At 45.0% G+C, this 115,343-nt stretch carries 106 protein-coding genes (1 of these 106 running past the window's edge); 47 read left to right on the top strand and 59 right to left on the bottom strand.

The window, feature by feature from the left end:
* Positions 1-1,378: the 3' portion of a DUF6600 domain-containing protein gene (locus tag H8K33_RS00525; protein ID WP_186889038.1), read on the top strand. 941 nt of this gene lie to the left of the window's left edge; only the last 1,378 of its 2,319 coding nucleotides appear in the window; its start codon lies off the left edge, out of view; its stop codon occupies positions 1,376-1,378.
* A gap of 197 nt (positions 1,379-1,575) precedes the next feature.
* Here the strand turns inward: H8K33_RS00525 and H8K33_RS00520 are convergent, their stop codons facing one another.
* Positions 1,576-3,138, bottom strand: coding sequence for a S10 family peptidase (locus H8K33_RS00520; RefSeq protein WP_186889037.1), 1,563 nt, complete (start codon positions 3,136-3,138; stop codon positions 1,576-1,578).
* 359 nt (positions 3,139-3,497) lie between these two features.
* On the opposite strand from H8K33_RS00520, the gene H8K33_RS00515 reads away from it, so the two are divergent.
* The gene (locus H8K33_RS00515; protein ID WP_186889036.1) at positions 3,498-3,842 is read left to right on the top strand and encodes a hypothetical protein; all 345 of its coding nucleotides are present in this window, start codon (positions 3,498-3,500) and stop codon (positions 3,840-3,842) included.
* A 151-nt stretch (positions 3,843-3,993) separates the two neighbouring features.
* Here the strand turns inward: H8K33_RS00515 and H8K33_RS00510 are convergent, their stop codons facing one another.
* From H8K33_RS00510 to H8K33_RS00500, 3 genes are read right to left on the bottom strand one after another with little or no spacing between them, the layout of a single operon-like run.
* Positions 3,994-5,556 (bottom strand): peroxidase, encoded by a 1,563-nt coding sequence (locus H8K33_RS00510; RefSeq protein WP_186889035.1) that lies wholly within the window; start codon positions 5,554-5,556, stop codon positions 3,994-3,996.
* A 12-nt stretch (positions 5,557-5,568) separates the two neighbouring features.
* Positions 5,569-6,270 carry a hypothetical protein gene (locus H8K33_RS00505; protein WP_186889034.1) on the bottom strand — a complete coding sequence of 234 codons (702 nt, stop codon included), beginning with the start codon at positions 6,268-6,270 and terminating at the stop codon, positions 5,569-5,571.
* Complete coding sequence (locus H8K33_RS00500) at positions 6,260-6,994, bottom strand: hypothetical protein (protein WP_222613235.1); 735 nt, start codon at positions 6,992-6,994, stop codon at positions 6,260-6,262. Before H8K33_RS00500 ends, H8K33_RS00505 begins: the two co-directional genes overlap by 11 nt.
* 573 nt (positions 6,995-7,567) lie before the next feature.
* On the opposite strand from H8K33_RS00500, the gene H8K33_RS00495 reads away from it, so the two are divergent.
* Together H8K33_RS00495 and H8K33_RS00490 are read left to right on the top strand one after the other, a co-directional pair.
* A complete protein-coding gene (locus tag H8K33_RS00495) occupies positions 7,568-7,981 on the top strand; it encodes a hypothetical protein (protein ID WP_186889033.1) in 414 nt (137 codons plus the stop codon).
* Entirely contained in the window at positions 7,981-8,172 is a 192-nt protein-coding gene (locus tag H8K33_RS00490) for a helix-turn-helix transcriptional regulator (RefSeq protein WP_186889032.1), read from the top strand. The genes H8K33_RS00495 and H8K33_RS00490 overlap by 1 nt, the downstream gene beginning before the upstream one ends.
* Positions 8,173-8,369: 197 nt before the next feature.
* Here the strand turns inward: H8K33_RS00490 and H8K33_RS00485 are convergent, their stop codons facing one another.
* Positions 8,370-10,559 (bottom strand): TonB-dependent receptor plug domain-containing protein, encoded by a 2,190-nt coding sequence (locus H8K33_RS00485; RefSeq protein WP_186889031.1) that lies wholly within the window; start codon positions 10,557-10,559, stop codon positions 8,370-8,372.
* Between the two features lie 154 nt (positions 10,560-10,713).
* Between H8K33_RS00485 and H8K33_RS00480 the strand changes: the two genes are divergently transcribed.
* Together H8K33_RS00480 and H8K33_RS00475 are read left to right on the top strand one after the other, a co-directional pair.
* Entirely contained in the window at positions 10,714-11,886 is a 1,173-nt protein-coding gene (locus H8K33_RS00480; RefSeq protein WP_222613234.1) for a sensor histidine kinase, read from the top strand.
* A gap of 2 nt (positions 11,887-11,888) precedes the next feature.
* Positions 11,889-12,683: a LytR/AlgR family response regulator transcription factor gene (locus tag H8K33_RS00475; RefSeq protein ID WP_186889029.1), complete on the top strand. Its 795-nt coding sequence runs from the start codon at positions 11,889-11,891 to the stop codon at positions 12,681-12,683.
* 213 nt (positions 12,684-12,896) lie between these two features.
* Here the strand turns inward: H8K33_RS00475 and aqpZ are convergent, their stop codons facing one another.
* Positions 12,897-13,589 (bottom strand): aquaporin Z, encoded by a 693-nt coding sequence (gene aqpZ / locus H8K33_RS00470; RefSeq protein ID WP_186889028.1) that lies wholly within the window; start codon positions 13,587-13,589, stop codon positions 12,897-12,899.
* 585 nt (positions 13,590-14,174) lie between these two features.
* On the opposite strand from aqpZ, the gene H8K33_RS00465 reads away from it, so the two are divergent.
* Positions 14,175-14,438: a DUF2249 domain-containing protein gene (locus tag H8K33_RS00465; RefSeq protein WP_186889027.1), complete on the top strand. Its 264-nt coding sequence runs from the start codon at positions 14,175-14,177 to the stop codon at positions 14,436-14,438.
* 16 nt (positions 14,439-14,454) lie between these two features.
* Here H8K33_RS00465 and H8K33_RS00460 read toward each other — a convergent pair whose 3' ends face one another.
* The 7 genes from H8K33_RS00460 to H8K33_RS00430 all read right to left on the bottom strand — a co-directional run bounded on the left by H8K33_RS00460 (position 14,455) and on the right by H8K33_RS00430 (position 19,699).
* Positions 14,455-14,973 carry a hypothetical protein gene (locus H8K33_RS00460; protein WP_186889026.1) on the bottom strand — a complete coding sequence of 173 codons (519 nt, stop codon included), beginning with the start codon at positions 14,971-14,973 and terminating at the stop codon, positions 14,455-14,457.
* Positions 14,974-15,038: 65 nt separating this feature from the next.
* The gene (locus H8K33_RS00455) at positions 15,039-15,434 is read right to left on the bottom strand and encodes a cupin domain-containing protein (protein WP_186889025.1); all 396 of its coding nucleotides are present in this window, start codon (positions 15,432-15,434) and stop codon (positions 15,039-15,041) included.
* A 107-nt stretch (positions 15,435-15,541) separates the two neighbouring features.
* Positions 15,542-16,066: a hypothetical protein gene (locus H8K33_RS00450; protein WP_186889024.1), complete on the bottom strand. Its 525-nt coding sequence runs from the start codon at positions 16,064-16,066 to the stop codon at positions 15,542-15,544.
* A 362-nt stretch (positions 16,067-16,428) separates the two neighbouring features.
* Positions 16,429-17,079, bottom strand: coding sequence for a nucleotidyltransferase family protein (locus H8K33_RS00445; protein WP_246443197.1), 651 nt, complete (start codon positions 17,077-17,079; stop codon positions 16,429-16,431).
* A gap of 203 nt (positions 17,080-17,282) precedes the next feature.
* The gene (locus H8K33_RS00440; RefSeq protein ID WP_186889023.1) at positions 17,283-18,263 is read right to left on the bottom strand and encodes an NAD(P)-dependent alcohol dehydrogenase; all 981 of its coding nucleotides are present in this window, start codon (positions 18,261-18,263) and stop codon (positions 17,283-17,285) included.
* Between the two features lie 364 nt (positions 18,264-18,627).
* On the bottom strand, positions 18,628-19,143 hold the full coding sequence (locus tag H8K33_RS00435) for a hypothetical protein (RefSeq protein WP_186889022.1): 516 nt from the start codon (positions 19,141-19,143) through the stop codon (positions 18,628-18,630).
* Positions 19,144-19,204: 61 nt separating this feature from the next.
* Entirely contained in the window at positions 19,205-19,699 is a 495-nt protein-coding gene (locus H8K33_RS00430; protein ID WP_186889021.1) for a GNAT family N-acetyltransferase, read from the bottom strand.
* A gap of 612 nt (positions 19,700-20,311) precedes the next feature.
* On the opposite strand from H8K33_RS00430, the gene H8K33_RS00425 reads away from it, so the two are divergent.
* Complete coding sequence (locus H8K33_RS00425) at positions 20,312-23,356, top strand: PKD domain-containing protein (RefSeq protein WP_186889020.1); 3,045 nt, start codon at positions 20,312-20,314, stop codon at positions 23,354-23,356.
* 175 nt (positions 23,357-23,531) lie between these two features.
* Here H8K33_RS00425 and H8K33_RS00420 read toward each other — a convergent pair whose 3' ends face one another.
* Positions 23,532-24,308, bottom strand: a complete 777-nt coding sequence (locus H8K33_RS00420; RefSeq protein ID WP_186889019.1) for a sulfite exporter TauE/SafE family protein — start codon at positions 24,306-24,308, stop codon at positions 23,532-23,534.
* A 268-nt stretch (positions 24,309-24,576) separates the two neighbouring features.
* Between H8K33_RS00420 and H8K33_RS00415 the strand changes: the two genes are divergently transcribed.
* Positions 24,577-25,413: a beta-keto acid cleavage family enzyme gene (locus tag H8K33_RS00415; protein ID WP_186889018.1), complete on the top strand. Its 837-nt coding sequence runs from the start codon at positions 24,577-24,579 to the stop codon at positions 25,411-25,413.
* 26 nt (positions 25,414-25,439) lie between these two features.
* The gene (locus H8K33_RS00410) at positions 25,440-26,108 is read left to right on the top strand and encodes an acetyltransferase (RefSeq protein WP_186889017.1); all 669 of its coding nucleotides are present in this window, start codon (positions 25,440-25,442) and stop codon (positions 26,106-26,108) included.
* Between the two features lie 23 nt (positions 26,109-26,131).
* Here H8K33_RS00410 and H8K33_RS00405 read toward each other — a convergent pair whose 3' ends face one another.
* The 9 genes from H8K33_RS00405 to H8K33_RS00370 all read right to left on the bottom strand — a co-directional run bounded on the left by H8K33_RS00405 (position 26,132) and on the right by H8K33_RS00370 (position 33,068).
* Positions 26,132-27,697, bottom strand: coding sequence for a glycosyltransferase (locus H8K33_RS00405; protein WP_186889016.1), 1,566 nt, complete (start codon positions 27,695-27,697; stop codon positions 26,132-26,134).
* An 838-nt stretch (positions 27,698-28,535) separates the two neighbouring features.
* Positions 28,536-29,252 carry a hypothetical protein gene (locus H8K33_RS00400; protein ID WP_186889015.1) on the bottom strand — a complete coding sequence of 239 codons (717 nt, stop codon included), beginning with the start codon at positions 29,250-29,252 and terminating at the stop codon, positions 28,536-28,538.
* Positions 29,253-29,357: 105 nt separating this feature from the next.
* Positions 29,358-29,834: a TFIIB-type zinc ribbon-containing protein gene (locus H8K33_RS00395; protein ID WP_222613233.1), complete on the bottom strand. Its 477-nt coding sequence runs from the start codon at positions 29,832-29,834 to the stop codon at positions 29,358-29,360.
* Between the two features lie 187 nt (positions 29,835-30,021).
* On the bottom strand, positions 30,022-30,381 hold the full coding sequence (locus tag H8K33_RS00390; protein WP_246443196.1) for a transposase: 360 nt from the start codon (positions 30,379-30,381) through the stop codon (positions 30,022-30,024).
* Entirely contained in the window at positions 30,291-30,722 is a 432-nt protein-coding gene (locus H8K33_RS19780) for a hypothetical protein (protein WP_246443330.1), read from the bottom strand. Before H8K33_RS19780 ends, H8K33_RS00390 begins: the two co-directional genes overlap by 91 nt.
* 194 nt (positions 30,723-30,916) lie before the next feature.
* Positions 30,917-31,432 (bottom strand): hypothetical protein, encoded by a 516-nt coding sequence (locus tag H8K33_RS00385; protein ID WP_222613232.1) that lies wholly within the window; start codon positions 31,430-31,432, stop codon positions 30,917-30,919.
* A 253-nt stretch (positions 31,433-31,685) separates the two neighbouring features.
* Positions 31,686-31,823, bottom strand: coding sequence for a transposase (locus H8K33_RS00380; protein ID WP_343043765.1), 138 nt, complete (start codon positions 31,821-31,823; stop codon positions 31,686-31,688).
* A gap of 115 nt (positions 31,824-31,938) precedes the next feature.
* Positions 31,939-32,079, bottom strand: coding sequence for a hypothetical protein (locus H8K33_RS00375; protein WP_186889011.1), 141 nt, complete (start codon positions 32,077-32,079; stop codon positions 31,939-31,941).
* A gap of 170 nt (positions 32,080-32,249) precedes the next feature.
* Positions 32,250-33,068, bottom strand: coding sequence for a hypothetical protein (locus H8K33_RS00370; protein WP_186889010.1), 819 nt, complete (start codon positions 33,066-33,068; stop codon positions 32,250-32,252).
* An 817-nt stretch (positions 33,069-33,885) separates the two neighbouring features.
* Between H8K33_RS00370 and groES the strand changes: the two genes are divergently transcribed.
* Positions 33,886-34,176, top strand: coding sequence for a co-chaperone GroES (groES, locus tag H8K33_RS00365; protein ID WP_186889009.1), 291 nt, complete (start codon positions 33,886-33,888; stop codon positions 34,174-34,176).
* A 243-nt stretch (positions 34,177-34,419) separates the two neighbouring features.
* Complete coding sequence (groL, locus tag H8K33_RS00360; RefSeq protein ID WP_186889008.1) at positions 34,420-36,075, top strand: chaperonin GroEL; 1,656 nt, start codon at positions 34,420-34,422, stop codon at positions 36,073-36,075.
* A 257-nt stretch (positions 36,076-36,332) separates the two neighbouring features.
* Here groL and H8K33_RS00355 read toward each other — a convergent pair whose 3' ends face one another.
* Complete coding sequence (locus H8K33_RS00355; RefSeq protein ID WP_186889007.1) at positions 36,333-36,935, bottom strand: hypothetical protein; 603 nt, start codon at positions 36,933-36,935, stop codon at positions 36,333-36,335.
* A 264-nt stretch (positions 36,936-37,199) separates the two neighbouring features.
* Between H8K33_RS00355 and H8K33_RS00350 the strand changes: the two genes are divergently transcribed.
* On the top strand, positions 37,200-39,188 hold the full coding sequence (locus H8K33_RS00350) for an OPT/YSL family transporter (RefSeq protein ID WP_186889006.1): 1,989 nt from the start codon (positions 37,200-37,202) through the stop codon (positions 39,186-39,188).
* Between the two features lie 52 nt (positions 39,189-39,240).
* Here H8K33_RS00350 and H8K33_RS00345 read toward each other — a convergent pair whose 3' ends face one another.
* From H8K33_RS00345 to H8K33_RS00315, 7 genes are all read right to left on the bottom strand, one after another.
* Complete coding sequence (locus tag H8K33_RS00345; protein WP_186889005.1) at positions 39,241-39,927, bottom strand: tRNA-uridine aminocarboxypropyltransferase; 687 nt, start codon at positions 39,925-39,927, stop codon at positions 39,241-39,243.
* Positions 39,902-40,819 (bottom strand): TIGR01777 family oxidoreductase, encoded by a 918-nt coding sequence (locus H8K33_RS00340; RefSeq protein ID WP_186889004.1) that lies wholly within the window; start codon positions 40,817-40,819, stop codon positions 39,902-39,904. Before H8K33_RS00340 ends, H8K33_RS00345 begins: the two co-directional genes overlap by 26 nt.
* 36 nt (positions 40,820-40,855) lie before the next feature.
* A complete protein-coding gene (locus tag H8K33_RS00335; protein WP_186889003.1) occupies positions 40,856-42,838 on the bottom strand; it encodes an energy transducer TonB in 1,983 nt (660 codons plus the stop codon).
* 138 nt (positions 42,839-42,976) lie between these two features.
* Positions 42,977-43,630, bottom strand: coding sequence for a LysE family translocator (locus H8K33_RS00330; protein WP_186889002.1), 654 nt, complete (start codon positions 43,628-43,630; stop codon positions 42,977-42,979).
* 93 nt (positions 43,631-43,723) lie between these two features.
* Positions 43,724-44,356: a glutathione S-transferase N-terminal domain-containing protein gene (locus tag H8K33_RS00325; protein ID WP_186889001.1), complete on the bottom strand. Its 633-nt coding sequence runs from the start codon at positions 44,354-44,356 to the stop codon at positions 43,724-43,726.
* A 102-nt stretch (positions 44,357-44,458) separates the two neighbouring features.
* A complete protein-coding gene (locus tag H8K33_RS00320) occupies positions 44,459-45,562 on the bottom strand; it encodes an alkene reductase (RefSeq protein WP_281387215.1) in 1,104 nt (367 codons plus the stop codon).
* A 240-nt stretch (positions 45,563-45,802) separates the two neighbouring features.
* Positions 45,803-46,420: a TetR/AcrR family transcriptional regulator gene (locus H8K33_RS00315; RefSeq protein WP_186888999.1), complete on the bottom strand. Its 618-nt coding sequence runs from the start codon at positions 46,418-46,420 to the stop codon at positions 45,803-45,805.
* Between the two features lie 348 nt (positions 46,421-46,768).
* Here H8K33_RS00315 and H8K33_RS00310 point away from each other — a divergent pair, with 348 nt between their 5' ends.
* Positions 46,769-47,914 (top strand): VCBS repeat-containing protein, encoded by a 1,146-nt coding sequence (locus H8K33_RS00310; protein WP_186888998.1) that lies wholly within the window; start codon positions 46,769-46,771, stop codon positions 47,912-47,914.
* A gap of 48 nt (positions 47,915-47,962) precedes the next feature.
* Here H8K33_RS00310 and ltaE read toward each other — a convergent pair whose 3' ends face one another.
* Entirely contained in the window at positions 47,963-48,982 is a 1,020-nt protein-coding gene (gene ltaE, locus H8K33_RS00305) for a low-specificity L-threonine aldolase (RefSeq protein WP_186888997.1), read from the bottom strand.
* A 328-nt stretch (positions 48,983-49,310) separates the two neighbouring features.
* Here ltaE and H8K33_RS00300 point away from each other — a divergent pair, with 328 nt between their 5' ends.
* From H8K33_RS00300 to H8K33_RS00285, 4 genes are read left to right on the top strand one after another with little or no spacing between them, the layout of a single operon-like run.
* Complete coding sequence (locus H8K33_RS00300; protein WP_186888996.1) at positions 49,311-50,273, top strand: 4-hydroxyproline epimerase; 963 nt, start codon at positions 49,311-49,313, stop codon at positions 50,271-50,273.
* A gap of 12 nt (positions 50,274-50,285) precedes the next feature.
* Positions 50,286-51,473, top strand: coding sequence for an NAD(P)/FAD-dependent oxidoreductase (locus H8K33_RS00295; RefSeq protein WP_186888995.1), 1,188 nt, complete (start codon positions 50,286-50,288; stop codon positions 51,471-51,473).
* A 48-nt stretch (positions 51,474-51,521) separates the two neighbouring features.
* Positions 51,522-51,794, top strand: coding sequence for a (2Fe-2S)-binding protein (locus H8K33_RS00290; RefSeq protein WP_186888994.1), 273 nt, complete (start codon positions 51,522-51,524; stop codon positions 51,792-51,794).
* Positions 51,791-53,095 carry an NAD(P)/FAD-dependent oxidoreductase gene (locus H8K33_RS00285; RefSeq protein WP_222613231.1) on the top strand — a complete coding sequence of 435 codons (1,305 nt, stop codon included), beginning with the start codon at positions 51,791-51,793 and terminating at the stop codon, positions 53,093-53,095. The genes H8K33_RS00290 and H8K33_RS00285 overlap by 4 nt, the downstream gene beginning before the upstream one ends.
* A gap of 32 nt (positions 53,096-53,127) precedes the next feature.
* Here H8K33_RS00285 and H8K33_RS00280 read toward each other — a convergent pair whose 3' ends face one another.
* The 5 genes from H8K33_RS00280 to H8K33_RS00260 form a co-directional block, all read right to left on the bottom strand.
* The gene (locus H8K33_RS00280) at positions 53,128-53,565 is read right to left on the bottom strand and encodes a hypothetical protein (RefSeq protein WP_186888993.1); all 438 of its coding nucleotides are present in this window, start codon (positions 53,563-53,565) and stop codon (positions 53,128-53,130) included.
* A 42-nt stretch (positions 53,566-53,607) separates the two neighbouring features.
* The gene (locus H8K33_RS00275) at positions 53,608-54,501 is read right to left on the bottom strand and encodes a MipA/OmpV family protein (RefSeq protein WP_186888992.1); all 894 of its coding nucleotides are present in this window, start codon (positions 54,499-54,501) and stop codon (positions 53,608-53,610) included.
* Positions 54,502-54,752: 251 nt separating this feature from the next.
* Positions 54,753-55,142 carry a TFIIB-type zinc ribbon-containing protein gene (locus H8K33_RS00270; RefSeq protein WP_186888991.1) on the bottom strand — a complete coding sequence of 130 codons (390 nt, stop codon included), beginning with the start codon at positions 55,140-55,142 and terminating at the stop codon, positions 54,753-54,755.
* 283 nt (positions 55,143-55,425) lie between these two features.
* Positions 55,426-56,517 (bottom strand): type I restriction endonuclease, encoded by a 1,092-nt coding sequence (locus H8K33_RS00265; protein ID WP_186888990.1) that lies wholly within the window; start codon positions 56,515-56,517, stop codon positions 55,426-55,428.
* Positions 56,518-56,667: 150 nt separating this feature from the next.
* Complete coding sequence (locus H8K33_RS00260) at positions 56,668-59,997, bottom strand: S41 family peptidase (protein WP_186888989.1); 3,330 nt, start codon at positions 59,995-59,997, stop codon at positions 56,668-56,670.
* Positions 59,998-60,312: 315 nt separating this feature from the next.
* On the opposite strand from H8K33_RS00260, the gene dacB reads away from it, so the two are divergent.
* The 3 genes from dacB (at position 60,313) to H8K33_RS00245 (ending at position 63,391) form a co-directional block, all read left to right on the top strand.
* Positions 60,313-61,770, top strand: a complete 1,458-nt coding sequence (gene dacB, locus H8K33_RS00255; protein ID WP_186888988.1) for a D-alanyl-D-alanine carboxypeptidase/D-alanyl-D-alanine endopeptidase — start codon at positions 60,313-60,315, stop codon at positions 61,768-61,770.
* A gap of 171 nt (positions 61,771-61,941) precedes the next feature.
* Positions 61,942-62,949 (top strand): hypothetical protein, encoded by a 1,008-nt coding sequence (locus H8K33_RS00250; protein WP_186888987.1) that lies wholly within the window; start codon positions 61,942-61,944, stop codon positions 62,947-62,949.
* Positions 62,950-63,193: 244 nt separating this feature from the next.
* Positions 63,194-63,391: a hypothetical protein gene (locus tag H8K33_RS00245; RefSeq protein WP_186888986.1), complete on the top strand. Its 198-nt coding sequence runs from the start codon at positions 63,194-63,196 to the stop codon at positions 63,389-63,391.
* A gap of 70 nt (positions 63,392-63,461) precedes the next feature.
* Here the strand turns inward: H8K33_RS00245 and H8K33_RS00240 are convergent, their stop codons facing one another.
* Together H8K33_RS00240 and H8K33_RS00235 are read right to left on the bottom strand one after the other, a co-directional pair.
* On the bottom strand, positions 63,462-64,328 hold the full coding sequence (locus tag H8K33_RS00240; RefSeq protein WP_186888985.1) for an HDOD domain-containing protein: 867 nt from the start codon (positions 64,326-64,328) through the stop codon (positions 63,462-63,464).
* Positions 64,329-64,431: 103 nt separating this feature from the next.
* Positions 64,432-64,905 (bottom strand): CreA family protein, encoded by a 474-nt coding sequence (locus tag H8K33_RS00235; protein ID WP_186888984.1) that lies wholly within the window; start codon positions 64,903-64,905, stop codon positions 64,432-64,434.
* 189 nt (positions 64,906-65,094) lie between these two features.
* Here H8K33_RS00235 and H8K33_RS00230 point away from each other — a divergent pair, with 189 nt between their 5' ends.
* The 12 genes from H8K33_RS00230 (at position 65,095) to H8K33_RS00170 (ending at position 77,215) form a co-directional block, all read left to right on the top strand.
* A complete protein-coding gene (locus tag H8K33_RS00230) occupies positions 65,095-65,415 on the top strand; it encodes a DUF2946 family protein (protein ID WP_222613230.1) in 321 nt (106 codons plus the stop codon).
* Between the two features lie 177 nt (positions 65,416-65,592).
* Positions 65,593-67,938 (top strand): TonB-dependent receptor, encoded by a 2,346-nt coding sequence (locus H8K33_RS00225; protein ID WP_186889716.1) that lies wholly within the window; start codon positions 65,593-65,595, stop codon positions 67,936-67,938.
* A gap of 533 nt (positions 67,939-68,471) precedes the next feature.
* Entirely contained in the window at positions 68,472-69,077 is a 606-nt protein-coding gene (locus H8K33_RS00220; RefSeq protein WP_186888982.1) for an SCO family protein, read from the top strand.
* Positions 69,078-69,143: 66 nt separating this feature from the next.
* Entirely contained in the window at positions 69,144-69,602 is a 459-nt protein-coding gene (locus H8K33_RS00215) for a copper chaperone PCu(A)C (protein WP_186888981.1), read from the top strand.
* Between the two features lie 861 nt (positions 69,603-70,463).
* The gene (locus H8K33_RS00205; protein WP_186888979.1) at positions 70,464-70,889 is read left to right on the top strand and encodes a hypothetical protein; all 426 of its coding nucleotides are present in this window, start codon (positions 70,464-70,466) and stop codon (positions 70,887-70,889) included.
* Positions 70,890-71,059: 170 nt separating this feature from the next.
* A complete protein-coding gene (locus H8K33_RS00200) occupies positions 71,060-72,733 on the top strand; it encodes an SH3 domain-containing protein (protein WP_186888978.1) in 1,674 nt (557 codons plus the stop codon).
* 319 nt (positions 72,734-73,052) lie between these two features.
* Positions 73,053-73,595 carry a hypothetical protein gene (locus tag H8K33_RS00195; protein ID WP_186888977.1) on the top strand — a complete coding sequence of 181 codons (543 nt, stop codon included), beginning with the start codon at positions 73,053-73,055 and terminating at the stop codon, positions 73,593-73,595.
* 323 nt (positions 73,596-73,918) lie between these two features.
* Entirely contained in the window at positions 73,919-74,305 is a 387-nt protein-coding gene (locus H8K33_RS00190) for a hypothetical protein (RefSeq protein WP_186888976.1), read from the top strand.
* 99 nt (positions 74,306-74,404) lie between these two features.
* Positions 74,405-75,424, top strand: a complete 1,020-nt coding sequence (locus H8K33_RS00185; protein ID WP_186888975.1) for a hypothetical protein — start codon at positions 74,405-74,407, stop codon at positions 75,422-75,424.
* Positions 75,425-75,455: 31 nt separating this feature from the next.
* Complete coding sequence (locus tag H8K33_RS00180; protein WP_222613229.1) at positions 75,456-75,776, top strand: hypothetical protein; 321 nt, start codon at positions 75,456-75,458, stop codon at positions 75,774-75,776.
* A 68-nt stretch (positions 75,777-75,844) separates the two neighbouring features.
* A complete protein-coding gene (locus H8K33_RS00175; protein WP_186888973.1) occupies positions 75,845-76,195 on the top strand; it encodes a hypothetical protein in 351 nt (116 codons plus the stop codon).
* A 432-nt stretch (positions 76,196-76,627) separates the two neighbouring features.
* Positions 76,628-77,215: a DUF502 domain-containing protein gene (locus tag H8K33_RS00170; RefSeq protein ID WP_186888972.1), complete on the top strand. Its 588-nt coding sequence runs from the start codon at positions 76,628-76,630 to the stop codon at positions 77,213-77,215.
* 183 nt (positions 77,216-77,398) lie between these two features.
* On the opposite strand, the gene H8K33_RS00165 is transcribed toward H8K33_RS00170, so the two are convergent.
* The 4 genes from H8K33_RS00165 to H8K33_RS00150 are packed head-to-tail and all read right to left on the bottom strand — an operon-like array spanning position 77,399 to position 81,483.
* On the bottom strand, positions 77,399-78,142 hold the full coding sequence (locus H8K33_RS00165; protein WP_222613228.1) for an ABC transporter permease family protein: 744 nt from the start codon (positions 78,140-78,142) through the stop codon (positions 77,399-77,401).
* Positions 78,139-79,071 (bottom strand): metal ABC transporter solute-binding protein, Zn/Mn family, encoded by a 933-nt coding sequence (locus H8K33_RS00160; protein WP_343043763.1) that lies wholly within the window; start codon positions 79,069-79,071, stop codon positions 78,139-78,141. The genes H8K33_RS00165 and H8K33_RS00160 overlap by 4 nt, the downstream gene beginning before the upstream one ends.
* Entirely contained in the window at positions 79,055-80,179 is a 1,125-nt protein-coding gene (locus H8K33_RS00155; RefSeq protein ID WP_186888969.1) for a hypothetical protein, read from the bottom strand. Before H8K33_RS00155 ends, H8K33_RS00160 begins: the two co-directional genes overlap by 17 nt.
* The gene (locus H8K33_RS00150; RefSeq protein WP_186888968.1) at positions 80,176-81,483 is read right to left on the bottom strand and encodes a hypothetical protein; all 1,308 of its coding nucleotides are present in this window, start codon (positions 81,481-81,483) and stop codon (positions 80,176-80,178) included. The genes H8K33_RS00155 and H8K33_RS00150 overlap by 4 nt, the downstream gene beginning before the upstream one ends.
* Before the next feature lie 455 nt (positions 81,484-81,938).
* Here H8K33_RS00150 and H8K33_RS00145 point away from each other — a divergent pair, with 455 nt between their 5' ends.
* From H8K33_RS00145 to H8K33_RS00110, 8 genes are all read left to right on the top strand, one after another.
* Positions 81,939-82,433, top strand: a complete 495-nt coding sequence (locus H8K33_RS00145) for a MerC domain-containing protein (protein WP_186888967.1) — start codon at positions 81,939-81,941, stop codon at positions 82,431-82,433.
* On the top strand, positions 82,426-82,800 hold the full coding sequence (locus tag H8K33_RS00140) for a phosphoribosyl-AMP cyclohydrolase (RefSeq protein WP_186888966.1): 375 nt from the start codon (positions 82,426-82,428) through the stop codon (positions 82,798-82,800). The genes H8K33_RS00145 and H8K33_RS00140 overlap by 8 nt, the downstream gene beginning before the upstream one ends.
* A gap of 63 nt (positions 82,801-82,863) precedes the next feature.
* A complete protein-coding gene (locus H8K33_RS00135) occupies positions 82,864-83,400 on the top strand; it encodes a ZrgA family zinc uptake protein (RefSeq protein WP_186888965.1) in 537 nt (178 codons plus the stop codon).
* 54 nt (positions 83,401-83,454) lie between these two features.
* Positions 83,455-84,204: an ABC transporter ATP-binding protein gene (locus H8K33_RS00130; protein ID WP_186888964.1), complete on the top strand. Its 750-nt coding sequence runs from the start codon at positions 83,455-83,457 to the stop codon at positions 84,202-84,204.
* 32 nt (positions 84,205-84,236) lie between these two features.
* Positions 84,237-85,529 carry an ABC transporter permease gene (locus tag H8K33_RS00125; RefSeq protein ID WP_186889715.1) on the top strand — a complete coding sequence of 431 codons (1,293 nt, stop codon included), beginning with the start codon at positions 84,237-84,239 and terminating at the stop codon, positions 85,527-85,529.
* Positions 85,530-85,584: 55 nt separating this feature from the next.
* Entirely contained in the window at positions 85,585-86,295 is a 711-nt protein-coding gene (locus H8K33_RS00120; protein WP_222613227.1) for a DUF3299 domain-containing protein, read from the top strand.
* Positions 86,296-86,336: 41 nt separating this feature from the next.
* Positions 86,337-88,499, top strand: coding sequence for a TonB-dependent siderophore receptor (locus H8K33_RS00115; RefSeq protein ID WP_186888962.1), 2,163 nt, complete (start codon positions 86,337-86,339; stop codon positions 88,497-88,499).
* 167 nt (positions 88,500-88,666) lie between these two features.
* Positions 88,667-89,839 carry an acetyltransferase domain-containing protein gene (locus H8K33_RS00110; RefSeq protein ID WP_222613226.1) on the top strand — a complete coding sequence of 391 codons (1,173 nt, stop codon included), beginning with the start codon at positions 88,667-88,669 and terminating at the stop codon, positions 89,837-89,839.
* A gap of 114 nt (positions 89,840-89,953) precedes the next feature.
* On the opposite strand, the gene H8K33_RS00105 is transcribed toward H8K33_RS00110, so the two are convergent.
* The 5 genes from H8K33_RS00105 to H8K33_RS00085 all read right to left on the bottom strand — a co-directional run bounded on the left by H8K33_RS00105 (position 89,954) and on the right by H8K33_RS00085 (position 97,983).
* Positions 89,954-90,523, bottom strand: a complete 570-nt coding sequence (locus H8K33_RS00105) for a hypothetical protein (protein WP_186888960.1) — start codon at positions 90,521-90,523, stop codon at positions 89,954-89,956.
* A gap of 93 nt (positions 90,524-90,616) precedes the next feature.
* Entirely contained in the window at positions 90,617-93,307 is a 2,691-nt protein-coding gene (locus tag H8K33_RS00100; RefSeq protein ID WP_186888959.1) for a M1 family metallopeptidase, read from the bottom strand.
* A 112-nt stretch (positions 93,308-93,419) separates the two neighbouring features.
* Positions 93,420-94,784: a c-type cytochrome gene (locus H8K33_RS00095; RefSeq protein WP_186888958.1), complete on the bottom strand. Its 1,365-nt coding sequence runs from the start codon at positions 94,782-94,784 to the stop codon at positions 93,420-93,422.
* A complete protein-coding gene (locus H8K33_RS00090) occupies positions 94,781-95,596 on the bottom strand; it encodes a c-type cytochrome (RefSeq protein ID WP_390320188.1) in 816 nt (271 codons plus the stop codon). The genes H8K33_RS00095 and H8K33_RS00090 overlap by 4 nt, the downstream gene beginning before the upstream one ends.
* Positions 95,597-95,736: 140 nt before the next feature.
* Positions 95,737-97,983 (bottom strand): carboxy terminal-processing peptidase, encoded by a 2,247-nt coding sequence (locus H8K33_RS00085; RefSeq protein ID WP_186888957.1) that lies wholly within the window; start codon positions 97,981-97,983, stop codon positions 95,737-95,739.
* A 312-nt stretch (positions 97,984-98,295) separates the two neighbouring features.
* On the opposite strand from H8K33_RS00085, the gene H8K33_RS00080 reads away from it, so the two are divergent.
* The 4 genes from H8K33_RS00080 to H8K33_RS00065 all read left to right on the top strand — a co-directional run bounded on the left by H8K33_RS00080 (position 98,296) and on the right by H8K33_RS00065 (position 103,667).
* A complete protein-coding gene (locus H8K33_RS00080) occupies positions 98,296-98,475 on the top strand; it encodes a hypothetical protein (protein WP_186888956.1) in 180 nt (59 codons plus the stop codon).
* 171 nt (positions 98,476-98,646) lie between these two features.
* Positions 98,647-100,569 carry a PrkA family serine protein kinase gene (locus tag H8K33_RS00075; protein ID WP_186888955.1) on the top strand — a complete coding sequence of 641 codons (1,923 nt, stop codon included), beginning with the start codon at positions 98,647-98,649 and terminating at the stop codon, positions 100,567-100,569.
* Between the two features lie 236 nt (positions 100,570-100,805).
* Positions 100,806-102,074 (top strand): YeaH/YhbH family protein, encoded by a 1,269-nt coding sequence (locus H8K33_RS00070; RefSeq protein WP_186888954.1) that lies wholly within the window; start codon positions 100,806-100,808, stop codon positions 102,072-102,074.
* 18 nt (positions 102,075-102,092) lie between these two features.
* A complete protein-coding gene (locus H8K33_RS00065) occupies positions 102,093-103,667 on the top strand; it encodes a SpoVR family protein (RefSeq protein WP_186888953.1) in 1,575 nt (524 codons plus the stop codon).
* A gap of 159 nt (positions 103,668-103,826) precedes the next feature.
* On the opposite strand, the gene H8K33_RS00060 is transcribed toward H8K33_RS00065, so the two are convergent.
* The 5 genes from H8K33_RS00060 to H8K33_RS00040 form a co-directional block, all read right to left on the bottom strand.
* On the bottom strand, positions 103,827-104,792 hold the full coding sequence (locus H8K33_RS00060; protein ID WP_186888952.1) for a hypothetical protein: 966 nt from the start codon (positions 104,790-104,792) through the stop codon (positions 103,827-103,829).
* A gap of 265 nt (positions 104,793-105,057) precedes the next feature.
* Positions 105,058-105,930, bottom strand: coding sequence for an alpha/beta hydrolase (locus tag H8K33_RS00055; protein WP_186888951.1), 873 nt, complete (start codon positions 105,928-105,930; stop codon positions 105,058-105,060).
* A 165-nt stretch (positions 105,931-106,095) separates the two neighbouring features.
* The gene (locus tag H8K33_RS00050; protein WP_186888950.1) at positions 106,096-106,527 is read right to left on the bottom strand and encodes a GCN5 family acetyltransferase; all 432 of its coding nucleotides are present in this window, start codon (positions 106,525-106,527) and stop codon (positions 106,096-106,098) included.
* Between the two features lie 22 nt (positions 106,528-106,549).
* Positions 106,550-107,014, bottom strand: coding sequence for a hypothetical protein (locus H8K33_RS00045; RefSeq protein WP_186888949.1), 465 nt, complete (start codon positions 107,012-107,014; stop codon positions 106,550-106,552).
* A gap of 71 nt (positions 107,015-107,085) precedes the next feature.
* Positions 107,086-107,475, bottom strand: coding sequence for a GFA family protein (locus H8K33_RS00040; protein WP_186888948.1), 390 nt, complete (start codon positions 107,473-107,475; stop codon positions 107,086-107,088).
* Positions 107,476-107,713: 238 nt separating this feature from the next.
* On the opposite strand from H8K33_RS00040, the gene H8K33_RS00035 reads away from it, so the two are divergent.
* A complete protein-coding gene (locus tag H8K33_RS00035) occupies positions 107,714-108,139 on the top strand; it encodes a YidB family protein (RefSeq protein ID WP_186888947.1) in 426 nt (141 codons plus the stop codon).
* Between the two features lie 16 nt (positions 108,140-108,155).
* Here H8K33_RS00035 and H8K33_RS19705 read toward each other — a convergent pair whose 3' ends face one another.
* From H8K33_RS19705 to H8K33_RS00015, 5 genes are read right to left on the bottom strand one after another with little or no spacing between them, the layout of a single operon-like run.
* Positions 108,156-108,320 (bottom strand): hypothetical protein, encoded by a 165-nt coding sequence (locus tag H8K33_RS19705; protein ID WP_222613225.1) that lies wholly within the window; start codon positions 108,318-108,320, stop codon positions 108,156-108,158.
* Positions 108,321-108,339: 19 nt separating this feature from the next.
* Positions 108,340-108,783, bottom strand: a complete 444-nt coding sequence (locus H8K33_RS00030; RefSeq protein WP_246443194.1) for a GNAT family N-acetyltransferase — start codon at positions 108,781-108,783, stop codon at positions 108,340-108,342.
* A gap of 54 nt (positions 108,784-108,837) precedes the next feature.
* Positions 108,838-109,023 (bottom strand): KOW motif-containing protein, encoded by a 186-nt coding sequence (locus H8K33_RS00025; protein ID WP_186888946.1) that lies wholly within the window; start codon positions 109,021-109,023, stop codon positions 108,838-108,840.
* Between the two features lie 60 nt (positions 109,024-109,083).
* Positions 109,084-110,610, bottom strand: coding sequence for a sensor histidine kinase (locus H8K33_RS00020; RefSeq protein WP_246443193.1), 1,527 nt, complete (start codon positions 110,608-110,610; stop codon positions 109,084-109,086).
* A gap of 14 nt (positions 110,611-110,624) precedes the next feature.
* Entirely contained in the window at positions 110,625-111,305 is a 681-nt protein-coding gene (locus H8K33_RS00015) for a response regulator transcription factor (protein WP_246443192.1), read from the bottom strand.
* A 410-nt stretch (positions 111,306-111,715) separates the two neighbouring features.
* On the opposite strand from H8K33_RS00015, the gene H8K33_RS00010 reads away from it, so the two are divergent.
* A complete protein-coding gene (locus H8K33_RS00010; protein ID WP_186888945.1) occupies positions 111,716-112,366 on the top strand; it encodes an energy transducer TonB in 651 nt (216 codons plus the stop codon).
* Between the two features lie 179 nt (positions 112,367-112,545).
* Here H8K33_RS00010 and H8K33_RS00005 read toward each other — a convergent pair.
* Positions 112,546-115,343 (bottom strand): beta strand repeat-containing protein (locus H8K33_RS00005; RefSeq protein WP_186888944.1); only part of this gene is annotated, 2,798 nt, incomplete at its 5' end.

Genomic DNA, 115,343 nt, shown 5'->3' with positions numbered 1-115,343 from the left:
CTATGGACGTTGGGCTTATGTTGGCAAGCGTTGGGGTTGGGTGCCGGGTCGTTATGAACGACATCACCGCGCTGTCTATGCACCAGCATTGGTCGCATGGGTAGGCATCGGTAGCGGCGGTTTAAACGCTGGCATCAATTTAAGCTCTCGACATAGCCACGGACCATCCGTCTCATGGTTCCCACTCGGGCCTGGCGAAGTTTATCGTCCACATTACACCCGCAGTTCGCGCTATATTCAACATATGAACCAAACTGTCATCGTCAATCATACAACGGTCATCAATCGCCAATCACGTGATAACGACTCGTATCGTAATGATCGTTATCGCAATCAGCACGTCCACAATGCAGTGACGTCAGTACCAACGCAAACCTTTGTGCGCGGCGATCACGTATTCCCTGCATCGTCTGCGCTTCGTCCTTCGGATACCAAAAACATGCGGGTGAATTTGGATGGTCCGGATCTCACTCCGGACAAAAATAATCGTTTTGGCGATGCACGTCCACGTAACTGGCAAGAAAACGATCAGTTCCGCAGCCGCCCGGTGATTACTGGCTCAAACCGTGGTGAACCGATCAAAATCAATGATGCGGGAAAAATCAATCGCTACGATGACAATCGCTCGGATGAACGCCCAGCACGTAACGACAGATTTGAACGGTCAAACAGGACTGAGCTGCGTTCAGAGAATGGCTTGGCAATTCCCAATACCATGCCACAATCACGTAACTTAAATACGCCTGACCGTAGCAGTGCGAATGCACAACGCTTTGAACGCCCTGCGCAGATCGAGTCGCGTGGTTTTAATCAAACGGTGACTGCGCCTGTGCAAAATACTTCAATTGCTACTCAGCCACAAGCTTCATCTAATTCTGGCATACGAACAGTAGAAGAGATGTCAGCCGAACGTCAAAGTCAAAGGATACGGATTGATCGTATGGACCCGACCAGTTCGCAACAACGTGATCGATGGGAAGACAGTAATCGCGAAGCAACGCGAGCCTCAATCTCCACTCAGCGTCAAGATCCGATTCGTGAGTATCGCAATAATGCAAATCAGAACGTCAACCCGGTTCCTAATGCCAATGCAGAAATGACAGTCAATCGACCTGTCAACATCAACAATGAACGCAATGCTGAACGCTTTGAACGTCGTGTGGAACGCGCTCCTGAACGCGCTCCTGAACGCATACAAGAACGAATCCAAGAACGTCCTCAGGCAGCAATGCCACGCGAAATGCCGCAGCCAAGACAGGAAGTAAGAATGGCAGAACCAAGACGCGAAACGGCACCAGTGATGCGGGTTGAACGTCCGGAACGTGAGAAGAGTTCAGACAATAAAAAAGAATCTAAACGCGAAGTGCATGAACAATAAGTTAATCCGCTAAAAAATTAGGGAGTTCTGACCATAATCAGAACTCCCTATTTTTATATATTGTGTACTGTGTACTACTTACTGTTGACCGCAGAAGAGCACTATGACAAACTAAGAGTGCGATGCTACTTCAATTCAATTTGCATTTTCTCAAATCACATTTGCACCGCTGTACTCAAAACGGACCACAGCTTGGCTCAATACTTTGCGGCTTGTCCAGCCGCTGGTGTCGCCTTCTTAATGAATTCACGAATATGTTCATTCGATGTCACCAAATCCTCCGAACGCAAATACATCATGTGACCACTGCGGTAGCCTTTAAATTCCATACGGTCTTTCATCTTACCGCTAGGATCAACCTGCCACATCGTGTACTTCGCATCGAAGTAGTTCGTTGCGCCATCATAGTAGCCAGACTGCACCAATAAACGCATGTAAGGATTTTCCGCCATCGCCAAACGCAAATCTTCCCCCGTATTGTCATTACTATTATCCCAAGGGCGCACTGGTCCAAACATGTTGTACTTGACGTCTGTCTTATACTTTAAGACGTCACGCAAATAATGATTGATTGCCGGAGTAAATGAATGCAGCCATGAAGTCAACTCGGCATTGTAATCTGGTCCACTGCCAGCTTCGATACGATCAATCCCTAGGTAGCGAGAATCCAAACGACCAACTGTTTGTCCGCTCGTACGTAACAACTCTTTCCAAAAATAGGCAGGCGGCATCGCCAAATTGTGCTGCATGATGGCGGTTTCCGACACACCAGCATAACGCGCTACTTTTGCAGCGATATGCTGTCTTTGTACAGGATCGATAAATCCACCTTTCGATAAGGCAGGAATAAATTCATTTAACGTAAAGTTTTCGGATTCTGCCAGCACTTCATTCAAGTCACGCTTTTGCAGATCGGCTGGTAACATCTTGTGATGCCAAGCGGTTGCGGTGTAATAAGGCAAGTTCAAGGCATCTTTTACCGGGCCATCGCGCTTAATTCCCAAGCCAGTTGGCGACACCAGAATCACACCATTCAAATACATCCAATGGTTGTTTTGCAGCTCTTTCGCCAAACCAGAAACACGCGTTGTACCATAGCTTTCACCAATCAAATACTTTGGCGAGTTCCAACGACTTGTGCGCGACACAAAAGTATTGAGCCACTCGGCCAAGTAAGCGATATCAGCATTCACACCAAAGAATTGAGCACGATCTGCCTTTGGATCAAGGATACGTGAAAAACCGGTATTGACCGGGTCAATATAGACAATATCGGCAACATCAAGAATCGAATGCGGATTGTCACGCACACCATAAGGCTGCACTGGATAGCCTTCATCATCGATGTTCAACATCTTTGGTCCAGTGTAGGCAACATGCATCCACACTGACGCAGAACCTGGGCCACCATTGAAAGAAATCACCAACGGGCGCTTATCCTTGTTCGTTACATCGCTACGTTGATAATAGGTATAAAACAAAGATGCAATGACTTTGCCATCTTTATCCCATACAGGCTGAGTACCAGCGGTTGCCTTGTAGGGAACCACTTTCCCTTTAATATTTACCTGACCTGTCGAATGCACCGCTGATTCAGCTGGCAATAAACGTTCATTCACCGCAGAAGCAGCTCTTGGTTTATCTGCAGAAACTGCGGCTGCGGAAGCATTCGTTTGACTAGCCGCATTATTGCCATCTTGCGCATAAGCATTCGCGACGCAAAAAGCCATGCTAGCTAGTAAGAATTTTGTAGTTTTCATAGTCTCGGTATTCCATTATCTTTGTTATTGATCGATATGCGAACCTAAAAGAATAGGCAGAGCACAATCACTTTTTGCAACGCTAGCCAACACTCACCTTACCGGTAGCTCGCATACGGCTCATTTACTGCTTATTTACTGCTCTTTAACTGATGTTCTGTAACTCTTCTGCGATCCAAAAGAGCCGCACATTGGAAGGCCGTCAGCAGAAAAAGTTCCCTAAGAGATTTTCTTCTTCCTGAGTTGACAAAACAAGTCAGCGATATCGGTATAATCTCGATCAACCAACATGCATAATCATTACCGCTAAGCCTAAATTGCATAGCATTGCGTCTAATTAAATTGATAGGAATTTCATCATGAGCGACAACACAGATATCGACATCTGCGGCAGTTTTAAAGCCACTGATTCCAAGGGCACAGAGCATACGATCAAAGGAATTCGAATTTATGATGAAGGCTACGGCATCATAGACGTGTTTGTGGATTTTGCGGCTCCGATGGAAGCCGGCACCTATCGTGATACAACACTGGTACAGCAAATTCTGAACCAGTTGCGCAAAGTTGGCTATTCGGGTCCAGACTTTGAAGCAACCGATCCTAGCTTACAAGAACGCAAGATGATTGTTTTAGAGGCACCAGAAGAATTCTGCCAATTTGCGAAAACAAAAGGTTGGAAAAATTTGGCTGAAGAGTTTGAGTAAGTTCGCTTCAATTTAAATAAGCACAAATAAGCACCTAAACGAACAACTACACCAACAACGAAGTCAATGTGCAAGCGCGAAAAGTTCTACACTTTTCGCGCTTATTTATTTACAACGAAAGCACATCGCGACTCGAATCAAAGTCGCGTCATTATGTAGGATCAATAACACCCATCGCAATCATCCGCAACGCCGTCATACTCGGCACAAAAAAATACTCACCACCGCGCGTTTCAACTAGACGTGGAATTTTACTCAAGAAATACGGCGCTTGATCGCTATCGGGATCAACTTGCAACACCGCTTTGCTTGGGAATTTTTCATCAGCACTGTGATTGCCTAGTAAGATTTCCTTATCACTACCAGCTTGAAAATCATTTCCGTAATTAATCCATTGTTGCTGCACAAACTCGAACTGACGTGCGATATCGGCATTGAGCATCATAATGACAATACCATGGTTGCCATCATCACGCGAACGGTCTTTCGCTTGACCATAAGGTAGACCACGACGTAAAAGCCGTCGACGATTGGTTAATGCACCCGGCGTATCAAAAGCCTCTTTATTTAAAATCATACTGCCCGGATTTTCTCCCTTCACCATCTCTAGCGATGCGCGTGGATTAATACGACGGATATGTGCGCTGAACGGGCATTTACCGCCACTCATATCTTCATCGTAAGTAAAGTCACTCAGCAATTTATCTTTGCCACGTTGATCTGCACCTAATAAAGCCATATCAAATTTGGCTTTGCTTTCCGCATCAGGTGCCTTGACCAAGGGAGCGCCATTATCGCGCCAACGACCAACAAATTTTGCAGCTAATAATTCTTTACCACCGGGGTATTTCTTACCATGCTCATCGAGATAGGCATCAAAAGTCGCGACATTTTCATGCAATTTTCGATACACCATGTAAGTACCATTGCGCGACAAAAGCACAGGTTGCGGTGCTGGCGGATATTCATGAGCCTCGTCTATATGCCCTAACAAAAATTCACCAGTCGCCAAGGGTTCCCAACTACCATCGGCCATTTGTTTGCCACGACCATGCACATTTAAATCGTAATTGGGTGTTCCTTCAAACACCGGATCGCCGATCCCATCGGTATAGCCGAAATGCTCTTTCGAAGTTGGCTTACCATCTTCCATCACCACTTGGACATCCTGATAATCGAGTAACTGACCATCATCAGCACGATGCCCACCCAAAATCACCACGCCGCCTTGATGTTGCGCAACTACCGATACTAGCCACTGATAACTTTCTTCGAGTAATGCCGTAAGTCTGGCGTTTAATGAAATGAAAATATGCACATCTCGTTCACGAGTCTCACGATTTCCTACCCAAATCGGATCCCAATTCTCGGGAGAGCTTGCGCCATCGTCGCCCAAGATATCGCGCCTATCTTTCATACCAGCGACAAATTCACCCGAAAAGCCAATTAAAGAAGAACGTGGCAAATCAAGTTCTTTCAAGCCTTGATAAGCAAATGCGATATTGACTGTCCAATTGGGTTGTTTGATCTGCCCTTCTCCGTCTCCCCACTCCACCGAGGTGGTAACACGCTTAGTCACTGCTGCGACAAAGGCGCGACCAAGTTCAGAATCGCGAATATTTAAAAAAACATAGCGCGCAACAGGATAGCCAAAACGTCCATATGCACGAATAACATTACCTTGAATATCAGTCAGGTCTAATTGTTTAGTCACAGCATCACCTATTTATAGTCTGTATTTACCGGCGGACCAAGTCGGCGCGGCGAGATTGGTCGGAGCTACGCGCTGCATGAAAGCTTGCAAATTAACTTTGATCGCAGAGGCGTCTAAACCCTGATTCTCAATCGTAAATTTTGCAAATTCCTGCTTTAGATAAAGTGCTTTCAATTGTTCTTCTAAAGATTCATCATTCGAACCATTAAAAAACAGCGACGCTGGTAACTGACATTTCTTCATGTAAGTAATAAATGATTCCGCATCACGTACCGATTCAAAGCCATAGCAGTACTGCCAGATCTCTTTGACTCGATCGCTAATCGCATGCCACATGCCGCGCAGATAGCCATCGAGATCAGCGTTTTCCCCGCCATGAAAATTGCAAGAAAAAACCAGGTAACGATTCTTTAAATGATCTTCTTTAGGTACCGTATTGCGGCGTAAAGAATCAGGCACTGCGGGCAAAAAATCACTGAAAGTATCGAGTGCGCCACCAGTTGGTAACGACTCTGTGTAGACATCATCTAAAACGAAGAAACGACACAGATAAGTTTGTGGCACCTTCGACATAGGACTGTTTTGCTCAAAATTCCAATGCTGCAAATGATCGCGAATCACATCCGCAAAGGCGATTTCTTCTTTGGTATAAGCATTTTTTATAGGAGATAAAATGGTCAAAGCATAGGCTTTACCGCTGACATTACCGGCCATGTTGTTCTCCCTTGATATTCTGCACATTCGTGAGTTCCGCACCACGATCCAACATCGCTTGCTCTGCAACTTCTTGTTTTAAGCGACCATCGTGCCAACGCTGACGACGCTGCACTTGGTAAGCCGACATACTGATAATCGGCGTCGGATGCATCTCACCTAAATCGTGCTGTAAGCCACGTAACAAGGCGTTATAGCGCTTCATGAATTCCTCATCACTACTATCCAAGGGCTGCTTTTGAAATGCAATCAAAGCGTCTTTCACTGCCTTTGCACTTTTAATGTCATTCGATGCCGCTAATGGATAAGCATTGTAGTAATGAATCGTTTCAATCTGGTTGTAGCGAATATAGTTATGAAATGGCGTCAAAGGCACAGACTTTGGATAGCGGATATTCCACTTCCAAAACAAATCCAAACCACCTGGAATTGCAAAGGTGAACGAATCCACATACTGATCCCAACTGCCATTAAAATTACTAAAAAACAGCATGTAGGAATAATTCAATTCTTCCTTCGGCTGTTTGGGATCAAGATGCGGAAATTGATTCTTACCGACGATGACCCAACGTGCATAGTGAATCAAGGACAAGGTAATCAAACCTTTCAAGGTTGATGGCTTTTTTAAAGCGATCCAGAAAATGAGTTTATTCAGCCAGACTGTGTACCAACGAATTGGTGTAATCACATTCATGGCATAAGCTTTGCCCGCGATATTTGACATGCTTTCCCCTATTCAATTAAAGATCCTCGTTTAACGAGTTGTTTTACTACTGACGAATCCCATCATCAACATAGGACTTACGCAAAATTGCGCTGGCTAGGCGAACACAACAACGCCAGCGTCTGTTTTGCGTAAGTCCTACAACACATCAACCATACTATTTTTACTTATTAATAATATAAAAGTGTGCAATTTCAATTTAGCAAAGTCAATCCATACAAAACTTATTTCTTGATTTCGTCGTATTTCTGCGTAAGTCAAAGAAAAGTAAATAGAATTAAGCAAATTGAATGCCATCTTTACTCGAAGCTGAGACAAGCTGAATTTCACTTAGATGACGAGTCGAACAAATAATGTTCCCGCACCGATTCCCCCTATTTATGTAAAGCATGCTTGACATAATTTTTAAATCGTTTACTATGTGATCCATGCTTTACATAGCAAAGCGTTTTTGAACATGTAAAGCAAACACGATAGACAGGGAATAGCACGGCACAAATTGCCTTGCTTTTTTTATGTCAATTGATGTCAAGCTAGCTTTACATATTATTTTTCACAAAATAAAGGAATGTTATGTTCAATAATGAATATTCAAAGAAAGACAAAGTCAACGCAAAGAAATACGGCAACGAACTAGGGATCAGCATAGTGATATACATGGTCGTACTGTTCGGTTCCATTTACATTGCGAAGCCAATGGAAAATAGTTTGCTACGTACACTGATCGTGTTAACACCGACGATCCCAGCACTCGGCGCATTCTGGGCGATCATTCGCCATTTTCAACGTATGGATGAATACATGCGGGTATGGTTACTCGAGGTGATCGCACTCGCTGGAGGGATTACTGCTTTTTTTAGTTTTAGCTATGGCTTTTTAGAGGGCATGGACTATCCCAAACTCAGCGGCTTCGTGATCTATGTCATTTTCATGGGAAGCTGGGGACTGATCACACTTTTGCGTAAATATGTTCTGGAGCGTGAATAATGAAAAACATCGTCAAAGAATTACGCACAGAAAAAGAATGGAGTCAGGCCACCTTAGCCGACCATCTGGAAGTCTCACGCCAGACCGTTAACGCCATCGAGACTGGTCGCTATGATCCCAGCTTGCCGCTCGCGTTTACCATCAGTAAATTATTTGGAAAACCGATTGAGAAAATATTTTTTGAGGATTGAATGTATTAATTAAGCAGTGCAGAGTCATGCATGAACAAACTCTGCACTTACGATTGTTGCGACACAACTTACCATACCTGTCGTTCCTGCGAAGGCAGGAACCCATTGACATGAACTGCCAGCACTGCAAACAGACCTGGACTTCATACCATCCCAAATAAGCGTTTTAAGTATTTGTTTTGTTAGTTCATTACTCATCAAAAACTATGTTCAAAATTCAATCTCACTAATTGATACGGCCTCTGTGTATCGATTCTGGTGGTGATAAATTCGCGCTCATAAAACTCAAACCCACTGGCATAAGCACGCTTCAACATATTGTCGATACTGAGACGAAGTTGCGTCTTTTTATCAAATTTCCACAGGCCATACATATCGAGCTGGGTTTGTGCTTGATGTAATTCACGTTGACTCAAATTCACCAGTAAAGGATTGCCATCCCGATAGCGTAGACTTGCACCGAGGCTCAACGGAAAATCTTTCGCGGTGTAATCAACATTTGAATTCACTGTCAAGGAAATCGGTGTGAGACGATTGTCTGGTTTAGGCAAATTAGACATGGTAGTCCAGCTTTTAGATACAGAAAAACTCAGATTCAGTTCTGGTGCCGTTGCCATAAATCGCTTCAAAGGGAACTGTGTATCCATACTCACAGTTTTACTAAGCGCTTCGCCGGCATTCACAAACTGTCGCCACCAGTCATCGCCAATTTTACTAAGATCTTGTCGGTGTAAATCGTCGATCTTGCGAACAACCGAGCGCAGATTGTAATTCCATTTATCACTACCATTATGCTCATACGCTGCTTCCATCGACCACGCCAATTCGGGCCTGAGATTGGGGTTAGCAAGGTAGCCAGGATTTTCTATGGAATTATTAACGCGCTTAAATCGAGGGTTAACTAACTGGAAATTACTCGGTGCTCGGTAGCTACGCGAGACACCAAGGCGCAGACGATCTGTATTTTCAGGATTCAATTGCCATAGCGTTTGTACGATAGGGCTCCAGACATTGGCGACGTTTTTCACAGCAAACAGCTGATTGCCCTCCGTTTCCACCCGCACAGTTTCCCAACGTAAGCCCATTGATGCGGTGGAAGTTTTTTGAAAACGCCAGTCATCTTGCATAAAAAAAGCCCAGCGCGACACCACCGAATGCGTAGTCTGATCATCTAGAGTGATGGTGGAAATACCACTGTTGTTCACCTTTCTATCCACACTCAAACGCTGGTCACTATCAACTTGACTGCTCCCATTCCAACCACCCACAATGTCGTGATTTTTAAATCCTGGCGTACTTAGTTTAAGCGTACTATTGAAACCGCCACGACGTCGGATGCGGTTCATCGTGCGCTCTAAATCGACTGCAGCAGTTGGCGTAAAGTGAAGCTCATGCGAGGAAATTTTTGAATAATTGCCACTAACTCCTAGCGTCAAATCAATACGTACATCCTCCAAAAATCGATGACCTATTTTGAGATTGCTATTTGCCGATTGAGAGGCATCAGAGAAGCGATCTCTTTCGTAAGCAATTGGAAAAGTTGCTTGTCTAGAAAATTCATAATTCATATCTGTACCAACTTGGTCACGTGAGAAGGCAATGACAGAATTTGAACTGATACTCAGTCCACCTGCTGTCTTATACTGAAATTCAGGATTTATACTCAACATTTTGTTTTTCACCGTCCCGACAAAGCGGCTATCGTATTCGCTAACAATGTCATTATTCAAATCACGCATGGTTACTGACGACAGTCGGGGTGCTCCAAAAATGTTTCGATTCTGTCCAGCCGCAATCGACAAAGCATAAGATAAATTATCGCGTTTATCTGATGCCCGCCACTCAAGATTAGCCGCCGGCGCAAAAGCATCACTAAGACTAAGCTTGACTTGTTGCTGCGCGTCGCGTGGAATTTTTTTCAGAATAATATTGATCGTGCCTGCGATTGCTGCACTGCTGAACTCGGCGCTACCGAGGCGATAAATTTCTACACGATCTATCATCAGCATAGGAATATGATCAATATTAGCGCCGCGTAATGGTTCGCCATCCAACAAAATCTGTGTGTACTGACCACCCATGCCTGGCAATTGAATGCGGCCGTTGCTAACAATCACACCAGGCACTCGTTTCATTGCATCGGTAATGGTCGTATCCCCAAAGCGCTGCAACTCTGCATTTGCCACAATGGTCTTTGCTGAGGCATCACGTCGTGCGTTTTCGGTTTCTGACTTAGCTTTTACTTCTACTTGCTGCGTTGGCTGCATTAGTGATACTGGATTTTGCGCCTGACTATGAGTACTAAAGCCGATTAACAGAGCACAAACCAATTTCATTCTAGGAGGCTTTTCACTGTGACCAAATTTTGTCTGGGATTTATTTTTCATGGTATCGAATGCCTCTCACTCTAATTAAACTGGAACTAAAGATGGAAAAAGTTCAATACATTATGCACAAGCCCCACTAAGCATAAAAACGCCGTGTGATAATTGAGGAAAACCGTGTGACCAAAATGCGCAAGGCATCTTTGAAGCTGAAGATGTGCCGCGATATACTACGCAGATGCCTATACCTAAACTCAGCTTCGCTAATTTGTCCAAATTACTGCCTGCCAATCCATGGCTGCGTTCATTCATCATTAACCTCATTCTTTGGGGCGGCATCCTTACGTTTGGTGCTTGGGGTAATTATCTAGACATTGTTAAGTTAGAAAAAGACTTGCGTTTTGCGAGCATGTGGATGAATTGGGTAGAAAGTGATTTCTTACTTTTTGTATTAAGCTGCGTGCTTTACCCGCTACTCGGAAAATATCCTGCTCTTGTGGCCGATGCGAGGAGCATCGCGCGCTTATTCATTAGTTTGTCGCTCTTCTTTTACCCCTTCCATGCAGTGTTTCTATTATTTGGGAAATGGAATAGATTTGATTCAATCCGACAACGACACAATAGTTTTCTCGATTACGTACTGAATAGCAGCAACTCCGGATGGTTTTTTTGCTTCGCGTATTTCGCAGCAATCGTCACAGCAATTATTTTTGTTCGTATCTGGCATGAGAATCGAGATAGACAAGATTCCATCAACAAAATTCAAACCGATAATCTGCAACTGAATTTAGCCTTGGAGCAGCAAAAATTACAAAGCCTACGTCAACAACTAGAGCCTCACTTTATTTTCAACGCACTCAACGCCATCAGTGCTTTAGTCAGAAGCAATGAAAAATCTGTCGCTTTGTCAGGTATTCATAGATTAAGTGAGCTATTGCGCTACGCCCTCACAGCCAGTAATAAGGACTGGGTTAGCATTAAAGATGAACTTGATTTCATACGCGATTATCTGGCGCTTCAACAATTGCGCTATGGTGATCGTCTGGAAGTGATAATCGAAGGCGACACCCCTGCCATCTTGCATGGCGATTGCCTGCCCTTATTACTTCAACCGCTGATAGAAAATGCTTTACGCCATGATCTCGATTGCCATGAAGAGCGCAGTCAAATCCATATGCAATTGAGCCTGAACGCAGATCAGGTCACGATACAGATACGCAATCGCTTGCAAGCCCATGCAGTAAAAAATCCTGGACTCGGCTTAGGTCTATCGCAAACACATTTACGTTTAGAGATGATGTATAAGGGCAAAGCCAGTGTGCACATCAGTGAGTGTCCCGACGAATTTAGTGTCGTCATCACGACACCTCTGCATCGAGCAGATACCTGACCATGAATCAAACCATACGCGCCTTGATTGTCGATGACGAAGAGTTAGGTCGTAAAAATTTACACTATGCGATTGAAGAGCACAGCAATTGGTTAATCACCGCAGAAGCTTCGAGCGTGGTCAACGCACGTCTTGCACTAGCTACTCAAGACGTGGATGTGATTTTTTTAGACATACAAATGCCGCGTGAAACCGGCTTGCAGTTCGCTCAAGAATTAGCTAAGCAAAGCCAGCCGCCTCTGATTATTTTTGTGACCGCATTTAATGAACACGCGATTGAAGCATTTGAATTGCATGCGCTCGATTATCTCTTAAAGCCGCTCAATGACACGCGTCTCTCACAGGCCTTAGAACGTGCCGAAAGTATGCTGGCCTTGCAGCAGCAAGCCAACTATGGAAAAGCTTTGCAGCGCTACGTTGAAGATGAAAATAATAAGCAGGCTGCGACGCCGGAATACTGGCAACAAGTTAGTGTACGTTCTATCGGCAAAATCGAAACCGTTTCGCTCGCCAAGGTGCTATGGATAGAGGCACAAGGCAATTACATGCAGCTCCATACCAGCACTCGGCAAATTCTCTATCGGGCCTCAATGGCGCGTTTAGAACAACATTTAGATCCTAGTATTTTTTTACGCATACATCGCAGCACGATCGTACGTAAAGATCAGATCGCCAGCATTTATGCCACTGCCGACAATAACTATAAAATGCGCTTACATTGCGGCGATCAGGTCCTGATTAGTGAACGCTACATCGCCGCAGTGAAAGAAGTTCTGGCGAAACATTCTCTCAGCTGAAATCGACTGCTGGGCTGGCGAATCAATACCCGAACTTAAACACTGCCATGACATCAGTGAACGCATCAATTCATCCAATCAAGAAAAGTGCGTCACAAAGAAAAAATCCACCAAAATTATTGGTGGATTTTTTTATCAACATGACTGTCTTTGAAAATTAAATTTGCTTGAATTTAAATTTGATCAAAACCGGATCAGTTGAAATTTCATGCTTTACTTCTGTTCACTCGCACCGATAAATCGATATACCGTTGCGCCCAATACAGCACCAACAATCGGTGCAAGCCAGAATAGCCATAATTGCGCGACAGCCCAGTCTCCCACAAACACAGCAACCGCGGTACTACGCGCCGGATTAACGGAGGTGTTCGTTACCGGAATACTGATCAAGTGTATCAAAGTCAAACACAAACCAATGGCGATTGGTGCGAAGCCAGCTGGTGCACGTTGATCTGTTGCACCTAAAATCACGATCAAGAAAAACATCGTCAAAACAACTTCAATGAGAAATGCAGCCATCATAGAATAGCCACCAGGTGAATGTTCAGCAAAACCGTTTGATGCAAAGCCCTTGCTGACATCAAAACCCGGCGCACCACTCGCGATTAAATATAAAACTGCACCCGCCGCAATTCCGCCTACGACTTGCGCTGCGATATAGGGTAGTAACTGGTTTGCAGGAAAACGACCACTAACCCATAAACCTATCGACACCGCAGGATTCAAATGACATCCAGAAATATGCCCGATCGCATATGCCATGGTTAATACAGTCAAACCAAAAGCCAGCGACACGCCGACAAAACCAATCCCTAATCCTGGAAACCCTGCGGCTAACACTGCACTACCGCAGCCACCAAGGACTAACCAAAACGTACCAAAAAATTCTGCACCATATTGTTTCATTATTCTTCCTCGTATTTTATGTTGAGATTGATCGTCGTCCAGTTCGCACTACAAAGAAATCTAAGCCACCGCACATCGATAAATGGTTTAGCGATTTTGAAAACTCAAGTACGAATCCAGTATGAATCTAATACGACCCGTGTATAAATTAATTAAAAAATTAAGCATGCACATCTTGAAACCAGATTAACTTTAGGTCAAGTGTCGCAGCCTCCATTTAACAAAAGTTCGCTTTTATTATTTTTTGGACTTGCGCAACATTGTGCAGGCTAGTGCCGGCCATCGCATACTTAAATCGGTGACAGGCGGCCGAAGACTGTACAACGGTGCGGCGGGACGAACCCAACGATGCCAGCGTCTACTTTGTGTAAGCCCTATATTTTTCAAATAATTATCCATTCATAAAACTGACTCACATCAAGGGAAGCTTAAAGCAGCGTCGATTCTGTTCGCTAATCAAATAAATTCCACGTAGGCTAAGCGCATCATGCTCGCTTCGAAATAGAAATCACGCAATTTTCATCTTAATGCAAGAGTCAAATTTCAAGCGAACACAATTCACTCACAACGAAAACGAGGATACTTATGTCACACGATTGCGCACGCCCAATGACGGATGCAGGAACTTATGCTTTTGACGCACGCGGCGTTGCAAAACGCTTTCGGCATGCTGCCATCTTTGGCGCTTTATCAGCATTAATGCCTGGTGAAACGATGCGTTTCTGCAATGACCATGACCCAATACCGCTACTGCACCAAATTGGTGATCACTTCGGCGATAAAATCAAGATGGCGTATATTTCACGCGAGCCTGGTGAGATTGTGATTGATTTTCTGGTGACGGCTTAATGCGTTTATTTGAACGTTAGTTTGAACTAAGGCTTGTTGAGCTAAACAAACCAACATGTTTTGGAAAAACAATTGCAGGATTCAGGCTTGCTAAGCTCTGATAGAGTTTCTTTCTATCGTAAGCAAAATTAGGGCTCAGCACATGACTAGTCCCATCCTGCATTTGTATCCGGATCGAACTCATCATCGCGTCTCGATCGGTCGACTGTTTAATTTCAATGATGTCAAACGGATCAACAGAAAAAGTCCACTCCTTGAACATCGGATGATAAGAAGCAAATTCCGTTCGACTTAGCTTGATATAAAACTCCGTGGGATTTTTTAGCAACCAGGCAATCAGCGAAAGTAACACCAGCTCTGTCACGATAAAAATAATCCCTATGATATTTAAGAATTCATCAAAACGATCGCTAGATCTCACGATGGTTAAAAACAATCCGAACATCACAGGAGCAAAAATCATATTGAACGCAGCTACTTTTGCCTGCTGCTTTCGGCTTCTCGCAAAATAAAAGAGTTGATGTTCTGACTTCACTGTTGAGGTCTCATAGAATTTTCTAGATTATTGATTTGCATCTATAGCGCTGCGCCTAACTTCATTCAAAGAGGTGGCTGCAAAGCGTGCAAGCTTCCTTCACCTGGCGTCATAAAAACGATACGACAAGATTCCTTAACTTTAGCGGTATGCCAAGTTGCTTGAGGAACTGTGAGAGTCGATCCCACTTCGTCAAATTGCACAGTAATAATTTCACCATTTTGTTGCAAGTGAATCTCTGCCGAGCCAGCAATCAACAGCAAGATTTCGTCGCCCGCCGGATGCATTTCCCAGCTAGGCCAATCCGCATCGAACGTATATTCAGCCAGTAAAATACACGACTTAAAATTCTGAAAATTCACATCCAAATCGGAGTAAATGCTAGGCGAAACGGGAACCCCATGCGCTTTCAGCTGAGAGTCAATCACCACAAATGTAGATGACAAGGCAGTTGGTTTCATATGGAAGTTCCTGTGAAAAACAAAATGTATTTATCGTCAACGTTGATATAAGTAGATTGGCCAACTTATCTACTCGAAACCAAAATCACATCAAAGCTCTAAGAACCTTAAGCATGTCTACCCAAAGCGCGATTAGCTCGGCGTATAAATATCCAATGCCAAATCCAAAGAATCATCGCCAAAACACCTGCGGCTGCACCAATCTGATTTGGTATCAGTGAGATGACTTGCGCCATACACCAACCAATGCCAGACACCATACCAAACGACTTGAAATGCGCCAAGCCGGAATTCACCACAGCTTCTGCCTTCAAAGAATTGGCAACGTTCGCAACAATAAAAAAATCTTCAATAAAATTATAAGGAAGAAGAAACATCAACCACACACTTTTAGGCGGTGCTTTTCTGGATTCCGGAGAAACCAGTTGAAGGGTTCTCATCAAATCACGCGCATAAAAAAACACCAGCATCAAAAATACAGCGATCGCAATTACCGTTCCTATGGGTCCAAATACCTTAAACTCGTCGAGAATACCACCCGCTGCCTCAGGATAGAAAAATGGATAGGCCAGCCCAAATGCAATCGGCACGCTGAGGAAGATTTTAAGTAACACAAGTGAAGGATTTTTCATGGCAGGAAAATGGCGATCAAATTAAAGTTCAGCAAAAATACATTAAATTCATTTCGTTTGCACTTTATAGTTTAAATAGACAATTATTTCATAATCATCATTTTGCTGCAAACCTAGCGTCAAAGGCAATACTAGCTATATGACATACTTCTCGATGATCATCTTAGGCACTTGCCGCGATCCCTATCATCGTGCTTGTACATAGCCGCTTTCAAAAAACAGATCTTAGCGTCGTCAGGATCATCAAATTCCTGAAGCCAATGAATTGAAATTGGCTGATCTTACGCGCGCCTCTTCACTGATTTCAGTTGCTCAAGCACGCGCTAATATTTTCACAAATTCTCGTACCTGTGATGCGTCATTTAATTTTCAGCGATAAAAATCTTCACACGAGGCCAACGTTCAGTAAATTTTTTTTGCAACACCCTCGCCGCAAATGCTGAGTAGGATATGCATTTAGGATTCCATCGTACGATCATCTCAAACAAATCAGACAAGCCGTGCGGTGCGATGATTTCCACCTTTCCCGCGTCTGTTAACTTGACACCCACACAAGTTGCAATTTCTGGCCAAGAGGCGACGCCTTCTGTCAGCGATAAAAATGGTGGCACCGCTATCCGCGACTCCAGTGTCAGCCAGCGGTGCACTGACGCTTGATTAACAAGTTCCCATTTGAAGCCTGGTTCCATGAGCGACAGCTTATTTTCCAAGATGCGCTCTGATTTTTCAGACAGGTCAGTCCCATCAAAAAACACCACATCGATATCTGCTGCTGGCGTCTGAACTTCAAAACTATGTAAATGATCCCAGACCAGATTACGGATCACTCCAGCGCCTATACACCACGACGATAAACCAAGGCAACGGACAGCGCCTAAAGCGCGCATTAGTTGATTTGATTCCATCACCAGTGTGATCAACTGCTCTTCTAAAATCACCGCCTGATTTGACGCAAGGGATAGTGTTTCAGATGCTTCAGATGCTTCAGCGGTCTCATTCTTATTGTTATCCAATTGAGCCTTTGTTCAACAAAAAATACTATGCGGAGTACGCTCATTATGCTCGATTATCTTAGATAAAAGCACTTCGCAAAACTCAGTTGAAAACTCAGTTGAAAACTCAGTTGAAAACTCAGTTGAAAACTCAGTTGAAAACTCAGTTGAAAACTCAATTGAAAACTCGGTTGAAAATTTGCTTCCGCAACAAGTGCCTGTACTCACCCGTTATGCGAAAAAGTAAGAATCAAATTTCCTCGCTTGCGACCAGAATCAACATGGCGATATGCCTCAACGATTTGTTCAAATGCGAAACGTTTATCAATGACTGGTTTAAACTTACCCGCCGCAGCCAGCTCAGCTAGAAAACGTAAATCTTCGACGCGAATACCAACAGGCCCCGCTATCACTTTTTTGCGACTAAACAGTGAAACAAGCGAAGCGCCAAGCATGTCAGATAAACCTGCCAACACTAGTAGCAGGCGGCCACTGTCAGCGAGTGATTCTTTACAACGCGAATATGGAGCGGTACCAACTGTATCGATAATCACATCATAAGTCTCACCATTTTTTGTGAAATCTTCTTGGGTGTAATCGATCACTCTATCTGCGCCAATCGACCGCAGTAAATCAGCATTCGCACCACTGCAAACTGCAGTCACGTTGACACTAAAGTGTTTAGCAAGTTGCACTAATGCTGTACCAACACTTCCAGAAGCACCATTCACAAGAATTTTTTCGCCAGCTTGGAGCTTAGCTCGTCTTAAAAAATCTAAAGCGGTAGTCCCACCGAAGGAGAGCGCGGCCGCCTCGTCATCACTTAAATTGGCGGGCTTTACAATGACCAATCCATTTTGAGGCATGCATTTGTATTCTGCGTGACAGCCCATCGCAGTGTCACTAAAAGCAAATACGTGCTCACCTACTTTAAATTCTGTCACCTCACTGCCAATTGATTCAATGACGCCAGCCAATTCTGATCCCAAGATGGCTTGTCTAGGCTTTGTAATTCCAAACACCAAACGCATAATCAGTCCAAAGCCTGCAGGCACAGTCAAGCTGCGCACGCGCCAATCACCAGACGTCACTGTGCTCGCCAATACTTTAATAAGCACTTCATCGTCTTTTGGTTTAGGCTGATCAATTTCTTTTATTTGAACTACTTCAGGCGCACCATATTTTTCACATACCGCAGCTTTCATGTGTTGTTCCAATCAAAAAGAATTCAATAGACAATCCAAAACAAAGTTTAAAAACAAATGCAAAATTAAAAATGTTTAAAGATAATACGCTATAAGATCTCGTTTTTGATATTTCAAACTGAAATCAATTTGAAAATCAAAAGTCGGATATCAAGAAAACGAAGAGTGAACATGTGCGTTAATTGAATGACACATCCATTGTCATGTCACAGATTAAAAAATGAGTGCTAGGTAAATGTGCGAGTAAGCGCCAGTTGCAAACCTGCAGATCAGTGGCAAACAAACGCAATTCAATTAAAGAAATACATCGCGCTTGTTCATTGATGGCGTTTCAAACCTTCAACAATACTGGTTGAAAAAGAAGTTACCGTGAGGTCGCTTGAACAAGACTCAATGCCTCTGCATAAAGTGGGAATTGTGGTGTGATGTCAAAGTAAGTTGATGCCAATCCTTCTGCTGCTTTACGGCATTGCGCAAGTTTATCGCCCCTCGCAAAGAATTGCTGAACAATCGCAGATCCTTGTGCAACAACGACATCGCGATAACGCAACTTCTCCGCTTCTAATTTTTCTTTTCCATAGATAGACTCAATTTCAGCAAAGAGCGTGGCTTGATATTTGGTCAAAGCATCTATGAATTTCGCATTGCGACCTAGCCATGCAATTTGAGTTTCTTTAACAAAGGAATCTGGTTTGTCCAAGTAGGTATGACACTCTTTCGCTAAAGTACCAACGACAAAATACTGCATGCCGATGATCGTGTGCGCTTCTGTAAGAGAAGCTGAAGTTATAGTTGAAGTTGTAGTTTTTTCCGTTTGTGCGAATAAATTACTTGAGAAAGTCACCCATAAAAAAACCGCACCCATCTGCACGATACGCATATCACTTCCCCGTCAAAACGAAAAAATCGCAAAAAAATTTTATGGAGCATCCGTAAAGAACTCAAACCTTTGCCGCTTGTAAAGACACTTCCTTCGTACCGTTGGCAAGCCATTGCGTACCTAGTTCTTGAAAACCAAATTTATCGTGAAATTTTTTAGACGCGGGATTTGGCGGCTGGATATTGTATTCACAAGCAATGTAACTCATTCCATGTACACGAGCGAAGTCGAACAGTTCTGCGTAAATCCGACTACCGATCTTGAGACCAGAAAACGCAGAATCGACAACGATGCGATCAACGTAAATAAATTCACGTAATCGCATCGCGAACCAAGCGTAATTATCGTTCTGGTAGGGTACATTTTCTTTCATTGCAAGGATAAAAGCGGCAACCCGTCCATTGACAATAGCGACTTTGTGATAGCTCGCCAACTGCGCGAGTTCAATCAATCGCTGACGATCCATTGAACTTGTTTGTTGCACTTCCATCGCGTTAAGTTCAACAATGCGGGCAAAGTCCGCTTCCCTAGCATCACGAATAATAATTTCAGTCATAAAAACTTTCATCCTCTCGCCATCAATCATGAGTAAATTATCTAACCAAATTTTGAATGACCAAGTCTACCCAACGTGCTCAAGCAAACTGACAACTATTTGATGCATGCGTCATTTAAGTTTCGCGTAATCAAGCCCTCACAAACCATCGCATAAAAATGAGTCACTAATCACAGTACAATTCGATGCAAACAACATTTTGAACACCGAAAGTACCTCAGCTACTCTTTCCAGCATCCATGCTTTATCGCATGTACCGACGCATGGTTTTCGCTAAAAATAATGACTCGCTACACAAGTGTTTTTCCACATCCTAGTTGATGACGACAGATGTTTTGTAAGTTCAACTTAAAAGCAACATCGCTCAAGAAATACAAATAAATAAAATTCATTAAATTAAATTTTTTTGAATAAAAAATTCCAAAAAACACAAAAAATACAATTTTTTATTAATTAAAATCAAAAAAAAATATAAAAATGTTCGGCAGCCAATATGAATAACTTAGATTAAATATTCACATATTCTTTTAAACAACCCCACTGTTAGAATCAAATCCCGCTCGCAATCTTGAGCGGTCAAAAATAAGTTCTTTCAATAAAAATGGGGGCAATATGAAATCTAAAATAAATCTTAGGTATGCGGTACTAACGTTAACAGCCATTATAGCCACAACAAATGCGGCAAATTCAAGCGCTATAGACGACAAAAAAAACGAAGGTTGGCGAATTGAGCAACGGCAAAAATGGGCAGCGGATATCCGCGGATTATCGAAAGAAACCAATGCCAGAACAATGCGCGAACGAGCTGTAGGTCAACTCAAATTAAGATCTTCGGAACGAAGTGCAATCGCCACAGCCGCCGGTGAAACTTGGATTGAGATGGGACCTTCAGCTATGAATATGACTGGTTGGACTTTTGGAAAAGTCTCTGGTCGTAATAATGCAATTACTCCTCATCCAAGCGACGATAATACTGTTTACTTTGGTGCAGCGGCTGGCGGAGTCTGGAAAACGACAAACGGGGGTACTAGTTGGACGCCAATTTTCGATCAAGTGGGCACTCTACCTATCGGTGCGATTACGATAGATCCCAATAACTTTAATCGTGTCTGGGTTGGCACTGGAGATAAAAACCAAGGATGCCTTGGAGCATATCTAGGGCAAGGTATATCTGTCAGTACTGATGGAGGGCAAACTTGGAGTAACAGAAATGGCAGCGGGGGCACGATCATGCCTCTCAGCATAGTCAATAGCGTTGCGGTATCTTCGACGAATAGTAATCAAATTCTTGCTGGCGGTTTTGGTGCCTGCGACGCTTCTGGCCAACTGGCAAATGGAGGTGTCTACCGTAGTATCAACGAGGGAGTAAGCTGGGTAAAGGTACTATCCGGAAAAGTCGAAGACATTGTATTTGCACCAGGAACGAATACAGCATATGCATCAGTACAAGGCACTGGCGTTTACAAATCAACAGACGGAGGAGCAACCTGGGCCAATGCAAGCAGTGGAATTTCTGCCGCCACTGGTCGCGTTCGCATCGCGATGGCGCCAAGTAACCCCCAAATTCTTTACGCGCTCAACGGCAGTAAGCTATTTAAAACTACAAACGGTGGAGTCAGTTGGACATCTGTAAACACCAGTGCATGCGAAGGACAATGTACCTACAATCAGGCGATCGCAGTTCACTCGACCGATCCAAATAAAATTCTAATTGGTAGCATTCGCTTTGCGGTTTCTACAAACGGTGGCTCGACACTAAACTACTTAACAGCGACTTGGGGTACTGGTCAAAAAGTGCATCAAGATACTCACGTATTGGTGTGGTCGAAAAACAATCCAAATCGTTTTTGGGTCGGCACTGATGGCGGTGTTTGGCGAAGTGACGATGGTGGTACTAACTACATCAACATGAATTCTAACTTAAATGTCACGCAGTTCTACGATATTGCCGTTGATTTTTCAAATGGCGATAAAATGTTTGGTGGCGCACAAGACAATTCATCCTCTGGACGAACAACCAGTACAGTCTGGGGATTAACCTATGCCAGTGGTGATGGTTTCATGAATGCAATTGACCAATCTAATCCGAATATCGTGCTACAAACAAGCTATCCAAATGGATACCCTGCAATTGTGAGATCAACAACTGGTGGAGCGGCAAACAGTTTTAGTAGCCTGAGCAATTCCGGAATCACTTCCTCTACAAATTTCCCATGGGTTACCCCTTTAGCAACTGCAGGAAGCAAAGTATGGACTGCTTCAGATGCCGTCTATGTTGGTACAACCGCCGCTACGAGCTTTAGCTGGGCGAAGCTCACAGGAGCACTCGGTGGAGCCGCCTCAGTACTTACGCCAAAACAGTCTGGCTCAAGCTATATTCTTTATGTAGGAACAGAAGCAGGAAAGGTTTTCTACAGTAGCAATGCTGGTACATCAAGTGCCAGCTTAACGAATGTTACTGGTAATCTTCCCACAGGTCGTATATCAGATATTGCAATTGACCCAAACAATAATCAGAAAGTATTTGCTACCAAATCAAACTTTAGTGGTGCACATCTCTATCGCTCTACCAGCGGTGGCAATACATGGACCGCAGTCGGTGCAGGCTTGCCAGCTGTACCTGCACATACGGTAGCGATTGATCCCATTAACACACAACGCATTTTTGTGGGCACGGATATCGGTGCCTATGAAAGTAATGATGGCGGCGATAATTTTGTTCCGTTTAACACCGGATTACCACTTGGTGTGATTGTGCAAGATCTCGAAATCAGCGCCAGCCCACATGCGATGATTGCAGCAACTTATGGTCGAGGCGCTTGGAAAGTTAATTTGTCAGGTTCAAACAATATACCGCCGGTCGCAGCTTTTAGTGCAGCATCCAATTTATTGAATGTTGCATTTACAAATTCAAGTACAGATCCCGACGGTACTGTCGTGTCACAAGCTTGGAATTTTGGAGACGGCAACATGAGTACAATCAAGAATCCAAACTATACCTACGCCGCAGCGGGAACTTACAATATCTCACTTACGGTCACCGATGATCGTGACGCAACGAACACGATAAGCAAATCAGTAACTGTCAACGCTGCGAACCAAGCACCTGTGGCAAATTTCAGTGTTAGCACTTCAGGCTTAGCCGCCACGTTCACCGATAGCAGCACAGATGTAGACGGTTCAATTACATCACGCAACTGGAGTTTCGGTGATTCAAGTACTAGCACTTTGCAAAATCCAAGTAAGACATATTCGACTGCCGGGACTTACACGGTCACACTGACAGCAACCGATGATAAAGGAGCAACGAACAGTATTAATAAATCTGTCACGGTGACAGCGAGTGCATGTTCCGGTACGTCGATTCAAGGCAACTTCAGCGGCGCGAGTGGACAAAGTCAAATCCAACCTGGTGGAAGCTACTATCAATCAACCGTTTCGGGGACTCATAAAGCTTGCCTGAGTGGCCCAGCGAATACTGATTTTGATATCTATCTCGACAAATGGAATGGTAGTTCTTGGGCACAAGTCAGTGCCAGTGAAGGAGCAACTTCAGCAGAAACCATTAACTATGCTGGAACAAGTGGCTACTATCGCTATCGTGTCGTCAACTACGGAGGGGGCGGCGCCTATACATTGACGTACTCAAAACCATAATTCTCAGTTATCGCTGATTATCCCTAGATATCAAAGATCAAGGAAAACGGGCACTTTATACGAATTACAATATGAAGTGCCCACATTTTAATCACCCAAGAAATTTGACGCACCCAGCACCTTCTACACTGACATCTGAAGTTAGAAGGTTGAAGTTTAAAACCGATATTCACCATTATAAAACGCCAGAAATCAGTCCGCTTGCGACAACAAATAGCGCTAAGCCGACAACACGTTGAATACCCAGCATAGACACCTTTTTTAAATATTGATTACCGAATACCGCTCCCAAGAATGCCCCTGAAACGCCGACAATCAAAATAAAATAATTCGCACCAAATTCCGTTAGATTTTTTGATGACCCATAAAAAATCAGACGCGTCAGATCGATCAGACAGGCGATCATCGCACCTGTGCCGACAAACACTTCTTTTGTCAGCCCAGCGCGAGATAAAAAAGCCGTGCGAAGCGCACCTTGCATTCCAGCCAAACCGCCAAAAAATCCACTCAAAATTCCACCAACAGGCATGTACTCAGGAGGAAATGTACGTTCTGCCAAACTTGGAATGAATTCAATCAAGACAAAAATAAGCAAAAATATTCCTATCGTAAGTTTGATTGGTGTAATCGAAAATAACTTATCCATCATGGAATAAGAATATATTGGAGCGAAATCTACAAGCTGCATCAGAGTATATGCTCCTAGGAAAGAGGCCAATATTGCAGGCGTACCGAAACGAATTACAATATTCCAATCGGCATGTTTGCCAATTAGCTTAACTTTGAATAAGCCATTAAGAAAATGCACAATAGCGGTCATAGCTACCGCATGTTCGACTGGAAAAAATAAAGCAAAAGCCGGCAATAACAGCGTCCCAAGACCAAACCCCGAATAAAAAGTTAGCGCTGATGACAAAAATGCGACTAAGAAAATCACCACAAAACTCTCCATACCATCTCCAATTCTATTTTTTCTCGTGGAATCTGGATTAATCAAATTGCTTAAATTGAAGAAAAAATTACGACATCGAACATATTTTCAAAATAATCAACGCCGTTTCCGCAATACAAAGAAATTCCCGAAATAAGACAGCGAATCAATCATAACAATAGTTTCTACATGTTCCCTAGTATCAAATGCACGAGAGAATGATAGGATGACGGCTCTTTTGCCTCAATTATTTTGTATCATCCTTTATATTAAAAATAGAAGCTAAACAATGCAGCCATTAATTATTAATCTAGCTCCTACGGGAATGATCCCAACCAAAGCGCAAACACCACATGTACCAATAAGCAGCACAGAAATTGCAGAAGAAACCATTACTTGTGCAAAGTTGGGCGTATCCATGGTACATCTGCATGCTCGTGATGAACATGGGTTACCAACTACCGATGCCAACTTATTTGCAGAAATCGTATCCAAAATCCGTGAGAATAATTCCGAGATAATTATTACTGCCACAACGAGCGGACGTAAGGTAACAGACGTCGAACAACGCGCATCAAGCCTTTATCTCGAACATGATTTGCGACCGGATATGGCTAGTCTGACCTTGGGCTCAATGAATTTTGCAAGCGAAGCGAGTGTCAATTCTCCTGCAACCATAATGCGACTAGCAGAAATCATGCAAAACAAAGGAATTCGACCAGAGCTAGAAGTATTTGATCTTGGCATGATCAATTTTGCGAAAATTATGATCGATAAAGGACTCATCGCACCACCATATTATTTCAATATCCTGTTAGGAAACCCAGCGACAGCACAAGCAACAATGCTTCATCTTGCGACGATGGTCAACGAACTGCCGCACGAATCAATTTGGGCGGTTGCTGGTATTGGTCGCTTTCAGACTCGCGCAAATGCCTTAGGAGTCGTACTTGGTGATGGCGTAAGAGTTGGACTGGAAGACAACTTATGGTTTGATCAAGAGCGCACTAAGTTAGCGACAAATCCAATGCTCATTCATCGAATCACTGCACAAGCAAATTCACTAGGTCGCCCGATCGCTACCGCGCTGGAAGTACGGCAACGTCTTGGCCTTCAAATTTGGTAGTTAATCTTATTGACCCGACACATCAGATGAAAAAATCTCTCGTTATTTTCGGCACTAGCAACATACTCTCAGATATTTTTGATTGTGCTATCGCAAATCAATTATCTATCAGCAAAATCGTCACACATTTACCAGAAGAGATTGGTGAGCGCAACCGGTCATTAAGTAGCCGCATTCAGGACCTCAGCGTCATTGGTGAAGTTCCGACGGTGCAAGAATTGAACGAATTTTCTCCGTCCGACGACGAACTATATATTTTAGGACCAACTACACCAACACGATCAAACCTTGCTGCCGAAATCAAACGCCGATTTAATATTCACTTTACTCAACTAATTCACCCAACTGCGTACGTGTCACCATTAGCACAACTAAGCGAAGGCGTATTTATTGGCGCAAACAGTGTCATTGGACCAGGCGCACATTTGGCTGAACACGTTTTTATCAATCGTGGCGTCACAATTGGGCATGACACCCATATCGGATCATTTTCACGAATCCAACCTGGATGTAACTTAGGGGGACTATCTCGCATTGGAAATAGTGTCACAGTTGGGATTGGTGCGACTTTGATTGAACGCCTGATTATTGGAGACGATGCTTTTATTGGCGCAGGAGCGGTAGTGACCTCAGATGTCACAAGTAAAGTTTTAGTTGTTGGAATACCTGCAAAGTTTAAGAAAAATTTATCTTAACCGGGTCTCAAGTTACTTTAAGGCTACTCGTTGAATGACGGATCTATCGCTACTTGACGTCGCTGAAATTTCTCAATCGTCAATTCCATTGCCCGCATTAAAGATGGTATTGAATTTTCTAAGTTAATCGTCGCGTGAAATAATTCGGACAATTGTTTTCCCTTAATTACTCTGGCATCGGCATTACCAATCAATCGATTCAATTCTTCAAAATAATCAACCTGATTTAGCGACGCTGCCGAACCCAGTTTTCTACCGCCATCCGTATCGACAAATGCAAGTGTCGGCAACCCCTCTGCCATCGCTTCTGCCACGCTAAATCCACCCCCTAATCTGGGCGGATTTACATAAATATCCGAGCATGCATAAATTCCTCTCAAATTCGACTGATAAGGTAAACATCTGATATTGGGCAAATTTGAGGTGCGTACTGCGCTAGGAGTATCGCCATTACCACCGACGATCAACCAAAACACGTTTGGAAATCGAGTGCAAATATCGAGCATCGCGGTTGCCCAATCGCCACATACCTCTTTTTCCAATCGGGCACCAACCGTCAGTAAAACCACCGAATCAGCTGCTAACTGCAAATCCGATCGCGAGATATTTACCTCATCAGCTTTCTGAATTGTGCGAAATGGATGGTAATACGCATTGGTTTTGACACCAGGAGCATTCTCTTTCACAGCTTCATCAGCACTTAGCCAAAGATCAAGGTCACCCGCCGGCGCTAATGATGAAATGTTTAATCCAAGTAAAGGATATTGTTGATACAGCGATTTCAATATAAGCGATTGATGGCCTACAAAAAAACAAAGATCCGGTTCAAAATTCTCCATAAACTTCAAAATACACTGTGCACGCAAAGGCAAAGAAAAACGTTCCTGTGCACGCACAATATCAATTTTCGAAGTTAACATAATTTGATGATCAAATTGCGTCTCGGGTGGAGGAATCTTTAAATGTCCATCGTTACTCAAGTACTCCCTCATTTCAGGGATACTCTGCTCTTGGCAACTAAAAATTCTGACTTCAATATTTTGTGACTGGAATAGACGCGCGTGTTCAAATACCAATTTTGTTGGTGGATGTTTGTGATTAAAAATTTGAGGAGTATAAATTGCCACGCGTTGAACATTTTTGGCTAGTCTCGGCGCTCGAATTTCGCTATTTTTCTGCACAACAAGACTCACCAAATCCATCAAGCGAGGCATATTCGCGGCTTCCATCATCTGAGCAAATTCGATACTACTTTTAGCCTCCGCAACGATATTACCCCATTCAAAATTAATGAATGACATAATGCGATCTACATGGATTGGCCTTAAGTCCTCCAAAACTTTCCCAGCACTGACAGCATCATTTCTAATGCCCATCACATATTTAAAAAACACCGCACGATAAAACCCTGCCAGCCCGTCTTGATCCACTTCGTTCGTTAGACGTTGGCGTATTACTCGCAAGATTTTGATATCGACATTTTTAATCACAAGTTTGCCTAAACGACGCCAAGAGTGGCGCCCCAAGGGATCACTTATCACTTGATCAAGCGCATCAAAAATTAGGATAAGATCGTTTTGTTCAGCCATTTTGGAGAAGCTTCTCTAGGAATTTATTGAAGGTAGGGCAAATCACGGCAAAGTGGCGCAGATTCTAACACTTCGACATTGCTCTTCATAGCCGATTCACGCAGTACGCAGCTATTTGATTAATCAAAATACGTCAACATCAAATCAACAAACCGTAGCCAGAACATGCGCCGCGACACAATAAATTGATCAACAAAAATAACAAGAACGCGTTAACCTAAAAGCACGCGTCATCAATTAAAAGACATACGCAATCTGCAATACAGGCAGGGGCAACGACGCCCTCGCGCCCTACTTCAAGTTACCTGAAATCTCAATCGAAAGAAGCAACTCGCATGCATCGGCTATACTGTTTTGCGCGAGGCAAAGAACAAAATAAATTAAAGCGTATTTTCGCAGCACACTAAATTGATTCGTTCATCTAAGAATGGCAACACCAATTACTCATCCGACGTTTGCTTAGATTAATGCCCCATCACGCAATCTATTCTTTGAACACCGAAGGTACTAAAACCCTACTTTTGTCTACTCATGCCTGCTCGATGTTGTTCCAACCAAACTGTAAAACAATAATCATGCAGATGCCATGTAGGTTGCCGATTCTGCACACCCATCTCACCGTTTTCATTGATCGTTTGCTTGATCTGGCGGCAATCAGACTTTCGGTTGCGCAAGCATAATAAGACTGACGAAAAGGGAAATAGTCGCGATAGCTTTTATTACTGTACGAGCATTACTTTCTCAGTAATTTAACGTTGAATTGAAATGAGCAAACATAACGCAGCAAAATCCAGCAATACACTCATTCGCGCTTCATTTTCGAATGCCATGTTCAATTTCATTTCACTGGCATCTGATTGTCAACACAAGACATTTGCGCATTCATTGGATTTAGATGATTTAGATGCGCGCCAAGTTTTGAAATAGCGATCGCATATCGAGGTATCGCACCGGTTGCTGTGCGATGAAAATATTCAGGAAATTTTTCAACTCTATAAGCCCCAAATTCGTGCTCTGGAATTTCTAGTGATGATTCAAACTCATCGCTGAAAATCTCTTCTTTCAAGTCCGACACTGAACACGGCAGCCACGAAATAGGATCACTACTAATGATCAGCATAACCAAATCATCTTTTTTATTTCTAATTAATTTCTTTTTGGCATACCTTGGCATAATAAAATTCTGACCGTCGGTTTTAATCATGACGAGAACTGTGCTCAATCCTTTTTCGTAGTCTCGCATCCCGAAGTGACCGCGCGTGATCAGTTCTAACTTCTGCTGAACATCACCGCCGTATACTGAAGAGCTAATTGTCGCAATAAGAGAAAATGGCGGCGGATCCATGTCGATACACACAACGTTTGGTTGACTACATTTAGCAGATTTAGGAGGTTTCGCAAAATACGCACCTGGAGCAAGATCTGCAACAACCAAGAGCGGCTTCGCAAGTTTTTCATCAAATGTCGGCAAAACTTTTCCTGTTTGACCTTGCGAAACAGCAGGAAGAATTAGGAGCGCAATGGTAATTGGTAATGCTCTAATGAAGTAATTCATGAAATGTAACGTTGAGTTGTGCGGCGCGCGCCTCGAAATATAAAAAAAGAAGTGACAGTAATTTGCGCGCTCTTCTCGAACGACCAGTTATGCCACACCAAATGATCAATCACACATTGAACCGATAAACCCTACGATATCGCCCACCAGCTCAATACCTTCTAGCCCATCCACTACGCCACCGCCAAGGCCGACTCCATTCCCTATCCAAGGCTTTTCTTCACCTATTTTTGCGAGGTTAACACGTTTCGCCATAGCCACTTGCGCGTTGATTTTTTCTACCTCACCGTTGTCAAACCAAACGCTGTGACAAGTAGGGCATACATCAATTTCGACACTTTTAAAGATGACCGTATGCATAGGCTTACCATCTTTCGGGCAACTCAATTCTGCTTTGTCGCTACGTTGGATAAATGAACCGCTACCATTTGCTCTCTTATGGTTTTCCATCGCAGAAAATGCGTGAATTTCGCTGAAGATGTTACCACCGATGAAAGTGCCCTTACATTCATCGCATCGATGTAAATTTTCGATGCCAGATGAATCTTGGATCAATGGCGTGCTATCAATAGGGCATTGCATTCTAAGAGACATAACGAAGCTGTATAAAAACCCCATTCACCAGCAACAAAGCCAGCAAGAATTGGAAGTTTTCAGTAAATAAATTGGAATGAAATTTCATGCAGCGAGTGTGCCGCACAATTGGTTTAAATGGCAAGCCTTTTATGCTTCGCTTCGCGGTTTAATGTATCTTCAAGACTAGTTCTTCTTATCGCCTCGCCCCATATCCACGGTGCGCCAGTTTTTCGATGTTATGTACCAAGCAGAATAAATTCCACTGTGTATCAACTTTGATTTGGCTACGTAAAGTGAATCGGTCTAGCCCCTTGTTGTAGCGCAGATTCCCAAACACCGGCTCGACAGTACCCATCCGTTCGCTGTATTTTCGTCGGCCTTCGGGGCTATCGATATCACGTTTCATCTTCTCGATCAATGTTACAGGAAGCGCCTGTTCTTTAATCAGAAACGAGACTTGTCTCACCTCGGTTTTATCAGGTGTACGTAGACATCTTTCGCGTTGTGTGCAGCTCGTGCAGTTGGCTTTGTTGCCCGTGAATCGGTGATACATCCTGCCGCCGATAGTGCATCGACTACCGTTGCTGTACAGCGCTTTCCCTGCTGGACAAATGCACCTATTGTTGTTCGCGTCAAGAATAAAATCTTTAGGTAGATAGCGATGTTTTGCTTGCGCAGCTTTGAGTTGTGCAAGACGATCTTGAGTAGAACCGACGGTGCATACGCAGGTGCGCCAGTGTCATCATTTTTGTAGTGGACATCAAAACGGGAGAGATCAAGTTCATGATCAATCAGATAGTCCAGTGCGTATTCAAAACTACCCGTCATCAATTGTGCATCGAGCACGACAGGAATGAATCTAGGATTGCGATCAATGTGTTTGTAACGTGCCATCCAAATCTCCGAATTAGGTGTTAGAGATGGAACGCTTACAGGCTTGATTCGTTTACCTGTTTTTGAGTTTCTTTGGACTTTTTATACAACCTCAACGTTGAAGCGATCGGATCGCGCTAACCGAAAATAAATAGAAAGAAGTTCTCATTCGCGATTTCGATCGACTACCATGTTATGCAGATTAGGATGTGCCTTTAATTTTTTTGACTGCAAGATGCAGTATTAAATTCAACAATCGATTTCGCAGAAGTAGCCCCAAGTTTTAATTTTAAAAATTCAAATGGTGATTTCAGTTGCCCAACTCCTCCATCGATATAAATATCAAATTCGTTTGTGCGTGAAAACCGCAGCTCGTAAATTATTCGTTGGCCATATTCGACGTTCTCTCTAATTAGGAACTTATTTTCCTTTCCACCTACAGATGTTGTATAGAAAAGAGAGGGTTTTTGGGATTCACTCCTATTATCAATCAGTTGTATTGACGCATATTCGCCTTCTTTTTCACCCAAAAATGTAACTCCCGCAAGCGTCCACCATTCGGTACCTTTATTAGGACTAACTAAGGTCGTTGCAATACAGATCGTATCCTTTGGCTTCCAAGTTAGGGCTTGAAATTCCTCATATTGACCAGCCTTAATATTAAAGTTGATTACTGTTGGAAGTATTTCTTGTCCAACAACAGAATTTGTAATTACCATTAAAAACAACATACATAGTTTCTGCATCGTTAGTGTTCCTTAAAATTTGGCTCTTTTTATGAAAAAATTATCGAAACCCAATATAAATGGATGCGCATTCAACTTCCTCTATAAAAACCCAAAAACCAGCTAAACAACGCGCAGGCGTTCCTGATTTTTTTGTGGATTAGTAAAATTTGCTTTCATAAGCAGCAATGTGCCACAAAGCGACAGATTGAGGCAAGTACGAGGCGCAAAATGCTGTTGTTTGCAACACTTGCCTGCGTTACATTGCATATCGATAATGCGCTAATTTCTCGATGTTATGAACGAGGCAGTACAGGTGCCATTGCGTGTTCAATTTCTTTTGTCCACGCAGTGTAAAGCGATCGAGTTTTTTGTCATAGCGAAGATTTCCAAACACAGGTTCGACCGTCGCCAATCGTCTACTGTATTGTTTGCGTCCTTCTTCGCTATCAATGCGTTACTTCATCGCTTCGGTGATACTTGGTTTTTGTGGGAGATCGCTACTTGTCTCACTAGTGTCTCGTCGGGTGTACGTAGGCATGTTGTCGTAAGTTGCACGGTATGCAGTCACGTTTTGCACCTGTAATCAATTGCGCATCAAGTACAACCGGAATGAATTTGGGATTACGATCAACGATCTTATAACGTGCCATGCTGCTATCCAAATTGAGGATATGAAGAGTGAGCGTATACGACCCCTTGTTTGTTTACATGATTTTGGATTTATTTCTACTTAAAATACAGCCTCAACGTTCAATTCAGCGACTGCCGAAGGCTGTCCGCCGCAATGCCATGCTAGACTTTTATTTCGACCAATTTTTAACTAAAAAGAAGGGTTGGTACTACTTAAAAAAATGTTTATTTCCCTTTCAAAATCATCTAATAATTGATTAGCCAACAATGCCAAACTGATACCAATTGCCTGGCATTCTTCTGGCGTTACGTCAATATGATCTCCAATTCGCCATTCTCGCTTAAACTCTTCAAATGTGTAGTCAAAACCCTTTCCGCTAGAAATATGTGGAAACGTCTCTATCACTTTTCCATTGTCTGAGACCTTAAGGCGAAGCCATATGGCTTTTAAAGTATCACTATCTTTTATTTCTTCAATTGGTTTTCCTGACCTAACATCTTGCATTTGCACATACCCTAGTCGATGAGCAAGGCAATTGCGAACACGAACAATTCCATCAAGCCAATTCATTTTACTCGCCAGCTCAATACTGGGTTCTTTAACCACGAGTTCCGAACATAATTTTACAGGCCCACTGAGGGAATCTTTATGAACTCCACGCAAAATCTTCCACATGGACTTTGAATCCAATCTCTGGCCAGTTGAGACCATTTCCTCTATAACTCTTCGTTGAAGTAGAAGAAGTTGGGCGTGTTGCTCAATATGAGAAACCATTGAGATTAAAGAGAATCGAGAAAGAAGTCCTGCAGCATCTCGCCGGACAGCCTCATCCTCTATACGTCCTCCGTATCGGATACCAGTACTAAAATCAGGCTGTGTTCCCTCTTTGAGTTCTAGTTTTGCTGACGCCAAGCCAAGTACTGAAATAGCTGCATCATATTTCAAACGTTCATGGAGTTCATTAATGACTTTTCGAGCATCATCAGGATACTCTAAATCTCGAATCATATTCTTCGCTTTCCTAAAGGCGTCCAGAATTTCCTCGGAGGCCGTCTAACAAATAGCGTTTATCCGCCGCACCGGAAACGCAAAATAAGAATCCACGATCATTGCATTGCGGCGGATAAACCTTGTTGGACTGAACCGACTGTGGGTCGATTAATTAGGGGATTGTATGCGAATTGATCGCTCGGTTGCTAGTAGATTAACAAGGGATTTCTTTAACTTGTAGTGAGCTTGCCGTTTTCGGATGATGAAAGATGATTTTTGTCTTCTGTGTGAAGTTGGTTTGTTTGCATTTTTCGGCTTTAGCACGAGCTAGCCCACAGTTCGCATAGCAACCAGTCTTAAATCTAAATAATTGGGCACCGCGACTTAATCATGGTGGTTTTGAGTTTAATACTTGTCGATGCTGGACTGCCGCAATCACTTCGATTACCTATGATTGATTTTTTTCGCAGCGTCCAAAGCAGCTATCGCCTCAACTCGCCATATTTGATTAGATAACAAGCTCGACAAGCTACGCTAAGCCTCTGATTTTTAAAATAAAACCGCTATTTTCAACTTTCTTCCTTGAAAAAGCCCCACCCCGCCCATATAATTAGCACTCAGCGAGAGAGAGTGCTAACAATGATCTTTGTAAGCTTGTTGGTAGTTTCCTCTAGCAAGATTTTTCTAGCGAAATAAGATTTGAAAAGACTTGCTCTGCTCTTATTTAGTGCGCTGGACGTACTTCGGTGAGCAAAGCTGAGTTGGTTTAAGTCATTTATTTTGCAATTTTATTTACTTTGGTAATTTTACTTTTGTAATTTTTTTAGGAGTTAGTATGAATCTTCGTCCCCTGCACGATCGCATTATCGTTAAACGTTTGGATCAAGAAACAAAAACAGCATCCGGTATCGTTTTGCCTGACGCAGCAGCTGAGAAACCAGATCAAGGTGAAGTACTGGCTGTAGGTAACGGCAAAGTATTGGAAAACGGCACTGTGCGCGCTTTAGAAGTTAAAGTTGGCGACCGCGTTTTGTTCGGCAAATATTCTGGTCAAGCTGTCAAAGTTGACGGCAATGAAGTCTTGGTAATGCGCGAGGAAGATGTTTTCGCGATCGTTCAAAAGTAAATAAGGTACGACTAAGCTACTGCGCGACCGAATTTTGAACCTGCGATGCTCATCGTACTAAATACGATTGCGCTTCTCGATCCAAACTTCAGTCGCTCGCTACGCTTATTCATACCTTCTTAAACAGAATTTTTATGTAATTGCCTTCTGATCTTTTACTTCAAAAGTGCTCACTTGAATTAGTCGAGTTACCGAGATCAGAAATCCAATTCCAAATTTCATCCTTATTCGGAGAATTTTATTATGGCAGCTAAGCAAGTAGTATTTGGCGATGACGCACGTGCAAAAATCGTTAACGGTGTTAACGTTTTGGCTAACGCAGTTAAAGTAACTTTGGGCCCTAAAGGTCGTAACGTAGTTTTAGAGCGTTCATACGGCGCGCCTACCGTGACTAAAGACGGTGTTTCAGTTGCTAAAGAAATCGAACTCAAAGACAAGCTCGAAAACATGGGCGCGCAGTTGGTAAAAGAAGTTGCTTCCCGCACTTCTGACAACGCTGGTGACGGTACAACAACAGCGACAGTATTGGCACAAGCAATCGTTCGCGAAGGCTTTAAATATGTGGCTGCTGGCTTCAATCCAACGGATTTGAAACGCGGTATCGACAAGGCAGTTGTTGCTTTGGTAGCGGAAGTGAAAAACATCGCTCGTCCAACAACAACTAACAAAGAAATCGCTCAAGTTGGTTCTATCTCTGCAAACTCCGATCAAAACATCGGCGACATCATTGCTAAAGCAATGGACAAAGTCGGCAAAGAAGGCGTGATCACTGTTGAAGATGGTAAGTCTTTGGAAAACGAATTGGATATCGTCGAAGGTATGCAATTTGACCGTGGCTACTTGTCACCATACTTCATCAACAATCCAGAAAAACAAGCCGTGATTTTGGATAACCCATTTGTTTTGTTGTACGACAAAAAAGTATCTAACATCCGTGATTTGCTCCCGGTATTGGAACAGGTTGCAAAATCTGGTCGTCCATTGTTGATCATCGCTGAAGACGTCGATGGCGAAGCATTGGCAACTTTGGTGGTGAACAACATCCGTGGCATCTTGAAAACTGCTGCTGTTAAAGCGCCAGGTTTTGGTGATCGTCGTAAAGCGATGTTGGAAGATATCGCGATTTTGACTGGCGGCCAAGTGATTGCAGAAGAAGTTGGTTTGACTTTGGAAAAAGCAACTTTGGAACAATTAGGCCAAGCTAAGCGTATCGAAATCAGCAAAGAAAACACCATCATCATCGACGGTGCAGGTCCTGCTGTTGGTATCGAAAGCCGCGTAAAACAAATCCGCGCACAAATCGAAGAAGCGACATCTGACTACGATAAAGAAAAATTGCAAGAACGCGTTGCCAAGTTGGCTGGCGGTGTTGCAGTGATCAAAGTTGGTGCTGCTACTGAAGTTGAAATGAAAGAGAAAAAAGCACGCGTTGAAGACGCATTGCATGCTACTCGTGCAGCGGTTGAAGAAGGTGTTGTTCCTGGCGGTGGCGTTGCATTATTGCGCGCACGTGCAGCAGCTGGCGTGATCAAAGGCGACAATCCAGATCAAGACGCAGGTATCAAATTAGTTTTGAAAGCAATCGAAGCACCATTGCGTGAAATCGTGGCAAATGCGGGTGGCGAAGCAAGTGTAGTGATCAATGCTGTGGTGAACGGCACTGGCAACTACGGCTTCAATGCAGCTAACGACACTTACGGCGACATGATCGAAATGGGTATTCTCGATCCAGCGAAAGTAACACGATCTGCATTGCAAAACGCAGCATCTGTTGCTGGCTTGATTTTGACAACGGACGCATTGGTTGCTGAATTGCCAGAAGACAAACCAGCTGGTGGCATGGGCGGCCATGACATGGGTGGTATGGGCGGCATGGGTGGTATGGGCGGCATGATGTAATTGCCGAACCAGAACCTCGCGTTCGACGTTCTTTGTTCTAGAAAGCCTCGTTACTTCGGTAACGAGGCTTTTTTTATTCCTAATAGATACAAAACTAAGGAGAGTTTAAATCTCCATAGTTTGTCATTCAACGTAACTACGACGCTAGGTTCCCGCCTATGCGGGAACGGCAGAAAAGAGCCCATCAGATTCTTATTTGTATTTCGATGCTTACTTTTATTCGGTAACATTTATCCAGCAATTCGATTGCACGATATCTACAACTTCCCTTTAATACCGGCGCTGATCGCCGTCAAGTCATTTCCATTTTCATCTTCAGCCTGATGTAATCTCACACAGTAGCGTGATGTCGCCAGCGCCAACTTAGTAACATTAGAACGTGCGGTTACGATGATCCACTTTCCTGGTTCACGTACGACTTTGCCATCAGAAAGACGTGTCTGGAATACACAATCGAGCGTCCCCATCGCTACGGAAAATTTTTCAATCTTCGTTAATTTGGCAGAGTTCGAACGTACATCTTGTGCTGCTTGTTGTGCGGGTGTGAGGTTTTCTTCCACATCAGATTTTGGTAGCTGTAATTTATAACGGCTCGAAATACTTCCTAAATTCGTTAGGTCGTTACCTGAAGCAGTACTGCTTGGAGATTCACTTCGTAATGCGGTTTTATTTCCTTCTTCCACAGGAATTGGTTCGTGATTTCTGGAGCCTTCAGCCTGCGCAGTCTTAGCAATTCGCGATGCTGAAACGGCAGGCGCTGAAAGTTTTAACGCAGTCTCTTTTTCCGCGTGATTGCTAAAACGCTTTTTAGGCAGCCGATTTGCGACAATATCTGACAATGGCAATGGCTGAATTTTCACGAGAACCATCGACGAACTGGAAATCTTAGTGCTTGACCAACTGCTCGCTCGACTGAGAAAAAAGAAAAGCAACAAATGCCCCAAAACAACCAAGCAACAAAGCAAGACACGTGTTGGCGCAAAAGATTTGGCGACAGTCTTTCGGAATATTTGGCGTGACATTTTTTCATTTTAAAAAGTAACTCCCCCATCATACATCACTCGTCTTGACAACACTACAACAGCCGTAGATACTTCACGGACAATAAAAATCTGGAGATTCAAGTGGCAATTCAACAGCTTAATGAAGAACAGGTTAAATCCTGGTCGCGTCATCAAAAAGATCAGTGGTGGCTGAGTAATGTCTACCGTGGAGATATGGCGCAATTGAGTTGGCGCTCTGGTCTTACTGGTTTTTTGTTAGGTGGGATACTTTCCGCGACTGCCATGTATATCGGGGCTAAGACCGGAATCTCGATTGGGGTGAATCTCATCTCGGTGATTTTGGCTTTTGGTTTGTTTAAGGCTTTAGAAAACATTGGCATCGCCAATAATTTCACCATCCTTGAGAACAACTGCACGCAATCCATTGCCACTTCTGCTGGCTACATGACAATGCCTTTGGTGGCATGTTTACCTGCCTACATGATGATTACCAAGATTATTCCAAGTTGGTGGCAAATGCTGATTTGGATGGTGATTATTGCGATCTTGGGTGTACTACTCGCCTTTCCACTCAAACGCCGCTTTATCAATGAAGATCAGCTGCCCTTCCCTGAAGGAAATGCCTGCGGTGTCGTGCTTGATACCTTGTACAACGGTGATGCTGCGAGCGGCTTATTTAAAGCTAAATTATTAGCCAAAGTAGGCCTATGGACTGCCGCCTTGCAAATTATATTAAGTGATGGTTGGATGAAATTGATCCAATTTAAAATACTGCGGCTCGACCAATGGGCTGGCTTAACAGAGCCTTGGTACCTTAAAGAACGTCTCGATACCTATTACTATTTAGCCGCAGTGAAGTATGAATTATGGATACCTAAAATTTTAGGCGTTGACTTTCGGACTTTAGGCTTACGATTTACACTCGATGCGGCGATGTTGGGCGTGGGTGCCTTGATGGGCATTCGTGTTGCAACGAGTTGCTTGATTGGTGCCATCCTTAACTTCGCGATCCTCGCCCCGATCATGATTAATCGCGGAGAAATTGCGCCACGCGTCGGTTTAGATGGACAAATGGTCCCGTTGTCACGCGTAGAAATTGTGAATCAATGGTCTCTCTGGTGGGGCATTGTGATTATGGTAGTCGCTGCCTTAATCAGCCTATTTGCCAAGCCAGAAATTTTTAAGGGCTTATCGCGGATATTTAAAAAAGAAGAGAAGAACGATACAACACAAGATGTATTAGCGCATATCGAAGTACCACTGTGGATTTCGTATATCGGCGTTCCTATTTTTAGTTTATTAGGCGTTTGGGCGACCCATAGTTTCTTTGGCGTGCCGTGGTTATTTGCGTTTATCTCTTTAGCACTAGTTTATTTGTTGACGGTGATTTGCATTAATTCTATGGCCTTGACGTCTTGGATTCCAACTAGTGGTTTATCCAAGATTACACAGTTTTCTATGGGTGCCTTAGACCGCAGCAATCCCGCCACCAACCTCATCCCCGCGGGTATGTCAGCCGAGGTTGCTTCTAGCGCTGCCAGTCTTTTATCCGACATCAAACCTGGCTACATGCTCGGTGCTAAACCGCGACACCAAGTGCTTGGTCACTTGATCGGCATTTTCTCTGGCACCTTGGCGTGTATTCCTGTCTATTTTTTATTGTTTTTACCTGCTGACGCCAATGGCGTAAGAGATACGACGAAGATTATTTCCGATCAATTTGCCTTCCCTGCCGCGATGCAATGGAAAGGTGTTGCGGAACTCATCGGGCATGGTTTTAGTAATTTATCGCACAGCGCAATCATCTCGATTATCGTGGCTGCGATTGCGGCTGTGGTTTTCGAAACGGCGAGCATCGTCAGCAAAGGCAAGTTTCCGATATCAGCGATCTCGATTGGCTTAGGTGTGGTACTACCACCAGAAGCAGTGCTAACGATGTGGGTAGGCGCTTTTGTATTCTGGCTGATGGATAAAAAACACAAAGCCAGCCCCAAAGAAAGTCTTGGCTATAAAGTTTGGGTCGATGGTATGCAAGCAGTAGCTGCGGGTTTATTAGCTGGCTCAGCCTTGATCGGCATTGGTAACGCGTTAATCAACGTATCGATGTAATCGACCAAATATCAACGCGATCTAGCACCAGATTCTTCGTCAGAATTTGGTGCTATTTTTTTGTGCGCAATAAGTTATGTACGCCAAACTGCATTTGCAACTGGTTTAATTGATCAAACGCATCCAGCAGTCGCCCACACTGTACCGAAGCACTTTCCAACTGCATCAAAGCATAAGTACACGCTTCCAGAGTGGAAAGTTGGTCCGGTGCATGTGCACGTCGAATCTGGTAACGCGACGCAGGTACGTCGCGTAATGCATAGCGTGGCAGACTTTGTAGAACAGGGTTTTGCATTAACATTTGCCGGCTTTGACGCCAACTTGCATCAATCACGATCAAGCGGATTGGCTGAATGACAGGGAGTACGGTTAAAGTATTTGAGCTCAGATTCAGGCCAGAATTTAGCGCTGAATTTGTAACACTATTTGAGATCGAACTATCGGGATAGAGCAACACATTGGCTTTATTATTTTTCGACAATAAGGCTTGCAATTCATCCTGTTCAAATTGTTCTCCAATCAACATCGTACTGTGCGGCAAGCACAAATGTAAGAGCCGAGCACTTCCTTTGATATGTTTAAGCTCAGCGGGATGCTGCAAAATCAGCACCTCGGTTGCGCATTCCAAAACTTCGACGCAGTGACATATACAGGCTCGCGCAGGACGCAAACAAGTTTCGCAAAGCAAGCGCTTAGGATGAGAAATTTCCAAGTCACGAACTCTTCGCGTTTGGTGCATTCAGCAAGTTTGCCAAGGCAGAAGACAAGTCGGGAAACTCGAAATGAAAATGCTGATCGAGTAAGCGCTGTGGTAGCACTTTTTGTCCACCCAATAGTAAATCTGAACGTTCTCCCATAGCCAAGCGCAACACGAATGCAGGTGCAACAAATAGTGCGAAGCGATGTAGCGTCTTGGCTAAGGTTTTGGTGAACTCTGCGTTAGTCACAGCAATTGGTGCGGTCAAATTAAATGCGCCGTTTGCGCTTGTATCGTCGAGTATAGAAAGCAAAGCGCGTAAATAATCTTGACGATGTATCCAACTCATCCATTGTTGGCCGCTCCCCAACTGGCTACCCAAACCTAACTGAAATGGCAGTCGCATTTTCTTCAATACACCGCCATCTTCATCGAGTACCAATCCCGTACGCAATGAGACCACTCGAAGCCCTAGTGCCTTAGCAGAATCAGCTGCCAACTCCCATTGCGCGCAGAGGTTTGCAGAAAAATCGTTTCCCGCGCTCGCTTCTTCGGTAAAGCTTTGTGCATCATCTATACCGTAATAACCTATCGCCGAACCGCTTAACAATACCTGCGGCTTACGACTCGCCTGCTTTATTTTTTCGACCAGCTGACGGGTCAAGCCTACCCGGCTATCGAGCAAAACCTGACGTCGTTTCTCTGTCCAACGTGCATCAATGATCGGTTCACCTGCCAAATTAATGACAGCGTCAAAATGCATTGCAGGTGTCCATTCATCAAGGCTGGAGATCGCTTGCGCAGTCGCACCGCAGATACCCGCAACTAGCTGGGGACGGCGACTTAAGACGGTAATCTGATCGCCACGCGCTAACAGAGCCGCGCATAGACGACGACCAATTAAGCCAGTACCACCCGTGATCAAGATATGCATGATTTTTTTTATTGAATGATCAAACCAATTCGGTTATCAAAACGATGATGGAAGATTTTCCAAAATACGTAACTTATCGCCAAAGCTCCACACGCGCTGAATTTCTATGACATCGTATTTTGCCGCCAATCCAGGTGGAAACACTGAAAATGGCGCGTTCGTCATGATGATATTGCGGGCTTTCTCATCGATCGCACGTGAGCCGCTGCTGCGCATAATCACCACTTCTTCGATGCTGCCATCGCTGCGCACAACCATATTTACCAAGACATTATGCTCAACATCACTGAGCGTACGTCGCTCGTGGATAAGATTGCCATTGCGTTCGAGTTTCTGTTTCAAGCTATCGACATACATCCGCAATGGAACTTCTTTGTCGTAGGCGCCCAAAAAGCTACGACGACGTGAGCGATTTTCATCGAGTAACTTCCCGTTGGATGGTGCTGATTTGAATAAGTCTGTATTGCGAGCCTGTTCACGCAATCGGCTGGCGAGATCTCCTTGACCAGTACCAGACGCGGTACTTCTTCCTGCATTATCAACACCCGTTCCACCTCTGCCTTGGCCCAATCCATCACGATTATTTCCGCTGGCATTCTGACGAGCTGCAAGCGCTGCTTCACGTTCGGCATTTGCACGTGCTGCCGCATCGGCAAGTGCCTTCTGCTCGGCCAAACCTTGTTCGGCGATTTTTCGTTCTGCTTGTTTCTGTTCTGCTAGTTTTTGTTCCAAAGCTTTTTGTTCGGCTGCGCGTTGTTCCGCCAAACGTTGCTCCTGAATTTTTTGTTCTAAAACTTTTTGCTCAGCGAGCTTTTGTTCGGCAATTTGCGCCAAGCGTTGTGCTTCAATACGCTGTTCCTCAACTTGCTGACGCTGACGTTCTGCGATTTCTAAGGCACGCTTTTGCGCGACTTGCTCTTCCAATTGTTTCTGCCGCAATTGTGCTTGCGCCAAAGCTTCTTGTTTTTGCTGCTCTTGCTCCAAAGCGAGTTGACGCAGACGCTTTTGTTCCGCTTGTCGCCTTTGCTCTTCTTGCTTAAGCGTTTCCTGCGTGAATAACTCTTGTCGCTTTGCTTCACGTAAGGCTTCTTCCGCAGCTTCTTTTGCCATTTGCTCACGCTGAGCTAATTCTTGTGCCGCTTTTTGTTGCGCCTGTAAGCGTTGTTGCGCAATCTGTTCAGCCTGCTGTCGTTTCAATTCGGTGGCTTGCTGCTGCATTTGCTGCTCAATTTGGTTTTTCAGCTTATCTTCAGCCGCTTGTGCAATTTTCTTTTGCAAGAGCTCATCTTGTTGTTTTTGTTCTGCACGCAACTTCTCTTGATCTAGTCGCTCTTGCTCTAGCTTCTTTTGCTTGATTTCTTCTTGCCGCTTTTCCTCAACAAGCAAATCAGCCTCGGCATTTTTATCGATGATGGCATCTTCTGGAATTGCTTCCATTTTTTGTTTAACTTCTTTTTTATCTTGCGCATTACGCAGCAAATCTTCTTCGCTGGTTAAAGGTACGACGAAGTCATCGTTCTTCTGTAAATCTTGGGCAATGATACGTGTTGGCGCTTGTGCAGGTGGCGGCACACGCTTGATGCTAGGTAGAATTGGCAATGCCGGTTTAGGCTTATTCTTCTGCAATTTTGCCGTTGGCACTAGCGTTTTTGCTTGTGCAAGTGGCGCAATGATTTGAATTCCACTAATCGCAGGTGCGCCAGTCTTCGGCACAGGCGCAGGCAAAATGGGCGTTGGTAATTTAAATAATTCTGGCTTGGTTACAGCAGCTGTCGGCGGAACAGCTTGCGCCTTGGGCGCCGGGCTTGCAATATCAATTTGCAAAGCATCCATCGCGGTGCGTTTCTCTTTCCACGGTGCTTCCAAGCTCGGCAAATCCAATCCTGGAATACCAAATTGCAAAGACAAGATCAACGCATGTACCAGCAAAGAAACCAAAATACCACCGAACAAACGACGATTTGCCACGGCAGTATCGGTGATGATGTCAGGTTCTTCGATAGTTGAATCAAAACGCATGCAAATTGATATTCATAAGAAACATTGAACAATCATTATCCCAGATTTTCTGTTTTTCTTAAGAGGGATTTGCGAGTATGGGCGATAGTGGAAATACTGCGACAAACTAGCAACAAACTATCGTCATCAAATGTGCGATCAAACCGTCACAGTGGCTTCACGTTTCACAAAAAACAAGCTTGCACCAACTAAAACTAGTACAGCACCGAAGAGTCGGTTTTGCAGTACTTGAGCTTTGGCATCGCGCATCAAGTTTTGTAGTGAAGACGCTAATAAAGCATAACTATGCATGACGGTGGTATCAACAATCACCATCGTTACCGCCAAAATCACTAATTGCGGTAACAGCGCAGCCTGACTATTAATAAAATTTGGCAGGACTGCGACCATGAACACGATGCCCTTAGGATTACTGGCATTCGTCAAAAAACCTGTCAGTACACGACGATAAAAACTCGGCACATGCAATCGGTCTGCTGCTTGATCACGGATATCTGAAGCGACGGGTGGTTTGCTAAAGAACTGGGTGACACCCAAATAAATCAAATACAAAGCGCCTAAGATCTTCACGATACCAAAAGCTGTTTCTGACGCCAGTAACAAAGAGCCGACACCAGCTCCGGCAATCACCAGCACTAGCAACAAACCCAATTGCAAACCCAAAATTGTAACGCTGGCACGTTTAACGCCATAAGCTAAACCATGCGACATCGACAAAATCGCACCTGAACCAGGAGAAATGGCAATCAAGCACGCTGCACAGAAAAACGAGAACCAAGTCGCAAAAGTCATAGTCGTAAGCACTTCATCAAAGCAAAAGAATGCAGATTATCTCGCATAATTGGAGAACCCGCTGCACTTACAAACAGATATGTAAATCGGTGCTCAGGCTATTCCGTTTGCACCATATTGCGTATAGCCAGAACGCTTACACAATAAATCGAAATATGTTTGCAGTGCGGGTAAATTAGCATGCGCAATCGGGCTGGCGCGCCAACGATTTAGCGACAATCCCAATACGATATCTGCCAAAGTAAATTGATCACCAACCAGATAAGCACCTGTTCGCTGCAATTGTAGGTCAGCGATGCTCATGTGACGATTCCATTCACGCACACTATGTTCAATTGCAGCAGTGTCACGATGTGCAGGGCTATGCCGAACCAGCGCCATAAACGCATAGCGCCATGCATTGTTTAATTCTGTGGCTTGCCAATCCATCCACTTCTCGACCTGCGCCCTAGCCATAGGATCTTGTGGCAGTAAGTCAGTACGTTGGTGACGTGCCGCTAGGTAGCGGCAAATCGTATTCGATTCCCACAACACTTGTCCCTCATATTGAATTACCGGCACCATCGCATTCGGATTCAAAATCAGGAACTCGGGCGTCGTCACTGAATTTGGCGTACCACTGCCAAACTCGGTCAAATCAAAGTCAAGCCCAATTTCGGCGCAAGTCCACAGCACTTTACGCACATTGATCGAGCTTGATTTACCTAGAATTTTTAGCGCAGCCATCTTGTCCTTATTGAGCAATTTTTACCACATATCCAATCAGCATGATCATAGATCAGCTGCAAGATTTATGGCAAAAATTACTCAATCAGAACAACTTTCAAATTAAACAGCCGACATACGCGGATAATCGGTATATCCCTTTTCCTCGCCACCATAGAACGTGCTGCGATCTGGTTCATTCAAATTTGCACCAGCAGCAAAACGCTCGACCAAATCTGGATTGGCGATGTAAGGACGTCCAAACGCCACCGCATCTGCTAAACCTTGATTGATCAAAGCATCTGCTTCATCGGCAGTGTAACCACCGCAGCAAATCAATGTTGCAGGGAATGCAGCGCGCAATTGCTGACGGAACTCTGGCGACAATTCTGCACCACCGGCCCAATCTGGCTCAGCGATATGCAAGTAAGCGATGCCGCGTTTGGTAAACTCTGCCGCCAAATACAAAGCGCTGGCTTCCGCTTCCGTATCAGCAATGCCATGCGCAACAAAATTAGGTGATAAACGTACACCAACGCGATCAGCACCCATCTCTGCAATCGCTGCATCAACCGCTTCCAAAGTCAGACGCGCACGATTTTCTATGCTACCGCCGTAAGCATCGGTACGTTGATTGCTATTCGTTGCTAGGAACTGTTGTAACAGATAACCATTCGCCGCATGTACCTCAACAAAATCGAAACCTGCGCGCTTCGCTCTTTGTGCTGCTTGGCGATATTGCGCGATGATCGAAGGCATTTCTGCCCATTCCAAAGCGCGTGGTTGCGCCGTTTGCACATTGGCTGGCGTGCCGTCTTCTTGAATCACGAAACATTGCGAGTTTTCTGCGGTGATGGCCGATGCAGACACTGGCGCCGCGCCATTCTCTTGCAACAAATTGTGTGAGATGCGACCCACATGCCACAACTGCAAAGAGATTCGACCATTTTTTGCATGCACCGCATCAACGACTTCTTTCCAGCCTGCCTCTTGCGCATCGGTGTAAATACCTGGCGTCCATGCATAGCCTTGACCTTGCCGAGAAATCTGGCTTGCTTCGGTAACAATCAGACCAGCGCTTGCACGTTGGGCGTAGTATTCAACATTCAAGGCGCGTGGAATATCGCCCGGTTGACCTGCACGAGAACGCGTCAACGGCGCCATCATCACACGATTCGCGAGTTCAATTGATCCAACTTTTACTGGGCTTAATAACTTTGTTAACATCATTTTTCCTTAAAAATACCAATCTCAACTATCACAAACAAATAAATTAGACCGGTCGTCTATAAACAAATTCAAAAAAAAGGGCGATTGCCCTGACAACATTTTCAACATCCTTTTTACTACAACTAGTACGCAAATTCTGCTGTGAACAAACGCCACAACAATCAGTGCTTAATCCTCACACCAACAAATCTTGATGAAAACTTGGGATAGACCAGTTGACTCGTCTGAATCTTAGCCTCAAATACCCAAAATCTTTTTAGTCTGCTGCATCGCTACTTCCATCGGTCGCATCTGCAGGTGCACCTTACTTAACAGAGAAGCGCCGACCCAAGTTGCATAGAGAAATTCGGCCAATTCAGCCGTATTGACCTCTTCAGACAAATGTCCATCGCGCTGCACCTCATTTAACAGCACAGCAATTCTTTCAGTAATCCCTTGCATACCAACGGTTAATGCAAGACGCATTGCCTCAGACAAGTCCGACACTTCGGCCGCAAGTTTGACTGCCAAACAAAGCTTATGGCAGGCTGACGACTCTGCTTGCTGCTGCCAGACCGCGAAATAACGCACTAAGCGCTCACGTGCTGGCACATCAGCAGCCAATAACATCTCCTCCGTACGAACTTGATATTCAGCAAAATAGCGTTCCAACATCGCTACACCAAAACCTTCTTTTGATTGAAAGTAATGGTAGAACGAGCCTTTTGGTACTGCGGCGGCACTCAAGATCTCACTCAACCCGAGTGCAGAAAAACCTTTACCCAAAATCAATGCTTGCCCAGTCGCCAAAATCCGCTCGCGCGTATCTTGTTGGCTGCTTTGCTGATGAGAAGATGAGATAGAAGATGTTTGCATGAACGAATAATATTAGACCAGTCGCCTAGTGTCAAGTGAATTAATTGAAGTTTCATCGAACAGCGCTTTTTTTGTTAGCGCCAGCTGCCAGCACGACAGCTTATTCTACTTGTCCACACCTGTTCGATTTCTCGATATTTTCATGCATTCTCAACATTCCGAACGCGTAAAACGAGTCCTCAGACAAAAAAGCACGATTTTGTTCGCCGTTTTACCATCATTCTGTCTAAGCAAAGAAATCAAGCTTTGCCAAATTCAACCGATACCCTCCACTGTACGCCTCAATCCGCACTAGCCAATTTGCGGTTCATTTGTCACGGCGTATTCAATTTTCTGCGGGAACTCAAAATGAAAATCGCTAGCTCCGACATATTGATGCAATCCAGTTACGCGTCCATGCAAAAAACCGAAACGCAAGAAAGAACACGAGCATGGATAGGAAACAAGCGACCGGATTTTGAAGCGATGGAAGCGCGTCTGCAAAAACTCAATGACACTGGCGTTTCTGATGTTGGCAATGACATCCTGCAAGAAAATTTCTCGCGTATGCAAGCTGACACGGTGCGTTTATCAGAAGCTGCACTGCAAGCCCAATCGAATGAAGTCACTGCCAGCCAAGCCGTCGATAAAATTGAAGATGATTTAGAAAACGATCCACGCATGATGGTGATTAAGTATCTGATCGAACTACTAACCGGACGTCGGATCGAGCATCTGAAAACCGCCGATTTAGAGGCACCCGCTAGTGGCGACACTGCCAACGTAGTGAGCAAATCAACTGAAGCTGCCGCGAACAATCAACCAACACCGGCCGCACGACCTAATGCTGGTTGGGGTGTCGAAATTGATGTGCGTCATAGTTATACTGAAACTGAGCAAACAAAATTTCAAGCTAGCGGCAGCATCACAACCGCCGATAACAAGCAAATTCAATTCAATTTAAGTTTCGAGTTAAACCGCAGCTATCATGAAGAAAGCCATACGCAAATTCGCAAAGGCGATGCAAAAAAAATCGATCCCTTAACCTTAAATTTTTCGGGTAATAGTGCACAACTGACTTCGCAAAAATTTGAATTTGATCTGAATGCCGATGGCAAAAAAGATAGTATCTCTTTTGTACAAGGTGCAGGATTTTTAGCCTTCGACAAAAATGGTGATGGCAAAATTAATGACGGTAGTGAATTATTCGGACCAGGCACAGGCAATGGTTTTGCGGAACTTGCCGCATATGATAGCGACGGTAATCATTGGATAGATGAAAACGATGCGATATTCGACAAGCTACAAGTCTGGACCAAAGATGGCGCGGGCAAAGATCAATTTCAAAAACTAAAGCAAGCCAATGTCGGTGCATTATTTTTAGGGAATGCCTCGACACCGTTTGAATTAAATAACGCGAATAATCAAACGCAAGGGCAAATTCGTTCGTCTGGAATTTGGCTCACAGAAGATGGTCAGGTACGCAGCTTGCAACAGGTTGATCTGGCGGTTTGATCCAAACTTATAAGGATGCGACAGCTATCGATGCCGCATCAATACCTGCTACGTTGAATGGAAGAATTGCTTAAGTTCACCCACAAAGCGATCCACATCTTCCGCATGAATGTCGAGATGCGTCACCAAGCGCACTCGTTTTCCAGCGGAGATGATGATGCCTTTGGTACGCAAATACTCACCCACACTGATACCGACCTCTTTGCTCGCGAATTCAATGTACAGCATATTGGTGTGTGCGGATTCAACGATCAGTTCTGGAATCTGACTCAAGGCTTGCTGCAATCGGAGTGCATTTGCGTGATCGTCCGCTAATCGATCCACATGATGATCGAGCGCGTAATCAATCGCTGCTGCGATAATCCCTGCTTGGCGCATGCCACCGCCCACCATCTTGCGCCAGCGACGTGCTTCGTGAATAAAATCACGTGGACCGCATAAGACACTACCTATCGGTGCGCCCAAACCTTTTGAACAACAAACAGATACTGTATCGAAAGCTTGGGTGATATCGATCACCGGCATGGCTTGCGCCACCGCCGCATTAAATACACGCGCACCATCTAAGTGTGTCGCCATATCTTGTGCATGCGCAAACGCGATTGCGGATTGCAAATAGGCATTTGAAATCACTTTACCTGAATGCGTATTTTCTAAACTGAGCAAACTCGACACCGCATAATGCACATCATTCGGTTTTATCACTGCCGCCACTTTTTGCAGATCTAAACTACCATCCGCTTCGACGGGGACTGGCTGCGGCACAATACTGCCGAGCGATGCAGCGCCACCAGATTCATACAAATAAGTGTGATAATTTTGTCCAACTATATACTCATCACCTCGACCACAATGCGTGAGTAACGCCACCAAATTGCTTTGCGTACCGCTGGCGACCAACATGGCCGATTCCATGCCAGTCAAAGCTGCCATCTTTGCTTCTAATGCATTGACACTAGGATCATCACCATAAACATCATCCCCTACCTCAGCGCGGCTCATCACAGTGCGCATTGCCTCAGTTGGTCTTGTAACTGTATCACTTCTAAAATCAATCAAATTCGACATGCTTATCGCTTTTCTTTGGTAAAAGTAAATAGTAGGAATCAATAATTAGTTTGCACTGCCGCTTGCTACAACAAATTCGAACATGCTTGGAATGTGAATTCACAAATAGGTTCCCACGCAAAATGCAAATTTACGGAGTAAAGACTATACCGTATTGTCCTTGCTAGGCTAAGACATAAATAAGAAAATGAGACTTCAGTCTTTTCGCGTTATGCCGAATTCGGCATTCGAACTAGCGCAATTAAGCAAGACAAGCCGAACGCTATATCGCTACACTGCGATATGCTTTCAATCTCGCTCTAGATCAATACCAATGCGGAATTCATTCATGCAAGTCACTAAAAACCAAGCAAGCAAAATTCAAATCATCGATTCGCATACCGGCGGCGAGCCGACCCGACTAATCGTCAGTGGTGGTCCCGATCTTGGCGACGGGCCTTTATCAGAGCGAGTAAAAATCTTTAGGGAAAAATTTGACCACATCCGTAGCGCGGTGGTGTGCGAGCCACGTGGTTCCGATGTCTTAGTTGGCGCCCTATTCTGCAAACCACATGATCCAACTTGCTCAGTCGGAGTCATCTTTTTTAATAATGTCGGTTACCTTGGTATGTGCGGCCATGGCACGATAGGCTTAGTGGCGACGCTCGCATATCAAGGTGTCTTGCAAACTGGCCGACATAAAATCGATACGCCTGTTGGTGCTGTGGAAGTTGAGTTACATGCTGATCATAGTGTAAGCGTCCACAACGTCCCTGCTTATCGCGCACAACATGCGGTAACGATCGAAGTTGAGGACCATGGCCCTGTTACTGGCGATATTGCTTGGGGTGGTAACTGGTTCTTTCTGATAGCAGAACATGGGCAAGATATGCGCCTTGCCAATATCGAAGGCTTAACTAGTTTTGCCTGGCGTGTCAGAGAAGCATTAAACGCAGCGGGTATCACAGGTGACAATGGCGGAGAGATCGATCACATCGAATTATTCGGCGCACCTTCGACACCTGAAAATGATAGTCAAAATTTTGTTTTGTGCCCAGGCAAAGCGTATGACCGATCGCCATGTGGCACCGGCACCAGCGCCAAACTTGCTTGTTTAGCGGCCGATGGCAAACTCAAGGCAGGTGAAGTTTGGCGTCAAGAAAGTATTATCGGCAGCGTGTTCGAAGCAAGTTTTCAAGCACATACAGAAGCAGGAAAAATTCACCCAACAATACGCGGCACCGCATTTGTGAATGCCGAAGCGACATTGATTTTGCAAGACAACGATCCGTTTGTGCATGGCATACGTTAATAGGAAATTCCCATGAATGACCTACTAAGCAAAGTAACGGCTAACAATACAAACTCGAACAGAACGGCAAATACATCTTTCGATGCACTAATTATCGGTGGTGGCATTATCGGTTGTGCCTGCGCAGCCAGCTTAGCGCAAGCAGGTTTACGGGTTGGCATTATCGAACCAAGTACGATCGGAGGCGGTACGACTGCTGCTGGCATGGGGCATCTGGTGATGATGGACGACAACCCCGCTGAATTGGCACTAAGTCGTTATTCCTTAGAGTTGTGGCGACAATTAGTTCATACCAATGAACACGAACCAGCCAAACATGAATATAGCGAGTGCGGCACCATTTGGGTTGCAGCGGATGAAGAAGAAGTTGAAGCTGCACGCGCGAAGTTACAGATTTTGCAGGCACATGAGGTTCGCTGCGAACTACTCAGTGCAAGCCAATTAGCGCAACGCGAACCGCAACTACGCGCAGGATTGGCTGGCGGCTTATTGGTCCATCAAGACGCGCTGGTCTACCCACCCAAAAGTGCGCAACTGCTACTAACTATCGCACTCAAACATGGTGCGCACTTAATCAAGGCGACTGTTGCGGAAGTAATGAATCAAGCAGTAAGGCTAGAAGATGGCATTGAAATCGCGGCAAGCAACATCGTAGTTGCAAATGGTTTAGCATCAACAAAATTGATCGATGATCTTCCGCTACGCTACAAGAAAGGCCATTTGCTGATCACTGATCGTTATCCGCAATTTATACGACATCAATTGGTCGAACTTGGTTATATCAAAAGTGCGCATGCTTCTGATGGTGATTCGGTCGCCTTTAACTTACAACCTCGTCCCACTGGGCAACTCTTTATTGGTTCATCTCGCCAATTTGATGTCACTCACAAAGACATCGATCATGCTATTTTGGGGAAAATGCTGGCACAGGCCTGCCACTATGTGCCGTCATTGGCGAATCTCAAAGGCATTCGCGCTTGGACGGGATTCCGCGCCGCCACACCCGATGGCTTGCCGTATATTGGCCCACATCCCAGTCGTCAACATGTCTGGATGGCGACTGGCCATGAAGGTTTAGGAATCACGACCTCGCTCGCGACTGCGCAGATATTAAAAGACCAGATCTGTCGTCAATCCAGTAAGATCGATGTTGAAGCCTACTGGCCGTCGCGCAATATTGAAACACATTCAGTGTCTTAAGTGCATATCGAATCATGTTAAATCATCAAAACAGAAATGAGCAGTAATATGAGTCCTGCCCAAGCATCTTCCAAGTTAATTGAAATCAGCATTAATGGACAATCACATCAGGTTGAATCTGGCATCAGTGTGGTCGCGGCATTGGCAATGTCCGGTGTTCCCCACACACGCATCTCGGTAACCGGAATGCCACGCTCCGCTTTTTGTGGCATGGGTGTCTGTCAAGAATGTCGCGTCACGATTAATGGCCAAGCGCATCAGTTAGGATGCCAAACCATCTGCGTTAATCAGATGCAAATTTTGACCGGAGAATTCGCATGAGCGACATCATTATTATTGGCGCAGGCCCAGCAGGCTTAGCCGCTGCAGCAGCGGCACTTAAAGCGGGTGTAAAGATCGATATTATTGATGACAATAGTCAGTCTGGCGGTCAAATCTGGCGTGGCGGCGCGGATCATCAAGCCGATCCTCGGGCTAGGGCTTTATGGCAAACATTAAGTCAAAGCGAACAAGTGCGTTTTCATTTTGGCGCAAAGGTAGTTCATGCGAAAAAGCAGGGTGACGAATATCAAATCGTCGTTGAAAAGCAAGGCGTAGAGCAAGCGCAAACTTTCTCGGCACCAAAAATTATTCTTTGCACAGGCGCGCGGGAATTATTGCTGCCCTTCCCCGGCTGGACTTTAAATGGTGTCACTGGCGCAGGTGGCTTGCAAGCCTTATCAAAAGCCGCTTACCCAGTTGCAGGAAAATACATTGTCCTTGCTGGTAGCGGGCCACTTTTATTCGCGGTAGCAGCAAGTCTGATCGAGCGCGGTGCGCATGTGACCCACGTTTTAGAACAAGCAAAATTTGGCCAGCTCAGTCGTTTCGCGTTTGGTTTACTCGCAACACCTAGCAAAATTTTTCAAGCATTTCAACTCACGCGCACCATGCACAAAACGCTACAAACGCGTTATCACGCTGATAGTTTTGTACTAGCAGCGCAAGCGAGTTCCGCAGATTCTAACGCGATCGGCAGTGTACGCGTATCAGTTCAAGGTGAGGTGCAAGAAATTCCTTGTGACATGTTGGCATGTGGTTACGGTCTGGTGCCCAATATCGAACTTGCCGCAGCACTAGGCTGTGCGCTAACAGAAGAAAAAGGTTATTCACAAGTATCAGTTGATGAATCACAAGCGACTAATTTAGCTGGCGTTTATTGCGCGGGCGAAGGTACCGGCATCGGCGGCGTTGATTTAGCCTTAGCCGAAGGCGCAATCGCGGGCTATGCCGCCAGCAAACAGAACATCGCAAGCAAGTACACATCTCAACGCCATACTTGGCGCGGTTTTGCCAAACGTTTACACCAAGCGTTTCGATTACGCTCAGAACTGCGGCATCTGTGCCAGGCAGATACCATCGTTTGTCGCTGCGAAGATGTGCGCTATGAACAACTAGAACAGCGCAATGATTGGCGCGACGCCAAATTACACACGCGCTGCGGCATGGGCGCATGCCAAGGACGCATCTGCGGCAGCGCCAATCGCTTTTTATTTTCTTGGGAAAAAGACAGTGGAAGACTACCAATGACTTCAGCGAAGATCGCTAGCTTGATGACTGCTTGTGAGTCGGATAGGAATTGAAGTGATCAGATGGCATGCTCTAACGGAAAAACTTATACAGCGGCTTGATTTTTTCCACCGAATTTTGCAGCAGCGAGAACACACATACTGACTGCAATGAAGTGAGGCGTCAACGTGAGTAGATTGGTAATTGAAAGAAACTGCGAAGACGACAATGCCCACAAATCAAGGTTTGCGATCAGCGTTTCAGTCACGATAAAACTTAAACCCACATAAAGCCAATTCAACGGTGCCAGTCGCAACACGAAAAAGACCGCGAGCGCCGCCAATATGCCGATACCCAAGAACTGAACCACCAGCAAATCCCATACAAAGAGCAAAAAAATCTGTGCAGAATTTTCTATCGCCCAATGAGCAATTGGCGCAGGAATAGCGATTGCTGCAGTGTAACCAAGTAACTGTATGGCGATTTGATAAACGATCATTGCCAATCCAGAACCCAGCACCATGCTCTTGAGTTTTATGTTCATAAAATCTCCGCAATCAAATTCGGCTAGCGATATCTCGATTACTTACTCAACCTCTGGTCGCTCGGAACGCATCCAAGTATAAGTCAATCCCACAAATACAGAAGGTGCGGTCTTGCGTTTTACCAGCGGACTATTTTCATTTGCTGCACCAGTCAGGCTATCAACTCGTACTCCGCCAAATACACGGAAATTATTCGCATAAAAATGCGAGATAAATGCGGACAAACGCCAAGAAATAATACCTTGCTTGGCTTGATAGGCAGCGCGATCAGGTAATACTTGGTCGGGTCGTACTTGGTAAAAGGTTTCCGCCATTTGGCGATTGCCCCAAACCGTCGATAAACCGGTGCTGTAACGCCAACCACCAAAAGCACGGCGTTCAAAAGTCAGTTCTGGCTCGACCGTAATTCCTTTACGCTTGAAGCTATTGCTCAAATCGAACACAGCGCGCACTGGCAATTCAAAACGCCAGCGGCCATTTGCCTCTGGCTCACTGATATTCCACTTCAAACGCGGTCCAAACTCGATCATATTGCCGAGTTTTTCCATACCACGACGTGCACTGACTTTATCAGAACTAGAACCCAAAGCACCTGCAAATCCAACATCAAATTCAAATTTTGGCGTTTTAATCGCGCGGTAACCTGTGTTGCCACGATCGACACGGAGGTGCTCACCACGATACAAAAAGTAAGGCACAACTAAAACGCGATTCACATAAGTATCGGATCCTGGGTAAGCCTGCTGACTTAACGCAAATGTAGAGGCACCGAATTCCCACAAGGGCAAAGGCTCAAGGTCTTTCACCAAAGCGGGTTTAGCCGACTGATCTTCTTGCTTAACTTGTTCATTTGCCGCCGTGTTTAATTCTTGTGCTGCCACGTTCGTAGTAAGTGATAGCAGTAAAACTGTTGGGATAAAGACCGCTTTGAGCATAATCTAACCTTTAAAAACATGATTTTGAGCAAGAGAATGCGCAGTGTAACGCAGCGCAATAGGAAATGGTGCCGAGCAATAATCATCAGAAAAAAGAAACGCTGGGAAAACATCATCAACCTCAAAATTTATCGGTTCACAATGTCCCAGCATGATTTGCATCTGATGTAAATTTGAATCGTATCGACAACAAAATCCGTCATCGGCGGCATGAAATCCTATGAGCGATCACACAACCGTCGCTGCGATCATCAATCAAAGTCAAACAAATCAGACAAGAAACCTTCTTTTTTCTTCTTGTAATGACCACCATGATGATGCTGCGGATAAGTATGACTAGATTGATGTTTATGCTGTGACGAATAATGCTGTGTTGGCTGTGGATAGCTCTGCTGTTGTTGATGTTGATGCTGAATTGGTTGTTGGGGAATCGCTTGCGTCGGATACACCGGAGCCGTCGCAGGCACAGCGGCACGGCCATCAGTTGCTGTAGCGGGGGCTGCCACACCAGAGCGCTCGATAATTTTATCCAGCTCACCTCGATCTAACCAAACGCCACGGCATTGCGGGCAATAATCAATTTCAATTCCCTGACGCTCCGACATTAACAAATTCGTATTTTCGCAAACGGGACATTTCATCGCAAAATCTCTCTTTCTGACTAAAAGCATTCTAGTGCTTAATGGGAACTGAACAAGCACAAGCATCATTTCAAACTAGTGATTTGAGAACTTGTGGACTGGCAGCATTTTATGCGTTTTGAGACGCAGATCGTGGACGATCGCTCGGTAAAAATGGAAATGATTTACCGCCAAGGAAATTGGATGTACGTTATTGGGAAGCCTTCAATTAAAAGAGGCTTCCCCCCATCGAAAACAAAAATCAAACATTTTTTCTATTTTTACGACTTAGCAAACAAGTCAATCAAGCTTCTAAATTATTTAAATATGAAGAAACTGTCGCACGAATCTGTTCCTCAAACTTATACAAATCATCAATAGACTCTAGCGATACCTGTTCTTCCTCTTTTTGATCATTAAAGAAGCCCAACTTCAATTTCTGAGAATTATTAAAACGAAGTCTGCAGATTGGCTTTCTGTTGTTATCATCTAAAAGAATTGCACAATAACTTTGAGCATCACGCATCACCACTCGTTTACTAGGCACCAAGTTACGCACGATCGCTCGCACGATATGAAATCCTTCTAATTCCTCAATAGAGGTTACGATTACAGGTTCGTTCGGCTTTGATGAATCTTCTTGAACTAAGACACTTGGCTTTTCAATTATTGAAATTGATTCTGGCGACATCGCACCTTTAAGTCGCTCATTAATTCGCTCGCCGAGGAATTGTTCAAAAGCGTGCTTAGCAATATTAGTAAATTGATCCTTCACTGCTGGAGTAAATCTTCTTGTACCCAACAAATCTGACGAAAGAATACGGACAAAATCTTCGGATGGATTGGCGATCAACTCTGCAAATTTTGATTGAATAACTCTTGTGTACTTTAAATCATTAGCAGTGATAAGTATCGAATCAAGATCAAACACAGATTTAGCAAATTTTTTCAACTCTTCAATATCTCGCTCTTTAAAATCAAGTATATTAAATTCAAAAAATGGCTTCTCATCCATCTTATTCGGTTGTTCAAGATCTGTAAAAAAACGATATACCAACCCATTCGTCAACACACCAAATCTAGCTTCGGTTACATGAAAATATCGAAAGAGCTGCCCTGCATGATTAATGCTTAGATCGGCACCACATTTCTTGCATTCAAAAAGCATTATCGGCTTTCCATCTCGCAAGATTGCGTAATCAACTTTCTCTCCTTTTTTCATTCCTATATCAGCAACCAATTCGGGAGTTACTTCAAGTGGATCAAATACGTTATATCCGAGTGCTTGAATGAACGGCATGATCATTGCATTTTTTGTTGCTTCTTCAGTCTGAATCAATGACTTTGTATTATTAATCCTACTTGCAAGTACACGAAGCTGATCAATGAAATCCATAAAATTCCCCCTTGAGTTAAGTAATGAAAGTATGTGCCAAGACTAGCAAACCAACAACTAATATTATCTATCAGTTAATTTAAGTATCGCAGCACCTCTCTCCCAATCTGGAAAAAAATCAGTGAAGAGAGGCTCTGCGTAAATGAAGAGTTACTGTCCAAGCCTTCTAGGCATAGGTGGTGCCACACGCAATTTCATGTCACGGTAAGTTTTTAACCTATCGGTCACATCTTTAATCGCAGCATCGAGTTGCGGATCTCTGCCTTGATTGACTTCGAGTGGATCAAGATCGACATCAATATCCGGTGCAACACCTTCATTTTCGATACGCCATTCATTGTCTGGCGTGAAGAAACGGAAGAATGGCACCACCAAATTACCGCCATCAATCAGATTTGGGTTCGCTGAAATACCGATTAAGCCGCCCCACGTGCGCTTACCAATCAAGGTACCGAGCTTCATACGCTTAAATGCGTAAGGCAAGAAATCTCCACCAGAGCCAGCATCCTGATCGATCAACATCGCTTTTGGTCCATAGATCGCTGCACCCGGCGTTTCATAAATCATGCCATCGCGGTCTTTCCAGCCAGCCAAATACTGTCTGCTGAGCACATCCGTAATGTAGTTAGCGGCCTGGCCACCACCATTACGACGCTCATCCACGATCAAGGCAGATTTTTCGGCTTGCGCATAAAACATCCGGTTGAAATACTGATAGCCTTCGCCGCCGGTATTAGGCAAGTAGACATAAGCAACCTTGCCGTCTGTTTTCTTTTGCACATACTCACGATTTTTTTCTATCCAATGCCATTGGCGCAAATCAGCTTCATTGGCAATCGGTTGCACCGTCACTTGATGTGTCACCTTGGTCGTCAAATCGCGCATGATGCTCAGATTCACTTGCTTGCCAACCTTGTTTTCCAATAAAGAAAACAGATTCGTTTTTGCATCAATCGCTTTGCCATCAATCGCAACGAGATAATCGCCCTCTTTCACATCCAGACCTGGAATGGCTAGAGGCGCTGGTGAAAATGGGCTCCAGCGATCACCTTTTAAAATCGATTTGATTCGCACATAGCCGTTTTCAAATGTGAAATCGGCACCCAGCAAACCAACCGCGACTGGCGTCTCTTGATGAATATCACCGCCACCAACGCGGTTATGGCCGACCTGTAACTCGCCGATCATTTCAACCATTAAGTCATTCAGATCTTCGCGACGTTGTACGTGTTTAAGCAAAGGATGGTAGCGTTTGTAAATCGCATCCCAATCGATGCCATGCAAATTCGCATCGTAGAAAAACTCTTTTTGCATCCACCAAGTTTCGTTAAAAATCTGTTCCCACTCGGCACGTGGATCGACGCGCATTCTTAAACCGCTCAGATTAATCGGCTTAGGATCGATCTTTTCTGCTGCATCGGCGATTTCCAATTTAGCGCCGGTTGATTGCAATAGCAGTTTTTTACCGTCTGCACTTAAACTGTAATTAGCAATACCCGCTTTGACTAATTTCGCTTTTTTATCTTCGGCATTAAAGCGCATCAAGTTCGCTGTATTGCCGCTGCGCTCAGCTGGCGGATCATTACTCACACCTGGTTGTGGGCGCTCCAAGAAAAACAGCCCGCCATCGCTGGCAACTTGCAATGACAAATTATTTCGCTCTGCAATCGGTAAGGCAACGATACGTTGTTGAATGCCTGCTAAATCAATCTTCACTGCTTTCGCTGGTTTAGCGGCTTCATCTTTTTTAGATTCATCTTTCTTCGCGTCGTCCTTCTTGGTATCGTCTTTTTTAGCATCCCCATCTGACTTCGCCTCTTTCTTCACCTCTTCGTCGCCAGATTTTGGCAGCAATGGTGATTTTCCATCGGCCGCTAATACCACCGCATAGATACCGTTACGTAATGGTCGTTCTTGGCTCGACATGTCGAGTCCAACATGCGTCGGGCCTGCATTGGTCGATGCGGTAAAGTACAAATAATCCTTGGGTGCAAATGCGGGGAAATCCGCATCACTTAAACCATCCGTAATGGTGGTGTTTTTGCCTGAATTAAAATCATAAAGCTTAATTTGTGAGAAATGGTTCGCACCCGATACGGTGTAAGCTAACCAACGGCTGTCACTAGAAAAAGAAACATTAAATGCAGAGCGACGCGCACTTTCATCAAGTTTGGTGATTTTTCCCTGGGCGATGTTCAACACAAACAACTGCAAGTGATTGTCCTGAAAAACAATCATTTGACTATTTGGCGACCACTCTAACAAATTGAAATAACCAACTTTTCCTAAAGCAAAAGTCTTGGGCGCATCACTGCCAGTTTGATCTCTAATCACAATTTTATGTTCGAGCCCGGCGTCTGAAATATAGGCAACACTTTTCCCGTCTGGGCTCCAGTTCGCATCTTTTTCACGGACACCTGCCGTCTCGGTCAAATTGCGCACTGAACCGTCTTTTACCGGCACAGTAAACACGTCACCACGCGCTGTGACAAGCACGCGCTTACCAGTCGGTGATAAGCTGGCTGAGGTCACATTTGCCGTTGCATCTTTCCATTGCGGGCGCGATTGATTCGCTTGTGCTGTTTGTGCGCTCAAGTCGATGGCCAGCGTTTTGGTTTTTCCGCTCACGGTATCAAATTCTTTTAATACACCGCCAGCCTCGTACACAATCGCCTTATCATGCGCGCTCATGCTGCGAATATCCCAAACAGTTTCTTTACTCAATTGTTTTACCGATTTGTTCTTGCGGTTGTAACTGAATAAATTGGCAGCGCCATCATTTCTATCCGAAATGAAATACACATCATCGCCGATCCAGACTGGCGATTTATCACTGGCATTTTCATGCGGAATTTTCTCTAATTTTTTACCGGCAATATCAATCAACCAAATCGGTGGTGTTGTTCCGCCACGATGCTGACGCCAGCCACTGGTGCCAGCATAGGCTTGCGGGAACGGACGATATGCCAGCCATTTGCCATCGGCAGACCAATTACCTTCAAAGGCTATTGCCTCCATCACTTTTTGTTCATGACCACCATCGATATTGACTTCATACAAATGCGTACTTCGACTCACGCCAATCTCACGTCCCGATGAAAACAAAATTCGTTTGCTATCTGGGCTCCATCCCACCACCACATCCGCGCCCGGATGCCAACTCAGACGACGTGCCTCGCCACCTTTGGCTGGCATTACATAAACATCGGTATTGCGATCATAAGATGCAGAGAATGCCAACCATTTACCGTCGGGTGAAAACGTTGGCGCAAATTCGGCGGCAGGATGCTGAGTAAGTCGTGTGGGATTTTTTCCATCACGATCTGCCAGCCAAATATCACCGCCGTAAGTAAAGGCGAGATGATCGCGCGTGACACTTGGTTGGCGTAGCAACTGGGTATCAGCCAAAGCTGTCGTACTGGCAAAACAAGCGCCAAGTACCAGACTAATCGTGGTTTTTTTGATGATGGATACAGGCATTACAGTCTCCTCCTAAGAATAGGTATTCGATATTGGCAATAAAAAGAAATTCAACTTCATCAACTCGTTATTCAAGAACAGAACATTCACACGAGATTCGTACTTTGCACTATTACTTCAAATTTTGCGTAAGTCCGATAAGGCATCTTTACTATAAAAATGATAAATACTGATTCTACTTATTTTAGTGAAAGAAAATAGAGTTGATGAACGCGATAAAGTTCATTTAATTACAAGTCGACCATCTTAAAATTAGAAAGAAAACTACTTTTATCGTGGCATACTTCACATTAAATATTCGCTCAGGAAATAGGCATGTCAAATCACTACTTCATTCAATCTGTTTTTCTTCCCTTGTTGTTCAGCTTTTCGTGTCTGCTACCCGCTTTTGCGCAAGACGCGCTACCGCCCAATGTCGACAGCTTGATCAAAAAAACTGGGCTAAAGAATACACAATTACATTTACAAATTATTCCTGCTCACGACGGCGACGCGGTCCTCAGTCATCAGGCAGAAAAACTCGTTAGCCCAGCATCGACCTTAAAAATACTGACCTCATTTATTGCGCTAGATCAGCTCGGCCCTAATTTCCGCTGGAAGACCCAGGTATTCAGTGATGCCCCAATTCAGGCACAACAGCTAAAAGGGAATCTGTATTTAAAAGGTGGCGGTGATCCTAATTTCACTTGGGACAAATTAAGTCAAATGCTAAGAAATCTGCGCCAACAAGGTTTGCGCGAGATCCAAGGTGACATCATCTTAGACCGCAGCTATTTTCAACCCATGCGTCCAGAGTTGAATGCACCGATCTTTGATGAAAACCCCGATGCCTATTACAACGTGATACCAGATGCCTTGCTCATCCATAGCAATATCAGCGCGTTCAACCTGACTTCTGATAGTAACAACATCGACATCAAGCTCACCACACCACAAGACAAAGTCAGCTTGATCAACCAAATGAAGCGGAGTAATGCACCATGCAATGAATGGAAAAATGGCTGGGTCACACCACAAGTGAAGGCGCTAGACAATCAACAAATTGAACTCACCATCAACGGTAGTTTTCCGAAAAATTGCCAGGCAAATGTCTATCTGAATTTATTAGAGCGCAATCTTTTCATCGGCAGTTTAATCCGCGCTCTGTGGCGTGAATTGGGTGGTGATTGGCAAGGAAAAATTATTGATGGCAGCGTTCCAGTAAGCGCCAAATTATTACTACAAAAAGATTCCGAAACCTTAGCTGACACATTACGCATCATCAATAAATTTTCAGATAACGCGATGACACGGATTGCATTTTTGACGCTGGGTGCAGAATCAAATCTAGCTAAAAATTTTGCAGATACCAGTCAAGCCGCCAATGCCGTGGTGCGTGAATGGTTTGCAAAACGCGGCATTTCAGATCAAGGATTATTGATAGAAAATGGTTCTGGCTTATCACGCATCGATAGAATCTCGGCATCACAATTAGCACAAATTTTACGCGTCGCGGCCAATAGCAATTGGTACCCAGAATTTGCCAGCAGCTTACCGATTGTTGGAATTGACGGCAGCATGCGCAATCGCTTAAAAAACAGTAGCGCAGAAGCCAGAGCCAGAATTAAAACGGGCTATCTGAAAAATGTCATGGCGATTGCTGGCTATGTACGTGATAGCCAACAAAAAGACTGGATCGTGGTTGCCATTATGAATACCGACGAGTCCGCTGCCACGAAAGCGAAAGTGGTATTAGACGAAATTATTAATTGGCTGGCAGGCGGCAGGCAATAAATCCAAATCAGAAGTTCGTGTAAGCAGCCTTAGCACCAGCGAGCGAAATGTAGCAGCACTTAAATTTATTCGTGGTCAACAAATTTAATCATGTAAAATTTTGATTTTATTTTTAACTTGGTTTTTAACTTAGTTTTTAACTTCGTTTTCAATTTTTTGATCGAAATTAACATGAAACTGTCCGGCACCACTTTTCGCAATTGTTTACGCGCACTTTTGTTTTCGCTATGCCTAGGAACTTCCGCGGCATCGTTTGCCTCGACAGTCACACTCACTCCTTCAAAGGCACTGGCTTGCTTGAGTTTATTGCCTGGTGCGCCAAGTCAAGTGAACTACCCAGAATTACGTTTACAACGCAAAGAAGAAGCCAAAGTTCAAGTCGAATTAGAATTTAAAGATGCCGAATCGCCGCCAAAAATAAAAGTATTAAGCGCTATGGTGTACCAAGATTTTATCGATGCGATAGAAGCGCAAGCACAATTCTTACGTGTTCCATGCATGACAGCTGAACAAGCGCCAGTGCGATTACAACAATCGTACAACTTTAGCTTGCTCGGCAATCGTGTGGTAAAAGTGAGCTTAGCGATTGATGTAGAAGATCGCAAGCGCAAAGAAATGCTTAGCTGCCTGGTGCATCAAGACCCGGGCAGCAAACCGAATTATCCTGTTGAATCAAGAAGACGGGGCGAAGAAGGTGTGGTGATCGTCAACATGCGTTTCGTTTCACCAGACCAAGCACCGATCACCGAAGTATTGCCGAGCACTCGGAACCGACAATTAAGACAATCTGTGGCTGGCTATGTAGAAGGCTTGCGTATGCCGTGCTTGCAAGATTCCGTCGTCGATACATTTGTCGCCTACAAATTTTTATTGCGAAATAATGATAGAACCATATTGCGCGATATGGACTTGATTGATTTCCTCAGGAATGCCAAAGATCTAAAAACACCAGTTGAATTCAATTTCAACCAAATGTCCTGCCCTTTTGATGTCAAATTAAGCTACTTTCGCCCATACAAAGACAATATTTTGAATGAGCTGGATAACACTAATGCAGCTCGCTTGCCCTTCTTCAAATGGCTGGCACAAACAGAGCTCAATATCACCAATACGCAACTCTCAAACGTTCTAAGTGACAGCATGGTCATTCATGTTCCTTGCGGTCAATTGCAACTTTAGGACGAGTCATTATTTGAATCATTATTGGAATCATTGCTGCTTATTTATTTTCCATTTGATGCTGAAGTAGTACCTGATTATTCGCTAGCGAATCTTCAAACGACTATGCTTCGTCAGCCCATTTGACAGCTGATACCAAAGAATATGCGATTGATCTGATTCCACAATAGGAAAGCTGTAAGCTGCATTACAGTCAGGACTTACATCTGATTGCATTAATAATTAGCAAAGTGAAGGAAATCGTATGTTGAGTTTTTTAATTTGGATTGTCGTTTTTATTTTATGCTGGCCACTAGCGCTTTTAGCCTTGCTGCTGTATCCATTGGTATGGCTCGTGTTATTGCCATTTAGACTGATCGGCATTACGGTCGATGCGGTATTTGAATTATTGCGGGCAATCTTGTTTTTACCCGCTCGCATACTTGGTTACAAACCAAATTAACTTGGTGGTACAACGGCGAATGGCTTACGGCAGAATTAATCTATTCATCGATTCGTCTCGATGACGAATATTATGCATGTGCAGAATTGAAGGTATCTTGCAGTTCATCGCACCAATCCTCGGCGTCTTCTGCGCTAATTCCAAGAAACTGGCAAACCATTTCTCCGCCTTTATACCATTCAGATGGACGCTCTTGTCCTTCGTATTTTTGAATCGCATATTCGGCTAAAGCACAGAGCGCAATCAATCCACGCACACTATCTTCTGTGGCAGTATCCTCTAAGGTTTTGTAATCGTGGTGCAGTAAAATCGCGGTCGATACTTGCTCTGGCAAACCCCAAGTACGCGCCATCAAGGAACCAATCGAGGCATGATTCGTGATGTGGTGCTGATCTTCAATATCGGTTAATGCTAAATCAAATTCACTATTGGCTTTTTTCCAGGTGTCTGCATAACCAGGAAAACGCTCCATTAAAATCGGTACACCAATATCACAAAACAAACCAAAGGTATGCGCAACATCTGAAGAACACACTGGGGTACGTCTAACCATTGCACTCAATGCTTGTGCTCGCTTGCTAGAAAAATCCCAGAACTTACCCATCGAAGCAGCGCCACTACTAATTGATTGGCGTGCAATAATGCCTGTCATCAAAATACCGGTTTGTGTGGTACCTATCAAACTGACTGCATGGTCAACTGACTGTGCTTTTAAGCGCAAGCCAAAAAATGGGGAATTGGTTAACTTTAAAAGCGATGCAGCCAAAGCGACGTCGTTAGCGATAATTTTCGCCATACCTTTCGCGCTTGGTTCCTCTTTATTTAATTCCTTTTGCAAATCAACCAGCAAACTTGGGCGCGGCGGAATACGGATCGTCTTTAACAGATTATCGACCGCTTGTTTGTCGTTTACCACCGGTTGAATTTGTTGATTCATTTTATAGTGAGTTTTTAAATTGTCGCAGGCATAGCGAGTGCTCAGTATTAGACATTATTTCCACTTGGAAATCAATTCTAACAAGCACTGCAAACACAAAATTTTATTTAATTGGTATGGAAATTTGTCTATCCACAGGCACAGCAGTAACACTGTTTTGCGGTGAACCTTCGATTAATTTATCTGAATAGGTCAAATAAATCAGTGCGTTCCGCTGCACATCCACCATACGAACGATGCGTAATTTTTTAAACAGTATCGATAAACTTTGATTAAAGACCTCTTCTTGCTGCTTTAATGGTTTATCAAAACTGATGGGGCCAACTTGATGACAAGAAATCGAGGCTTCCGCTTTATCTTCTGCCAAACCTAAACCACCTTTAATTCCTCCTGTCTTTGCACGCGACACATAGCAAGTAACACCTTTGACCTTAGGATCGTCATAAGCTTCCACCACAATTTTATGATCGGGGCCAATGAACTTGAATACCGTATCGACACTGCCAATTTTTTGCGCATGTGCCATGCCAGAACCAAACAACAAAGCGGCGATGATGAGTAATTTTGAGGCGTGCATTTTTTCACTTTCAAGATGATGAGAAATAACACAGCAACTGTACACCTGTTTTTGTTTTGCTTAAACACGCAAATCCATGCGCGAATCTAGCCCTTGGACTTCGCGAGTCTTTTCCTGCTACAATCTTGCCCCATGTTCCCTTCCTTCCTTTTCCATCGCATACGCCGCGCTAACAAGCTCGTAATCGCTGTGTTATTCCTGTACGGATTAACGCTCAGCATTGCGATGGCTGCGCCCATGGTCGAAGGAAAAGGTATGAGCATGGTGTGTACCACCACTGGCATCAAATTCGTGAATGAATCTGGCCAGATCGTTGACGGCAAATCCACCCAGCACACGATTGAATGTTCGCTCTGTGTACCGACCGGCATCACACCAACATTACCCTTGCCTGACGCGGTTGCACCAGTCCACACCTTATCTTACGCAACGCAATCTATACCAGCAGCACGCCTTGCTGCCATCGTTGCTGCACCTCTGCCCGCACGCGGGCCACCTTCATTCGCTTAATTCAAACCGATAAATCTTCATTTTTGTGCATAGAAAAGTGCACAACAATAGGATTGAACTCATCGCAAACTTGGCAATGCGTTGTTGATCTTGATCAAAAGCTTGTTGCTTAACTTATTGAATTCGCCTGTGGATGACGTTGATACCGTCACACCGCAGGTATTGAAGCTAGCGTCTATGAAAAACACTTTACGACCAGCCGTGATTGCTTGCGCGATCGCGGCCACCTTTCCTTACCTCTCAAGTTCTGCTTTTGCCAATGTGTTGGCAAAGCAAAAAGATGATCAACCAGAACATAAAACAAACATCGAACGCGTCTTCATCAAAGGTGATCGCCCGACCACATTACCAACCGAAATCCCAACAACGATTGAAGGCATCAGTGCGAAAGCCATAGAAAAAACCATCAATGCGATTGACGCGGAAGACGCGCTCAAGTACCTGTCAAGTTTATTGGTTCGCAAGCGTTATGTTGGTGATTACAATCACGCTGTATTAGCAACGCGCGCCTCTGGCACAGGCAATAGCGCGCGTTCGATGGTGTATGCAGACGGCATACTTTTATCCAACTTATTAGGAAATGGCGCGACTTTTACACCTCGCTGGGGTCTTGTTACACCTGAAGAAATTCAACGCGTCGATGTTTTGTACGGTCCATTTTCTGCGGCTTATTCTGGCAATTCAGTTGGTGCGGTTGTGGACTACGTGACCCGTATGCCAGAAAAATTTGAAGCGCATGTCAAGCTAGTTGGCTTTTCAGAAAATTTTCAAGAATACGGTACTGATAAAAAATTTAGTGGCAAGCAATTGAGTGGTAGCCTAGGTGATAAACAAGGCGCATTATCTTGGTGGGTGAATCTGAATCGTTTAGATAGCGATGGTCATCCAATTGCCTTCGCCAATAAATTACTCTCAGCCGGTGTTACAAGCACGGCGGGCACAGCCGTTACGGGTGCAATTCCTGGTAAGAATCCGCAAGGGCTTGACTGGTGGTTAGTCGCCGCAACAGGCCAATACCATACGATACAAGATCACGCCAAAATCAAATTAGCCTACGAAATAACACCAACGCTGCGCGCTAGCTATACTTTTGGCGCGTGGCGCAATGCGATGAATAGTAGTACAGAATCTTATTTACGTGATGCAGCTGGCAACCCTGTCTACAGCGGCGACGTCAATATCTCTGGTAAAAAATATACACTCAACCCTATTGATATTACGAATAGCAAAAGCCAAGCAGTCGATATTTCCAATAGCAAAAATCAAATCGAGCACCTCACGCATGGCTTGAATTTGAAAAGCAATACTAAGGGTGAATGGGATTGGGAATTAGCGGCCAGTTTGTATGACTATCGAAAAGATATAGTCCGCGCGCCCACCGTGGCCATTCCTTTAGCCAACTCCGGTGGTGCTGGTCGCATCACAGACGGCAGCGGTACAGGATGGAACACGCTGGCTGTGAAGGGAATCTGGCGTCCGAACGCTGAACACACGACAGAATTTGGCTACCAACGTGAAGCCTTCCAACTGCGTACACGCGTTTCTGATACCGCAAACTGGATCAATGGCGTGCCAAGCAAGCGCTTCTCGGCTTTCCAAGGTGATGCTGAGTTAAATAGTATTTATTTACAAGATGCATGGCGTATCAACGCCACCTGGAAAACCATTTTTGGTGGCCGATTTGAACAATGGTCGGCGCATGATGGTGCGATTTCGAATACGACTACCACCTTGGCATTTGCAGATCGTGACGAAAACTATTTCTCACCAAAAGTGGCCGTCGCGTTTCGTGCGAGTGATGATCTGACACTCAAAGCCTCACTCGGTCGGGCGGTGCGTATGCCAACGGTATCTGAGCTCTATCAAGGCACAGTATCAACCCAAACCATCGTCAACAACGACCCGAATCTCAAGCCTGAAAAATCGTGGACGAGTGAATGGAGTGCAGAACAATCATTGAACGATGGCAAAGGTTTATTGCGCACCACCTTCTTCCATGAAGACACGGTCGATGCAATGTACTCACAAACCAATACCTTGGTCACACCAAATATCACCAATATTCAAAACGTCGACAAAATTCGTACGAATGGTTTAGAGCTGGCCTATCAAAACAGTGATGTCGTCCTTACTGGACTAGACCTCGCTGCCAGTGTCACTTATGCCGATTCCAAAATCGGCAAAAATGACAAATTCCAAAAGAGTGTAGGCAAATGGCAGCCACGCGTTCCGCAATGGCGCGCCAATTTTGTCGCCAGCTATCGTGCCAATGACAAACTGACGACGACATTTGGCGTTCGCTACAGTGGCCGTCAATACGGTTCATTAGACAATAGCGACAACAACGCTTTCACTTACTTTGGTTTTTCTAGCTTCTTGGTCACTGACCTACGCGTACGCTATAAATTGGATAAACAATGGAGCGCCGCTATTGGTATCGATAATCTCAACAACAAAAAGTATTGGGCTTTCCATCCGTACACGCAACGTAGTGTTGTTGCTGAGTTGAAGTTCGATTATTAATTAAAGGCCAGATTGCGATTAGCTTGCACGATGAACTTGTACAACAGAACTTGAAAAGGACCTTAGCTGATGCGCGTAAACGTCCCCTCTCCCGCATGCGGGAGAGGGCTAGGGTGAGGGTGGTTCAGAAACCGCACTGCCATTTCACAAGACAAAGAAGTGAAAAGACAGCGTAGTTTAGATTTTTGAATAGCGTAAATCTAGTCTGACACACCCTCATCCCCGCCCCTTCTCCCGCTTGCGGGAGAAGGGAGTTACAAACTAAAGCGGTCAAAGAAATCATATATACCCTCTCCCGCATGCGGGAGAGGGCTAGGGTGAGGGTGGTTCAGAAACCGCACTGCCGTTTCACAAGACAAAGAAGTGAAAAGACAGCGTAGTTTAGATTTTTGAATATCGAAAATCTAGTCTGACACACCCTCATCCCCGCCCCTTCTCCCGCTTGCGGGAGAAGGGAGTTACCAGTATTGAGATCAAGTGGACTTGAACGCATGTGAATTACAGATTTACTCAAAAGAGATAAGGATTTTAAGATGGCTAGCAAATCAGTGTTATCCAACAAGCGTCGACAATTTCTGGCGATTAGCGTGGCTTTGGGTCTATCAGCATGTGACAAAAATGCCGTCAGCTTCAATAGCATCGACATCACCGGTGCAGACTATTGTCGAGACTTCAAACTCAGTGACAGTGATGGAAAAATCCGGAAACTAGCTGATTTCAAAGGTCGTTATGTCTTGGTGTTTTTTGGCTTTACCCAATGCCCTGACATTTGCCCGACGGCACTGGCACGCGCTGCGGCAGTGAAGCAAAAACTCGGTAAAGACGCTGATCAGTTACAAGTCATCTTTATCAGTATTGATCCCGAGCGCGACACCGCTGATTTAATGCGTGCTTATACCCAAAATTTTGATGCTAGTTTTCTTGGCCTGCGTGGCAACGCCGAGCAAACTAAACAAGTTGCCGATGAATTTAAAGTCTTCTATGCTAAGGTGACCACAGGCAGTAGCTACACCATGGATCACTCCACCTTGAGTTATCTATTCGATAAACAAGGCAAGATTCGATTGGCAATGCGGCACGAGCATAATGCAGATCAATTTGCCGCCGATATTCGTCAATTGATGAAACAAGCATCTTGAGTTTTTTAGTATTCGTTTTATAGCAAATCTATTTTTATGTAATCCCCACCACCGAAAGGAAAGACCATGAAACAAATCATCACTCCCCTCTTCGCTGCACTCAGCTTAACACTCGGTGCTGCTGCATTTTCTCAAGTTGCGGTAAAAGACCCATGGGTACGCGCCACGGTCGCTCAACAAAAAGCAACCGGTGCGTTTATGCAATTGACCGCAACACAAGACGTGAAACTGATCTCTGCAACTTCACCAGCTGCAAAAATGGTCGAAATTCACACCATGGAAATGGACAAAGACGTCATGAAAATGCGTCAAGTTATGAGCTTAGATTTACCAGCTGGCAAAACAGTCGAATTAAAACCTGGCAGCTACCACGTGATGTTGATGGGCTTAAATGCGCAAGTAAAAGAAGGCGATATCGTGCCATTGACTTTGACCGTTGAAGGCAAAGACAAAAAGACCCAAACCATTGAAGTCAAAGCAGTGGGCAAAGCGATGAATACCTCAGCACACAAAATGAATCACTAAGCAAGTCCAGTTGGTTTGCAATAAGCGGCAGGTCATTTGATGCGCCATTGATCAATGTTGTTTGAAAATTTCATCAACACCCTGCTGCGTTTTGCAACGGTCTTTGCGTAATTAGTGACGATGACTGGCTAGTGAATGTACCTGCGTAATTTAATACGGAAGCGATCTCAAAACCGATTTATCAATTGAGAAATGGCATACCAGCACGCGTGTCATTTCTTTACATCCTATTTTGTTCAGCATGTAAAAAATTAGCGCACTTTCAATATTGAAAATTGTTTGCTTGACGCTAGCAAAAGCCTTGATAGAATGACTATCTTTGTTGTTGACATTTTTCGCCAAAATTTTAATGCACTTGAAAATAGTAAAAATTGGAGATGGGCTAGTATTTATATCTGCTTGAGAGGAATTACATGATCAATGTGATGCCTCAGATTAAATTATTAGGCGACATTTTTTCACCTAAATCTAGCGAAAGTTCAAATAGCCACGATGGACGAATTGCCGACTAAAAAGGAGATTGAGGTAAACAAAGAACAAAGCACGGTAGGTGCGGTCGTGTTCTTAACACTCTACGTTGTGATTTCTGGCTTATTGATGTATTGGACCTGGAATACTGTTGATTCAAATGATCAAACGACAGACCTCAGTTACTTTCTCTTATTCTGGCTTCGGGAAATTATTTTCGGTGTATTGTTTATTGTCGGCGGTTTTTTAGTGGCAATAAGGTTTTTCCGAAAAATGTTCATGAAAGATATAAATGAACTTTAACAAATCTTTCGACTGGGACTCGCCTATGGCGACCTCGGCAACAATAACAACCTCGACGGCGTTCCCGTCAAATCTGCATAGGACATCACGATGACCGAATCTTTATTCTTATCCGAGCGTCATGCGAGCTCAAAGAAGACAGTTGTTCTAGTCGATGAAGGTGCGTCCGTTTGGTGCTACCTCACGGAGTCAGATGAAAGTCTTCCAATCGCAGATTGCTGGCTTCTAAATACTATTGAAGCGCCAGAGAATCTTGATGCCTTTGCGCAAGAAGAAAACGCTCCGCCAGCTACTCAGACTTTTGTAACTGATAATGCGCAGCGTGCGTTGCCAGTGACCGAAGCGATAAGGTTTCAATGGTCCGCGGATGGCGAATCGGTCGCCATCTATATTGAACAGGAATTGCTTGGATTTATCGCACATAACAACCGCCGAGGCTACAGCACAAATCTCCGAAAAGAGGGACCTTTTGGTTCGCCCCTCGACCATGATCTGTTTTCAACTTTATTCCGGTAGACCCGCTGATGTACAAAAAAAGTTGGGCCAAGTCATGATCTAGCACATTTCAAAAGCCATTAGTTTGTACTACCGAAAATCCAGACACACTGATATCTGCAACACTTAACTTCATTGCAAATTATCAAAGCACAAGCTAGCATCGGGCATCTTCTTTACGAGGTCGCCTTATGAAGCTTTTAATCAAGCCGCTTTCCTGTCTCGCACTTCTACTGGTAAGCCTAACGGCACACGGAGCTACGTGGGAAGAAACCGATGGCCAGTTTTTTATCAATGGTGATTTGAAGGCGGTTAAACGCATCCTCTCACAAGAAAAATACAGCGGTGATCAGCTTGCGCTTGCCTTTAACTTCGCTGCGGCCTCGGGTAATGTCGCGTTGACGCAGTACCTAGAAAGTTTAGGATGGATTAAAGCTTGCAAAAAGCTTCGTGATTGCCAGCCTATGCAATGGGCGAGTATGAATAATCCAAAACCGCAGATGGTGAATTGGTTACTGAGCAAAGGCTTCCAATCTGACCGCGGATCATTAGAATCGGCAGCGGTGCTCAATCTGCCTGATGACAGCACCGTTGCCAATAGCTTCACCGTCGTCAAAACTCATTGTGATAATGGCGTCAACCCGCTGATTAGCGCTAGCTATATGCATGAAGGCAAAAAGGTCATCGAGCCGCCGATTTTGGAAAGGCTCAGCGATAGACTCAACTCAGCAACACAAGACCAAGGCTATGCCCTACTCCATGCAAGAGCCCGTGCCGCCGAAGCCACAACGACCAGTTTCATCAAAGCAGGTCTATGCAAAAAAGGCGCGAAGCAAACGACGTGGTTTGATGATTATCTGAAGCTCATCGCCGCATCACGTGCGGGCGATACCGATCTCAGTAAAGCCAATGCATATATCGCCGCCAACATCAGCAAAGAATGGCGAATGATCGTCGAAAACTATCTGATGAGCGAAGCAATCGCGATCAAGGATGACGCACGAAGGTTGCCCCTGTTAAACGCTTATAAAGAAGGCACATGGTTAGGCCGTTGCCGCCCAACTCCACATTGCAGCGTCGTCGATGTCGCCGCCGAAATCGGCGCGGATAAAGCTAGTTTCGAATTCTTAGCAAAAGAAGGCTATCAACTTGATCGCCCCAATACTTCTGGCGTGACACCACTCGCCTACGCGACAGCCAACGCACAACTAGACACGGTTAAAAATCTCTGCGAATTCGGCGCGGATTTTCGGCAAACTACGAAGGTGGAAATCTACGAGCGATCAATCATGAGCATCGCTCGCAGAGCCTATAGCTACGCATGGTGCAGCGCGGTCATCAACGCACCGCTATCAAAAGCGGACAAAGACTCAGTACAGAATCGCTGCGAATATGAAGGTGGCTCAATCGGCAGCCCACAAACGGGTGTCAGCATTCCTGAATGCTTACCCGGCAAATCCTGCATGGGTATCGCCTTTCCACCGAAAGGAACCGATACACAAATCAAAGACCTGAAAGCACTAGCGGAGATATTTGATTATTTTAAAAGCGGCCAATGCAAAGCCCCCAATAAAGTGCTTAGTTGTAGCGCCAACACCAAACCTTACGCAGTCCTAATTGCAGATAAAGTACAACTACGCAGCGAGGCCGATGCAAGCAGCAACAAAGTCGAAACCCTACCATTCGGCACCATGCTCGAAGTCATTGACAGCAAGCGACCATGCGAAACAATCGCCGCTCGCGAAGGCCGTTGGATCAAAGTAAAAATCTATTCAATACCCTTACGATACAGAGAAGAATTCAATGAATTGCAGGGATGGATTTTTGATGCGTTTGTCGACTATTTGCCGAATTTGGAGCCTTGAGTTTTTGGGGCTGATGTTTGATGATTGACTCTGCGTGTGAGGACATCAATCGCAAATTGCAACATGTTGTGAAGATTTATTTAGTGCCGATCCAAAAATGAAAATTGTTTGCTTGACGCTACCACATGCCTTGATAGAATGACCGTCTTTGTTGCTGGCGCTTTTCATCAATTTTTTTGTGCAGCAAAAATTCAAAAAATTAGAGAAAATCGTTTATTCATGCAGGTTTGGAGGGTTTCATATGAAAAGCATTATGCGTCAAGGGTCTTTTTCACCCGTCATTTCACCGTCTTCATCTAGTTAGAGGCCTTATATCGTCATGTCACAAAGCACAGAAGCACTTATTGGGAAATTCATTAGCAATACCGTTGATGCTACTGGTCTACTGTATGAAAAAAGTTTGTTCGGGCATCTATTGGTACTCATGTATTCATCAATCGATTCAATGGGGCTCTTAGACTCGGCACCGGATGTAACCAGTGCATCAGGTCAAACTTTTAAAGACTGGGTAAAAAAATATATTCTTAACTCCTCCGTTTTGGAATTCAATGAAGTCGATTTTTGGGGGGCACGATGCGCTGTCTTGCACACATTCACTTCACAATCGGATCTGTCACGAAATGGAAAGGCCAGACAAATTCAATATTTTTCTGGCCCTAAAGATAGTCCAATGGGGCTCGCGTTTGTCGCAGCTACAAAAAATATTGACGATGGTGCACATGTTTCGGCGCATATTGAAGATACTTACCTTGCGTTCCTTGATGGACTCAAGAACTTCTACGTCGACCTAATAAATAAATGTAAAAGTAACTCTACATACGAGATTAGACTAAATCATGTATTGCAGAACTATTCATTTTGATGCCTCTAACATGACATTCGAAAATGACGCGCAAAATAGACGAATCACTTAAATTTATTGATCGGCCAGCGCGCCTTTCAATTCGGCGTTAGGTCTCAGAAATGCTCCGGGTACCCGTCCTTTGGCCGTCAACGCTTACGCCTGCAGAAGAGGTTGCATCAATCAAGGACTTGTACGCACACCTCGCAGGTCTCAAGTTCAGCGTCGAAGCATGGGATGCTGCGTTGCAGCTTTACCGCACGTCAAAGAGCCCACCTCCTCCAATCTCTCGTGCAATAGCCGATCGGTGGCGCTGGGTTGCCTGCCACGAGTGCGTACTAGAGTTGTATAATCTTCGAGCTCGATTGGAAAAGATTCAATCGGTCAGACTCCGTAATTGCCCGTCGGTACGCGCAACGGTGGATATGCCAAAGATTAAGAATGCGCGCAAAAGGCTAGACGAGTACTTTCCCGATATTGAGGCCTTGCGGCACGCCACCGCACATAAGGGTGAGAACGAAGCACATCCCGAAGTTCATGCGCCAGACGGGCTCTATGCACTCACTGGTTTCCTGGAACCCGACAGATTCAGCACACCGTACAAAGGCACGCAGCGCTATTTAAATATCACAGATCAGTCGTTTCAGAATATCGTTGACGTAGTAGCGGAATTTCTTAGTGCCTTCGAAACAACCGCGACTGAACTTGAGAGGCAGGGGCACCTCGAATGAGCCATACACCGAGGCGCCTAGCCCTTCAATTGTGAAAACGTCACCCGGCAAGCCGCGCGACGCCTATCATCTAAAATATTAGGTTGCATGGAGGCATACGTGGCAAATATCAAACTATATGATGCTGTGCGAAACCACGATTTTGCGGAAAACACGTGTTTTCTCTGCGGCGCTCGTACTGGCGACGATGATGATTCAAAGGAGCACGTGTTTCCAAAGTGGCTTCTCCATCATTTCGGGCTGTGGAATAAGAGGCTCACTCTAATCAACGGAACGGAGATTCCGTATCGAATGCTGGTGATTCCTTGCTGCACTCAGTGCAATAACACGCATCTGTCGCAAATCGAGAACACCATTAGAACGGCATTCCTGGCTGGTGCGTCTGCATTGAGGGGGGTTGACCGTGAAGTCCTTATGCTGTGGATACTCAAGATATTTTTCGGTCTTTTATATCGAGAAATATTCCTGCCAATGGAGCGCCGCGATCCTGCCGCCGGATCTATAGTTACTACAGAAGATATGGAGCAATATCAGCTGCTTCATTACATCCTTCAGGCATCAAGGATTCCCATCCGGTTCTCTCAGCTCGAAAGCGATATCCCAGCTTCGCTGTTCATCTTCGAACTCAAGGAACCAGCTAATCCAAACTTGCGATTTGATTACAAAGATGATGTTGCAGTTAATACCCTATATTTAAGGATGGGAAAAGTCGGGATTTTAGCCGCCTTTGACATGGGCGCACAGACTTTTGAGGGATCTCACTTCTTCTCTAAATATCAGAACCATCAGCTTCATCCTCTCCAGTTTGAAGAACTTGGAGCAAATCTGTTCATGAAGGCAAAAAAATTCAATCGCATTCCCAAAGCGATGATCGCCGAATCACCATCTGGAATAGATTTTCAGGTGGCACCAATAGCGGGGCTTTCTACTCGACCAGTATTTGAAAAGTGGTCCTCAGAGGAAATGGCAGAGATGCTGATGTTTTTTCTGGGATATCTCAGGGAGGCGGTTATGCCCGTTGAAGACCGCCTTGCTAGTTGGCTGCACAGAGAAGATGGAAGTTTTTGGCACATGGACATAAACGTACCGCCATGGTCAATTACGAGTGAAGCAAGCTAACTCAAACGTTAATACTCAGGATACAGAAGTGGTGAAATTTAAAGTATTAAGTCAAACAGACACACAGCAGAGAAGTGCCGGTGCTACTTCTACTTTTTGCCTTCGAGTGATTGAAATTGAAGGCTCGGTTTCACCAGGGATGTCTTTCATTGCATATTGCACGCATCACCCTTTTGAGGTGTGGGTTCGTGCAGTCGAAAAGTACGAGACTAACATCACGATATGCTGTGAAACAACATGGCCAGTTTATGAAGAAATGTTTGACTTAGCGGTAATAGATAGCACTGGACTATTCCGCAAGGATCGCTTCTTCTATGACCATGACAATAGATATAGTGTCACCGCGCTTTAACATCTCACTGGATGCGTGCGCTCTGCATTGGAGAGCTCGACCTAAACCAACTACAACGGAGAACATCTTTGCCAACCGATATTAAGAAAGCCGCAATCGCGCTGATCATTTCATGCATTTCTACTCTGCTTGCAGTTTACTTTGATGGACTTGATTTTGAAGAGATTAGTTTTCATGATCCGTTGATCTTAGGTTTCAATATCATCTGGACGCTGATCATCGCTTGGATTATCTGGGATTTATCTCGGGGAAAAAATATTAAGCCGACTCTTATTTTGGTTGGGATCATTATGCTTGCCTCGCTCGCATGGGCCATTGCAGAGTTCGGTTTTGGCTTCGCTCAGTTTTTCTATGTACTAGAGCTATTGATGTTTGTTGCCGCTTATTTTTTCGTCAGTACCAAGGAAAGCAAGTCGTGATATTTAGCAAAAAGCGTATAGCAAAGCAATCAAACCCAAGAACGCCCAAAGTCAAAGTCTCCTCGTGACAGTATCTATGCTCGGAGCTTCACACAAAGCCTCCAGTTGATCATGCCTATTTTGTCTGGCACGAGTCGCCAACCTCAAGCGTAAGCTTGTCATGATTGGCCTCATTAGCGGTGCTTGAAGAGCACTAAGACACTTTAACAGTCTGCAAACTCTTTGAGTTAAATGCACTGCAATCACTTATCAACCGGTGCTTAAAATTGCTGTCACATCAATAGGCAACATTATCAATATTCGCAATGTCACCCCGAATCATCAACGAAAATAGTAACCATACTTTCTTCCCTTGACTGGGTAACTTGAATCGGTGATTCTATCGTTCTTCCCTTATCTCTCTTACTGATCACATAAGTCAAGTTCAATCCCATGCTCAAAAAACTCGTTAATTATTTCCTGCAAGGTTTACTGTTTATATCGCCCTTAGCCTTAACAGCCTACATCCTGCTGCTGACATTTGAATTTACAGATGGCTTATTGAGAGAAAGTTTGGAGTTATTGATCGGCCGTGATATTCCTGGTCTGGGATTATTAATCATCGTCTTATTACTGATTTGTGTTGGCTATTTTGGACAGACTTTTATTGCCAAACCAATTAAGCGCCTGATTAGAAAGTCGATAAAAAACATTCCCGTATTAAATGAAATCTACTCCTCACTCAATGATCTTTTTTCCGCCTTTGTCGGCGACGAGAAAAAATTTAATCAACCTGTTTTGGTGTTAATCAACCCTGAAGCCAAGTTAGAAAAACTAGGCTTTTTAACTGAACATGATCTGTCGATCTTAGGATTAGAAGATAAAGTCGCGGTGTATTTCCCGCACTCGTACAATTTCTCTGGCGAGTTATTTATCGTCCCTAGCAATCAAGTAAGAGCGATTAATGTCAGCCCAAGTAATGCCATGAAATTTATCGTCTCTGGTGGTGTTTCTCAGTTAGAGAATAAGCAGCCAGATTAGGCTTACTGCAGAGCGCGATTTGGGTCATTCAAACTAAACATTTCACAAATCTTCGCCCAAAGTTTACTCTGATTAGAAACAGAAAAAGCACGTCAAAAACAAGCTTTGTTTTCGACGTGCTGAACACTAAACTCAATCACTCTTACCGCTTTTTATGAAAATAAACACCATCATTATCAACACTTAGTTTTTAGCGCGTGCTTGTTGCCGCAGCGCGCTGCCTGCACCAAAAGTCGCCAAAGCCAATGCAACACATGCACCACTCGGTGCATCAAAATACCAAGATGCACTTAGACCTAAACCTGCTGCCACAATCGTCACGGCGATCGCTAAGCTCAGCAATAAGCCGCGATGCACCCATAAGGCTGGGCTGATCAAACTGGCGAACACCACAAACAAGCCAAGAATGGGGACGGCCATACTGGCGATCACGGCAAAGAGTGGATAAAAAATCATATCCTTCTTTAACGATGACTGCGCCAACAATAAAACCAGACCAAGAACGACTGCACAAGCCGCTAATGAAGCGACTTGTGGCCAGCTTGCCCACAGCATATCGGCAGCTAATAACTCCGCCATTTTTTCCCGACCATGGGCATCGATACGCGCCCCCAATAAAGACAAACTCGCACCCGCGACATACACTAAGCCAATCAAAGCCTCACGCTGTGCGGGCCAGCGCTTTGCCATACCCGCCACCAGCCCTGCACACAAGAGAGCACCCAAAGCGGCAAAAATTTGCGTGGTCACGGCATTGGAATCATGCAGCAAGACAGAGACCCAAAGTGCTGCTGCAGCGGCAGCTTGTGCCAGTGCCAGATCAATGAAGACCACGCCACGCGACAAGACTTGCACACCCAGCGGTGCTAATGCCATGACCCCAAACGCTAGCGCCAGCATGGGCACTAAAAACCACCATTCCATCATTTGGCTCTCACCTTCACCAAACTCGTGACTAGTTGCTCATACCAAGTCACTAAGGCGTCGGCGGCTAAAGGATTGTCTGTGGTCGCAGGCAAAACCAATAAAGGTGCTTGGATACCCGCTTGGCTAGTCAACCACTTAGCAGCGCGCGGATCTTGGTAAGCTGCCACGACCACCGCTTCAACAGGCGTCGTTTGTAGCAAACTCAATTGACGTTGCAGATGCGCTGGTGTTGGTGCCATCCCTGGTTTCGGTTCCAAATCACTGATTTGCTCTATGCCAAGCCAGCGCCATAAGTAGGCAAAGGTCGTGTGTTGTGATGCTACTCGCATTCCCTTGAGCGAGGCAGCACGCTTCTCCCATTGCTGAACTTGCTGCGACCACATTTGGCTGAATGCTTGTGTACGCTGATTGATGGCAGATGCTTCTTGTGGGAACAAACTTGCAAAACGTTTGGACAAGGCAAGTGCCACTTTCAAAAAGCGATGCGGGTCAGTATGAAAATGTGGATTTCCCTCGGCGTGGACGTCACCAGAGAATGGTGTTCCAACCACACCAGGGCGAGGATCAATCATCTCAACCTGTTCCGACGCGAAAAACATACCTTGAGCACCATTCTGTACTTTCGAGTTGCCCGCCCGTTGTTGCAGCATCGGCAGCCAAGCAGATTCCAATTCACCACCGGTGCAGACCGCGACATCCGCGCTACGCAGTTGCGCGATCAAGGCTGGTCTTGCCTCAATGTGATGTGGATCTTGCTTGGCGTGGGTCGCGACGTGAACATTGGCGTTCGGCAAAAGCACGCGCGTCAATGCCGCCCATTCCGGTTCGCAAGCGAAAACTGTTATCGTCTGTGCCCCAGCGTTGGCAACGAAAGCGCCGCTGACCAAGACAACTTGTAACGTGGTTTTGAGTTTAGAAAGTATGTGCACCGTGCGCTCCAAAACTAAATATCGTTTGTAGTTGTACTGACCGTTTGGTGACGTTTTCCATGCCATAGGCATCACGTTGCTGCGCCACCAGCAAACGCACGACTTGGCGATGGCTTTGTTTCCACGCCAAACTCACGCTGTCTTCTTTTAGTCGACCAGGATGAAAGTGATCACCGTGCGGAGTGCTGACTTTTAGCCTATCCATACGACCACCTATTTCCCACGATGGATCAAAACGCCACACCAGGCTAATCGAGCTTGCATAGTGCTTATCGGATGGTGTCGCAAATCGATTCAATTGTGAGACGCGCGCAAATTCAGCATTGAATTTAATCTGCTCACGTTGATTGTTTCCATCCGGCGACCACTTCCAGGTCAAGTCCGCCATCCACATTTTTTTACCTTGGAACAGCGCACCGTGGGCATGATTATGTTCGTCTTCACCATGCTCTTCGTGTTCGTGATGATCGTGCTCGTCCTCAAGCAGCGCTTCACGTTTGTTATGAACCCGCGACAAGCCGACTTGCCAACTATGCGATAGACCGACATCGCCGCCTAATTTGGCAGTCAAAGTGCCAATCCCAAACTGCGGACTGGGCATCGCTTCCTGCACCAATTGTTTGCCACGAAACACCTCCGCACCAAAACTCAAATACAGCGCCGTCGGTGCCGTCCAATTCAAACGCAAACCATCGTCAAACCAATGTCCACCGAGAAAGGCACGATACAACAAGGGGCGTTCAGAGAAATCATCGGCATGCGGATGCTGTTCGTTTTGATACCCAATTTGCGAACCAAAACGACCGAGACGCGCTTGCAAACCGAAAGGCAAGGCACGCGTTTGCAACCAAGCTTCTTCTAATTCGGTTTCAATTTTCTTCTCGTGACTATGGGTCGCCACGCCGAATTGGGCGCTGAAATAATCGCCTAATGGCCCTTGCGCCATCACGTCACTATGACCCAGAGCCAAGCCTGATTGACGTTGGCCCAAGCCCAATTCTTTGGAAGTGTAGGCGACGTCAAGTACCGCACCGAGTTTCCAATCCTTCACTTGTGCCATCACTGGCGCGCTCAGCATCATGCCAGCGCATATCAAGATTTTTTTCATCGACTAATCCCCACCCATAATGCCGTTGCTGGAACAAAACTCAGGTCGCGGCGCGCCGATACGCTGGCGGTCGCTGTATTGAAGTGCACCAATTGACGTGCGACCGGATCGGTAAAGTAGATTTCATCCTTCGCCCCATTTGCACTAATTGCAGGCCAAGGCGCGGCTGTCGGCATACTAGGAATCAAACCAACGATGCGCGATACATTGCTCCAAGTCGTGCCTTGGCGCTGGAGAATACTGAGATTCCCTTTGTTATCCAAAATGTAGAAACGGTTGCTGTTACGGTCAAAGCCGGAAGCGCGCTGTACCGTACCGTTTTCCCAACCGGCAACCGTGATTGCTGTTGCGCTCGCATTACTTCCAGCGATGGCATAGAAACGCGTAGTGACTGGCGCTGGCGCAGCACCTTCTGATCCGATGGCGATGAATTGTTCCGGTGCTTTGACATGTCCCATCAAAGTTCCGATGCGAATTGGCGTCGGAATTTTCTTATCACTAACGGTGTTTGGTCCAGTGTGTTCGATGAGCATCACACCATCCATACAACCCACTGCAGTGAATTTACCCGCTGTAAAACTGCCGTGCATGCCATTGCAGCGCGTTGCCAGTTGGCGATCAGAAGTGTAAGTATTGCCATTGCGTTGATAGAGCTGCACATGCGTCGGCAACGTGTCAGTAGCATCGGCAGCACGACTTACGCTAAGAATTTTATTGTCGATAGGCTCTGCGAAACCGTGGATAGAAGAATTCAAATCAAAACCTGCGGCAACCGCACCGCTCGCAATCGAAGCATCGGTAATTAATCGAACGCTGGCATTTTTAACTGGTGTAACGGCGCTATCACCATCAAAAAATATCGCAGCTTGCTTGCCAACTTGAACGTCATAATGGGTTGGACGAGAACCAGCTAATTTCCAAGTCATCAGCTTTGATCCCTGCTTGTAATCATGTAAGTGATTCACATGATCTTCTTGCCAAACGCCACCATCAACAAACTGCACCAGATCTTGCGCTCTTTGCGTTGCGACGACATAGCGACCGTTCGGGCTGGGGTACAAACTAGCGCCTGCATTGTCTAATTGATGTGTCGCTTCCGTGAGGTGATTATCCAAGTCACGCAAGATAAGATTTTTACTATCCTTCTCGGCGATCGCGAGGCGACCTGCGGTATCGATAGTGACAACCTTGTCATCCTTGTTTTCTGACGTAGCAGTATCACTACCACCGCATGCCGCCAACAGACTTGCCAAGCTCAATGCCAGCAGTGTTTTTACTGCTTGGTACTTATTTTCTTGTTTCATAAATCAATTTCCTTATTTTCTTTATTTCAATCATTGGTAAAAAAACTTTTTGAATACTTTGTGTTGAGCATGCTGTGAGTCTTTTCTTTCATCTATCAATCAAACTTTACATTTCAAAAATAAACGTAGAAGAGAAATTAAGAGACCATTTTGAAAGATATTGACTAAACATAGTGGTTTTCACAAAACGCAAATAAGTCACTCACGCCCTACAAAAACATCTTTATTGCAAGATAAATTGACACCAAATACTTGCAACAGAGTTGCATAATAGGTGAAAAAATTTGTTTGTGCAACACAGTTGCATTTAATCTTTCATTCAAATAGAATCACTCAATTGCAACTGTGTTGCAGATATTTTCTTTTATTTTTCTGGAAAACGGTACCCGCAACAGCGATGTTTTTCTTGCTCGAGCAAACAAATGGCACGCAAATTTAAACTCAAGGAATCTACGTTGAAGCTCATAATTAAACTTGGCGACTACCTCGGTGTATTTGCATCAGCGCTATGTGTGTTGCATTGCGCGCTGACGCCCATCGCTTTATTGATTCCCTTCTTGACGCAAATTCCTCATCACGATGACTTCCATTATTGGATGATCGCCGTGGTCGCCTTACCGATTATTTTTTCCTTAATCCCTGGCTTCGCGCAGCATCGAAAAGCCATCGTATTGCTATTCGGCTTAACTGGATTCATCTGCTTTCTGATATCGATTTTCTGGGTTGGACCACGCTATGGCGAATTGGCGGAAGTTATGTTGGCGAGTATCGGTGGCGTCAATTTGATCATTGCGCACATCAAAAATCGCGGCTACTGCAAGGCATGTGCATTGGCACCTGCTATGACAGGTACAGCGACGCCATCAGCTACGTCACTCAACCATGAATTGTTTCAATACGACGAAATCGAACAAGAGAAACAAGCGATGAAAGAAATCAGCAATGCTTAATTTTGCCGAATACACCAGCAGTCCTCAACCGATTACTGGACGCGCACTCAATCCACTATTTGATGACAGGGGTCTAATTCCCTGCGTCGCTCAAGATGCGAAAACCAAGCAGGTTCTGCGATTTGAATGGATGGATAGACGCGCTTTTGAACGCACGATTAGCACTGGTGTTGCACATTATTTTGTACAACATCGCAAGGGAATATGGCGTCGCTATCCACGCCCCACTGGACGCTATCCAGTGCGCGAAATGCTACTCAACGAGGAGCAAAATTGTCTACTCTTGGTCGTTGATGTGCCAATAGAAGATAGCCCCGCCCAAATCAGCACCTCAAGCTTTCATCGAGAATTCGACTGGCAAGACTGAAGATGCCATTTCAACCGCCACAAAGCAAAATGCAAGAAACCACAAAATGACTTCCTAATCAATATGAAAAAAATCTTCCTGACGCTGATTGTTAGCATCCTCGGACTAACTCATGTAACAAGTTTTGCACAACAAAAGAGTTCATTACACGCTCATGTACATGGACAAGCACAGTTGCAACTAGCGATCGATCAATCGCAAGCGGTAATGAGTTTTTCCAGCCCACTCGATAATTTTTTAGGATTTGAGCGAGCACCAAAAGATGAAGCCGAACAAGACAAAGTAAAACAACTACTACAGCAATTACAAAATCCGCTTCTATGGATTGAATTGAGTCCTACAGCGCAATGCCAAGCCGGTCAGATCGAACTCGACTCACCTGTGCTCACCGGTAAGCAAAAGTCGAACGAAGAAAAAAAGCATGGTGATTTGCGTTTTGACGTGGAATTGCAATGCAAAAACCCACAACACTTGCGCAGCCTAAAAGCCAAGCTATTGCAACAGTACAAAGGCATACATCGCCTCAAGGTTGAAGTCGTACATGCGGGTGGGCAGCATGCCAAAACCTTGCACGCCGACGAAATCAACATGACTTGGTAATGCCAAAACACTTTATTCAAAACAAAATAGTTTTCAGACTATGCCATGTATGCCATGAATAAATACATCAACCATACGGACACCCCTTTATTACAAATGCAAGATGTGCAATTCGCTTGGAAAAACAGCGATCCCAACGCCACATCAGCACAACTGCATATCGCTGCATTCAGTATGAAAGCGGGCGAACGAGTATTCATACACGGGCCTAGTGGTTGCGGCAAAAGTACCTTGCTGAGTTTGTGTTCAGGCATCAATGAACCCACTAAGGGCCATATCCAACTCTTAGGGCAAGATCTCAAGCAACTGAAAGCATCGCAACGCGATCAGTTCCGGGTTGACCATCTCGGCATCATTTTTCAACAATTTAATCTCATCCCATATCTCGATTTGATTAGCAATGTCATGCTGCCGTGCCAATTTTCAACACGACGCCTACACGCGGCCTGTGTTAGCACGGGGAGTGATCAAGTAAAGCCATCGATTGCACAGCAAGCTGCCAAACAGTTATTGACGCAACTCGGCATCGCCCAAACCAACTGGAACAAGCCTGCTGCGAAACTCAGTATAGGCCAACAGCAACGCGTCGCCGCAGCACGTGCCCTAATCGGCAGCCCGCAACTCATCATTGCCGATGAGCCTACCTCTGCACTCGATGAAATGCATCAACAAAGTTTTATGGAGCGACTCATTTCTCAATGCGAAACCTCAATGGCTGGCTTGATTTTCGTCAGCCATGATCAACGCTTAGCGCGACATTTCGACCGCCAAGTCGATTGCCAACAATGGCAAGTAAGAACATGAAAGCCTTGTCGAAATTAGGCGCAAGCTTGCGCATGAGTCTGATCTTGCAGATCGCCCTTAAGAGCGCCTTAAATCGCCGCTACACCTTGGGATTAGTGGTGTTCGTGATTGCGATTTCTTGTGCACTCTTGCTTACGGTAGAACGTGTGAGACAAGATGCTCGTAGTAGTTTTTCACAATCGATTGCAGGAACTGACTTGATCATCGGTGCTAGAACCAGCCCAATTCAATTGATGCTGTACTCGGTTTTTCGCATCGGTAATGCCAGCAACAACATTCGCTGGGAAAGCTATGAAGCCATCACGCGCCACCCTGCAATTGCATGGTCAGTGCCTATTTCTTTAGGTGATTCACACCAAGGTTTTCCGGTACTTGGCACCAGTGCCGCCTATTTCCAACATTTACGTTATGGACAAAAGCAAGCTTTGCGTTTGCGTGCAGGTCGCTTCTTTGAGGACGGCGCAGATCATGTATTTGGCGCGGTGATTGGTGCAGAAGTCGCGGCGCAATTAAATTATCAAATGGGCGACAAGATTGTTCTGAGTCATGGCATGCCCACGCAGCAAGCGCAAAAAGCGCAACTGACGCAAGAACATGACGTCAAACCCTTTCAAGTGATCGGCATTTTAGCGCGCACCGGAACGCCAGTGGATCGCACCGTGCATGTGAATTTGCAAGCCATAGAAGCGCTCCACTTGGACTGGCAGGCTGGCGCGCCCATCCCACAGTTTTCCATCGCCCCAGAACATGTGCGTAAGTTTGATTTACAGCCACAACAAATTACGGCTGCCTTAATCGGTTTAAAGAATCGTAGCGCAGTTTTTCGTGTGCAACGCTCCGTCAATAGTTTCGCGGATGAAGCCCTGCTCGCGGTGATTCCTGGTGTAGCACTGGACGAACTCTGGCAAATGCTAAGCCAAGTTGAACAACTGCTCTTGGGTATCGCGGCCTTGGTTGCACTGATTAGTTTTTGTAGTTTGATTGCGGTCATTTCCGCCAGCTTAAATGAGCGACGGCGCGAACTCGCGATTCTGCGCGCAGTCGGTGCCAGCACGATGTATATCGCAGGTTTATTGTTACTTGAAAGCGCCATGCTGAGTTTGCTAGGACTGTTCTTTGGCATTGCCATCGTCGATTTGATGAGCCTGATCGGTGCTAGCCATCTGCAAGATCATTTCGGCATTAGCTTGCAAATGAGCTTGATACGCAGCAGTGAATTACCCGCGATTGGAGGGCTATTGTTAGCGGGCCTTTTCGCAGGCTTGATTCCCGCTTGGCGTGCCTATCGCTATACCCTCAGCGACGGTTTATCGACGCGCTTATAAGCAATTTCCAAGAACCATAAAAATCTACCAAGCTATGACTATGACACTAAAAAAAATGAAATTCTTTAACATCGCTACTATCGCGATCACCCTATTGATCAGCGTCAGCATGCTTGCAAGCAAACCCAGCGCGGCGCAAAGTAAAGCAGCAGAAAAAACAAAAAGCTCGACCGCGAAAGCCGATCCACATGGCGAATACAAAATTGGTGAGCGACTAAATCCAAACAAGCCAACCAAGTCAGCAACTAGTGCAGTCCAGAGTGCAAGCAAAGACAGCCCAAAAGACGCGACAGGAAAGCCAATTAACTTCAAGACCATCTCTTGGGAAGATCTCATTCCCGCTAGTTGGGACCCGAGCGCAGACTTTAAAGATATGGATCTGGGGAATTTTAACGATGCTGATCCACGCGCGATTTCCGCACTCAAGAAACTCAGAACGGCATGGGATAACGCGCCAACCAATCCTTTGTTCAATCAGAAGTATGTTCGAATTCCTGGCTTTGTCGTGCCGCTCGATATCGAAAACGGCAAGGTCGGTACTTTTTTGCTAGTTCCTTATTTTGGTGGCTGCCTACACACCCCGCCCCCACCTGCGAATCAGATCATTGAAGTTCAGTTAGAACAAGCGCAAGTGATTAAGACCATGGAACCTGTCTGGGTCAGCGGTCAATTAGATAGCGTACGTAGTCAGACTGAACTTGGAACGGCAGGCTATCGACTCAATGCGGTCAAAGTTGTGCCTTATAAAGAATCTTCGCGCCGCTGATTTTCAGTTTTTCTACACACTCTCGTTCAATATAAATCCAAATGAATCAAACAACGCACACCGCATTCGCCATCTTATTGGCAAGCTTATATCCGCAACTGGCGAACGCTGAAGAAACGGCTTTAGCAAAAAACAGCCAAACAAACACCATCGAATCTTCGACGCAGACATCTAAACAAATCAAAAAAGATGTGCCGCAACAAGTCAAAGTACAAGGTCAAAAACAATACAGAAATTTATCTGTCGCAGGTGCCACCAAAAACAATAGTTTGCTAATAGACTTACCAATGGCTGTGCGCGTGATCAGCGCAGAGCTATTACAAGACACTGGCGCGAACACACTGCGCGATGCCTTGGATCTGAGTAGCGGCATTCAACGTCAAAGTAATCTAGGCGGCTTGTGGGATAGCTACGCGATGCGTGGTTTCACAGGTGATCCTAATTTTGGTTCTGATTACATGATCAACGGCGTCAATTCAAGTCGCGGCTATAACGGCATTCGTGATAACGCAAATACTTATGCGATTGAAATTTTGAAAGGCCCAGCCTCGGCTTTGTACGGCAGAGGTGAACCTGGTGGGACAATTAATATTCTCACGAAGAAACCGCGTTTTGATCCCGTCTACCAAGTCGATATGAAACTAGGCAGTTTCCAAGAGAAACGCATCGCGGCAGATTTAACTGGTCCGATCAGCCAACAATTCGCGTATCGCATCAATCTAGCAAGTGAAAGTAGCGAAAGTAATCGTGACTATCACAAGACCGACAGAACCTTCATCGCACCTTCCTTATTATGGCGTATCACTGATCACACAACCTTGTCTTACGAACTAGAAGCAAGTGAGCAAAAATCACCATTTGATCGTGGCGTGGTAGCGGTGAATGGACAACTTGGCCTCATTCCAAATTCGCGCTTTTTAGGTGAACCAGCCGATGGACGTATGCAAACGAAATCGCTAGGACATCAATTCTTTTTCCAACATGACCTGAGCGCACACTGGACTTTACAATCCGGCCTCTCATATCGTGACAGCGAAATTAAAGGTTTTTCGACTGAAGCGAGCAATCTTTTGCCCGATAACGAAACCTTACGTCGTCAACACCGCTATCGTGATTTTTCCGCGTCTGACCGCAGCGCACGTATCGAGCTCGCTGGCAATCATCAGATCGCCGGTGTACAACATCAGACTTTATTCGGCATCGAACATGTCCTGTTTGCAGACGAGCGAGTACAACTCAGACGTAATCCTTCTGCGAGCAATCCTTATAGCATCAATATTTTTAAGCCAGTCTATGGAAAGCAGGCTGACCCTTTGACGATGTCGATCAACACTAAGGAAAATCAGGAAGCCAACGCCGTTTATTTGCAGGACCACATACACTGGAATACGCAGTGGAAAACCTTGCTTGGCATTCGCTTTGATCGCTATCAACAGCGGGTGGAAAACCGCCGCACAGCAACAGTCAATCAACAATCGCTGCAAGCCAGCAGTCCGCGCATTGGCGTCGTTTATCAAGCGACTCCTAGCCTAGCGTGGTATCTCTCCGCGGCGCAAGGTTTTCGTCCGAACAGCGGCGTTAGCATCAACAATACCGCTTTTCCTGCAGAAGAAAGTCGCTCTTACGAGCTTGGTATGAAGTGGGAGAATACTAAGAAAAATTTAAGCAGTACGATCGCGATTTTCAACATCGATAAACGCAATGTACTTACGACCAATCCAGTGAACACCGACTTCTCAATCACCGCAGGTGAGCTCAAGAGTCAAGGGATAGAATTGGATGTAGAGGGCCAATTGCAAGATAATCTCCGCATCGCGGCGGCCTATGCTTACACCGATGCCAAGGTCAGTCGTGGTGATAACTTAATCTTGACTGGCAGCCGCTTTCCCAATGTCCCCACACATAGCGCGAACCTCTTCCTTAAACAGAGTTTTCAACTGAACGGTAATGCGAGCGGCATCGGCCTAGGATTGCAATACATAGGCGAACGCTATGGCGACGTGGCATTGAGTAGCAACTTCATTTTGCCCGCCTATACATCGATCAAACTGGTTGCCGACTATCGCATTAATTCGACCATGCAACTACATGTTCAAGTGAATAATCTGATGAACCGTCAATACTTCGCCAGCGCTTACAGCCAAGTGTGGATACAACCAGGAAGTGAGAGGCAGATCAGCGCCAATCTGCGCGTGGCGTTCTGATGCTTTGATGTTCTAATTAATTTGCAAGGAAAGCTTATTGAAGCGGCAGTGGAATTGATGATTGATCCAACTTACACTGCCGCACCTGTCAGTCCAAAGCCATTTTTTCCACAATCCAAGTTCGACCTCACTCCACTTTTAGTATGAATAACAGCGTAAAAAACAGCATGAATACTAGCATCGCAGCTAACATCAGCATGACACGAAACAGAATCAATGCGATCGACAGTTTGCGAGGCCTTATCATGCTTCTCATGCTGGTTGATCACGTACGCGAAACAATTTATCTACACAAGCAAGTTGCCGATCCTATGCTAATCGATCAAACCGATCCAGCGCTATTTTTTACCCGATTCACGGCACATTTTTGCGCACCAATATTTGTATTTTTAGCCGGATTATCTGCATGGCTTTATTCGCATCCTCCACATCTTCAAGGTAGTCAGCGTGACGCCACTGGTTTTCTTATTAAACGTGGTTTATTTCTGATTGCACTTGAGTTCACGGTGATCAATTTCGCTTGGGTCGGACAATTCCCGCCATCGACTTGGTATCTACAAGTAATCTGGGTTATCGGTTTGGCGATGATTTGTTTAGGCTTGCTACACAAACTTCCACTTCCTATACTTCTAACGCTCGGCATCTTGATTGTGGCGGGACACAATATGATCAGCGACATCAAGATCGCAAGCGATCACCCTGCTTACACGATCTGGACCATCTTCTTTCAACGCGGATTTTTACCAGAACCATTGGCGAGTATTAAGATCAGTTATCCCTTATTACCATGGGTAGGCATTATCCTGATTGGCTATGCTTGTGGGCCGCTGTATCAACAAGGAATCAGCAGTTTGCAAAGACAAGGTCGCTTAATCACCATTGGGTTGGCTGCACTTGCTACATTATTCCTATTACGCAGCTTCAATATCTATGGCGAAAATTTACATTGGCAACACTATCCCGATTTCATCAGGACCAGCATGTCTTATCTCAACTTCCAAAAGTATCCGCCGTCTTTGCTATTTAGTTTGCTAACCATAGGCACTGGCATGCTCTGTCTGGCATGGTTTGAACGCAGCAGCAATCGTTTTACTCAGCTCTGCGCTGAAATTGGTGCGGCACCGATGTTTTATTACATCTTGCATTTGTATGTATTGCTGATTTTACAGACGCTCTTAGTGCAAATTTTTGGTGCCAATCACGGCAATCGATTTGGCGTTGAACAAGTATGGCAAGTTTGGCTTGGCGCCGCACTTTTAGCTCCAATCTTGTACTTTCCTTGTCGTCAATTTGCGGCATTCAAGCGCCAAAGCAAGCAAGCTTGGGTTAGATATTTATAAAATTGATGCATCGCTACAAACGATGCATCAATTTTATCGCTACTTCATATTCGATAAAAAAAGCAATATTATTATCCTGTTGCTTAGCCACAAAATAAAATTTTCAAATGAAAATCAGTAACGGTTTAAATCATCAATCGCATCAATCACCATGCTCGTGCCAATGGCAATCAAAAGAATATCATTTGCCACACGCACAAATTTATGACCCGACGGTGGCGCACCGATAATTGAAATCACGCGCTGTGGCACATCTTCGTAGATGACATCTCTAGGCAAGGCAGAACCACGTTTCCATTTTTTCGCTTGCCCGGGCGGCAAACATCCGTTCTTTTTCTTCGCTAAACCAGGGGGGCAACCTTTGCTACGAAATTCATTGGTGTAGTAATCAACGACGACGGTGCGATGTTGGGTCGTAAAATACTGATGAGAAATTTGGCGATCATTTCTGTCGCCTTGACGTCTGTCATCTCGCTGATCACGGTCATCGTGTTTGTCATGCTTGTCGTGCTTGTCCTGTTTATCGTGCTTGTCCTGTTTATCATCGCCTTTGCCATGTTTTTGATCAGATTTACCCTGATCTGGATTTAGCCAGGTTGGTTGTTTTGCCACAACTGGCGCAGAAATCAATGCTGCGCCAAATAACACGCATAATGTTTTACGAGCTGTCACTAGGGTTTTCATTTTACTTCTCCTCAAACGAAAGATTCATCATAGGCGTATAAAAGTAATGCGTCTAGTTTCTGAGTAGAAAGCAGATTGTCAATTACTCACATTCTAGTCCTTTGATTGATCCAGCCAAGCTCGAATCTCAGGCACGCGTTCACGTTTTAATTTAATTCTATATTCAATCGCCGCGATTACAGTTTCTAGTTCTCCGCGTGCGCTCGGATCGAGATGGGCGTTGGCATAGGCATTTAATTTGCTAATCATTTGAGGATTAGATGAAGTACTTGCCAAGGACGGGAAGAAGCGGCTGCGTGATGTTGCATCGACTCTTTCATTTACTTTCGCCATATTCGCCATCGCAAAATCAAACGCCATGTCTGGGTGATTTGACGCTACTTGGCGAATCATTGCTGCGCTGGTGGTTAGACCTGGCTCATCGCTTAAGGCTAAATCTAGGGCACGCTTTGCCAAAGTTGGGTCTTCACTTGCTGCTAATAATTCGTAGATATTTTGTCTCACCAAGGCAGATTTCTCAGACTTCGCTTTCGCATACAACTTGTCCCAAGTTGTGCCATCAGCATTCTCTGCCACGATTGCCAAAATTAATAAACGTAAGGCGGCAGGTGCTGCATTAGGATCACTATCCATTACCGCAAAACGCCGACGCGCTTCCGCTAATATGCTTGATTCCCCCATGCTGCCAAGTACAGTAATCATCGCTGCGCGGGTATTAGCCACATGTTCAGCTTCGTTTTCTTTTGCTTGCCAGCCTAATTCTTGCATCAATGGTGACAGACGTTTGAATGCAAATTCTTGGAACATTTTTTGACGTGTTGGATCATCTTTTAGATAGTTATTCATCGTCGAAAAAACATTCGCGATATGATCCCAAACATGCGGACTTGCATTCGATGAGGTCGCTTTCGCCAAATCAAGATAATCTGCAACAGGCTGTTGCCCCGCTAAGCCCATCGCCCAACTGTCCGACAAAATACCAACTTGATCAATGGTCGCAATGTCGGTGAAGTGATTCTTGAGTTGAGCAAATACTTTCGGCGCGTATAGCGTTCGGTAATAGCCCATTTGACCAGCATTTACAACGACTGTGCCACAGGCAGGTAATTGCAGACTGGCTTTGCCGTTGATCACTAAAGTATTGCCGACCACCTTGGTGCCCGCGATTTGTGCGACAACGGGTACACGCCAATGCAGCGGTTTTTTATTCGGAACATCTTTAGAAAATTCGCCCTGACGCAGGCTGATAATCGATTTCCCATTTTTGCAAGTGATGTCATCAACATAAATGAGAGGTACGCCAGCTTGTTCGGTAAAATCTTTGGCAATCGCAACGATAGGTTTGCGTGCGGCTTTCTCTACTTGCTTCCACAAATCGCGAGATTGTGTATTGCTATAAGCGTGCGTGCGCATGTAGGAACGCACTGCTTGGCGCCACGCATCTTCGCCCACATAATTTTCCAGCATGCGAATCACTGCTTCACCTTTTTGGTAGGTAATGCTATCGAATGCCTGACTAGCCTGATCGACCGTTTCAATTTTTTGTACGACTGGATGCGTGCTCGCCAAAGCATCAAGTGCAATTGCTTGTTCGCGTACGGAAATCGCATTAAATTCTGGTTGCCATTCGGGATGCAGACGCATCATGGTGCGATTTTCCATCCACGACGCAAAACCTTCGTTTAACCACAAATCATCCCACCACTGCATCGTCACCAAATTGCCAAACCATTGATGTGCTGCTTCATGTGCAGCAGTCACGAATGCGAGTTGTTTATCGGCCTGCGTTGAAATTGTCGGATCGAGCAGGATAGAACTTTCAAAGGTAAAAATCGCGCCCCAATTTTCCATCGCACTGAAAAACTGGCTTTGTCCAGGTGCAGCGATATTATCTAATTTTGGTAAAGGATAACGCGTACCGAAGTAATCATTAAATTCGCGCAAAATACCTTTTGACTCTTCAAGGACATAACGGGCCTGATCGAGGCTGCCACGTTTGGCAATCACACCAATTTCAGTGCCGTCGGCCATCACAGTTGCACGTTCAAAATCGCCCACGCTCAAAAACAATAAATAAGTCGACATCTTGGGAGTCTTAGCGAACTTAACTAGGCTAAGACCGTCACTAATATCGGTTCTGGATAACACTGGCATATTACTCACCGCCATATGTTCACGCGGCACGATCATCTCGACGGTGAATGTGGCTTTATGCACGGGCTCATCCCAAGATGGGATCACACGTCGCGCATCAGAATTTTCAAACTGGGTATACAACGCGCGTTGTTGACCTTGCGGACTATCGTAATCAAGTGAAAACAAACCAACCGCCTGGGTGCCAATTAAACCATCGTATTCCAGATCTAGCCGATATTGTCCAGGTTTTAAGCGCTGAGGAAATGTGAATGTCGCGGTCTGTGCCTCTGCATCTACAGTGAGTTTGATGTCTTCACTAATGACTTTTCCTGCCGCATCAAGCAAACGCATTTTCTTAAATGTCAGGTCGGTCGCATGTAAAGTGATACTGCGACTAGCAGAAAGGAGCGAAAGTTTGATACCCACCTTTGCAGAAAAGCGTGCGTCTTTAGGGTAAGGCGTAATCGATACATCATAATGAATCGGTCGCGCCTCACGCGGCAACTGCGTGGTGACTTTGCGGTAATCAATTTTGGCTGTTGCTGTTTCGCGTGCGGCTTCAAGAGCGGCTAAAGGCGCAGCAAAAACTGGTGTGCCAGCGAAACCTATCAAGCTGCAAACTGCCAATGAAATCAAATTCAGTTTCATTCTTTCCCTCATCTATCTCAATATTACATTTTTCTTTTATACGCTTTGATACGCTTGATCTACTTGATCAACTTCGTCCCAAATCGCTGTGCTTAATCTTGGCTCGCTGTGCTTAATCCAAACTCGCTGTGCGATAGGGATTCACCTCAGCCGCACCAACCACACTAGCTTGATTGCCCCAAGAGTTACGAATATATGTCAGCACTAGCGCAACTTCGGTGTCGTTCAAAAACGGGGCGAATGGCGGCATACTATACGGGCGTGGATTACCCTTGGTGACGGGTGAAAATCCACCCGCCAAAATAACTCGAATAGGATTACTGAGTGAATGCATTTGCACAGAAGGATTTTCTTTGAGTGCAGGATAAATTCCGGTTTTTCCTTCGCCATTTTTACCATGACAATCAATGCACTGCGCACGATAAATTACTTCGCCCGCTTCCATCAGCTGCAGCATTTGCTCTTTGGACACCGTTGGTCTGGCAATCGCACGGTCTAAGAAATCAGGTGCGGTTTTCACTTGTTGCGGCAAAGCGCGTAAGTAATTTGCCATTGCTGCTGCATCTTGATCCGTCAAGTATTGCAAACTTTCTTTGACCACTTCTGCCATCGGGCCGTTCACGCTAGTTTGCCGATTCACACCATGCTGTAGCAATTGACCTAAATCAGCCGTGCTCCAAGCAGAAAGATTCAGTTCATGCTTGGCCACTAAAGAAGGTGCATACCAACTGATACCAGCCATTTCACCACCAGAAAAATCATCACTGCCCATGTTGGCACCGAATTGGTTACGGCTACTATGACAAGCACTGCAATGTGCCAGGCCGCGCACTAAGTAGGCACCACGATTCCACTCTTGGCTTTGTTGCGGCTGATAAGCTAATTCGCCTGGCTGAAAATACGCTGCGCGCCAAAAAGCTAAGCCTGCACGCTGATTGTAAGGAAAAGCCAAACGATGCTCGGTGTTTTGTTGTGAGATTGCAGGCTGACTTTGCAAGTAGGCGAACATCGCATCGGCATCTGAACGAGTAATGTGGGTGTAATTCACAAAAGGGAACGCCGGATACAATAACTCGCCCTGTTTACCACGACCATTGTGTAAGGCATTCCAAAAATCTTCGGCAGTCCAGTTTCCGATACCCGTTTGTTTGTCGGGTGTAATGTTGGGTGTAACAAACTGACCAAATTCAGATTCCATCACCCGCCCGCCAGCAAACGCCGCGCCACCTCGTGCGGTATGACAAGCCATGCAATCCGCAATTTTGACCAAATAGGCACCACGTTCTAATACTGCCTCATTCGTACCTGGCATATTCGCTGGATGCATACGATTACTAGACTGACTGGCTTCTACCGGAAGATCTGCATAGCCATGACCTAAGCGATAGCCATACCACGCGCTCAAGGCTAACAGACCAAGCACAATCAAGAAAAACAGTGCGACGATTTTGGCTATACGCCGTATAGAAATGCTCATGGTTTCATACTCCCACAGGCGATCGGCAAGCTGAAATCTTTACTTGCCTCTGTCACTTTAATCGCCTTAGTGTCGGCTGGCAGCGTCTGCGCGGCAAGCCATGCAGATACTGCGGCGATATCGCTAGCTTCAAGCTGTTGCGCAACTGTTTGCATACAATCTGGCGAAGCTGCATGTCGGCTACCCGTTTTCCAAGCACCTAACTGTGCTACGAGATAATCTCGTGGAAGACCCAACAACCCCGGAATAAACGGCGCTATGCCAGTCATTTTGTCACCATGACAGGCAATACAAGCTGGCAACTTGCGGCTTGCATCACCATCCTTCACCAGAATACGACCGCGTTCCATTTCGGCGGGATTTGCTTGACTGGTTTGTGGTGCAGCATAAGGTGGATTTAAATCAGCGAAGTAATCTGCGATTTCCTGTAAATAAGCATCGTTCATATGCGTGACCATGTACGTCATCATCGGATAAACGCGCTTGCCATCCCGAAAATGGCGTAATTGATTGAACAAATAACCCGCTGGTTTGCCGGCAATTCGAGGGTAGAAACCATCTGTGGTTGCTCGCCCTTCTTGACCATGACAAGCGACACAAGCCTTGACTCTTTGCTGCAAACTATCTGCGGCGACAAGCGTTTGTGCGTAAGCCTGCTTACTTACGTCCGTTATTAAGCCCATTAGCAAAATCAAGCTAAGGCCGAACCCTAATCCGATTTGCAATCCGAATCGACTTGCGACATTCCTAGCACGCTCCGACTGCCCGACCAATACAGAATCAGCGGCATACCGTCTTTGTTCCATCATCATTTTCTATATCCATAAATCAAAAACGCTTGATATTTGTACGCCACCGGCAATCAATTGGTGACGACATCTATCAAGCGTCTTTTAAAGAGACCTCTGCACAACCTGCATCAGGTATTGATGCAATTCAAACTGAAGTCAACTCAATTGGTTTCTTTACTTTTCACACTCGCACGAGAAATGGTCTTGTCTGCCAAGCGCTTACTCGATTTAAGCAATTCAATTTCATCACTCAGAATATGCGCAGCTTCAATCAAATAAACATCTTTCGCTTCTTTGCTCGCTTTTTCAGCAGCCAACTCTGCTGCCAAACTGCGTTCACTGCCTTGCAATCCATCGTCTTGTGTTGGTAATTTATTCGCTTCTGCCTTAGTGCCATCTTTGGCATCTGTTTTACCAGCGACCTTGGTTTTGCCTTCTAAAGCAGCGCGAATGACTTCACGCTCTTTGGTTTTTTTCTCACGCGCATCACGTTCCGCACGACGTTCCTCTTCGTTCAAAGAAATGACCTTCTTCTCTTTTTGCTTTTTAAACTCAGCAATATCTTCTTTGATAAATTGAAATTCTTTATCTTTAGCGATGCGCATTTCATGGCGCACTTGCAACATCGCCTGTACGTCTTTCAAATTACCTAATGCTTGATAATTGGCTGGTTTAATTTGCACCCAAGGCAGTGCATTGTCGTAGCTAGATTCACCATAACTATCGGCATCGGTAAAACTAGGATAAGCGATATCAGGTGTCACGCCCCGTAATTGGGTGGTGCCGCCATTCACGCGGAAGAACTGCGCTATCGTCATTTTGAGATCGCCATATTGCTGCTTCTCGCTACGCGCCATCTGATCCAAACTAATCACAGTTTGCACAGTGCCCTTACCAAAACTGTTTTCACCAATAATCAAACCACGGCCATAATCTTGAATCGCTGCAGCGAAAATTTCTGATGCAGATGCAGAACCGCGATTAATCATCACACCCAGTGGGCCATCCCAAGCAACCACACCAGCGCTATCACTTTCCACATGCACTCTGCCCTGCGAATTACGTTGCTGCACGACTGGGCCTTTGCCGATAAACAAACTGGTCAGCTCGACTGCTTCGTTCAAAGAACCGCCACCGTTATCACGCAAATCAATCAATACGCTATCAACTTTTTCTTTCTTCAATTCACCCAAAAGTTTGGCCACATCACGGGTTGCACTCTTAAAGTTTTTGTCGCCACGACGACGCGCGTCAAAATCTTGATAAAAAGTCGGCAAGGCGATTACACCAATGCGGCGGGTACCTTCAGCAGTTTTCACTTCCTGTATCGATTTCTTCGCGGCCTGTTGTTCTAAAGTGATTTTGTTACGCACCAACACCACCGTTTTGTGCGCACCATCTGGGCCGGCATCAGCAGGCAAGACATCTAAAGTCACCGTGGTATCTTTTGGGCCGCGAATCAATTTAACGACATCATCTAAACGCCATCCCATCACATCCACCACAGGTCCGTCCGTACCTTGCGCAACACCAACGATACGATCACCGACCTTTAACTTACCCGACAAAGCCGCCGGACTACCAGGCACCATCTCACGCACCGTTGCCATCTCATCGCGATCTTGCAAAGTCGCGCCGATACCAGTCATCGACAAACGCATAGAGATATCAAAGTCTTCTGCCGCTTTGGGGCCCAGATAATTCGTATGTGGTTCCACCGACATAGCATACGCATTCATAAACAATTGAAATACGTCTTCGCTCTTCAATTTATTCATGCGCGTCAAGGTGGTTTCATAACGCTTTTCCAGTGTGGTCTTAATCGCTGCCGTTTCTTTGCCTGCCAGCTTTAAACGCAGCCAATCGTTCTTCACCCGTTGACGCCACAAATCACGCATTTCATCTTCAGTCTGTGGCCAAGGTTCTTTTTCACGCTGATAGCGATAAGCTTCTTTCTGTGAAAAATCGAATTCAGAATTCAACAAGCTGCGCGCGTAAGTCAAACGTTCTTTAAAACGTTGGTGATACAGATTAAACATCGCAAACGGTGTACGTAAATCTTGTCCCAAGATCGCGTCATCGAGCTTGTCGCGCGCGACAGAAAATTTATCAATATCTGATTGCAAGAAAAAAACACGATCGCCATCAAGTGATTTCAAATAACGATCAAAAATCTTTTCCGACATCGCATCATCGAGCGGGGTCGCTTTGTAATGAAAGCGCGTAAAAAATTCAGCCGTCATATTCGCCGCCTGAATTTGTTGTGGCAAAGGCTGAAAATTCAGCGTTGATTTTGCTGCGCTATTCACATCAGGCGTATTCACCGTTGCAATCGGGCCAGATTCCGCGATTGCAAAATGGGTAGAAACCGCCAAAGCGATTGCCATTCCTATCAAAGTCTTTTTCATGTTCTTTCTCCAATTATTCGTATTGCAATGCGTACATCATAGTGTGCAATAAATGAATACTTTTTAATAGCCAAATACGAATATTTCTTACCGTTCAACCCGCGCTGCTTCATATACGGTTAATAAAAAACCATGGCAGCGTCTTAATGCCAACAAGCATATCACTTGTTCTGAGTTCGCACAGCAGGCGCGGACAATAGATCTGCGAGTTTTTCCTCCTATTTTGTAACGATTTGTTGTTCTTAGCTACTTTCTGACCATATTGCAGTTGCGAAGTTCCAGACAAAATTGAAGCATGCTTATGCAAAAATCGTGTCATCCAAATCCCCAGCCATCATCGTTAAGCTAAGAAATAAAGGAAATGATCCTGATGCATTTCAGTTCAATGCAAAACGTCGCACTGTCAACTCTAGGCGGATTACAGCGGGGGAACGCAAACAGCATGCTGCTTGCCGACGATATGCAGCACCACGCTTGGCTGAGCGGCATTAGGGGCTTGTCCCGTCTTTTTTGCATTTCAATGTCACAAAAATTTGCCTGCAGATTTTTATTTTTCGCCTACACTAAATTGAGCCTACGCCATTTTTTTCGTTTATCACCCAAAAGAAAGTGCGATAGCTGACAAAATCTGAACGCTCAGTGCGCACGTAAAAGGAGATCAAAATGAATATTTTTGACAACTATGCAGCGCGTTACGAAAAAACTCGCGAAGAAGAATATTCATTGCAAGAGTTTTTGGACTTATGCAAAAAAGACCCTCTCGCCTACGCCACTGCACCGGAACGCATGCTGGCAGCCATCGGCGAACCCGAACAAATCGACACCCGCAACGACTCACGACGTTCGCGCATATTCTCCAATAAAATCATCAAAATCTACCCGGCCTTCCGCGAGTTTTATGGTATGGAAGAAGTGATAGAACAAGTCGTCGCCTACTTCCGCCATGCCGCGCAAGGTCTCGAAGAGCGCAAACAAGTTTTGTATCTGCTAGGCCCAGTCGGCGGTGGTAAATCCTCCATCGCTGAGCGCCTTAAATATTTGATGGAAAAAATTCCCTTCTATTGCATCAAAGGTTCACCAGTGAATGAATCGCCACTCGGCTTGTTTAACGAAGAGGAAGACGGTGCGATTTTGGAAGAAGACTTTGGAATTCCACGCAGATATCTCAGAACTATTCCCAGCCCTTGGGCAGTCAAACGTCTGCACGAATTTGGTGGCGACATTAATCAATTTCGCGTGGTGCGACGCTACCCTTCTGTCTTAAAACAAATCGCAGTATCCAAAACAGAGCCTGGAGATGAAAACAATCAAGATATTTCTTCCTTAGTCGGCAAAGTCGATATCCGCAAACTAGAAGATTATTCACAAGACGACCCAGATGCTTACAGCTATTCCGGTGGTCTCTGTCTCGCCAATCAAGGCTTGATGGAATTTGTAGAAATGTTCAAAGCGCCGATCAAAGTCTTACATCCTTTATTGACCGCAACGCAAGAAGGTAATTTCAAAGGCACAGAAGGCTTTGGTGCGATACCGTTTGAAGGCATCATTCTCGCGCACTCAAATGAATCAGAATGGAAAACTTTTAAGAACAATAAAAATAATGAAGCCTTCTTAGATCGTATCTACATCGTTAAAGTGCCATACTGCCTGCGCGTTTCTGATGAGATTAAGATCTACGAAAAACTGATACGCAGCTCCTCATTATCACAAGCGCCATGTGCGCCAGGCACTTTCAAAATGATGGCGCAGTTCTCGATTTTGTCACGCTTGGTCGAACCAGAAAATTCCAGCATCTTTAGCAAAATGCTGGTGTACGACGGCGACAATCTCAAAGACACCGATCCCAAAGCCAAATCGCGGCAAGAGTATGTTGATTACGCAGGCGTCGATGAAGGTATGAACGGCATCTCTACCCGCTTCGCTTTCAAGATTTTGTCCAAGGTCTTTAACTTCGACAACACCGAAGTCGCCGCCAATCCCGTGCATCTGCTGTACGTGTTGGAACAGCAAATCGAACGCGAACAATTTGCGCCAGAACTGGAACAAAAATATCTGTCCTACATCAAAGAATACTTGGCTGCACGTTACGCCGAATTCATAGGTAAAGAAATCCAAACCGCGTACTTGGAAAGCTATTCTGAATACGGACAAAATATTTTTGATCGCTACGTGACCTTCGCTGATTTTTGGATACAAGACCAAGAATTCCGCGACCCCGACACTGGTGAAAGCTTTGACCGTGAAGCTCTGAATAGCGAACTGGAAAAAATTGAAAAACCTGCGGGCATCTCGAATCCCAAAGACTTCCGCAATGAGATCGTCAATTTCGTCCTGCGCGCCAGAGCACAAAATGGCGGCAAAAATCCAACCTGGACCAGCTACGAAAAACTGCGCACAGTCATAGAGAAAAAAATGTTTTCAAATACGGAAGAGCTGCTGCCGGTTATTTCATTCAATGCCAAAGCCAGCAGCGACGACGCCAACAAGCATCAGGAGTTTGTCAGCCGCATGGTGGCAAAGGGCTATACCGCGAAACAAGTTAGATTGCTGTGTGAATGGTATTTGAGGGTGAGGAAGTCGTCGTAAAGGGTTGAAGGTTTGAAAAGCCCCTCTCCCGCATGCGGGAGAGGGGTTGGGGTGAGGGAAATTGAGCAAGGACTTGAGCCGAAATAGCGATAAAAATTTCAGCAACTGTGAATTGCAAGCAATTGGCAAACGGAAACCTGAATCACCCTCATCCCCACCCCTTCTCCCGCTTGCGGGAGAAGGGAGTGAAAGCAACACCAAAGCCTTAAAACACAGAACTTGTTCGGGAGCACAAATTGGTACATTTAATCGACAGACGAGTTCAAGGTAAAAACAAATCTGCCCCGAATCGCGAGCGTTTTTTGCGTCGTTATAAAGGCCAGATCAAAGACGCGGTCACGCGCGCTATCAAAGGCCGCTCTATCACCGATATGGATAGCGGTGAAAAAATCGCGATCCCCGTCAAAGACGTTAACGAACCCAACTTCGGTCACTCCCACGGTGGAGTCTGGGAAAGCGTCAATCCTGGCAACGAACAATACCAAACCGGCGATCAAATTGAGCGTCCCAAAGGTGGCGCAGGTAAAGGCAAAGGACAGGCTGGCAATAGCGAAGAAACCAGCGAAGATGATTTTGTTTTTCAAATCAGCCGAGAAGAATTTCTGAATTATTTTTTTGAAGATTTAGAATTACCTAACCTCATCAAAACCCAACTCACTGCCACCACCGATTTCAAAAATCAACGCGCAGGCTATAGCACCACTGGCACTGCGTCTTCATTGCACGTGTTACGTTCATTACGCGGTGCATTAGGTAGACGCATCGCTGTCGGTGGTAAATCCAGTAAGCGCTTGAAAAAAGCTGAAGAAGAACTGGCGGAATTGCTCGCCGAAACCAGCGACAACCAAGATCCCAGAATTCTTAAAATCCGCCAAGAGATTCATCATCTGCGCACGCGCTTGCTGGCGATTCCCTTTATCGATCCTTTCGATCTGCGTTACAGCAATCGTATCAAGGTTCCTAAACCTAGCACCCAAGCAGTAATGTTTTGCCTGCTTGATGTCTCCGGCTCTATGGATGAAAAGAAAAAAGATATTGCCAAACGTTTCTTTATTTTGCTCTATCTATTCTTGCAACGCGCTTATGAAAAAATTGAAGTCGTTTTCATCCGCCATCACACTTCTGCCCTCGAAGTTGATGAACACGAATTCTTTCATTCCCGCGAATCAGGCGGCACTATCGTCTCCTCTGCCCTGCGCTTATTGACCGAGGTGATACAAACCCGCTACGCCTCCAGCGACTGGAACGCCTATGTCGCGCAAGCGTCGGACGGCGACAATTGGGACAATGACTCTGTCATCTGTAAACAAATCTTGATGAACACGATCATGCCCATGGTGCAGTACTACGCCTACGTCGAAATAACCGATGGCGATCCACAAAATCTGTGGCAAGAATATATGCAAGTCAAAGAACAAAAATCCCACTTCGCCATGCAAAAAATCGAGGAACCCGCCGACATCTATCCTGTATTCAGAGAACTCTTTAAAAAACAAAGCAAGTAAGGCTGAGGGAAGATAAGTATGAATAGCCAGAATGCCGCTAATGATAACAACATCAAGGATGCGACGACCAAGCCGCGCAATCCCCGACGCTTACCCGATCAATCCGAATGGACATTCGAATTGATAGAACAAGCCCACGAAGAGATCGCACGCGTCGCCAAAAATTTCCAGCTAGACACTTACCCAAATCAATTAGAAATCATCACCGCAGAACAAATGATGGATGCCTACGCCTCAGTCGGCATGCCAGTCTCGTACAACCACTGGTCTTTCGGCAAACACTTCTTATCCACAGAGAGAAACTACAAGCGCGGTCACATGGGACTGGCGTATGAGATCGTCATCAACTCCAATCCCTGCATCGCCTATCTGATGGAAGAAAACAGTCTCACCATGCAAACGCTGGTGATCGCACACGCCGCCTATGGCCACAATTCCTTCTTCAAAGGTAATTACCTGTTCCGCACTTGGACCGATGCCGACGCCATCATCGACTACATGGTCTTCGCCAAACAATACATCAGCGAATGCGAACAACGCTATGGTATAGAGGCAGTCGAACTCTTAGTCGACTCCTGTCACGCACTACAAAATTACGGTGTGGATCGCTACAAACGCCCCACCAAAATCTCACTCGCCGAAGAAAAAGAAAGACAAGAAGAACGCGAGCGTTATCTGCAATCACAAGTCAATGATCTGTGGCGCACCGTACCACGCCGCGAAGACGTGGTCAGCGAAGAAGAAGTACGTCGCTATCCCGAAGAACCGCAAGAAAACCTGCTCTACTTCATAGAAAAATATTCGCCACTATTAGCACCGTGGGAAAGAGAAATCGTCCGCATCATCCGCAAGATTTCGCAATATTTTTACCCACAAAGGCAAACGCAAGTTATGAACGAAGGCTGGGCGACGTTTTGGCATTACACCATCTTGTATCAACTATTTGAAGAAGGCATCGTCGGCGATGGCTTCATGATGGAGTTCTTACAAAGCCACACCAATGTCGTCTACCAACCGCCAGTCAGCAGCAAATACTACAACGGCATTAACCCCTACGCGCTGGGCTTCGCGATGATGAGCGACATCCGTCGCATCTGCGAACACCCGACCGAAGAAGACAGACTATGGTTTCCCGATATCGCTGGCGCAGACTGGCTAAAAACCCTGCACTTCGCCATGCGCAATTTCAAAGACGAAAGCTTCATCGCGCAATATCTATCACCCAAATTGATACGCGATTTTCACTTCTTCGCGATCTTAGACGATGACAGCAAAAAGACCCTCAGCGTCTCCGCCATCCACGACGAAGCCGGCTACCACGCCATACGCCAACAACTCGCAGGCCAATACAACCTCGGCAATCGCGAACCCAACATCCAAGTCTGGTCAGTCGACCTACAAGGCGACCGCGCCCTGACCCTACGCCACAACCAATACCTGCGCAGGCCACTGAATAATCAAACAGTAGAAGTCTTAAAACACGTAGCACGGCTATGGGGATTTGACGTGTATCTGGAAACCGTGGATAGCAATAATCAGATTATTGCTACGCAGGAGTGTAAGTTGGAGAAGCGTAAGGGGCGGCGGGGGTGATGTGCGAAGCCACTTAGATTTTCATGTCGGTAAGAAATTCTTCGCTCACTTTGGTATCTGTACCATATACACCTTTTGTGAATGGCAAATATTTCAGAATTTCTTGATATTCCATCGCAATCTAATCTTTCCAATTCAGTAGTTTTAATAAATTTTTATCTAATCTTTTTTCAAACCAAGGGCTCGTTTTGCCAATTCTTGGATATCATCACCAGCATGCGCATCCAACTCCGCAACTTTCCGAGCAAATTGATTTGGCAAATAAATTACATGCTCAAAATCACCAAGTTTGCGTTGTTGCGCAAATGGAATTTTGTCGTTCACTGGACGGAAAGCGATTACCAAACTAAGGTTAGTTTGGTAAGAAATTTTCGACTTTTTGACCACTCCCGTAATGCTATCAAATGACATAAAGTCAATTCCATCAAATATATCTCTAAAAAAGCTTTCACTATAAATTGCGCTCAACTGAATCGTGGTTTTATCTTCAGACAACAAATACAATCCGACCTGAGATGACTTAAAAATAGGCTTCACGCCAGGCTTTGGATTTTGTTGATTTTTTTTCCGGATCTTTTCCAAATCATGCAGACTATTTGAGATTAAAAATCTACTTGGTAAAATTGCCGGCATATAATAAGGAAGATCATTTTCTTTTGGTAACTTGACCTCACCTTTGATATAAATCTCAAAGCGTAACGATCTTGCTTTATTACAGACTTCTACACGATCTCCCCATCCACAAATCTCTTCATCTTGCTCCTCTCGAATTTTAACGGCGACTGCTTCGGCGCCTTTCAAATCTGGGTCAATGAACGCTTCAGGCATACAATATTTTGCAGCAAACTCAGGTGTCACCACCCATATCCACGGATCCTTTGTATACCGCACACGCCCTGGTCTTGGCCCACCATAATGCCCGCTAGGGCAACTCCGATAACTCTGTTCCAATTTTTGTCGCTCTTTGGCTTCATTCAACCTCGTATCGACTCCGAGAGCTTTAGGGCTATTGGTCTGTTGCAGTGACTGTGAGTGAGAATTTGAGCTCAACATCAGCAAACAAAAAAAAATTAAACTCAAAAAAAATCGCATATCGCGAACGCGATTCCATTCATATTTACGCATTTATTTCCCCTATCGGATCTAACTTTTCGAAGTTATGTCTTTGTTTTACAATTAGTTTCATCTCTTACTTTCTTTCCATTTCACACACGTCAGCATTGTAGGGTGGGCACGCTTTTTGTGCCCACGCGAATGGTTTGATTTGCCGACGAATATCTCTCCTTGCGCTTGATCCTTTCCACCTTCTTCAACCGTAACGCGTGGGCACGATGAGGCTGTGCCCATCCTACGATTCTGCTGTCAAATTGGTGTCACATATAATCCAAAATCACGGCGTTTTGATCGGTACAATTTCATCCTGAAACAACCAAAGCATAGCCCGTCGATAAGTCTCCCCAATAGTCGCGGCATGCGTGCCACCTTCTATCTTGATCAGCTTGACAGCCCAAGGTGCATCAGCGCGTGATGACCATGCCGTGCCCCACTCTGTGGCATTACGCTGTCTCTGTTCGGTGTCTCGCATGCCAGAGGCGATGGCGACTTTCAAGTCTGTTCTGCTGTGGCTTGCCGCTGCTTCAAAAAACCGCGCGCGGCCTGGTGCTAAAGCTGGGTTGCTGGCGATGCGTGCCCAGAATAAATCGGGGTCTTCCAGCGCTGACCACAAGGCAAAATAACCTGCACGTGATTGTCCGACCAGTACACGTTTTGCGGTATTGGCGCGGAATTGATTTTCAATTTTTGGGATCAGCTCTTTTTTCAGAAAATCTAAAAAGCGTGGCGCACCATCTTCGCCTGGCTTGGCGTCGGCTGCGGGTGCGTTGAAGTCGATGTCGCGTTTATTGATCGCCGGATCAAAGCTGCCATAGCTGATGCCAACGATGATCGCTTCTGGCAATTTCTCGTCAAAGTTCAAAAAAATATGCGTTGGTGCCAGCAGTGGAAACAGACTATCACCATCCAGCACATACACCACAGGATAAGTCTTAGCATTGCTGGCTTGATAGCCGAGCGGGAGTCGAACATTGATATGAAAATCTCTGCCTACATAGGTTGATTTGATTTTGAAATAATCGCCTTGTAATGAAGTCAGATGGCCGTAGTATTCCTTAGGATTTGCGATTGGTGTCGGTGCACTTCTTTCGCTTGTGGATGTGCATGCACTGATGAATATGCCGAACACGAGGATGAGGAAGATTTTCATTGTTGGATTAGATTACAAGTTAAATGACGATTGATATTCTTTGATGGTAAATTTTTTGTCGCTCTAAACCCATCCCCCCCTAACCTACCCCTTGAAAGGGCGGGAACCTGATGTCTATTAGGTTTGCCGCCATTATTAAATCCAGCCTCAATCACCAGTTCAAAATCAAGCTTGTCCACGCAAAATCGCAAGCCGATTGGGTGGCGCGTCTGGTGACAAAAAATCGGGAATGGTGTTTTCTGTACGCTTGGGTCTTTTTAAAAATTCCACCGGCCATTCTGTGATGCGTTCTTGTTGAATGTGTATATAGTGTTCAGGCTCTGGCTCATCTATGTATTCTCGTTGCAGAATAAGTGCGAGTGGTTCTTCACAGCCTTCGTTTTGCTCAGCATAATCGAGCGCTTCTGCATAGGTTTCGAAAGCATAAAAGTAATCATTGCCTTCACATAAATCTGGCGCACCAAGTTCTGGATGACACCATACGCGATATTCAAGAACCGCATCCCATACATAACCACCTCCAGCCATCGCACTGGCTGGATACTCGCCCACTTTCGCTGGGTCGATAACCGATGGTGGAATAAATTGTAGAACCATAAATCACCTTCATAAAAATAGTTTAGCGACTATTCAACTGCACCAAACGCCAGCCTGACATAAAGCCTAATCCCGCGAATCCCCACACAATCGAGCCGACAACCTCGGCGGTGTTACGTAACTCTGGATGATTGATCATCAATGGCCACAAGACGAGTGAACGCAATAAACAAATGATCGCCATACCTGCCAAGCCTGTGCGCAAAAATGGTAACCGCCGTATCACACCCAGTGCAGAAAAAGCATAAGCCGCGCAGATTGCCATCAGAATTGTAATGATGAGAGTGCTGACGGGGGCGAGCCAAGTGCCGTTGCGGGCTGACTCGACGACGCTAGGCGGCGCACCAAAATAAATGTACCAGCTAGTGCCACCGAAGATCGCGGCGATGTGAATGATTACACCAATCAAAGCGATGATGGCGGCCAGATAGATCGAGAAGACAGAGAGTGATTTATACGCGGAACTTTTTGTTTCAGTATTTTTCATCGGAGTTCAGTTTTAATTTCAGTTTGATTTTTTGCTTCTTTTTTTCAGTAACTAAGGCCGGTTAACATAATTCAAAACCAATAATCAGCGACACACTTACCATCACGTGGTAAATCTTCAAACGTATCCAAACCATCAAAATGATCGATAGGAATCCGCGCCACGGCTTCTGGTTCGGCTAAGCGTAAATTCACCGCGATACGACGACGGCCTTGCTCATCGACTTGCAAGCTACGCCAAAATGCAATGCAGCCGCATTCAGGGCAAAAGTGAAAATCAAGTGCTTTACCACGCACATAGGCACGCGTTTTGCCACTGACATGGATTGCTTCGTTTTCATAATCGTAAGCCCACAATACGCCATAACGCCGGCATGCGGTACAGTTGCAGGCAGTAGCGCCATCAGGCTCACCAGCAAATGTCCAATGCACTGCGCCACATAGACACGTCCCTTTGATCATGTTGGATTTCCTTTCATTTGATGATGCAAAAACACTTAAAGTGCACTATATTAAAACCACATCATCAACAAACTGCCTTTATGCGAAAATTTATTTTTACAACTATGTAGCCAGCATAAAAGGATGTGTTTGCAAACATCGTTCACATTTATGTTTGTCAATTTGGTTTAGTATGTTGCTCATCCCACTCACAGGGCTGAATCATTTTTGACGACCTCCATCTAAGAAAGGAAACATCATGGGTTTATTAGACGCGGCATTAGGCATGCTGGGCAATGCACAACAAGGTTCAGGAGGTGCTTCAAATAACTTGGTGCAACTCGCCTTAGGTTTGCTGAATCAATCACAACAAGGCGGTGGATTACAGAATTTAATGGGAACTTTTCAACAAGCGGGTTTGGGTGAGATCATTGCGAGTTGGGTGAGCACCGGGCAAAATTTGCCGATCTCTGCGGAACAAATTCAACAAGCTTTAGGTGGCGGGCAATTGAGCGACATCGCCAATGCAAGCGGTTTATCCAAAGCAGATGCCGCAGGTGGTTTAGCAGAAATTTTGCCGGGCTTAATCGATAAGTTGACACCGAATGGGCAAGTTTCTGATGCAAACAATATCGATCCAGCAGCAATGTTGCAGCAATTTTCTTCGTTGTTTGGCAATCGATAATCGCGCTTCCTAAGTTTTATACTTTTGCTGCTGTTGCTGCTTTTGCTGCTGTTGCTGCTTTTGCTGCTGTTGCTATCTTTACGTTTAACGGTTCATCAAGTTCAAAATACTCTCTAAAGTCTATTGACTTAGGTATAGGCAACTTGATGAACGACAAGCTCACACTAATACTCACAAGCATGGTCAATTTAAGCGAGCGGTCAAAGATTCCATGTTGCGCGATCTAGCTGAAAATAGACTTCATCGCCATCCTTCATATCCCCTCTGATCCAGCCTTGCGCAAGATAAAAATTTTCGGCTCTTGTAGCGACATTGGTAGATAACTGAACCGTCTGCGCACCTTCTTCAAACAAGTATTGACAAGCTAGTTGAAGCAAACCTTTGCCGGCACCTAATCCCTCATGTTTTGGATCAATAAATAATGCCCAGATTGAATGTGCATTCATCGCGGCATAAGAAAAACCAATAATTTCTCCGTGCAATTCACAGACCCAGCCTCGCCCCAACAATCCGAGATAATCCTCATACATCTGGTACGTGACCAAAGCGGGATTCGACAAGATATTTTCACGCACAGACAAACGAATGTTTGACATCGCAGGGATATCTGCTGAGGTGGCACGCCGATAAGTTAGTTGATGCATATTGGTATGAGTTGATTTTCTTCTTTAAAGATAACACTAAGTACTAGAGTGTGTTCACCTAGTTTCTTGAACAAGAACATTCTTCGCTAAGGTCTTAAAACGCTCACCATTTTGCTGCACAACGGTGAGTGTGATTTGCCCAGTTTTACTGGTATTGAGATCACGCACGGTACCTTTTTTGCCTTTGTGTGTTCCACCTGTAACAACACAGTGATCACCATCTTTTAATTCACTTTTCATCGTTCATCCTTTGAATGAAGAAACGCATAACGATGCATGTACCCTACATCGCTTGCAGCTTCATGTCTGTACTGGTAATTCAATCGCGATACACGTCCCCTCACCTGTCTCACTAAGCAATTTAAATTCACCACCCCACGCCAACACACGTTCACGCATGCCACTGATACCGATTCCGGCGACTACTTGTGTGGTATCAAAGCCAATGCCATCGTCGCGTACATGAATTTTCAACACCGTTTTCTCCACATTCATATGCAGTGTGATTTCCACTTGTTTTGCTTGCGCGTGCTTCAAAATATTAGAACAAGCTTCTTGCACGATGCGATAAGCAGATATCGCCAGATCGCCGTCTAATTGTGCGAAGTCACCTTCAGATGCAAAGTTAAAATGGCAGTCTTCATGTGCGGCATTATAGATGCGCAGCATCTCTTCTATAGCGCCTTCCAGCCCCAACATATCCAGTACCTCAGGACGCAATCGACGCACTAAGTTTCTACCGTTCGCATAGAGGTCTAATGCCAATTTAGAGACTGCTTTTGCTCTATCTTGAATTTCTTGAAACGCTGACGCATTCTGTTTATCTGTATCAGCATTCGCTGCGACTTTAGCGATGCGTTCTGATTCTAATCGCACTGCAATCAAAGACGCATTCAGTTCATCATGAATTTCAACCGCAATACTCTGTCTTTCATTTTCAACGATGGCGTTGACCTTATGAATTAGGCGGCGTTTCTCGGCATCGGCTTTCAATGCCTCGTTGCGTGAAGCGATCAATTCCTTGGTACGTTCGGCAACCGTATTTTCCAAATGCGTTTGTGATTGATGCAAATTACTTGCCATCTCATTGATAGATTTTTGCAGCTCACCGATTTCTCCACCATCAGAAATCGTAATTTGTGTTTCTGTGCGGCCGGCACTGATATCACGCAATGCGTCTATCGCAAGGTGTAAAGGACGACTTAATCCTTTTGATAAATACCATGCCAGCCACGTGCTAACAGACAACGCCAACATCGCCATGACTAATTCAATTGAAAACCGATACCGCTGTTTACTCAACAAATAAGACTTCGTCATGGTAACGCGCACATAGCCAAGAATGGCCTGATTCTTGTCTTTCGCGGTGTCTAATTTGACGACACTTTCGTGATTATCTGTATGCAGATTGATCCATACCATGTGACGCTTAATCGGTAATTCTACATACTGTTTTTCTGGTTTCGCTTTACCTGCATTTTCAACGTGACTGAGTTCTTTTTTATTCGTGTCGAAAATGTCGATACGATACACATTGCGATCTGTTTGAATGACACCATAAATCATTTGCTTAATGCCCTGCAAATTTCCCGCAATGATATTGTATTCAACGCCATCGGCTAGGGCCGTCGTAATCGTTTTGGCACGCGCATGAAGTTCTTCTTCAACTTCTTTTAGTCTTGCGTAATACGAATAGGAAATAAGGGAGAAAAATAAATACACGACTGGAAAAATGGCAATCACCATCAAGCGCGTGCGTATGCTCCAACTGCGCCATTGCACTAGGCCAGAGAACATTCCAGATTGATGAGGATGATTAGCTTTCATTCGACTACTGTAGCTTATGGCTCGATCAAACCATGTTTCATCGCGAGCTTGGTGATCAGCGCTGGCCGATGAATTCCCAGTTTTTCTTTGACTGACTGACTAATATTGCTGATGGTTTTTTGTGAGAGATCCAATTTTTCTGCGATCTCTACATTGGTTAAGCCTTCTGCCATCAGTTTAAAAATTTCCAAGCTGCGCTCATCAAGTAAAGTTTGTGGCGAGGCATCACCACGTACTGAAAGATTTGCCAAACGTTCGGCAATTGAAGGCATAAAGTACAGTTCACCTTGCGCCGCACGTCGTACCGCGATTGCCAGATCGGCAGGGTCACAATCTTTTGTCACAAAGGCTTTTGCACCTAAGCGATAGGTTTCTTTAATTAAGGCGTCTTGATCGAATTGGCTCAAGAACACAATTTGTGCGGCAGGCTGTTTTTCTAGAATATGTTTGGCTGCGTCTAAGCCAGTTAATTCGGCACCGAAACGAATATCAAGCACGACCACCTGCGGCTGCAATGCCAAAAATTGCTCGACCGCTTCTTGCGGCGTTTTTGCTTGCCCTACCACCTCCATGCCTTCGCCCGCTAAAGACATCGCAAAGCCAGTCATGACGATAGGATGATCATCGGCCAATAGAACCCGGATCGGTTTATTACTGGTGTCATGCTGATTCATCTTCGTTACTTGGTTTGACATTGAATCTCCCGATTTTCTCTTGCATTTGGATGTTGGCATGTACATCACCAGACCTGCTCATGAGAATCATTTTACTAGCAAATAGTAAATCACTGTCGCTTTATTGCTAGTTACTAGCAAATATTTGACATGTAATCTGCATCAATAAGTACATCGCTAAGTATTTGATTTCAAGGGAAAAAGTGGTTTTAAAACCGAAAACAACTAGCACAAGGCAGATTTATTGCATAAAAATGGCTTTTACATTGCTAGTAACTAGCATATTATAAATCCATCGACGAGCAAATAAATTCAGATTTCAGAGTTCAAACTTCAATTCCAAATTGATTGAATATGAAGCTGATTAGCTAACTCATCGTAAAGCTGCCGATAACGGCGATCTTTTCATTAACGCGATCAAGGAGTTCATTATGACTACGCACAGCTACGGAAATACTCCACAAAAAAGCATCTCTTCCTTATTGATTACTGGCGTATTGCACGCCATCGCTTTAGGCTTGGGTTTGCAAGCAACGAACATGGTCGATTTTCGTCAAGCTACTGTCATCGAATTAACGCAGCTTACGCCACCAGTAAAAATAGAAGCGCCAGAAAAAGTACCCAAACCATCGAAAACTACGCCATTGCCGAGCTATATCGAACCGCCCATCGTTACTACGACAAGCTCAGAACCAACAATTACCACCATCAAGAACGACAACAACGAACCAAGAGATTTTGAACCAAGCCACCCTATTGATCACGGTTTAACAAAAACGGAAATCAGCACTCCTCGTACACCAATTCATATTGCAGCACAGGTTGATTCGAATGCTTGCGAAAAGCCCGATTACCCTGCAAGTTCTATTCGCGGCGGCGAAGAAGGCACCGTCAATCTGGCAATGTTGATTGGCCCCGATGGTCGAGTTTTAGAGAGTAAGGTAGAAAAATCCAGTGGATCACGCGCACTCGATAAAGCAGCCATACAAGGCCTGAGCTTATGTAAATTCAAACCAGGTAGCGTAGATGGTGTACCAGAAAAATCTTGGGCGAAGTTGCAGTATGTGTGGACGATCAATTAGTGCTAGCACTATTTTTTCTTGGTAGCATATGCTGGAAAATGTCTTTTTACACGCATTCACATAGTTTCAATTCAACATAAAGACGATGAATTCAAGTGCAATAAAAAAGGGACATTGCTTGTCCCTTTTTTACTTTCTACCTCAATAGATCCAGCTTAATTAGTAACTTAGCCAATCACTTAGTCGGTAATGATTTTTCCTTTCGAGATCAAGTCATTAATTAATTGCAAATCTGTAGTAAAGCCAGTAGTCAAGTTCACGCCATTAAATACGATCTGCTGAACATCATTATTTGTGACATCCGTTGGATTCGTCGCTGTGCCATTACCAGCATTGAAGGCTCCACTGGTGCTAATGTACAGAATTGTATTAGTACCATTCCAATTAAAGTGCAAGAATTTATCCAATGTTGCAGTTGATTCACCAACCAACAAATCACGCAGATCTAAACGATCTCCACCTGCAGCGTAGTTCGCAGTGCCGAAATCGGTAATCGTATCAACTGCAGGCGTTCCAGTTGTACCATTATCACTTAAGCCCCACTTGAACGTATCGGCACCAGCACCGCCAGTTAAGTTATCGTTGCCAGTACCACCAATTAGCACGTCATCGCCACTGCCGCCACTCAAAGTATCGTTGCCAGCATAACCGAATAAAATATCTGCAACGCTGTTTTGTCCAGTTAATGTATTTGCAGTTGCTGTACCTTCAACGTTTCTATAGCCACCAATTGCGATATTCAACACATTAGTTGATGTATCACCATCGCGATCAGTGAAAGTATAATTAAACGATGCGTTCAACTGCGTACCGGTCGCTAACGAACTTCTGGTTGCTTCGTTCATTGTAAAAGTGTAAGTACCATCTGCATTGCCAACGAAGCTACCGTATGTACTTGTACCACTCCAAGTCACAGTATTAGTTAATCCATCAGCCCCGCCCTGAGCAAGCACCCTGCCCGATGCCACTGGCAAAGGTTCAACCGTAGTAACTGACGCAAAAATACCGAAAGTACTTGCCGCGCTTTCCAAGGTACGAATTTGAGTTACCAGATTGCCGTCAGCATCTTTAAAGCCATTCAAATTAACGACATAATTTTGTCCCGCAATATTGATTGTAGAACTAGTAGATGGTAATTGAATAATATCTCTGGACGCTTCTGGATCACTAGTATTGGTTGTTTCGGTATGATCTAAAACGACCGTGAATGGAACATTTGTGGATACACCATTAATAACCACATCAAATGACAATGTCAGATCAGTTCTATCTAAAGATGCACCTGACACTGGGAAGTTATTGTGTGTGAACTTACCAACCTCAAATAACTGTCCCAAGGTCACTGCCGTACCAGCAGTACTAGTGAAATTAGTATTATCGACCAATTCATAGCCTGACTGTGGATTACCAGTACCCCATAACAAGCGGTCGACAAATGCGTCTGTCGAGTCGACGTTCACACCAGTCACTGCACCGCCACTTGTGTTGACAGCATTAACGAAACCAGCATCCAAATCATTGACGCTGATGTTATCAACACCAACAAATAACTGGTGCGTGAACACCGTCGTTACTGGTGAATCATCTTCAACATTGATCGTCAGGGTGCCAGTACCAACACCAAAACCGTCATTAGCGCCAACCCCGAAAGTCAATGCACGAATATTTTCACCGCCAGCAGCCACATGATCTATAGGCGCTAACAGAGTAAATGTATATGCACCCGCGTTATTGATGGTTAATGTCGCTACCTGAGTAGCTCCCGCAGTACCCGTGTATGTCTGACCAACTAGGTTCCAAGTCACCGCCACGCCGTTTGATGTAATACCTGACGGCGCAGAAGTTAAACTCCAAGCGCTGATAGTACCGTCAGGATCTGTTGCAGTCATCGTACCAGATGTGCTTGTTGAATTTGTCGTATCACTAGGATTACCAACAGTATCTGCAATACCTGAACTTAACCCCTCTTCTGAAACAGAACGGCTCTGCGCTGCAACGGTTGGCAAGACATTATCAGTAATCGTTGCAGTGCCAACTGCTGTTGCATTACTTGTTACGCCAGCCGTTCTAGTTGCAGTCAATGTAAAATTCTCTGCCGATTCGACTAAAGAATCTGTGAGAACTGGCGTACGAACTAAAACGCTCAAGGTACCTGCTGGAATAGTTACGGTATTTGCATTTACCCAAGTAGTGCCACCATTTGTGGATACTTGCAAGTTACTTGCACCAGACGATCCATAATCTACACCTGCACCTGTTGCAGATCCATTAGCCAAGGCTAAACTAAAACTGGTTGCAACACTACTCAAGCCACTTAAACTTAATGTGAACTGAGCGAATCCACCATTTTCAGCAACGGTAACATTCGATACCGCAGCTGTTGGCACTGGTTCATTATCAACAATACCGCCATTGCCGGTCAGACCGCCAATCACCAGAGGCAATGTTTCCGTTGCAGCAGAATCGGCTACCGCATCATCAATCGTCACTACCGTCACCGTGAAGCTGCTGACACCGGCAGGAACAATCAGATTGCCACCAACCAAAGTGACACCATTGTTGAATGTTGCTGTGCTGTTGTAATCACTACCGGCAGTTGCTGTACCACCGCCTAAGTTATACGCGTAGGTTGAAGCAATCGTTGTGGTACCTGACAAGCTGACCGTGTACACCAAGCTATTGCCTTCGACCACCGTATCACCTCCAGGACCGGCTGCACCTGGTTCGACTGTCGTGATCGTTGGTTGATCATCATCGATGATGCCACCGTTACCTGTCACGCCACCAATCACCAATGGTAAGGATTCTGGAGAGGCACTATCAACGACACTGTCGTTAATTGTGGCGACGGTGACTGTGAAACTGCTGACACCGGCTGGAACAATCAGATTGCCACCAACCAAAGTGACACCGTTATTAAACGTTGGCGTCGCGTTGTAATCACTACCCGCAGTTGCTGTACCACCACCTAAGTTAT

This window comes from Affinundibacterium amnicola (assembly GCF_014284275.1).
GTDB classification, from domain to species: Bacteria; Pseudomonadota; Gammaproteobacteria; order Burkholderiales; family Burkholderiaceae_D; genus Undibacterium; species Undibacterium amnicola.
The sequence above is the reverse complement of the archived record's forward strand: the minus strand, read 5'-3'. Positions and strand labels throughout refer to the sequence as shown.

Excerpts from the sequence above, each read along its gene's own strand:
- H8K33_RS00170 (WP_186888972.1), top strand. The coding sequence starts at position 76,628 with ATGCTCAAAAAACTCGTTAATTATTTCCTGCAAGGTTTACTGTTTATA.
- H8K33_RS00265 (WP_186888990.1), bottom strand. The coding sequence starts at position 56,517 with ATGGATTTCATTGATCAGCTTCGTGTACTTGCAAGTAGGATTAATAAT.
- H8K33_RS00120 (WP_222613227.1), top strand. The coding sequence starts at position 85,585 with ATGAAATTCTTTAACATCGCTACTATCGCGATCACCCTATTGATCAGC.
- H8K33_RS00420 (WP_186889019.1), bottom strand. The coding sequence starts at position 24,308 with ATGGAGAGTTTTGTGGTGATTTTCTTAGTCGCATTTTTGTCATCAGCG.
- H8K33_RS00495 (WP_186889033.1), top strand. The coding sequence starts at position 7,568 with ATGTTCAATAATGAATATTCAAAGAAAGACAAAGTCAACGCAAAGAAA.
- groES (WP_186889009.1), top strand. The coding sequence starts at position 33,886 with ATGAATCTTCGTCCCCTGCACGATCGCATTATCGTTAAACGTTTGGAT.
- H8K33_RS00035 (WP_186888947.1), top strand. The coding sequence starts at position 107,714 with ATGGGTTTATTAGACGCGGCATTAGGCATGCTGGGCAATGCACAACAA.
- H8K33_RS00485 (WP_186889031.1), bottom strand. The coding sequence starts at position 10,559 with ATGAAAAATAAATCCCAGACAAAATTTGGTCACAGTGAAAAGCCTCCT.
- H8K33_RS00520 (WP_186889037.1), bottom strand. The coding sequence starts at position 3,138 with ATGAAAACTACAAAATTCTTACTAGCTAGCATGGCTTTTTGCGTCGCG.
- H8K33_RS00335 (WP_186889003.1), bottom strand. The coding sequence starts at position 42,838 with ATGCGTTTTGATTCAACTATCGAAGAACCTGACATCATCACCGATACT.
- H8K33_RS00225 (WP_186889716.1), top strand. The coding sequence starts at position 65,593 with ATGAAAAACACTTTACGACCAGCCGTGATTGCTTGCGCGATCGCGGCC.
- H8K33_RS00150 (WP_186888968.1), bottom strand. The coding sequence starts at position 81,483 with ATGAAACAAGAAAATAAGTACCAAGCAGTAAAAACACTGCTGGCATTG.
- H8K33_RS00310 (WP_186888998.1), top strand. The coding sequence starts at position 46,769 with ATGAAAATCGCTAGCTCCGACATATTGATGCAATCCAGTTACGCGTCC.
- H8K33_RS00085 (WP_186888957.1), bottom strand. The coding sequence starts at position 97,983 with ATGAAAAAGACTTTGATAGGAATGGCAATCGCTTTGGCGGTTTCTACC.
- H8K33_RS00345 (WP_186889005.1), bottom strand. The coding sequence starts at position 39,927 with ATGCACCAAACGCGAAGAGTTCGTGACTTGGAAATTTCTCATCCTAAG.
- H8K33_RS00425 (WP_186889020.1), top strand. The coding sequence starts at position 20,312 with ATGAAATCTAAAATAAATCTTAGGTATGCGGTACTAACGTTAACAGCC.
- H8K33_RS00050 (WP_186888950.1), bottom strand. The coding sequence starts at position 106,527 with ATGGTTCTACAATTTATTCCACCATCGGTTATCGACCCAGCGAAAGTG.
- H8K33_RS00060 (WP_186888952.1), bottom strand. The coding sequence starts at position 104,792 with ATGCGTAAATATGAATGGAATCGCGTTCGCGATATGCGATTTTTTTTG.
- H8K33_RS00375 (WP_186889011.1), bottom strand. The coding sequence starts at position 32,079 with ATGGCACGTTATAAGATCGTTGATCGTAATCCCAAATTCATTCCGGTT.
- H8K33_RS00430 (WP_186889021.1), bottom strand. The coding sequence starts at position 19,699 with ATGACTGAAATTATTATTCGTGATGCTAGGGAAGCGGACTTTGCCCGC.
- H8K33_RS00020 (WP_246443193.1), bottom strand. The coding sequence starts at position 110,610 with ATGAAAGCTAATCATCCTCATCAATCTGGAATGTTCTCTGGCCTAGTG.
- H8K33_RS00220 (WP_186888982.1), top strand. The coding sequence starts at position 68,472 with ATGGCTAGCAAATCAGTGTTATCCAACAAGCGTCGACAATTTCTGGCG.
- H8K33_RS00205 (WP_186888979.1), top strand. The coding sequence starts at position 70,464 with ATGACCGAATCTTTATTCTTATCCGAGCGTCATGCGAGCTCAAAGAAG.
- H8K33_RS00325 (WP_186889001.1), bottom strand. The coding sequence starts at position 44,356 with ATGGCTGCGCTAAAAATTCTAGGTAAATCAAGCTCGATCAATGTGCGT.
- H8K33_RS00370 (WP_186889010.1), bottom strand. The coding sequence starts at position 33,068 with ATGATTCGAGATTTAGAGTATCCTGATGATGCTCGAAAAGTCATTAAT.
- H8K33_RS00320 (WP_281387215.1), bottom strand. The coding sequence starts at position 45,562 with ATGTTAACAAAGTTATTAAGCCCAGTAAAAGTTGGATCAATTGAACTC.
- H8K33_RS00395 (WP_222613233.1), bottom strand. The coding sequence starts at position 29,834 with ATGCAATGCCCTATTGATAGCACGCCATTGATCCAAGATTCATCTGGC.
- H8K33_RS00055 (WP_186888951.1), bottom strand. The coding sequence starts at position 105,930 with ATGAAAATCTTCCTCATCCTCGTGTTCGGCATATTCATCAGTGCATGC.
- H8K33_RS00115 (WP_186888962.1), top strand. The coding sequence starts at position 86,337 with ATGAATCAAACAACGCACACCGCATTCGCCATCTTATTGGCAAGCTTA.
- H8K33_RS00245 (WP_186888986.1), top strand. The coding sequence starts at position 63,194 with ATGTTGAGTTTTTTAATTTGGATTGTCGTTTTTATTTTATGCTGGCCA.
- H8K33_RS00505 (WP_186889034.1), bottom strand. The coding sequence starts at position 6,270 with ATGGCCGGTAATGTCAGCGGTAAAGCCTATGCTTTGACCATTTTATCT.
- H8K33_RS00295 (WP_186888995.1), top strand. The coding sequence starts at position 50,286 with ATGAATGACCTACTAAGCAAAGTAACGGCTAACAATACAAACTCGAAC.
- H8K33_RS00280 (WP_186888993.1), bottom strand. The coding sequence starts at position 53,565 with ATGAACATAAAACTCAAGAGCATGGTGCTGGGTTCTGGATTGGCAATG.
- H8K33_RS19780 (WP_246443330.1), bottom strand. The coding sequence starts at position 30,722 with ATGGCACGTTACAAACACATTGATCGCAATCCTAGATTCATTCCTGTC.
- H8K33_RS00500 (WP_222613235.1), bottom strand. The coding sequence starts at position 6,994 with ATGTCAAATATCGCGGGCAAAGCTTATGCCATGAATGTGATTACACCA.
- H8K33_RS00450 (WP_186889024.1), bottom strand. The coding sequence starts at position 16,066 with ATGAAAAATCCTTCACTTGTGTTACTTAAAATCTTCCTCAGCGTGCCG.
- H8K33_RS00285 (WP_222613231.1), top strand. The coding sequence starts at position 51,791 with ATGAGCGACATCATTATTATTGGCGCAGGCCCAGCAGGCTTAGCCGCT.
- H8K33_RS00100 (WP_186888959.1), bottom strand. The coding sequence starts at position 93,307 with ATGAAACTGAATTTGATTTCATTGGCAGTTTGCAGCTTGATAGGTTTC.
- H8K33_RS00490 (WP_186889032.1), top strand. The coding sequence starts at position 7,981 with ATGAAAAACATCGTCAAAGAATTACGCACAGAAAAAGAATGGAGTCAG.
- H8K33_RS00195 (WP_186888977.1), top strand. The coding sequence starts at position 73,053 with ATGTCACAAAGCACAGAAGCACTTATTGGGAAATTCATTAGCAATACC.
- H8K33_RS00030 (WP_246443194.1), bottom strand. The coding sequence starts at position 108,783 with ATGCATCAACTAACTTATCGGCGTGCCACCTCAGCAGATATCCCTGCG.
- H8K33_RS00400 (WP_186889015.1), bottom strand. The coding sequence starts at position 29,252 with ATGAATTACTTCATTAGAGCATTACCAATTACCATTGCGCTCCTAATT.
- H8K33_RS00275 (WP_186888992.1), bottom strand. The coding sequence starts at position 54,501 with ATGCTCAAAGCGGTCTTTATCCCAACAGTTTTACTGCTATCACTTACT.
- H8K33_RS00125 (WP_186889715.1), top strand. The coding sequence starts at position 84,237 with ATGAGTCTGATCTTGCAGATCGCCCTTAAGAGCGCCTTAAATCGCCGC.
- H8K33_RS00095 (WP_186888958.1), bottom strand. The coding sequence starts at position 94,784 with ATGAGCATTTCTATACGGCGTATAGCCAAAATCGTCGCACTGTTTTTC.
- H8K33_RS00235 (WP_186888984.1), bottom strand. The coding sequence starts at position 64,905 with ATGCACGCCTCAAAATTACTCATCATCGCCGCTTTGTTGTTTGGTTCT.
- H8K33_RS00440 (WP_186889023.1), bottom strand. The coding sequence starts at position 18,263 with ATGAAAGCTGCGGTATGTGAAAAATATGGTGCGCCTGAAGTAGTTCAA.
- H8K33_RS00410 (WP_186889017.1), top strand. The coding sequence starts at position 25,440 with ATGAAAAAATCTCTCGTTATTTTCGGCACTAGCAACATACTCTCAGAT.
- H8K33_RS00250 (WP_186888987.1), top strand. The coding sequence starts at position 61,942 with ATGAAACTGTCCGGCACCACTTTTCGCAATTGTTTACGCGCACTTTTG.
- H8K33_RS00215 (WP_186888981.1), top strand. The coding sequence starts at position 69,144 with ATGAAACAAATCATCACTCCCCTCTTCGCTGCACTCAGCTTAACACTC.
- H8K33_RS00455 (WP_186889025.1), bottom strand. The coding sequence starts at position 15,434 with ATGAAACCAACTGCCTTGTCATCTACATTTGTGGTGATTGACTCTCAG.
- aqpZ (WP_186889028.1), bottom strand. The coding sequence starts at position 13,589 with ATGAAACAATATGGTGCAGAATTTTTTGGTACGTTTTGGTTAGTCCTT.
- H8K33_RS00475 (WP_186889029.1), top strand. The coding sequence starts at position 11,889 with ATGAATCAAACCATACGCGCCTTGATTGTCGATGACGAAGAGTTAGGT.
- H8K33_RS00015 (WP_246443192.1), bottom strand. The coding sequence starts at position 111,305 with ATGTCAAACCAAGTAACGAAGATGAATCAGCATGACACCAGTAATAAA.
- H8K33_RS00330 (WP_186889002.1), bottom strand. The coding sequence starts at position 43,630 with ATGACTTTTGCGACTTGGTTCTCGTTTTTCTGTGCAGCGTGCTTGATT.
- H8K33_RS00065 (WP_186888953.1), top strand. The coding sequence starts at position 102,093 with ATGAATAGCCAGAATGCCGCTAATGATAACAACATCAAGGATGCGACG.
- H8K33_RS00075 (WP_186888955.1), top strand. The coding sequence starts at position 98,647 with ATGAATATTTTTGACAACTATGCAGCGCGTTACGAAAAAACTCGCGAA.
- H8K33_RS19705 (WP_222613225.1), bottom strand. The coding sequence starts at position 108,320 with ATGCTTGTGAGTATTAGTGTGAGCTTGTCGTTCATCAAGTTGCCTATA.
- H8K33_RS00105 (WP_186888960.1), bottom strand. The coding sequence starts at position 90,523 with ATGAAAACCCTAGTGACAGCTCGTAAAACATTATGCGTGTTATTTGGC.
- H8K33_RS00025 (WP_186888946.1), bottom strand. The coding sequence starts at position 109,023 with ATGAAAAGTGAATTAAAAGATGGTGATCACTGTGTTGTTACAGGTGGA.
- H8K33_RS00165 (WP_222613228.1), bottom strand. The coding sequence starts at position 78,142 with ATGATGGAATGGTGGTTTTTAGTGCCCATGCTGGCGCTAGCGTTTGGG.
- H8K33_RS00315 (WP_186888999.1), bottom strand. The coding sequence starts at position 46,420 with ATGCAAACATCTTCTATCTCATCTTCTCATCAGCAAAGCAGCCAACAA.
- H8K33_RS00465 (WP_186889027.1), top strand. The coding sequence starts at position 14,175 with ATGTCACACGATTGCGCACGCCCAATGACGGATGCAGGAACTTATGCT.
- H8K33_RS00405 (WP_186889016.1), bottom strand. The coding sequence starts at position 27,697 with ATGGCTGAACAAAACGATCTTATCCTAATTTTTGATGCGCTTGATCAA.
- groL (WP_186889008.1), top strand. The coding sequence starts at position 34,420 with ATGGCAGCTAAGCAAGTAGTATTTGGCGATGACGCACGTGCAAAAATC.
- H8K33_RS00435 (WP_186889022.1), bottom strand. The coding sequence starts at position 19,143 with ATGCGTATCGTGCAGATGGGTGCGGTTTTTTTATGGGTGACTTTCTCA.
- H8K33_RS00270 (WP_186888991.1), bottom strand. The coding sequence starts at position 55,142 with ATGAAATGTCCCGTTTGCGAAAATACGAATTTGTTAATGTCGGAGCGT.
- H8K33_RS00040 (WP_186888948.1), bottom strand. The coding sequence starts at position 107,475 with ATGATCAAAGGGACGTGTCTATGTGGCGCAGTGCATTGGACATTTGCT.
- H8K33_RS00515 (WP_186889036.1), top strand. The coding sequence starts at position 3,498 with ATGAGCGACAACACAGATATCGACATCTGCGGCAGTTTTAAAGCCACT.
- H8K33_RS00260 (WP_186888989.1), bottom strand. The coding sequence starts at position 59,997 with ATGCCTGTATCCATCATCAAAAAAACCACGATTAGTCTGGTACTTGGC.
- H8K33_RS00300 (WP_186888996.1), top strand. The coding sequence starts at position 49,311 with ATGCAAGTCACTAAAAACCAAGCAAGCAAAATTCAAATCATCGATTCG.
- H8K33_RS00140 (WP_186888966.1), top strand. The coding sequence starts at position 82,426 with ATGCTTAATTTTGCCGAATACACCAGCAGTCCTCAACCGATTACTGGA.
- H8K33_RS00390 (WP_246443196.1), bottom strand. The coding sequence starts at position 30,381 with ATGTATCACCGATTCACGGGCAACAAAGCCAACTGCACGAGCTGCACA.
- dacB (WP_186888988.1), top strand. The coding sequence starts at position 60,313 with ATGTCAAATCACTACTTCATTCAATCTGTTTTTCTTCCCTTGTTGTTC.
- H8K33_RS00045 (WP_186888949.1), bottom strand. The coding sequence starts at position 107,014 with ATGAAAAATACTGAAACAAAAAGTTCCGCGTATAAATCACTCTCTGTC.
- H8K33_RS00010 (WP_186888945.1), top strand. The coding sequence starts at position 111,716 with ATGACTACGCACAGCTACGGAAATACTCCACAAAAAAGCATCTCTTCC.
- H8K33_RS00155 (WP_186888969.1), bottom strand. The coding sequence starts at position 80,179 with ATGAAAAAAATCTTGATATGCGCTGGCATGATGCTGAGCGCGCCAGTG.
- H8K33_RS00200 (WP_186888978.1), top strand. The coding sequence starts at position 71,060 with ATGAAGCTTTTAATCAAGCCGCTTTCCTGTCTCGCACTTCTACTGGTA.
- H8K33_RS00130 (WP_186888964.1), top strand. The coding sequence starts at position 83,455 with ATGAATAAATACATCAACCATACGGACACCCCTTTATTACAAATGCAA.
- H8K33_RS00135 (WP_186888965.1), top strand. The coding sequence starts at position 82,864 with ATGAAAAAAATCTTCCTGACGCTGATTGTTAGCATCCTCGGACTAACT.
- H8K33_RS00090 (WP_390320188.1), bottom strand. The coding sequence starts at position 95,596 with ATGATGATGGAACAAAGACGGTATGCCGCTGATTCTGTATTGGTCGGG.
- H8K33_RS00240 (WP_186888985.1), bottom strand. The coding sequence starts at position 64,328 with ATGAATCAACAAATTCAACCGGTGGTAAACGACAAACAAGCGGTCGAT.
- H8K33_RS00340 (WP_186889004.1), bottom strand. The coding sequence starts at position 40,819 with ATGCATATCTTGATCACGGGTGGTACTGGCTTAATTGGTCGTCGTCTA.
- H8K33_RS00110 (WP_222613226.1), top strand. The coding sequence starts at position 88,667 with ATGAATACTAGCATCGCAGCTAACATCAGCATGACACGAAACAGAATC.
- H8K33_RS00290 (WP_186888994.1), top strand. The coding sequence starts at position 51,522 with ATGAGTCCTGCCCAAGCATCTTCCAAGTTAATTGAAATCAGCATTAAT.
- H8K33_RS00415 (WP_186889018.1), top strand. The coding sequence starts at position 24,577 with ATGCAGCCATTAATTATTAATCTAGCTCCTACGGGAATGATCCCAACC.
- ltaE (WP_186888997.1), bottom strand. The coding sequence starts at position 48,982 with ATGTCGAATTTGATTGATTTTAGAAGTGATACAGTTACAAGACCAACT.
- H8K33_RS00385 (WP_222613232.1), bottom strand. The coding sequence starts at position 31,432 with ATGTTGTTTTTAATGGTAATTACAAATTCTGTTGTTGGACAAGAAATA.